The 115343-nt window shown below is 61.8% G+C and carries 101 protein-coding genes, 3 tRNA genes and 2 riboswitches (1 of these 106 running past the window's edge); of the genes, 65 read left to right on the top strand and 39 right to left on the bottom strand.

Features of this window, described 5'->3' with window-relative positions; all coding sequences use genetic code 11:
• Both P273_RS09250 and P273_RS10045 read right to left on the bottom strand, forming a co-directional pair.
• Positions 1-1677 (bottom strand): InlB B-repeat-containing protein (locus P273_RS09250; protein WP_253269573.1); only part of this gene is annotated, 1677 nt, incomplete at its 3' end.
• A gap of 232 nt (positions 1678-1909) precedes the next feature.
• Positions 1910-2056 (bottom strand): hypothetical protein, encoded by a 147-nt coding sequence (locus P273_RS10045; protein WP_172637245.1) that lies wholly within the window; start codon positions 2054-2056, stop codon positions 1910-1912.
• A gap of 253 nt (positions 2057-2309) precedes the next feature.
• Here P273_RS10045 and P273_RS0104605 point away from each other — a divergent pair, with 253 nt between their 5' ends.
• The 6 genes from P273_RS0104605 (at position 2310) to P273_RS0104630 (ending at position 8423) form a co-directional block, all read left to right on the top strand.
• Positions 2310-3689: an alpha/beta fold hydrolase gene (locus P273_RS0104605; RefSeq protein WP_024627310.1), complete on the top strand. Its 1380-nt coding sequence runs from the start codon at positions 2310-2312 to the stop codon at positions 3687-3689.
• A gap of 10 nt (positions 3690-3699) precedes the next feature.
• Positions 3700-4503, top strand: coding sequence for a pyrroline-5-carboxylate reductase (gene proC / locus P273_RS0104610; protein ID WP_024627311.1), 804 nt, complete (start codon positions 3700-3702; stop codon positions 4501-4503).
• Between the two features lie 42 nt (positions 4504-4545).
• Entirely contained in the window at positions 4546-5652 is a 1107-nt protein-coding gene (ychF, locus tag P273_RS0104615) for a redox-regulated ATPase YchF (protein WP_024627312.1), read from the top strand.
• Positions 5649-6449: an alpha/beta fold hydrolase gene (locus P273_RS0104620; RefSeq protein WP_024627313.1), complete on the top strand. Its 801-nt coding sequence runs from the start codon at positions 5649-5651 to the stop codon at positions 6447-6449. The genes ychF and P273_RS0104620 overlap by 4 nt, the downstream gene beginning before the upstream one ends.
• A 54-nt stretch (positions 6450-6503) precedes the next feature.
• The gene (locus P273_RS09805; protein WP_081709263.1) at positions 6504-7292 is read left to right on the top strand and encodes a L,D-transpeptidase; all 789 of its coding nucleotides are present in this window, start codon (positions 6504-6506) and stop codon (positions 7290-7292) included.
• Between the two features lie 123 nt (positions 7293-7415).
• Positions 7416-8423: a bile acid:sodium symporter family protein gene (locus P273_RS0104630; RefSeq protein WP_024627315.1), complete on the top strand. Its 1008-nt coding sequence runs from the start codon at positions 7416-7418 to the stop codon at positions 8421-8423.
• A 33-nt stretch (positions 8424-8456) separates the two neighbouring features.
• On the opposite strand, the gene P273_RS0104635 is transcribed toward P273_RS0104630, so the two are convergent.
• The 4 genes from P273_RS0104635 to P273_RS0104650 form a co-directional block, all read right to left on the bottom strand.
• Entirely contained in the window at positions 8457-8837 is a 381-nt protein-coding gene (locus P273_RS0104635) for a CrcB family protein (protein WP_024627316.1), read from the bottom strand.
• Positions 8834-9271 carry a CrcB family protein gene (locus P273_RS0104640; protein ID WP_051354131.1) on the bottom strand — a complete coding sequence of 146 codons (438 nt, stop codon included), beginning with the start codon at positions 9269-9271 and terminating at the stop codon, positions 8834-8836. Before P273_RS0104640 ends, P273_RS0104635 begins: the two co-directional genes overlap by 4 nt.
• An 88-nt stretch (positions 9272-9359) precedes the next feature.
• Positions 9360-9432, bottom strand: a riboswitch (Fluoride riboswitch).
• A 46-nt stretch (positions 9433-9478) separates the two neighbouring features.
• Positions 9479-10855 carry a nitrate/sulfonate/bicarbonate ABC transporter ATP-binding protein gene (locus P273_RS0104645; RefSeq protein WP_024627318.1) on the bottom strand — a complete coding sequence of 459 codons (1377 nt, stop codon included), beginning with the start codon at positions 10853-10855 and terminating at the stop codon, positions 9479-9481.
• Positions 10852-12591, bottom strand: a complete 1740-nt coding sequence (locus P273_RS0104650) for an ABC transporter permease subunit (RefSeq protein ID WP_029676158.1) — start codon at positions 12589-12591, stop codon at positions 10852-10854. Before P273_RS0104650 ends, P273_RS0104645 begins: the two co-directional genes overlap by 4 nt.
• A gap of 97 nt (positions 12592-12688) precedes the next feature.
• A riboswitch (M-box (ykoK) riboswitch) is annotated at positions 12689-12847 on the bottom strand.
• A 142-nt stretch (positions 12848-12989) separates the two neighbouring features.
• On the opposite strand from P273_RS0104650, the gene P273_RS0104655 reads away from it, so the two are divergent.
• From P273_RS0104655 to P273_RS0104715, 13 genes are all read left to right on the top strand, one after another.
• Positions 12990-13622 carry an NAD(P)H-dependent oxidoreductase gene (locus P273_RS0104655; RefSeq protein ID WP_024627320.1) on the top strand — a complete coding sequence of 211 codons (633 nt, stop codon included), beginning with the start codon at positions 12990-12992 and terminating at the stop codon, positions 13620-13622.
• A complete protein-coding gene (locus P273_RS0104660) occupies positions 13619-14782 on the top strand; it encodes a glycosyltransferase family 4 protein (RefSeq protein ID WP_024627321.1) in 1164 nt (387 codons plus the stop codon). The genes P273_RS0104655 and P273_RS0104660 overlap by 4 nt, the downstream gene beginning before the upstream one ends.
• A gap of 9 nt (positions 14783-14791) precedes the next feature.
• Positions 14792-17998: a UPF0182 family protein gene (locus tag P273_RS0104665; protein WP_024627322.1), complete on the top strand. Its 3207-nt coding sequence runs from the start codon at positions 14792-14794 to the stop codon at positions 17996-17998.
• Entirely contained in the window at positions 17995-18525 is a 531-nt protein-coding gene (locus tag P273_RS0104670) for a GNAT family N-acetyltransferase (protein ID WP_024627323.1), read from the top strand. The genes P273_RS0104665 and P273_RS0104670 overlap by 4 nt, the downstream gene beginning before the upstream one ends.
• Before the next feature lie 40 nt (positions 18526-18565).
• Complete coding sequence (pth, locus tag P273_RS0104675) at positions 18566-19165, top strand: aminoacyl-tRNA hydrolase (RefSeq protein WP_024627324.1); 600 nt, start codon at positions 18566-18568, stop codon at positions 19163-19165.
• The gene (gene mfd / locus P273_RS0104680; protein ID WP_024627325.1) at positions 19155-22757 is read left to right on the top strand and encodes a transcription-repair coupling factor; all 3603 of its coding nucleotides are present in this window, start codon (positions 19155-19157) and stop codon (positions 22755-22757) included. The genes pth and mfd overlap by 11 nt, the downstream gene beginning before the upstream one ends.
• Before the next feature lie 43 nt (positions 22758-22800).
• Entirely contained in the window at positions 22801-24096 is a 1296-nt protein-coding gene (gene eno, locus P273_RS0104685) for a phosphopyruvate hydratase (RefSeq protein WP_024627326.1), read from the top strand.
• Positions 24097-24191: 95 nt separating this feature from the next.
• Positions 24192-24752 (top strand): septum formation initiator family protein, encoded by a 561-nt coding sequence (locus P273_RS0104690; RefSeq protein ID WP_081709264.1) that lies wholly within the window; start codon positions 24192-24194, stop codon positions 24750-24752.
• 163 nt (positions 24753-24915) lie between these two features.
• The gene (locus P273_RS0104695; RefSeq protein WP_253269577.1) at positions 24916-25497 is read left to right on the top strand and encodes a DUF501 domain-containing protein; all 582 of its coding nucleotides are present in this window, start codon (positions 24916-24918) and stop codon (positions 25495-25497) included.
• Between the two features lie 11 nt (positions 25498-25508).
• The gene (locus P273_RS0104700; RefSeq protein ID WP_024627329.1) at positions 25509-26510 is read left to right on the top strand and encodes a Ppx/GppA phosphatase family protein; all 1002 of its coding nucleotides are present in this window, start codon (positions 25509-25511) and stop codon (positions 26508-26510) included.
• A gap of 24 nt (positions 26511-26534) precedes the next feature.
• Positions 26535-26620: transfer RNA gene (locus tag P273_RS0104705), tRNA-Leu, on the top strand.
• Between the two features lie 90 nt (positions 26621-26710).
• Entirely contained in the window at positions 26711-27118 is a 408-nt protein-coding gene (locus P273_RS0104710) for an FKBP-type peptidyl-prolyl cis-trans isomerase (RefSeq protein ID WP_024627330.1), read from the top strand.
• Between the two features lie 105 nt (positions 27119-27223).
• Positions 27224-27703, top strand: coding sequence for a transcription elongation factor GreA (locus P273_RS0104715; RefSeq protein WP_024627331.1), 480 nt, complete (start codon positions 27224-27226; stop codon positions 27701-27703).
• A gap of 165 nt (positions 27704-27868) precedes the next feature.
• Here the strand turns inward: P273_RS0104715 and P273_RS0104720 are convergent, their stop codons facing one another.
• The gene (locus P273_RS0104720; protein ID WP_024627332.1) at positions 27869-28789 is read right to left on the bottom strand and encodes a hemolysin III family protein; all 921 of its coding nucleotides are present in this window, start codon (positions 28787-28789) and stop codon (positions 27869-27871) included.
• Between the two features lie 167 nt (positions 28790-28956).
• Here P273_RS0104720 and P273_RS0104725 point away from each other — a divergent pair, with 167 nt between their 5' ends.
• Entirely contained in the window at positions 28957-30444 is a 1488-nt protein-coding gene (locus P273_RS0104725; RefSeq protein WP_024627333.1) for a sensor histidine kinase, read from the top strand.
• Positions 30445-30525: 81 nt separating this feature from the next.
• Here P273_RS0104725 and P273_RS0104730 read toward each other — a convergent pair whose 3' ends face one another.
• The 4 genes from P273_RS0104730 to P273_RS0104745 form a co-directional block, all read right to left on the bottom strand.
• A complete protein-coding gene (locus P273_RS0104730; RefSeq protein WP_015021978.1) occupies positions 30526-30804 on the bottom strand; it encodes a WhiB family transcriptional regulator in 279 nt (92 codons plus the stop codon).
• A 78-nt stretch (positions 30805-30882) separates the two neighbouring features.
• Positions 30883-32835 carry an FtsK/SpoIIIE domain-containing protein gene (locus P273_RS0104735; protein WP_024627334.1) on the bottom strand — a complete coding sequence of 651 codons (1953 nt, stop codon included), beginning with the start codon at positions 32833-32835 and terminating at the stop codon, positions 30883-30885.
• Between the two features lie 94 nt (positions 32836-32929).
• Positions 32930-34165 (bottom strand): LCP family protein, encoded by a 1236-nt coding sequence (locus tag P273_RS0104740; protein WP_253269574.1) that lies wholly within the window; start codon positions 34163-34165, stop codon positions 32930-32932.
• A gap of 73 nt (positions 34166-34238) precedes the next feature.
• Complete coding sequence (locus P273_RS0104745) at positions 34239-35693, bottom strand: LCP family protein (RefSeq protein ID WP_024627336.1); 1455 nt, start codon at positions 35691-35693, stop codon at positions 34239-34241.
• Positions 35694-35997: 304 nt separating this feature from the next.
• On the opposite strand from P273_RS0104745, the gene P273_RS0104750 reads away from it, so the two are divergent.
• From P273_RS0104750 to P273_RS0104765, 4 genes are read left to right on the top strand one after another with little or no spacing between them, the layout of a single operon-like run.
• Entirely contained in the window at positions 35998-36255 is a 258-nt protein-coding gene (locus P273_RS0104750) for a WhiB family transcriptional regulator (protein ID WP_029676165.1), read from the top strand.
• 58 nt (positions 36256-36313) lie between these two features.
• Positions 36314-38878 carry a glycosyltransferase family 2 protein gene (locus P273_RS0104755; RefSeq protein WP_051354132.1) on the top strand — a complete coding sequence of 855 codons (2565 nt, stop codon included), beginning with the start codon at positions 36314-36316 and terminating at the stop codon, positions 38876-38878.
• Complete coding sequence (locus P273_RS09530) at positions 38766-39455, top strand: hypothetical protein (protein WP_216476355.1); 690 nt, start codon at positions 38766-38768, stop codon at positions 39453-39455. The genes P273_RS0104755 and P273_RS09530 overlap by 113 nt, the downstream gene beginning before the upstream one ends.
• Complete coding sequence (locus P273_RS0104765) at positions 39452-40975, top strand: DUF5719 family protein (RefSeq protein ID WP_024627338.1); 1524 nt, start codon at positions 39452-39454, stop codon at positions 40973-40975. The genes P273_RS09530 and P273_RS0104765 overlap by 4 nt, the downstream gene beginning before the upstream one ends.
• A gap of 10 nt (positions 40976-40985) precedes the next feature.
• Here the strand turns inward: P273_RS0104765 and P273_RS0104770 are convergent, their stop codons facing one another.
• Positions 40986-41420 (bottom strand): metallopeptidase family protein, encoded by a 435-nt coding sequence (locus P273_RS0104770; protein ID WP_024627339.1) that lies wholly within the window; start codon positions 41418-41420, stop codon positions 40986-40988.
• 92 nt (positions 41421-41512) lie between these two features.
• On the opposite strand from P273_RS0104770, the gene P273_RS0104775 reads away from it, so the two are divergent.
• A complete protein-coding gene (locus P273_RS0104775) occupies positions 41513-42325 on the top strand; it encodes an HAD-IIB family hydrolase (RefSeq protein WP_051354135.1) in 813 nt (270 codons plus the stop codon).
• Between the two features lie 106 nt (positions 42326-42431).
• Positions 42432-43187 carry a ComF family protein gene (locus P273_RS0104780; RefSeq protein WP_024627341.1) on the top strand — a complete coding sequence of 252 codons (756 nt, stop codon included), beginning with the start codon at positions 42432-42434 and terminating at the stop codon, positions 43185-43187.
• Here the strand turns inward: P273_RS0104780 and P273_RS0104785 are convergent.
• From P273_RS0104785 to P273_RS0104800, 4 genes are all read right to left on the bottom strand, one after another.
• The gene (locus P273_RS0104785) at positions 43184-44536 is read right to left on the bottom strand and encodes a Y-family DNA polymerase (RefSeq protein WP_024627342.1); all 1353 of its coding nucleotides are present in this window, start codon (positions 44534-44536) and stop codon (positions 43184-43186) included. The two genes, P273_RS0104780 and P273_RS0104785, sit on opposite strands and share 4 nt — an antisense overlap.
• Positions 44533-45150, bottom strand: coding sequence for a LexA family transcriptional regulator (locus P273_RS09260; RefSeq protein ID WP_024627343.1), 618 nt, complete (start codon positions 45148-45150; stop codon positions 44533-44535). The genes P273_RS0104785 and P273_RS09260 overlap by 4 nt, the downstream gene beginning before the upstream one ends.
• Positions 45151-45220: 70 nt before the next feature.
• Positions 45221-46351, bottom strand: a complete 1131-nt coding sequence (locus P273_RS0104795; protein WP_029676170.1) for a cell wall metabolism sensor histidine kinase WalK — start codon at positions 46349-46351, stop codon at positions 45221-45223.
• Between the two features lie 18 nt (positions 46352-46369).
• Positions 46370-47107: a response regulator transcription factor gene (locus P273_RS0104800; RefSeq protein WP_024627345.1), complete on the bottom strand. Its 738-nt coding sequence runs from the start codon at positions 47105-47107 to the stop codon at positions 46370-46372.
• A 224-nt stretch (positions 47108-47331) separates the two neighbouring features.
• On the opposite strand from P273_RS0104800, the gene P273_RS0104805 reads away from it, so the two are divergent.
• Together P273_RS0104805 and P273_RS0104810 are read left to right on the top strand one after the other, a co-directional pair.
• On the top strand, positions 47332-47952 hold the full coding sequence (locus P273_RS0104805; protein WP_024627346.1) for a CarD family transcriptional regulator: 621 nt from the start codon (positions 47332-47334) through the stop codon (positions 47950-47952).
• Between the two features lie 14 nt (positions 47953-47966).
• Positions 47967-48446, top strand: a complete 480-nt coding sequence (locus P273_RS0104810) for a 2-C-methyl-D-erythritol 2,4-cyclodiphosphate synthase (RefSeq protein ID WP_024627347.1) — start codon at positions 47967-47969, stop codon at positions 48444-48446.
• Positions 48447-48452: 6 nt separating this feature from the next.
• Here the strand turns inward: P273_RS0104810 and P273_RS0104815 are convergent, their stop codons facing one another.
• Entirely contained in the window at positions 48453-49280 is an 828-nt protein-coding gene (locus P273_RS0104815) for a metal ABC transporter permease (RefSeq protein WP_024627348.1), read from the bottom strand.
• The gene (locus P273_RS0104820) at positions 49277-50152 is read right to left on the bottom strand and encodes an ABC transporter ATP-binding protein (protein WP_024627349.1); all 876 of its coding nucleotides are present in this window, start codon (positions 50150-50152) and stop codon (positions 49277-49279) included. The genes P273_RS0104815 and P273_RS0104820 overlap by 4 nt, the downstream gene beginning before the upstream one ends.
• A 212-nt stretch (positions 50153-50364) precedes the next feature.
• On the opposite strand from P273_RS0104820, the gene P273_RS0104825 reads away from it, so the two are divergent.
• The 6 genes from P273_RS0104825 (at position 50365) to pyk (ending at position 58468) form a co-directional block, all read left to right on the top strand.
• Complete coding sequence (locus P273_RS0104825; RefSeq protein ID WP_024627350.1) at positions 50365-51285, top strand: bifunctional methylenetetrahydrofolate dehydrogenase/methenyltetrahydrofolate cyclohydrolase; 921 nt, start codon at positions 50365-50367, stop codon at positions 51283-51285.
• 102 nt (positions 51286-51387) lie between these two features.
• On the top strand, positions 51388-52893 hold the full coding sequence (gene rpsA / locus P273_RS0104830) for a 30S ribosomal protein S1 (RefSeq protein ID WP_024627351.1): 1506 nt from the start codon (positions 51388-51390) through the stop codon (positions 52891-52893).
• A gap of 80 nt (positions 52894-52973) precedes the next feature.
• Positions 52974-53621 carry a dephospho-CoA kinase gene (coaE, locus tag P273_RS0104835; protein WP_253269575.1) on the top strand — a complete coding sequence of 216 codons (648 nt, stop codon included), beginning with the start codon at positions 52974-52976 and terminating at the stop codon, positions 53619-53621.
• Between the two features lie 39 nt (positions 53622-53660).
• Positions 53661-55772 (top strand): excinuclease ABC subunit UvrB, encoded by a 2112-nt coding sequence (gene uvrB / locus P273_RS0104840; protein WP_024627353.1) that lies wholly within the window; start codon positions 53661-53663, stop codon positions 55770-55772.
• A 140-nt stretch (positions 55773-55912) separates the two neighbouring features.
• Positions 55913-56911, top strand: a complete 999-nt coding sequence (locus tag P273_RS0104845; RefSeq protein WP_024627354.1) for a TerC family protein — start codon at positions 55913-55915, stop codon at positions 56909-56911.
• Between the two features lie 114 nt (positions 56912-57025).
• Entirely contained in the window at positions 57026-58468 is a 1443-nt protein-coding gene (gene pyk / locus P273_RS0104850) for a pyruvate kinase (RefSeq protein ID WP_024627355.1), read from the top strand.
• Between the two features lie 149 nt (positions 58469-58617).
• Here pyk and P273_RS0104855 read toward each other — a convergent pair whose 3' ends face one another.
• Positions 58618-59211, bottom strand: coding sequence for an NUDIX hydrolase (locus tag P273_RS0104855; RefSeq protein WP_024627356.1), 594 nt, complete (start codon positions 59209-59211; stop codon positions 58618-58620).
• 121 nt (positions 59212-59332) lie between these two features.
• Here P273_RS0104855 and P273_RS0104860 point away from each other — a divergent pair.
• The 9 genes from P273_RS0104860 (at position 59333) to P273_RS09810 (ending at position 68377) form a co-directional block, all read left to right on the top strand.
• A tRNA-Leu gene (locus tag P273_RS0104860) sits at positions 59333-59406 on the top strand.
• Between the two features lie 76 nt (positions 59407-59482).
• On the top strand, positions 59483-60103 hold the full coding sequence (locus tag P273_RS0104865) for an ANTAR domain-containing response regulator (RefSeq protein WP_227028570.1): 621 nt from the start codon (positions 59483-59485) through the stop codon (positions 60101-60103).
• A 7-nt stretch (positions 60104-60110) separates the two neighbouring features.
• On the top strand, positions 60111-63005 hold the full coding sequence (gene polA / locus P273_RS0104870) for a DNA polymerase I (RefSeq protein WP_024627357.1): 2895 nt from the start codon (positions 60111-60113) through the stop codon (positions 63003-63005).
• A 48-nt stretch (positions 63006-63053) separates the two neighbouring features.
• Positions 63054-63971 carry a Nif3-like dinuclear metal center hexameric protein gene (locus tag P273_RS0104875; RefSeq protein ID WP_051354134.1) on the top strand — a complete coding sequence of 306 codons (918 nt, stop codon included), beginning with the start codon at positions 63054-63056 and terminating at the stop codon, positions 63969-63971.
• 35 nt (positions 63972-64006) lie between these two features.
• Entirely contained in the window at positions 64007-64690 is a 684-nt protein-coding gene (locus P273_RS0104880) for an NUDIX hydrolase (protein ID WP_024627359.1), read from the top strand.
• Positions 64691-64817: 127 nt separating this feature from the next.
• Positions 64818-65531: a TetR/AcrR family transcriptional regulator gene (locus tag P273_RS0104885; protein ID WP_024627360.1), complete on the top strand. Its 714-nt coding sequence runs from the start codon at positions 64818-64820 to the stop codon at positions 65529-65531.
• Positions 65532-65648: 117 nt separating this feature from the next.
• Positions 65649-66380 (top strand): ABC transporter ATP-binding protein, encoded by a 732-nt coding sequence (locus tag P273_RS0104890; protein ID WP_024627361.1) that lies wholly within the window; start codon positions 65649-65651, stop codon positions 66378-66380.
• A gap of 1 nt (position 66381) precedes the next feature.
• Positions 66382-67077 carry an ABC transporter permease gene (locus tag P273_RS0104895; protein WP_024627362.1) on the top strand — a complete coding sequence of 232 codons (696 nt, stop codon included), beginning with the start codon at positions 66382-66384 and terminating at the stop codon, positions 67075-67077.
• 13 nt (positions 67078-67090) lie between these two features.
• The gene (locus P273_RS09810; RefSeq protein ID WP_024627363.1) at positions 67091-68377 is read left to right on the top strand and encodes an MFS transporter; all 1287 of its coding nucleotides are present in this window, start codon (positions 67091-67093) and stop codon (positions 68375-68377) included.
• Here P273_RS09810 and P273_RS0104905 read toward each other — a convergent pair.
• Positions 68369-68442 (bottom strand) — tRNA-Pro (locus tag P273_RS0104905). The genes P273_RS09810 and P273_RS0104905 overlap by 9 nt on opposite strands.
• A gap of 115 nt (positions 68443-68557) precedes the next feature.
• Between P273_RS0104905 and aroA the strand changes: the two genes are divergently transcribed.
• Together aroA and hisN are read left to right on the top strand one after the other, a co-directional pair.
• Positions 68558-69916: a 3-phosphoshikimate 1-carboxyvinyltransferase gene (gene aroA, locus P273_RS0104910; protein ID WP_024627364.1), complete on the top strand. Its 1359-nt coding sequence runs from the start codon at positions 68558-68560 to the stop codon at positions 69914-69916.
• A gap of 32 nt (positions 69917-69948) precedes the next feature.
• Complete coding sequence (gene hisN, locus P273_RS0104915) at positions 69949-70749, top strand: histidinol-phosphatase (protein ID WP_024627365.1); 801 nt, start codon at positions 69949-69951, stop codon at positions 70747-70749.
• A 142-nt stretch (positions 70750-70891) separates the two neighbouring features.
• Here hisN and P273_RS0104920 read toward each other — a convergent pair whose 3' ends face one another.
• The 3 genes from P273_RS0104920 to P273_RS0104935 all read right to left on the bottom strand — a co-directional run bounded on the left by P273_RS0104920 (position 70892) and on the right by P273_RS0104935 (position 76598).
• Positions 70892-72118, bottom strand: a complete 1227-nt coding sequence (locus P273_RS0104920) for an acetate/propionate family kinase (RefSeq protein ID WP_024627366.1) — start codon at positions 72116-72118, stop codon at positions 70892-70894.
• 190 nt (positions 72119-72308) lie between these two features.
• Complete coding sequence (gene pta / locus P273_RS0104925) at positions 72309-73997, bottom strand: phosphate acetyltransferase (RefSeq protein ID WP_024627367.1); 1689 nt, start codon at positions 73995-73997, stop codon at positions 72309-72311.
• A 126-nt stretch (positions 73998-74123) separates the two neighbouring features.
• Entirely contained in the window at positions 74124-76598 is a 2475-nt protein-coding gene (locus P273_RS0104935; RefSeq protein ID WP_024627368.1) for a phosphoketolase, read from the bottom strand.
• Between the two features lie 337 nt (positions 76599-76935).
• Between P273_RS0104935 and guaA the strand changes: the two genes are divergently transcribed.
• Positions 76936-78498, top strand: coding sequence for a glutamine-hydrolyzing GMP synthase (gene guaA / locus P273_RS0104940; protein WP_024627369.1), 1563 nt, complete (start codon positions 76936-76938; stop codon positions 78496-78498).
• Positions 78499-78619: 121 nt separating this feature from the next.
• On the opposite strand, the gene P273_RS0104945 is transcribed toward guaA, so the two are convergent.
• The 3 genes from P273_RS0104945 to P273_RS0104955 are packed head-to-tail and all read right to left on the bottom strand — an operon-like array spanning position 78620 to position 80443.
• Positions 78620-78976, bottom strand: a complete 357-nt coding sequence (locus P273_RS0104945) for a hypothetical protein (protein ID WP_024627370.1) — start codon at positions 78974-78976, stop codon at positions 78620-78622.
• On the bottom strand, positions 78973-79398 hold the full coding sequence (locus P273_RS0104950; RefSeq protein WP_024627371.1) for a TetR/AcrR family transcriptional regulator: 426 nt from the start codon (positions 79396-79398) through the stop codon (positions 78973-78975). The genes P273_RS0104945 and P273_RS0104950 overlap by 4 nt, the downstream gene beginning before the upstream one ends.
• 52 nt (positions 79399-79450) lie before the next feature.
• Complete coding sequence (locus P273_RS0104955) at positions 79451-80443, bottom strand: N(4)-(beta-N-acetylglucosaminyl)-L-asparaginase (RefSeq protein WP_024627372.1); 993 nt, start codon at positions 80441-80443, stop codon at positions 79451-79453.
• Between the two features lie 553 nt (positions 80444-80996).
• Between P273_RS0104955 and P273_RS0104960 the strand changes: the two genes are divergently transcribed.
• Together P273_RS0104960 and P273_RS0104965 are read left to right on the top strand one after the other, a co-directional pair.
• The gene (locus P273_RS0104960) at positions 80997-82196 is read left to right on the top strand and encodes an MFS transporter (protein WP_024627373.1); all 1200 of its coding nucleotides are present in this window, start codon (positions 80997-80999) and stop codon (positions 82194-82196) included.
• 47 nt (positions 82197-82243) lie between these two features.
• Positions 82244-83272, top strand: coding sequence for an alpha-L-fucosidase (locus tag P273_RS0104965; protein WP_024627374.1), 1029 nt, complete (start codon positions 82244-82246; stop codon positions 83270-83272).
• Positions 83273-83502: 230 nt separating this feature from the next.
• Here P273_RS0104965 and P273_RS09975 read toward each other — a convergent pair whose 3' ends face one another.
• The 7 genes from P273_RS09975 to deoC form a co-directional block, all read right to left on the bottom strand.
• Positions 83503-83829, bottom strand: coding sequence for a hypothetical protein (locus P273_RS09975; RefSeq protein WP_155804700.1), 327 nt, complete (start codon positions 83827-83829; stop codon positions 83503-83505).
• Entirely contained in the window at positions 83816-84847 is a 1032-nt protein-coding gene (locus tag P273_RS0104975; RefSeq protein WP_024627375.1) for a hypothetical protein, read from the bottom strand. Before P273_RS0104975 ends, P273_RS09975 begins: the two co-directional genes overlap by 14 nt.
• Positions 84848-85198: 351 nt before the next feature.
• A complete protein-coding gene (locus P273_RS0104980; protein ID WP_024627376.1) occupies positions 85199-86023 on the bottom strand; it encodes an oxidoreductase in 825 nt (274 codons plus the stop codon).
• Between the two features lie 152 nt (positions 86024-86175).
• Entirely contained in the window at positions 86176-87102 is a 927-nt protein-coding gene (rbsK, locus tag P273_RS0104985) for a ribokinase (RefSeq protein ID WP_024627377.1), read from the bottom strand.
• An 8-nt stretch (positions 87103-87110) separates the two neighbouring features.
• Entirely contained in the window at positions 87111-88127 is a 1017-nt protein-coding gene (locus P273_RS0104990) for an aldose 1-epimerase family protein (protein ID WP_024627378.1), read from the bottom strand.
• A gap of 14 nt (positions 88128-88141) precedes the next feature.
• On the bottom strand, positions 88142-89413 hold the full coding sequence (gene fucP / locus P273_RS0104995; RefSeq protein ID WP_253269576.1) for an L-fucose:H+ symporter permease: 1272 nt from the start codon (positions 89411-89413) through the stop codon (positions 88142-88144).
• A 192-nt stretch (positions 89414-89605) separates the two neighbouring features.
• Complete coding sequence (deoC, locus tag P273_RS0105000) at positions 89606-90256, bottom strand: deoxyribose-phosphate aldolase (protein WP_024627380.1); 651 nt, start codon at positions 90254-90256, stop codon at positions 89606-89608.
• Between the two features lie 156 nt (positions 90257-90412).
• On the opposite strand from deoC, the gene P273_RS0105005 reads away from it, so the two are divergent.
• The 3 genes from P273_RS0105005 (at position 90413) to P273_RS0105015 (ending at position 93917) form a co-directional block, all read left to right on the top strand.
• Complete coding sequence (locus P273_RS0105005) at positions 90413-91357, top strand: sugar-binding transcriptional regulator (protein ID WP_029676177.1); 945 nt, start codon at positions 90413-90415, stop codon at positions 91355-91357.
• Between the two features lie 340 nt (positions 91358-91697).
• A complete protein-coding gene (locus P273_RS0105010) occupies positions 91698-92867 on the top strand; it encodes an aminotransferase class I/II-fold pyridoxal phosphate-dependent enzyme (protein ID WP_024627382.1) in 1170 nt (389 codons plus the stop codon).
• A 57-nt stretch (positions 92868-92924) separates the two neighbouring features.
• Entirely contained in the window at positions 92925-93917 is a 993-nt protein-coding gene (locus P273_RS0105015) for a D-2-hydroxyacid dehydrogenase (RefSeq protein ID WP_024627383.1), read from the top strand.
• 39 nt (positions 93918-93956) lie between these two features.
• On the opposite strand, the gene P273_RS0105020 is transcribed toward P273_RS0105015, so the two are convergent.
• Positions 93957-94547: a xanthine phosphoribosyltransferase gene (locus tag P273_RS0105020; protein ID WP_024627384.1), complete on the bottom strand. Its 591-nt coding sequence runs from the start codon at positions 94545-94547 to the stop codon at positions 93957-93959.
• A 247-nt stretch (positions 94548-94794) separates the two neighbouring features.
• Here P273_RS0105020 and P273_RS0105025 point away from each other — a divergent pair, with 247 nt between their 5' ends.
• Complete coding sequence (locus P273_RS0105025) at positions 94795-95088, top strand: hypothetical protein (RefSeq protein WP_024627385.1); 294 nt, start codon at positions 94795-94797, stop codon at positions 95086-95088.
• A 190-nt stretch (positions 95089-95278) separates the two neighbouring features.
• Complete coding sequence (locus P273_RS0105030; RefSeq protein WP_024627386.1) at positions 95279-97804, top strand: UvrD-helicase domain-containing protein; 2526 nt, start codon at positions 95279-95281, stop codon at positions 97802-97804.
• Positions 97805-97831: 27 nt separating this feature from the next.
• Here P273_RS0105030 and P273_RS0105035 read toward each other — a convergent pair whose 3' ends face one another.
• Both P273_RS0105035 and P273_RS0105040 read right to left on the bottom strand, forming a co-directional pair.
• A complete protein-coding gene (locus P273_RS0105035) occupies positions 97832-98494 on the bottom strand; it encodes a response regulator transcription factor (protein WP_024627387.1) in 663 nt (220 codons plus the stop codon).
• Complete coding sequence (locus tag P273_RS0105040) at positions 98491-99753, bottom strand: sensor histidine kinase (RefSeq protein ID WP_024627388.1); 1263 nt, start codon at positions 99751-99753, stop codon at positions 98491-98493. Before P273_RS0105040 ends, P273_RS0105035 begins: the two co-directional genes overlap by 4 nt.
• 178 nt (positions 99754-99931) lie before the next feature.
• Between P273_RS0105040 and P273_RS0105045 the strand changes: the two genes are divergently transcribed.
• Genes P273_RS0105045 through P273_RS0105055 form a run of 3 tightly spaced genes read left to right on the top strand, consistent with a single transcriptional unit; the run spans position 99932 to position 103447 of the window.
• A complete protein-coding gene (locus P273_RS0105045) occupies positions 99932-100888 on the top strand; it encodes an ABC transporter ATP-binding protein (protein ID WP_024627389.1) in 957 nt (318 codons plus the stop codon).
• 41 nt (positions 100889-100929) lie between these two features.
• Positions 100930-102123: an ABC transporter permease gene (locus tag P273_RS0105050; RefSeq protein WP_024627390.1), complete on the top strand. Its 1194-nt coding sequence runs from the start codon at positions 100930-100932 to the stop codon at positions 102121-102123.
• Positions 102110-103447 carry an ABC transporter permease gene (locus tag P273_RS0105055; protein WP_081709269.1) on the top strand — a complete coding sequence of 446 codons (1338 nt, stop codon included), beginning with the start codon at positions 102110-102112 and terminating at the stop codon, positions 103445-103447. Before P273_RS0105050 ends, P273_RS0105055 begins: the two co-directional genes overlap by 14 nt.
• A gap of 15 nt (positions 103448-103462) precedes the next feature.
• Here the strand turns inward: P273_RS0105055 and P273_RS0105060 are convergent, their stop codons facing one another.
• Positions 103463-104749 (bottom strand): MFS transporter, encoded by a 1287-nt coding sequence (locus tag P273_RS0105060; protein ID WP_024627392.1) that lies wholly within the window; start codon positions 104747-104749, stop codon positions 103463-103465.
• Positions 104746-105408, bottom strand: coding sequence for a TetR/AcrR family transcriptional regulator (locus P273_RS0105065; protein WP_024627393.1), 663 nt, complete (start codon positions 105406-105408; stop codon positions 104746-104748). The genes P273_RS0105060 and P273_RS0105065 overlap by 4 nt, the downstream gene beginning before the upstream one ends.
• 318 nt (positions 105409-105726) lie before the next feature.
• Between P273_RS0105065 and rpsD the strand changes: the two genes are divergently transcribed.
• The 7 genes from rpsD to mltG all read left to right on the top strand — a co-directional run bounded on the left by rpsD (position 105727) and on the right by mltG (position 112427).
• Positions 105727-106353, top strand: a complete 627-nt coding sequence (rpsD, locus tag P273_RS0105070) for a 30S ribosomal protein S4 (protein WP_015021916.1) — start codon at positions 105727-105729, stop codon at positions 106351-106353.
• Between the two features lie 92 nt (positions 106354-106445).
• Entirely contained in the window at positions 106446-107114 is a 669-nt protein-coding gene (locus P273_RS0105075; protein ID WP_024627394.1) for a histidine phosphatase family protein, read from the top strand.
• A gap of 92 nt (positions 107115-107206) precedes the next feature.
• Positions 107207-107653, top strand: coding sequence for a DUF948 domain-containing protein (locus P273_RS0105080; protein ID WP_024627395.1), 447 nt, complete (start codon positions 107207-107209; stop codon positions 107651-107653).
• Positions 107653-107892, top strand: coding sequence for a hypothetical protein (locus P273_RS0105085; RefSeq protein WP_024627396.1), 240 nt, complete (start codon positions 107653-107655; stop codon positions 107890-107892). Before P273_RS0105080 ends, P273_RS0105085 begins: the two co-directional genes overlap by 1 nt.
• 166 nt (positions 107893-108058) lie before the next feature.
• Positions 108059-110740, top strand: a complete 2682-nt coding sequence (alaS, locus tag P273_RS0105090) for an alanine--tRNA ligase (RefSeq protein ID WP_024627397.1) — start codon at positions 108059-108061, stop codon at positions 110738-110740.
• A 7-nt stretch (positions 110741-110747) separates the two neighbouring features.
• Positions 110748-111230 carry a Holliday junction resolvase RuvX gene (ruvX, locus tag P273_RS0105095; RefSeq protein ID WP_024627398.1) on the top strand — a complete coding sequence of 161 codons (483 nt, stop codon included), beginning with the start codon at positions 110748-110750 and terminating at the stop codon, positions 111228-111230.
• Positions 111231-112427: an endolytic transglycosylase MltG gene (mltG, locus tag P273_RS0105100; RefSeq protein WP_024627399.1), complete on the top strand. Its 1197-nt coding sequence runs from the start codon at positions 111231-111233 to the stop codon at positions 112425-112427.
• 53 nt (positions 112428-112480) lie between these two features.
• On the opposite strand, the gene P273_RS0105105 is transcribed toward mltG, so the two are convergent.
• A complete protein-coding gene (locus P273_RS0105105) occupies positions 112481-112957 on the bottom strand; it encodes a hypothetical protein (RefSeq protein WP_024627400.1) in 477 nt (158 codons plus the stop codon).
• A gap of 62 nt (positions 112958-113019) precedes the next feature.
• Here P273_RS0105105 and aroC point away from each other — a divergent pair, with 62 nt between their 5' ends.
• Together aroC and P273_RS0105115 are read left to right on the top strand one after the other, a co-directional pair.
• Positions 113020-114213: a chorismate synthase gene (gene aroC / locus P273_RS0105110; RefSeq protein ID WP_024627401.1), complete on the top strand. Its 1194-nt coding sequence runs from the start codon at positions 113020-113022 to the stop codon at positions 114211-114213.
• Between the two features lie 13 nt (positions 114214-114226).
• Positions 114227-115343, top strand: partial view of a bifunctional shikimate kinase/3-dehydroquinate synthase gene (locus P273_RS0105115; protein ID WP_024627402.1) — the 5' portion only. Its footprint extends 515 nt past the window's final position; only the first 1117 of its 1632 coding nucleotides appear in the window; its start codon is at positions 114227-114229; its stop codon lies off the right edge, out of view.

The following is a 115343-nucleotide window of genomic DNA, read 5'->3' on the forward strand; positions in this document are numbered from 1 at the left end:
CCCGTCGCTGCCCACCGCCAAGGAAAAATAACTTCCTTGTGATCCGCTGATCTGGCTGAATCTGATGCCCCGGCTGGCATTGTCTGGCGGGGTGATGGTGGCGGGTTCCCTGCCCAGCTGGCTGCCCTTATCAGGGCTGATGCTCCACTTGGTGTTCCGGCTTGCCGGCGTCCAGTGGGCGGCCAGGGTCAGGTCCTTGTTGACGGGCCTGCTGAAATCGTAGGCGACATCTCCGGTGAACCATCCGTCGAACAGGTAGCCTTCCCGCGCAGGGTCGGATGAGGGGCGCTTCGCCCTCCCGTACAGGGCGGGGACAGTCTGGTCCGCTGGTATGGGGTTTCCGCCGCCCGTGTCGAAGCGGACCGTGAACGCGGATCCTGGTTCCGCAGCCCGTGCCAGCGGCTGGTCGACCGTGTACGCAAGGCTCCTGGCGAAAGGCTGCCCGTCCTGCCTGCCGGTGATCGTGATGGCGGCCTGTCCCGGCTGGCGGGCGGGCATGCCCGCCAGCCAGGCGCTGCCGGTCTTGCTGAGGTTGAGCGGCTGGCCGTCCAGGCTTGCTGATTCCAGGGTTGGCGCTGTGGCGGTGTTGACTCTTGCTGGCCTGCCGGGCTGACCCTGCTTATCCAGGCTCCACGCGAGCATGTCGCCCTTCGTGCTGACGGCGGTGACCCTGCTGCCGGTTTTGGTGGCCTGCATGTACTGCTGGCTCCCGTCATCCGCCCGGGCGGGCTTGCTGCCGGGCTGCCAGGCCCATATACTACCGTCCTTGCCGGTGATGATGGCCAGGCTGTCGTTGGCGGTGATCCTGCTGGCTTTCATGCCTTCCGGCAGGCTGACGGCTGCAGAATCGGCTGTGCTGTCGGCCAGGTACCAGGCTTGTCCGTCCGCGTCCAGGAGGAGGGACCCCTGGTTGAGGGTTTGGGCCTGGATGATGCGCGTGTGCGGATTCTGTGTAAGACGTTCGGATTTTGCGTTTCCGGTGTTGCTTGCGTCCCAGGTCCAGGCTTGCCCGTCGGAGTCCAGGGCGAGGATCCGGCTGCCGGAGGAGACGGCTGTGACGGCCTGCGCCTTCCTGGGCAGGCTGGTTGTGGCCTGCTCCGCGGGTTTCGGGTCTTGGCTGGCCTGGTAGTGGTGGATCTGTCCCTGCCGGTCCACGGCCAGGAGCCTGTCGTTATTGATGCTGATGCTGGAGAACTGGGTGTTCTGGCTGGTCTTGAGGATGGTGGGCGTCGCTTGTCCGTTGGACCAGGTGTAGATCTGCTGGTCGGATCCGAGTGCTGCCTGCCGGTGGCTGCCGGCTGCGGCCTGCAGGTAGTGGAACCCGTCGGGAGCCTGCGCGGGTGAGGTGACCTGTTCTGGTTTGCCGTTTTGTGTCCATGTGTAGATGCGGCCGTCGCCGGTCAAACCGACGGTCTGCTCTCCTGCGGCTTGGACGCTGGTAAATTGAGGTTCTTGAGTTTTGGGCGGGCTGATGGTCAGCTGTGCGCCGGTGGCGGGCCCGTGGTCCGGGCTCAGCCGCCAGTCCGCGGCTTTGGTCCACTCTGCTTTCAGGGTCGTGTCCTGGAGGATGGGGGTCTGCAAGTCGAAGGGCTGGCCTTCATGAGTCCATCCATCGAACCGGAAGCCTTCACGTTGTGGGTTCTGTTGCGGGGGAGCGGCGAGGGTGCCGGTTTTCACGGTTGACTGTGTTGGCTTGCTGCCGTCGGCGGGGTCGAAGCGCACTGTATGCGTGGCTTGATCGTCTGTCTGTTCGGCTGATTGAGCCGGAGTGGAGTCTGCGCTGCCGGGTGTGCCCGTCGTCGATGACGGGGCGTCTGGCGTGGGGTTTAGTGGTGTGGTGGTTTGTATTGGTGAGGGTGTGGGTAGTGGAGTTTCTGGCGCGTTGCTGTGGAGAGTGCCAGGGGTTCCGTCAGCTACGCGAGGGGTCTGACCGACCCCCCCCCCCGGTGAGTATGGGAGCGTCCGCCTGGGCGGATGCGACGCCCAGGCCTGCCAGCATTCCCAGCAGGATGGTCGTCATCGCCATGATGCGACGCAGACGGGAAACCAGATGCATGAAACCGAAACCCCTTCACCAAACACCAAGCGGTATCAACACCGCTTGCCTACTCAAAGTTCTTCTTTGTCGGAAAGCCGCCCACTGCTCAGCGCCAGTTCTGCATTACATTGCAGGAGCCATGCGCAAGCCAGCCGTCTTCTCGACATCCCCCGCTTTTCACCCTACCACCCAGCCTACAGACAACACACAAGCCAGGTCCAACCGCCCGGAGACAATGAACCCAACTGATCTCAAAGAAAGGAGCCAGCGTATGACCAACCAGGGATATTATCTGCCGGGACTCTACGTTCGGGAGGGGTCCATCCCCGTTCCCTTGGACTGGGCGGGCAGTGAACCTGGCGTCTGGCGAGCCGAAGATCATTCGGACCAGGCGGTCATCCGCTGCTTCTACCGCGTGGTCTGCGCCCCCGAGCACATCCACGACGACCTGCCGTTGCTGGTCTACCTGCAGGGCGGACCCGGCTCGGGCGCCCCACGGCCTCTGAACGCCACCGCCGACGGGTGGATGGCCGAGGCCCTGCGCCACTTCCGCATTGTCCTGCCCGACCAGCGGGGTACGGGCCGGTCCAACGCCATCGACGGCTCCACCATGGCCTCCCTGGGCGAGCCCCGGGCCCAGGCCGACTATCTGAAGCATTTTCTGGCGGACTCCATCATCCGGGACTTCGAGCACCTGCGTCGCACGGTCTTCGCCGGCCGTCCCTGGGTGACCCTGGGGCAGAGCTTCGGCGGCTTCCTGACCATGGCCTACCTGTCGAACTTCCCCCAGGGGCTGGCTGCGGCCTTCACTACCGGGGGCGTGCCCCACATCCCCGCTGATGCCCATGAGCTCTACTCGCATACCTTCACCAAAATGGCCCAGCGGTCCAAGGCCTTCTACCAGCGCTATCCGGGGGACCAAGACCGTGTGGCGGCCATTGCCGACCGGCTGGCCCAGGGCGATGTGGTCCTGCCCGGCGGCGACCCCCTGAGCGTGGAGCGGCTGCAGACCCTGGGCGCCGACTTGGGCAAGAGCGGCGGGTTCGAGCGCCTCCACTGGCTGCTGGACACGGCCTTCCTGGACGGGGACGGCAGCCTGCCCGCTTCCGGCGCCAGCAGCTCCCGGGCCATCCTCTCGCAGGCCTTTCTGGAGGGGGTGCGGGCGGCCACTGCCGTTACGCCGCTCTACTGGCCCCTGCAGGAGTTCATCTACGCCGATGGGGACTGTGAACCCCTGCGCTGGGCTGCGCAGCGGGTGCGCGATGCCCGTCCTGAATTCGACACTGCTGCCCGTCCGCTCATGTTCACCGGGGAGGCGATCTTCCCCTGGATGTTCGAGCAGGAGGCGGCCCTGCGTCCCTTCGGCCCTGCGGTCAGCCTGCTCATGGAGGAGGGCTCCTGGGGCCACCTGTACGATCCCGAGCGCCTGGCCGGCAATCAGGTTCCACTGCAGGCCGCGGTCTATGCCGACGACCTCTACGTGCCCTCCGAGCTTCAGCTGGACACCCTCTCGCGCGTGGGCCACGCCCATGCCTGGGTGACCAACGAGTTCGAGCACGACGGGCTGCACGGGGACAGGGTCTTCGCCCACCTTTACCGGCTGGCCCTGGAGCGCGGCGATCTGGAGGGGCTCTTCCCGGCGCGCGGCTAGACTTGAGGGCATGAACACGGACTCATTGACTCTCGGATTCATCGGATACGGCAACATGGCCCAGGCCATGGCCCAGGGGCTGGTCGACGCAGGCGTGCTGCCCGGCGGCCGCATTGTGGCCTGCGCAGCCCACTACGACCGGCTGGTGGAGCGGACGGCCCAGCTGGGGGTGCGGCCCATGCATTCCGGCACCGAGGTGGCTGCGGCCGCCGATCTGGTGATTCTGGCCGTCAAGCCTGGGCAGGTGGCCCAGGTCTGCGAGCCCATCCGCCACGAGCTGGCTGACCCGGACCGCATGGTCCTTTCGGTGGTGGGCGGCATGACCCTTGAGGACTATGCCGACATCCTTGAGGAGGGCACCCACCTGATCTGCGCCATCCCCAACACCCCCATTTCAGTAGGGCAGGGGATTCTGGTCACCCAGGAGGACGATACCCTGACCGACCAGCAGCGGGAGCTCTTCACCCAGGTCTTCGACCCGGTGGCCATGATCGAGCGGCTGCCCCGGGAGCTGGTCTCGGTGGGCACGACCATCGCCGGATGCGCGCCCGCCTACACGGCCATGTACATGGAGGCCCTGGCCGACGCCGGGGTGGAGCACGGGCTGCCCAGGCAGGCGGCCTACCGGCTGGCGGCGCGCATGGTTCAGGGGACCGGAGCCCTCTACCTGGCCACCGGCACCAACCCCGGGGCCATGAAGGACGCGGTCTGCTCGCCGGGCGGAACCACCATCAAGGGGGTCGCCTCCCTGGAGAAGCACGGCTTCCGTGGAGCGGTCATCGAGGCCATCGATGCGGTGGAGCGCGGCGACTAGGGGGAGCCACGCCGGGGCAGCCCGGGCAATAGACTGGTACATATGTCGTTAACCATAGGAATCGTCGGGCTGCCCAACGTCGGCAAGTCCACACTCTTCAACGCCCTCACCCGCAACAACGTTCTGGCGGAGAACTACCCCTTCGCCACCATCGAGCCCAACACCGGCATCGTGCCCCTGCCCGACGACCGGCTGCCCGTCCTGGCCAAGCTGGTCCACACGGACAAGATCGTGCCCGCCACGGTCACCTTCGTGGACATCGCCGGCATCGTCAAGGGGGCCTCGGAGGGGGAGGGGCTGGGCAACCAGTTCCTGGCCAACATCCGCGAGGCTGACGCCATCTGCGAGGTGGTCCGTGCCTTCAATGACGACGACATCGTCCACGTCAACGGCAAGGTGGATCCGGCCGACGACATCGACACCATCAACACCGAGCTGATCCTGGCCGACATGCAGACCATCGACAAGGCCCTGCCCAAGCTGGAGAAGGACCAGCGTGGCGGCAAGATCAAGCCCGCCTACCTGGACACCGTCCGCAAGGCCAAGGAGATTCTGGGCCAGGGGCGGACCATCGACCAGGCGGCCCAGGCCGGGGACATCGACAAGGACGAGCTCTACGACCTGCACCTGATGACCGCCAAGCCCTTCATCTACGTCTTCAACGTGGACGACGACGAGCTGCAGAACGAGGACTTGAAGAAGCAGCTGGCCGACTCCGTGGCTCCCGCGCCCGCCATCTTCCTCAACGCCCAGTTCGAGTCCGAGCTGACCGAGCTGGATGAGGCCGACGCTCGCGAGATGCTGACCGACGCCGGGCTCAAGGAGTCCGGCCTGGACCAGCTGGCCCGGGTGGGCTTCGACATTCTTGGCCTGCAGACCTTCCTGACCGCCGGTGTCAAGGAGGTGCGCGCCTGGCAGATTCACCAGGGCTGGACCGCCCCCCAGGCTGCCGGGGTCATCCACACCGACTTCGAGAAGGGCTTCATCAAAGCCGAGGTGGTCTCCTACGACGACTTTGTGGCCGCCGACGGGTCCTACGCCAAGGTGCGCGAGGAGGGCAAGATGCGCCTTGAGGGCAAGGACTACGTCATGCAGGACGGCGACATCGTGGAGTTCAAGACCGGCATTCCCTCCGGCTCCAAGAAGTGAGCGCCAAGCCTGGGTTCGCCATTCGCCGGGGTCATGGGCTGCCGCTGATTTTCGTGCATGGGTCCGGCGTGGACCACCACATCTTCGACGACCTGGACCCCGTCTTCGAGCGGGTCGGCGGCTTCGAGCGGATCTACCTGGACCAGCCCGGCTTCGGCCGCACGCCGCCCGACCCGTCCATCCTCGACCTGGACGGTCTGGCCCGGTGGCTGGATGACCAGGTGGACATTTTCAGCGGCGGCGGCCCCTTCGCCCTGGTGGGCAACTCCCTGGGTGGGCTGCTCAGCCGCCATGCCGCCGCCGGTCGACTGGACCGCTGCCGGGGGATGGCTCTGCTTTCCTCGGTGGTCGACCCTGTGACCGCCCACAGGCGCCTGCCCCCGCGTCAGGTGCTGGTCCGGGACGATCAAGGCCTGGCCGATGCGGACGAGTTCACCAGGCATGCCTACCGGCAGATGGCCGTGGTGGAGTCCCGGGAGCATCTTGAGTCCTACCAGCGCACCATCATGCCCGGCATTCGTTCGGCCGATGCCGACACGGTGGTTCGAGTGGAGGGGCATTACCGGCTGGATCTGGACTTTGACCAGGTCTGGTCCGGGTTCATAGCCCCTGTGCTCTTGGTCTGCGGACGCCAGGACGACCGTGTGGGCTACCTGGACCAGTTCGACCTGGCCTGCCGCTTCCCCCGGGCCTCCTACTCGCTGCTGGACCGGGCCGGCCATAATGTGCAGATCGAACAGACCGCCCTGGTCTGCGACCTGCTGGAGGATTGGGCCAGGCAGGTGCTGAAAGGCTGAGTCTCTCCCGGTTTCGTCTGTCACTACAATGAACTGTGCATACAGGTTCGTTCAATGGCGACGAAGGGGAAGGACATGGCTGTCTGGGGATTGGATAGCGAACGCCTTAAGCGGCGTGCGCTTGCCATGCTCCGTTGGCTGCTGGACCCTGTCCGTCGCACGCCTGTGGTAGTGACAAGCGCCCTGCTGACACTGCTGCTGACAGTCCTGATCGTCAACCTGATCCAGCCGGTGGATGCGGCCCGTGCGGAACGAACCACAGCTGCGGGCGCTTCTAGCACATCCACCGTTTCGGTGAGACGATTTCCCAAGGCGCATCATCCCAGTAAATCCGCCTCCTCCTCATCGGTCACAAAGAATCAGACAAAGCAGCAGAAGCCAGACCCTGCTGCCACTTCCGCCCATCCTGTCGATTGGCTCAAGCCTTCCCAGCAGGTCGATTACCCGGATCCTGCGGCCCACCCTGGCCTCTCCCTGGAGGTCAGCCTTCAGGACCAGCGGGTCTATGTGCGCGACGGGTCTGAACTGCTCTACACCATGTATGCATCCACAGGCATGGATGACTCCACGCCCAGGGGCAGCTTCCGAATCCAGAACGAGCGCGGCGACCACTTCTACAATCCTGGCGAGGGGATGGGCGCCCGCTACTACACCAGTTTTCTGAACCATGGGGTCTTTCTCTTCCACTCGGTCCCCACTGATTCCAGGGGCGGCTACATCAAGGAGGAGGCCGATATGCTGGGCATCCGCCCTGGCTCCCACGGCTGCATCCGACTGACGGTGCCCGACGCTCGATGGATCATGCAGTCCGTGCCCACCGGCACGCCCGTCCTGGTCAAGTGAATTCCTCTCGTAAACCGGGATAGCCGCGTCCAAAATGTGGCCATCCACCTGCGTGCCCGCCTTGGGTTTCCTATCTTTGCCCCTACCACAGAGAGAACTATCGAGAGGAAGTGGTCAGGAATCATGCAAAAGGTGCAGCGGTTCAGTGACTGGTTGACCAAGTGGTTCATCCTGGTGGTCCTAGCGTGGGCCGCCATCAACTTCTTTGTCCCGCAGATTAGCATTTGGGCCCGCAGCTACACCAACTACTTCCTGAGCATTATTCTCTTCGGCATGGGGCTGACCCTGAGCCTGGACGACTTCAAGCGAATCCTCAAGATGCCGCTCATGGTCATCGTCGGCACCATAGCCCATTACCTGATCATGCCCCTGCTGGCCGTGCTGCTCTGCCGCATCTTCCGCCTGGACGGCATGATCGCCGTGGGAGTCATCCTGGTGGGTTGCTGCCCCTCGGGGACATCCTCCAACGTCATGTCCTACCTGTCACGAGGAGACGTGGCCCTGGATGTGTCCATAGGCCTGCTTTCCACCTTGTGCGCGCCCTTCATGATCCCCATGCTGATGAACCTGCTGGCCAGCCAGTATGTGGCCATCCCAACCAAGCAGCTCTTCCTGACCGCCCTTGAGGTGGTGCTGATCCCCATCGCCCTGGGCCTGGCCGTCCACGCCATATTCAAGGAGAAGGTGCAGAAGGTGACCGTGGCCCTGCCGGCAGTCTCGCAGATCGCCATACTGATCATCATCGGCGTGGTCGTCTCCGTCAACCATGCCAAGCTCTTCACCGCCGCCACCGCCCTGGTCCTGCCGGTGGTCATGCTTCACAACCTGTGCGGGTACGGGCTGGGCTTCCTCTTCAGCCGGCTCATGTACCGCCTCTACCCCAAGGGATTCCGCTACGCCCAGCAGAAGGCCATCACCTTCGAGGTGGGCATGCAGGATTCCGGACTGGGCGCGACCCTGGCCCTGCAGGCCTTCGCCGCCGACCCGATTGTGGCCATCCCCTCCACCTTCTTCAGCGTCTGGCACAACATCTCCGGCTCGGTGCTGTCCGCCTGGTGGCGTCGGCATGACGACCGGCTGGGGATTGCCGCCGACTCCGCCCAGGGTCGTCCTGAACCGGCTCGCGCCTGATTCTTGAAAGCCTTGATTGCTGGCTGGATCTTGCTACATGCCCGGTCCGGCCAGCAGGAACCCAAGGGCCGTCAGCAGAGGCGGCAGGAAGATCGAAGCTGCCAGATAGCCCAGAGCCGCCAGGTGCCGTCTCTGCCGGGCCAGGGCCAGCACCTCGTTGACCGCCGTCGAAAAGGTGGAGAAACCGCCTAGCAGGCCTGTGGCCAGCAGCAGCCGTCCCCAGTTAGGCAGTCCGTGGAAGGCGGCCAGGGTAGCCACCAGCCCTGCAGCCAATCCGGCCAGCAGGTTGATGATCATGGTCGACAGGGGCAGGTCCACCTGCCAGCGGGCCTTGACCAGGGTGTCCAGCAGGTAACGCAGTCCGGCCCCCAGGCCGCCGCATAGGCAGATCAGCAAGGTAAATGTAAGGGTCATCGTGCACCTGCATGGATGTCTGAGGCCAGACGCGCTCCCAGCCCTGCCATGACCCAAGAGACCATCAGGCCTCCGGCAAAGGAGATCAGCAGGTAGGCAAGAGTGGCTTGGATGTGACCGCCCGACAGGCCTTGGACCAGTTCCAGCGAGAGCGTGGACATGGTCGATAGCCCTCCGCATAGGCCCATACCCAGACCCTTGTTGGTCAGCTGCCTTCGGCGTGCATGTGCGCTTTTGGGCAGCTCGGCCAGGAAGGCGGTCAGCAGGGCGTAACCTGCGCAGGCGATCAGGTTGGCCAGGAGTGTTCCTGGATGCAGGGGGCCGCTCTGGCCCGGCAGCAGGCTCAGGGCGTACCGGCAGCCGGTGCCCAGTGTTCCGCCCAGTATCACCACCAGGGCCGTGGCCATATCAGGTCCGGTAGGGGGTTTGGTCATTGAAGGCTCTGTTCCCGACGGATCAGCGTCCGCAGGGTCGGGCTGAATGGCATGCGCCTGCACCCGGCCCACAGACGGGTCGTCGAATCATGGTGCAGGAACTATCAGCAGTTTGCGGTTCGGGGCTCAAGCCCCGGGCGGGTTCCATCGCCCGAGGTTCATTCTAGGAGCCCAAGGGGACCGCAGCCGTCGCAGCTGCGAGACTGTTCACTCGGTGTGGTTCTCCGGGTCCAGGGTCAACCGGTCGTCGTCGGCGTCGTAGTCGAAGAGCTCGCCGTAGCGGCCCCAGGTGATGGCGGTGTCGAACTGCTGGACGGCCTCCTTGTCCGAGTGGTGGGCCCGCAGCAGGTCCAGGATCAGGGAGCCATGCAGGCTCTTGTCGTCGCTGTTCTTCAGGGCCCGGTCGATGATGCGGATCAGCGGAACATGATCCATCAGCATCCGTGAGAACATCTCCTTGCTCTCCAGAATGTCCGCATCGTGCCAGGCACGGCCCTGGTCGGTCAACCTGACATGCCCGTTGTCCGCCTGGAAGATGCCCAGCATGAGCCCGGCATCGATCAGGGGGAAGAGGTCGTCCACCTCGAAGGAGAGCTTGGCGGCCAGGTCGGCCAGGTCCATGCCGTTGGGCTGGTTGACCATGACATCGGCCAGACCGGCCAGACCACCCGGGGTGGCGTCGGGCAGGTTACGCTCGGCGGTGTCCTCGTCCCGCACCGAGTCCCGCACGGCCTGACGGTTGCGCACCTTGGTCTGCAGACGGCGGCGGATGTCCTCGCTGTCACGCTGGCCGGTCAGGATGGAGTAGAGGTAGTCCACGCAGGACTGGAAGAGGTCGGACTGCTTGTCCCGGGGCCTGTCCAGGTTGATGGGCACGTTGGTGATGACCCTGCCCGGATGCGAATCCAGGACCAGGACCCGGTCGGCCATCTCCACGGCCTCCTCGATGTTGTGGGTGACGATCAGGACCGACTTGACGCTGCCTGCCTCCTCGGACCAGACCTTGAGGACCTCCTGGCGGAGATTCTCGGCTGTCAGCACGTCCAGGGCCGAGAAGGGCTCGTCCATGAAGAGGGCGTCCGGCTTGAGGACCAGGGCCCGGGCGATGCCCACGCGCTGGCGCATGCCGCCGGAGAGCTCCTTGGGGTAGGCGCTTTCGAAGCCGTCCAGGCCGATGGCATCGATGGCAGCCAGGGAGAGTTTCTCGCGTTCCTTCTTGGGCACGCCCCGGGCCTGCAGGCCCAGTTCCACGTTGTCCTTGACGGTCAGCCAGGGCATCAGGGCGAAGCTCTGGAAGACCAGAGCCACGCCGGGGTTGGGCCCGTCCAGCTGCTTGCCCCGGTATTCGACGCTGCCCTTGCTGGCCGGAACCAGGCCGGCCAGGATGCGCAGCAGGGTGGACTTGCCGGCGCCGGAGCGGCCCAGGATGGCCACCACCTCGCCCTCGTGCAGGGTGAAGTCGATGTTGTCCAGGACGGTCAGCTCCGCGCCCTTGTCGGACTGGTAGGTTTTGGTCACGTGCTCGGCCGTGATGATCCCGTTGGAATTGATCTTGGTCATTGTCGAACCTCTCAGACTTCTCATGTCAGGGAATAGCGCCGTTGTGCCAGTGATTGCAGGGGAGACCAGAAGAACCGGTCGGCCAGGACCACGAAGATGCTCATGACGGCCACCCCCAGGATGATGCGTGGGGTGTCGCCGGTGGCGGTCACCTGGGCTATGTAGGCACCTAGGCCCTTGGCCGTCAGTTCGGTCTTGCCGTAGGAGACCACCTCGGAGACGATGGAGGCGTTCCAGGCCCCGCCCGCCGCGGTGATGCCGCCGGTACACCAGGAACCGAACAGGGCCGGCAGGATCAGGGTCTTCCATCGCTGCCAGCGGTTCTGCCCCAGGCTGCGCGACATCTCTAATAGGTCGTCGGGGATGGCCGAGGCTCCGGCGATGACGTTGAAGAGGATGTACCACTGGGTGCCCAGGGCCATGAGCAGGATGCTGCCCCAGTTGATGTCGATCCGCCAGATGATGAAGACCATGGTGACGAAGGGGAAGATGAAGTTGGCCGGGAAGGAGGCCAGGATCTGCACCAGGGGCTGCAGGTAGCGGGAGATGCGCGGATTCATGCCGATCAGGGCGCCGATGGGCACCCAGACGATGGTGCAGACCACCATGAGGATCAGCACCCGCAGGAAGGTCAGCAGGCCCAGCTGGAAGACGTGCCCGACCTCGCCCAGACCCAGCGGGCGGATGACCAGACGGTCCAGCTGCCAGAGACCCCACAGGCCGATCAGGGCCAGGCAGACCCACCAGATCAGGTCGCTGGCCCGCCGGCGTCCGCCTCCACGGCTCCAACGTGCCCCGGTACGGCCCAGGGGACGGGTGATCCGGTCCAGCAGGTCGGCCAGGGGATGGCCCACCAGGCCCAGCAGGTCCTTGACCCCGGACAGGCGGATGATCGTCAGCACCAGGCTGCGCCGGGGCTCGGTGGACTGGCTGCTGGTGTAGCGGAACTTCTCGGCCCAGGCGGTCAGCGGCTTCCAGAGCAGGAAGTCAATCAACAGGACCACCACGATCATGGTCAGGATGGCCAGGCCCACCTTGCCCAGATCCTGCTCGGCGGTGGCCTCCTCCACGAAGGAGCCGATGCCGGGCAGGGCCAGGGTTCTGTTGTTGACCGAGATCATCTCGGATGCGGTCAGGAAGAACCAGCCGCCGCCCATGCTCATCATGCAGTTCCAGAGCAGGGGAATCATGGAATTGGGCACGTCCAGCTTCCAGAAGCGCTGCCAGCGGGTCAGGCGCATCAGCCGCACCGCCTCGTCCAGGTCAGCGGGCTCGCTGGTCAGGGAGTTATAGAAGGAGAAGGCCATGTTCCAGGCCTGGCTGGTGAAGATGGCGAAGATGGAGGCCGCCTCCACACCCATGATGGATCCGGGGAAGAGGACCAGCCAGATGGAGATGGTGGCCGACAGGAAGCCCAGGACGGGCACCGACTGCAGGATGTCCAGCAGGGGGATGAGCACGGCGCCCAGGCGTCGGGAGCGCGCGGCGGCCAGTCCGTAGAGGAAGGCGAAGACCAGGGAGATGATCAGGGCCGCGAACATCCGGAAGAGGGAGCGCAACGCATAGTAGGGCAGGTTGGCCGGGTCGGTGGAGACGTGCGAGGGAACGCCGGCGGGGCCGATGGGGGCGCCCAGGGCCGGCAGCAGATAGGCCAGGGCCCCCAGTAGGACCAGGGCTCCTATGGCTACGGCCAGGCCCGTCCATATGCGGGTGGAGCGCGATGCCTGGCTGCGGTCGTCGTTCAGTGGAGAACGGAGCATTCCTGGCAGTGCGACAGTATTCACGATGGCCTCCATCCAAGGTGCGGAACATCCCTGTCGGCAGCCTCGAAGACGGCGTGGCGATCGGCCATGAGCCGACCATTGTCATCGTTCAAGCTTCGGCTTCGCATGGTATTTGGCCCTGCATTAGTCCCTGCCTTGATCCGACGGGGACTGTTGACCTGCGCGGGGTGTCTCCACCACTTTGCGGCAGCATGCCTTGTCCATGCGGTAGCTTCACCTACCGACCACCCAATAACATAGATGGGCCCAAGAGCAGTGTCAAGCATTTGCGAAACCAGCGTTGCCAGCCTTGCCGTCCTTGCCAGGACTGACAATGACAAGGGTCTGCACGCAGTCATTGCAGGCGCGAAATGGAATGTAAGGAGTGAATCCCTATGAAGATCGTGGCAGTCACGGCCAACCCCGAACCCAAGAGTCTGACTGATGCGGCGGGCAACGCCCTGCTGGACGGTGCGGCCGAGGGCGGGGCTCGCACCGAGTTGATCGACCTTTGTGCCGAGGGGTTCAATCCCGTCTTCGGCATGGAGGACAGGACCCACTACCTGGGCCAGGGACCCATGCCCGAGGATGTCCAGGCCATGCAGGAGCGGATCAAGGATGCGGACGTGCTGGCCCTGGTCTTCCCCATTTATTGGTACAGCATGCCGGCCATCATGAAGGGCTTCATCGACCGCGTTATCTGCAGGGGCTTCGCTTACCACGCTGATGGCACCCCGGGTGCCCTGGCAGGACGCCGGGTGGAGCTCGTCATGCTGACCGGTGGAGACAAGGAATGGTACCGGTCCAGCGGCATCGGTGAGGCCTTGGACAACCAGCTGGGCAGGCAGACCTTCCTCAAGTACTGCCAGGTCGCCCAGGTGGAGACCATCTATGTGGACAATCTGGATTCGGGCAACGATGAGCAGGAGGCGCGCGAGGCAGCCGACCGGCACCTGGTGGCCCTGGCCCTCAAGGGTCGTCGGCTGGCCGCAGGCACCGAGCCCGGAGCAGGCCAGGACGCTCAGTGACGCTCAGCATCGGGTTCGTCTTCGATGACACCCTGGATGTGTTCGACGGGGTCCAGCAGCACATTCTGACCCTGGGACGGGAGCTGGGCAGGCGGGGCCACAGGGTCCAGTACCTGGTCGGGCAGACCGCCCATCCGCCAGTTGACGGGGTTCACTCCCTGTCCCGCAACGTCATGGTCTCCTTCAACGGCAACAGGATGCGCATACCACTGCCGGCGCCCAAGGCGCCCATCCGTCGGGTTCTGGAGGCCGGGCACTTCGACCTGCTGCACGTTCAGGCTCCCTACAGCCCCTTCCTGGCAGGCCGGGTCATCCGCGCCGCGAACCATTCAACGGCCCTGGTGGCCACCTACCACATCGCCCCCACGGGAAACCTGCAGCTGCTGGGCGGTCGGCTGCTGGGGATGATCAACCGCAGGACCCATAGGCGCATCGACAGGGTCATCGCGGTCTCGCCTGTGGCGGCCAGCTATGCCCGGCAGACTGCCGGTGTGCCCAGCAGGGTGGTGGCCAACCCTGTGGATGTGGATGCTCTGCGCCGGGCCCGCCAGGCCGCTGGCGACCAGGAGGTGGCGCGCCTGCACGGCCAGGGGCCGCATCTGGTCTTTCTGGGACGGTTCGTGGCCCGCAAGGGGGCGGGGATCCTGCTTTCAGCCCTCCAGGCGGGGGAGCGGGCCGGCATCCTGCCTGAAGACCTGCATGTGACCATGGCCGGCAAGGGCCCACTGCTGGAGGACTGCCGTCGAAAGGCTGCCGACCTGTGCACCCCGGTGGCCTTCCCCGGCTTTGTGGATGAGAAGGACAAGCCCGCCCTGTTGGCATCATCCGATCTGACCGTCTTTCCCTCCACCGGGGGCGAGTCCTTCGGCATCGTCCTGCTGGAGGCCATCGCCTCGGGCACGGCTCCGGTGCTGGCTGGGGACAATCCCGGCTACCGGTCCACCCTGATGGGCGATGAGCGGGCTCTGGTGCCCGTCGACTCGCCCAACACCCCCGAACTGCTGGCCCGGCGAATCGTCCAGGCTCTGGGGGACCCCTCCTGGAGGCGGAATGTGCGCCATGACCAGCTGGCGCTCTTGGGCCGCTACGACGTGACCACCGTGGCTGATCAGGTGGAGGAGGTCTATCGGCAAGCCATTCAAGACCGCCGTCTCATGTAGGGTAGGTACATGTCATTCTTTGATTTCTTCGGTTCCATGTTCGACCCTGAGGGCGGTCCAGGCGGACCAGGCCGGCGTCGCAATGACGACGACCCAGTCATCCTGCATGTGCAGACCGATGGGGAGGGTCCCGGCCAAGGGGGTGGCAGCACGCCCCGTTTCCGCTTCGCCGGACCAGGTGACCCCCGGCTGACCTCCCGTAAGAAGGACAATAACGGACCTTCCCGGGGCATGCGGATTCTGGCCGTGGTTGTCGCCGTCGTCCTGGTCGTCCTCCTGCTTTTGTTTGGGCTCAGCCGCTTCATCACCGATGTCATGTGGTTCTCCCAGCTGGGGGCGGCACGGATTGTCTGGACCCAGCTGGGCATCAAGGTGGGCCTGTGGCTGGCCTACGCCCTGCTGCTGGCTGCGGTGACCCTGCTCTCGGCCTTCCTGGCCATCCGCAGCCGTCCCGATTCGCCCGACGGGTCCACCATCAGGGTCAGGGGCGATCTGATCGAGGTCGGCAAGGGGGTCTCTTCACGCAAGGCGCTCAAGGTGGCTGCGGTGGTCTCCCTGGTCGTCGGTATTTTCTTCGGCTTCCAGTTCAACGCCGACTGGAAGCAGGTGCTCCTGCTCTTCAACGCCCAGTCCTTTGGGGTGTGCGATCCCCAGTTCGGCTTGGATAACGGTTTCTATGTCTTCATCCTGCCCGGGCTGCGGCTGCTGGTCTCCTCCCTGCTGATGATGCTGCTGGCGGCCACGGTCTTCAGCCTGGTCACCAACTTCCTCATGGGCGGCATTCGCTTGACCATGCCCGTACAGGGCCGCGGCATTCTGGAGATGACCCGTGCCGCCCGCAGGCAGGTAGCCGTCTGGCTGATCCTGTTCATGCTGGTCTGGGCCGGCGATACGGCCTTGGGCGTCTTCGGCAGGCTGACCGAGGAGGGCGATCGGATCACCGGCGCCTCCTACACCTCGGTCAAGGCGGCCATTCCCGTCACGCTGATTATGGCCGTGGTCATGGCCCTGCTGGGCATCATTCTGGCTGTCTGGATTCTGCGCTCGCCCACCCTGGAACCCGGCCGTGTCCATGCAGGATCGCTGGGTTCGGCCGTCAAGCAGTGGCGGGTTCCCGTCCTGGCTGTGGCCGTCACCATTGTGCTGTCCCTGCTGCTGACCGTCTTCTGGCCGGCACTGGTCCAGCGCTTCCGGGTCAACCCCAACGCCCAGGAGATGGAGTCCGCCTACATCCAGCGCAACATCACCGCCACCGCTCAAGCCTATGGGCTGGACAGGCTGAAGACCGAGGCCTATGACGCCACCACCGAGGTCCAGTCGGGTGCCCTTTCCCGTGATGCGGAGACCACCGCACAGATTCGACTGCTGGATCCCCAGGTGGTTTCGCCCACCTTCCGGCAGCTGCAGCAGTCCAAGCAGTACTACACCTTCGAGGACACCCTGGCCGTCGACAAGTACGACATCGACGGAGTCAGCCAGGACACGGTCATCGGCGCTCGCGAGCTGGACCTGGAGGGCAACGACAACCGCAACTGGGTCAACGACCACACGGTCTTCACCCACGGCTATGGCATTGTGGCCGCCTACGGCAACAAGGTCACCCCTGACGGGCAGCCCGAATTCTTCGAGCAGGACATCCCCACCAAGGGCAAGCTGACCGACAGCCAGCACTACGAGCCGCGAATCTACTTCTCGCCCAACGCGCCCGAGTACTCCATCGTCGGTGCGCCCCAGGGCTCCTCAGGCTGGGAATTCGACTATCCCACCGGCTCCAAGGGAGCCACCAACACCTTCAAGGGCAACGGCGGCCCCTCGGTGGGCAACTTCCTGGCCCGGGTCCTCTACGCCATCCGGTTTGGATCCGACCAGATCCTCTTCTCGGACCGCGTCACGCCTGACTCGCAGATCCTCTACAACCGCTCGCCCAAGGAGCGCGTGGCCCAGATCGCCCCCTATCTGACCCTGGACGGACGCGTCTATCCGGCTGTGGTTGATGGACGGGTCAAGTGGATCGTCGACGGCTACACCACCTCCGACGCCTACCCCTATTCCCAGAAGGTGGATCTGGGTCCCATCACCCAGGACACGACCACCCTGAGCTCGGAGGCCGTCAAGGGCCTGGGTTCCCAGAAGGCCAACTACATCCGCAATTCCGTCAAGGCCACGGTCGATGCCTATGACGGCTCGGTGGACCTGTATGCCTGGGATGCCAAGGATCCGGTGCTCAAGGCCTGGCAGAAGGTCTTCCCCGGCCAGTTCAAGCCGCTCTCGTCCATCTCGGGCGACCTGATGAGCCACATGCGCTACCCGGAGAGCCTGTTCAAGGTGCAGCGCCAGCTCCTGTCCCAGTACCACGTCAACTCGGCCAGCCAGTTCTTCTCCGGCGAGGACTTCTGGCAGACCCCCGTGGATCCGACCGGAACCAGCAAGGAGCAGAAGGCCGGGGTCAAGCAGCCTCCCTACTATCTGACCCTGCAGACGCCGGGGACCGACAAGCCCGCCTTCTCGCTGACATCTACCTTCATCCCTGCAGGCACCTCCACCAGGGAGATCCTGACCGGGTTCCTGTCCGTGGATTCCGATGCCGGGTCGACCAAGGGGGTGATAGGCCCGGACTACGGGACCATCCGGCTGATGGAGCTGCCCAAGAATTCCAATGTGCCTGGCCCAGGGCAGGCCCAGAACAACTTCAACTCGGATGCTGCCGTCTCCACCGAACTGAACCTGCTCCAGTCCGGGTCCACCAAGGTCAAACGTGGCAACCTGCTGACCCTGCCCATAGGCGGCGGACTGATCTACATCCAGCCGGTCTATGTCCAGTCCAGCGGCGCCACCAGCTTCCCCCTGCTCAAGCGGGTTTTGGTGGCCTTCGGAGACAAGGTGTCGTCGTCGGCCACACTGGATGCGGCCCTTGACAAGACCTTCCAGGGCAACTCCGGTGCATCGGCCGGCGATGCCGACAACACCGGACGCACCAAATCTGATGCTGATCAGAGCGACCAATCCGGTAAGGCCCCGGACAAGACCGCGGGCTCCGGCGGGGCGTCGGCCACGGCAGGACAGGCCCTGAAACAGGCCTTGGACAAGGCCAACCAGGCCATGAGCGACGGCGATGCCGCCCTGAAGAAGGGCGACTTCAGCGCCTACGGCGAGGCGCAGAACCGTCTGCGCGAAGCCCTCAAGGAGGCCTCCGACCAGGAGGGTGGCAACAAGTGAGCGCCGCCCCGCGCATCCGGCTCTGCCGCCGCGGGGACCTGGAGGCGGTCACCGCCATCTACAACCAGGCCGTCCTGGATGGCGGTTCCACGGCGGATACGGCCCCGGTCAGCCTGGATCAGCGCCTGCAATGGTGGCTGGACCACGATCCGGACCAGGGCCATCCGGTCCTGGTCCTGGAGCAGGAGGGCAAGGTGCTGGCCTTCGGCTCCTTGTCGGCCTACTACGATCGGCCCGGCTACCAGGAGACCTGCGAGCTGAGCTATTACGTGGATCGCGGCTGCCGTGGACGCGGCCTGGGCGCCCTGATGGTCCATTCCCTCCTAGAGCGCGCCCAACAGGTGGGCATGCGTCTGGCCGTGGGCATCATCTTCGATGACAATACGGCCTCCAAGGCCCTGCTGCACCGCTTCGGATTCAGCCGCTTCGGCCTCCTGCCTCAGGCCGCCTGGGACCGGTTCGTCCTGCATGACGTCTCCTACTGGAGCCTGTCCCTTGAGCGAAACGGGGTCGGGGAGCCTGTGTAGAATCTCACCGTCCCGTTTGAGAGCAGGAGGTATCACCTACATGGCATCCGATTTCTGGCTGATAGCCGGACTGGGCAACCCGGGTGACGAGTACAAGGGCACCAGGCACAACATGGGCTTCATGTGCGCCGATCTGCTGGCCGAACGCTGGTCGGTCAACCTGCGCGACCACAAGGGTCTGGCCAAGCTGGGCCGTGGCACCCTGGATCTTGACGGACGCCGCACACCCTTCTTCCTGGCCAAACCGCTGACCTTCATGAACGACTCCGGCGATGCCCTGGCCTCCATCTGTTCTTACTACCACATACCGGTTGGCCGGGTCGTGGTCATCCATGACGACATGGATCTGGAATTCGGCCGGATCAAGGTCAAGGCCGGCGGATCCTCGGGCGGGCACAACGGCATCCGTTCCATCGACCGCTCCCTGGGCAGCAACGCCTACGCCCGGGTCCGCATGGGCGTGGGGCATGCCCGGAGAGGTCCTGACGCCCACCGCCGCACTGTGGACTGGGTTCTGGGCACCTTTGTCGGCGATCAGCGCAAGCGTCTGCCTGAGTTCCTGGCCGACGGCGCGGATGCCGCAGAAACCGTGATCATCAAGGGCCTCAACCAGGCTCAGGAGCAGTTCAATGGTCGATGAGCAAACCCAGAAGACAGAGCCCCAGGAATCGCTGAACGGGTCCCTGCGTCCTCTTCTGGACGATCTGCAGGCGGATGCTGCCTTCACCAGGTTGGTCCAAGGAGACTCCGAGCCTGCTGCCGACACCGACACCTCCCTCATGGTGCAGGCTCCCCAGGGCATCAGACCAGCCCTGGCCGCAGCAGCAGCCGGACGTGCCCCGGTCGTTCTGGTGGTCCCCTCCGAGCGTGACGCCCAGGAGATGACCGGCGCCATCCGCTCCTGGTACGAGGGTGATCCTGGCGACGTGGCCCTGCTGCGTTCCTGGGAGACCCTGCCTCATGAACGGCTCTCGCCCCGGGCAGACACCGTGGCCTCCCGGATGGCCGTCTTCAGGCGGCTGGCCCATCCGGTCCAGGACGACCCTGACTTCGGACCCATCCGCATCCTGGTCATGCCCGTGCGCTCCCTCTTGCAGCCAGTGGTCAAGGGTCTGCAGGATGTGGAGCCCCTGGTCTTTCTGCGCGGCCAGGAGCTGCCATTGGACCAGGCCGTCGAGGCTCTGGTTCGCAACGCCTACACCCGGGTGGACCTGGTCATGGAGCGCGGGCAGTTCGCCGTCCGAGGCGGCATCCTGGATGTCTTCGTCCCTACCATGGCCCATCCGGTGCGCATCGAGTTCTTTGGCGACGAGGTGGACACCATCCGCAGCTTCCACGCCTCCGACCAGCGCACCTACGGCCCCGACCTGGACCGGATCTGGGCGCCGCCCTGCCGTGAGCTGCAGCTGACCGACCAGGTCCGTGCCCGTGCCCGCTCCCTGATCGGGAGCATCCCCAACGCCGACGACATGCTGGAGTCAATCGCCCAGGCCATTCCGGTGGAGGGCATGGAGTCCCTCCTGCCTGCCCTGGTCGACGACCTGGTGCCGGTGGGGTCCATGCTGCCCGAGGGCGCTCTGATTCTGCTGTCGGAGCCGCAGCTGCTGGCCCGTTCCGCCCAGGATCTGGTCAAGACCGCCAACGAGTTCCTGGCCGCCAGCTGGCATGTGGCCGCCTCCGGGCAGGGCTCGGGCGCACCCATCAGCTTCGACAGGGCCAGCTTCCTGGACTACGACGAGGTCATCTCATCCCTGGAGTACCGCAAGGGGGAGGTCTGGAAGCTGACCGACCTGTCGGTGGATCCGGATCGGGAGGGGGCCGAGCGTCTGGATGCCCTGGCCCCGGACCAGTACCGCGGCGACGAGGATCGGGCCGCTTCGGGCATCGCCTCCCTGCTGGAGCGCGGCGACCGGGTTGTGGTGACCGCTCCGGCCCAGGGAACCCTGAGCCGTCTGCGTCGGGCCGTACAGACCACGGGGGTCGTCGGGGTGGAGTACCACCGCTCCCTGGCTGTGGACGGCTTCGTAGACCAGTCCGCCCATCTGGCCCTGCTGACCGAGCGGGACCTGACCGGCCGCACCAGCGTGGCCGCCGGAAGCAAGACCTCCAACCGCCGGCGTAAGGCTATCGACCTGGACGAGCTCAAGCCCGGCGACTACGTTGTCCACGACCAGCACGGCGTCGGCCGCTTCCTGGGCATGCGCCAGCGCAGCGTGGGCGTGGGTCCCAGCAAGGGCAGCCGGGAGTATCTGGTTTTGGAGTATGCCCCATCCAAGCGCAACGCCCCGCCAGACAAGCTCTTCGTGCCGGCCGATCAGCTGGACCAGGTCAGCCGCTATATCGGCGCCGAGATCCCCAGACTCAACAAGTTGGGTGGGTCCGACTGGTCAGCCACCAAGGCCAAGGCCCGCAAGCATGTCCACAAGATCGCCCAGGGACTGGTCAAGCTCTACTCGGCCCGGCAGCGGACCAAAGGCTTCGCCTTCAGCCCGGACACCCCCTGGCAGAAGGAACTGGAGGATGCCTTCCCCTACCAGGAGACCCCCGACCAGCTGACCGCCATCGATGATGTCAAGGCGGATATGGAGAAGCCGGTGCCCATGGACCGCCTGATCTGCGGGGATGTGGGCTTCGGCAAGACCGAAATAGCCATCCGTGCCGCCTTCAAGGCCGTTCAGGACGGCAAGCAGGTGGTGGTCTTGGTGCCCACGACCCTGCTGGTTCAGCAGCACTACCAGACCTTCACCGAGCGCTTCGAGGGCTTCCCGGTGGATGTGGCCGCCATGAGCCGATTCCAGACCGCCAAGGAGAACCAGGCCACCATGGAGGGTCTGGCCAGCGGGGCCGTGGACGTGGTCATCGGTACCCACAAACTGCTCAACCCGCGCATCCGCTTCAAGGATCTGGGGCTGATGATCGTGGACGAGGAGCAGCGCTTCGGCGTGGAGGCCAAGGAGACCCTCAAGGCCATGCGGACCAACGTGGACGTCCTGTCCCTGTCGGCCACGCCCATTCCGCGCACCCTGGAGATGGCGGTGACCGGCATCCGGGAGATGTCCACCCTGGCCACGCCCCCCGAGGACCGCCTGCCGGTGCTGACCTATGTGGGCGCCTATGAGGATGCCCAGGTGACTGCGGCCATCCGCCGCGAGCTCCTGCGCGGGGGCCAGATCTTCTACATTCACAACCGGGTGGAGGACATCGGCAAGATCTCGGCCAAGGTGCAGACCCTGGTTCCCGAGGCCAAGGTCGGTGTGGCCCACGGCAAGATGGGGGAGAAGCAGCTGGACGGGGTCATCCGCGACTTCTGGCACCGGGACATCGATGTGCTGGTCTGCACGACCATCGTCGAGACCGGCCTGGATATCCCCAACGCCAACACACTGATCGTGGACCGGGCCGACCGCTTCGGACTCTCCCAGCTCCACCAGCTGCGTGGCCGGGTGGGACGCGGTCGGGAGCGCGCCTACGCCTACTTCCTCTACGACCCCAGCAAGCCCATGACCCAGACCGCCCACGACCGGCTGGCCACCATCGCCCAGAACACGGCCCTGGGGTCCGGCTACGACGTGGCCATGAAGGACCTGGAGCTGCGCGGCACCGGCAACCTGCTGGGTGACGAGCAGTCCGGTCATATCGAGGGCGTCGGCTTCGATCTCTACGTGCGCATGGTCTCCGAGGCGGTGGAGGAGTACAAGGAGCCTGGACGGACCGAGCCGGTCACCGTCAGCATCGACCTGCCCCTGGAAGCCTCCATTCCAGTGGACTACATCGATTCGGACAAGCTGCGTCTGGAGGCCTACCGCAAGTTGGCCTCGGCCCGCAACGAGCAGGATCTGCGCGACCTGCACGAGGAGCTGACCGACCGCTACGGTCGTCCACCGGCCCAGTTCGATACCCTCTTCGCGGTGGCCAGATTGCGGGCCAAGGCTCGCTCCCTGGGCATAGCGGAGATCGCCTCCCAGGGCTCCAGGGTGCGGATCAGGCCTGTGACCATGCCCGACTCCCTCCAGGCCAGGATCGCACGAATATACAAGGGCAGTCAGTACCGCCCGGTGACGCAGACCCTGCTGATTCCGGCGCCCTTCGCCGGCTCCCTGGGCTCTGGTCCCATGGATTCGGCGGCCATGACCGCCTGGGTGGATACCCTGCTGGACGACCTGGCCTGGGGGCTGCCCAAGTCCTCCGACGATGGCACGCCAACGGGTCCCGCGCCCGTCCAACAAAACTAGTATCCTGTAAGAGACATCACAACAACTTATTGAAGGAGCAGTTGTGGCAGCAATTGAAAGCGTGTTCGCGCGCGAAATTCTTGATTCCCGTGGCAACCCGACCGTCGAGGTCGTTCTGCAGACCGAGGACGGCGCCGAGGGGCGTGGTCTGGTTCCCTCCGGTGCCTCCACCGGCGAGGCCGAGGCCTGGGAACGTAGGGATGGCGACAAGAAGCGCTATCAGGGCAAGGGTGTGCTGGACGCCGTCAAGGCGGTCAATGAGACCATCGCTCCCAACGTCATCGGTATGGACGCCACCGATCAGCGCGCTCTGGACGAGACCATGATTGATCTGGACGGCACCCCCAACAAGGGCAAGCTGGGCGCCAACGCCATTCTGGGCGTCTCCCTGGCCGCGCTCTATGCGGCTGCCGAGTCCGCCGAACTGCCTCTCTACCGTTACCTGGGTGGCACCAACGGCCACATTCTGCCCGTGCCCAACATGAACATCATGAACGGCGGCGCCCACGCTGACTTCGCCACCGACATCCAGGAGTACATGATCTCCCCCTACGGCTTCGACTCCTACCGGGAGGCCCTGCGCGCCGGCGTCGAGGTCTACCACACCCTCAAGGGCATCCTGAAGAAGGACGGCCACGAGACCGGCCTGGGCGACGAGGGCGGCTTTGCCCCCAAGATGAAGTCCAACGAGGACTCCCTGAAGTACATCGTCGACGCCATTGAAGCTGCCGGCTACGAGCCCGGCAAGCAGATCGGCCTCTGCCTGGACGTGGCCTCCTCGGAGTTCTACAACAAGGACACCGACAAGTACCACTTCGACGGCGAGGACCGCGACGCCGACTACATGCTGGATTACTACCAGGGTCTGGTCGAGCGCTACCCGCTGGTCTCCATCGAGGATCCCTTCGCCGAGGAGGACTGGGGCGCCTGGCAGAAGATCACCGCCGCCATGGGCGACCGCCTGCAGTTCGTGGGCGACGACCTGCTGGTGACCAACCCCAAGAGGCTGCAGAAGGGCATCGACCTGAAGGCCGCCAACTCCCTGCTGGTCAAGCTCAACCAGATTGGCACCGTGACCGAGACCCTGGACGCCATCGAGCTGGCCACCGCCAACGGGTTCACCTCCATGGTTTCCCACCGTTCCGGCGAGACCTCCGACACCACCATCGCCGACCTGGCCGTGGCCAAGAACACTCGCCAGATCAAGACCGGTGCTCCTGCCCGTGGCGAGCGCATCGCCAAGTACAACAGGCTGCTGGAGATCGAGGAGGAGCTGGGCTCCACCGCTGAGTACGCCGGCTACAGCGCCTTCAAGGCCTGCAAGAAGTACACCAAGTAAGGCCTTGCCAGTCGGGTCTTGGCCTCTGCAGGTTTTGACCCGACTGTGAAGTCTTTCACCCGTGGCGGTCCGCGTCGGCTGCCGCGGGTATTTTTATGGGTATGGCCAAGAACAAACGTGACGGCGGCGACCGGCGGACAAGCAGGAGGTCGTCGGGACCCATCACTTTTTTCGTAGCGGTCATCATCGTGGCCCTGGGGCTGATCCAGCTGGTCTCCACCTTCCACGCCTATGCCATCAACCTTTCCGAGCTCAACGGCCTGCGCAACCAGCAGGCCCAACTGGTCGAGCACAAGCGTGACCTGGAGAACCAGATCCGACGCTGGGACGACAAGGCCTATGTGACCGCCCAGGCCCGGGATCGGCTGGGATTCGTCTTCCCCGATGAGGAGGCCATCCGGGTTCTGCATCCTGAGGCGGTCACGGGCAACAAGGACAAGGACCAGGCCGACAGCAAGGGGGTTCGGGCTCCCAGGAAGAATTCCCTGCCCTGGTATCAGGAGATGGCCTACTCCTTCGCCAAGGCCGACCAGGATCCGGCTGCCAATGGGAGCAAGGGAGCATCCGGTCCGACCGGCTCTGCCAGTCCGTCCGGTTCAAGTAGTCCAGGTGGCTCTGATAGCCCCTCCCCATCCGAGGGCGGGGGAGCGCAGTGACCTCCGACAATGAACTTAGCAGCAAAGAACAATCAGGAAAGATGAGGACAGCGTGATCAAGGCCCAGGGAAGTCCCCAGGCAGCAGTGGAATCTCAAGCCGCAGACAAGACCCGGGTCGAGTCTACAGTCTCCAGCCTGGTTACTGACCGGGACCTGGTGGCGATAAGAGATCGTGTCCAGGAGCTTCTGGCAACTCCGGCCACGCCGGATCAGATAGCCGTCGTGAACAGGCAGCTGGGTCGCTATCCTCGGGGCATGGTGGCTGTGGGTGCCCGTTGTGTCTGCGGCAATCCGCTGGCTGTGGTCACGCGGCCTCAGCTGGAGGATGGTACGCCCTTTCCGACCACCTGCTATCTGACCAGTCCCGAGGCCGTCAAGGCCGTCTCCCGGTTGGAGGCCGACGGCATCATGGCCGACTGGAATACCGAGCTTGGTGCCGATCCGGACCTGGCCGGCGCCTATCGCAGGGCCCACGAGCTCTATCTGGCCTTCCGCTCCGTCCTGGCCCAGCGGCTGGGCGACGACGAGAGTCACATCGCCGGAATCTCGGCCGGTGGTATGCCCAAACGGGTCAAATGTCTGCATGCTCTGACCGCCCAGTCTCTGGTGATGGGTCCTGGGGTCAATCCTCTGGGCGACCGGGTCCTGGATCTGATTCGCCAGGTGTTCGACCCACAGGTCTGCAGGTGCGCCCAGCCTTGGACTGAGGCATCAGGGCAAGCGAACCAGCAGGAAAACCAATGAAGGGGGCTTCCATGGATCAGGTAACGGTGGCGGGCGTGGACTGCGGCACCAACTCCATACGTCTGCTGATAGCCCAAGTGGACCGGCAGGGGTTGCATCCGGTGGCTCCCAGGTTGATGCGGGTCATTCGGTTGGGGGAGGGCGTGGACCGCAACCACCGCTTTTCCGACCAAGCTCTGGGACGCGCCTTTGAAGCCTGTCGGCTCTTCGCCCAGCAGCTGCAGGAGCATCCGGTGGATGGCCTGCGCTTTGTGGCCACTTCGGCCACCAGGGATGCCGACAACCGCGAAAGCTTTGAAGATGGTGTGCGCTCCATCCTGGGGGTCACGCCCGAGGTCATCAGCGGCTCCCAGGAGGCCTCGCTGAGTTTTCTGGGCGCGGTCAGCGTGCTGGAGCAGCGGGGCAGCGACGATATGCCTCCTGCACCCTACCTGGTGGTCGACCTGGGTGGCGGCTCCACCGAGCTGGTCCTGGGCGGGGACGGAAAGAGCCTGCCTGTGGACCAGGTCAGGGCCTCCTACTCCATGAACATCGGCTCTGTGCGGATGACTGAGCGCCATTTGCTGGATGATCCGCCCACCCAGGAACAGATTGCCCAGGCGCTCGAGGATGTTGACGGCTGGATCGACCGGGCCTTCGACCGGGTCCCTGTATCCGGTGTAGGCAGTCTGATCGGAGTCTCCGGCACGGTCACCACCATGAGCGCCCTGGCCCTGGGATGCCAGGTCTATGATCGCCATGCCGTCGATGGCCAGTCCATTGCGGTCGATGCGGCCCGCCGGGTTGACGACCGGGTGCTGCACATGAGTCGGCAGGAGCGTCGGGAGCTCAAGGCCATCCATCCCGGGCGTGTGGATGTGATCGGCGGTGGCGCCTTGATTTGGAGCCGTCTGCTGGAGCGACTGGGCCAGGCCAGCCCGATTGCACTGGCCTCGGGAACCTATGTGGCCAGCGAGCACGGCCTCCTGGATGGCCTGGTCCTGGACTACGGCAGGACCCTCCTGCACGAATGATATACTAAGGCGTTATGGGTTAAGGCCCCGGTGGCGAAATGGTATACGCATCGGACTTAAAATCCGCCGCCTTCACCGGCTTGTGGGTTCGATTCCCACCCGGGGCACCACGGCCTCATCGGCTTGGACGGCAGTGTCGCAACTTGTCACCCGGCCGACGAACCGATACTCTGGTACGCAAGAAAACCAAAGGAGTTGTCATGAGTGACCAATCCATGCCCGAGGTGAACGCCGAATTCGGCGCCACGCCGACCATAACCTTCCATGGTCCGGCGCCCAGCGGGCTGCGCGCCGTGGAGCTGGTCGAGGGGGACGGGCCAGTCGTCCGCAAGGGCGATACCGTCACAGTCAACTATCACGGTGTCGTCTGGGGTTCGGATCAGGTCTTCGACTCCAGCTTCCAGCGCCATCAGCCGGCCAGCTTCGGCATTGGCGTGGGGCAGGTCATTCGCGGCTGGGACCAGACGGTGCCCGGCCACAACGTGGGGTCCAGGTTGGTGGTCTCCATTCCGCCGGAGTATGGATATGGTCGTCAGGGGATGCCCCAGGCGGGCATCGGCGGCGACGATACCCTGGTCTTCGTGATCGACATCATTTCGACACGGTAGACAAGGGTCTCCAGGCGCCGGTGAGGGCCGGCGCCTTTTTCATACCCTTGACTTTGCAGTTCAGGTCGGGCCAAGAGACAAGTGCATCAAACAAGGAGGAATCACATGGCTGAGGAAAAGACGATTCTGCTGACACAGGCCGCTTACGACAAGCTGAAGGAGGAGCTTGACCACCGTCAGGGCGAGTACCGCGACGAGATTACCGAACGCATCGCGGCGGCTCGGGCCGAGGGTGATCTGAGCGAGAACGGCGGCTATCAGGCTGCCCGCGAGGAGCAGGGCAAGAACGAGGGGCGGATCAACGAGCTGATCGTCAAGCTTCGCAACGCCAAGATCCTCAAGGCCCCCAAGGCGGGCACCGTGGGCAACGGCTCCCTGGTGACCCTGACCATGGCCGGCAACGAAATGGTCTATGTGCTGGGCTCCAGGGATCTGACCGTGGCCACCGACTACGACGTCATCAGCCCCGAGTCGCCCATCGGTGCGGCTCTCATGGGTGCCAAGAAGGGCCAGACCGTGACCTACAAGGCCCCCAATGGCAAGGACATCTCGGTCACCGTTAAGGATGCCCAGCCCCTCAAGTAGCGGGACGACCCCTCACCGTCCCAGTCCGGCCTGAATGAAGCCGCTTCCCGACATGATTGACGGGAAGCGGCTTTGTCTATGAGCGATAGCTCTGTGAATGACTGCCTGATTTTTAACGGCATGCCGACTGGCTTTATCAAAAAGGCAGTGAGACCGGTGAGCTGCTCAGCGCAGGTTGCAGACCACCAGGTAAATGGCCACGATATGGCAGGCGTAGCCGATGACCGTCCCGCAGTGGAATATTTCATGGAAGCCGAATACCCGTGGCCAGGGATCCGGTCGGCGCAGGCCGTAGACCACCGCTCCCAGGATGTAGGCCAGGCCGCCGGCCACGATCAGCCAAACTACCGGTGGTCCGGCCATGGGGGAATCCCAGAAGAGCTTCAGGAAGCCCACACCCGAGACGCCGAAGACTACGTAGACCAGGGTGTAGAGCCAGCGGGGAGCCTCGATCCAGAAGACGTGGACGATCATGGCCACCAGGCTGGCCCCCCACATGCCCAGGATGATGATCCGCCGCCAGAAGGGGTCCAGTGCAAAAGAAATCGGCGTGTAGGTGCCGGCGATAAGCAGGAAGATGTTGACGTGGTCCAGGCGGCGCAGCACGTCCGTGGTCCCCGGGGTCCAGTCGCCCAGATGGTAGAGGGCCGAGTTGCCGAAGAGGGCCAGTGAGGCCACCATGAAGACCGCGCAGGCCAGCTTGAGCCCAGTGCCGTGGGCCAGGCAGATCAGCACAATGCCGGCGGCCAGGGCCAGGGGGGCTGCCACGGCGTGTATCCAGCCGCGCAAGAGGGGCTTGGGACGGCCGTGGACATCCAGGCGGACCTTGCGCTCAATCTCCATGTCGGGGATGCCCTCGATCCGCGAGGCCTTGATCTCGGCCTTGGTGATGATCCGGGCCGCCTTGGCCTTGGCCTTGGCACGCACCGCGTCAGCCTTGGCCTGCAGATGGGCCTCGTGGGCCACCTCGGCATCCCGGCGCAGATAGGTCAGCTCCTGACGGCGTTGCTGGCGGCGGCGTTCGAGATCGGGATCGACCTCCTGATCCTCGGACGGTCTGCCGTCCTCGCTGGTCCTGGTTGCCATGACCCTCCCTTGGCCCCTTGACTGGTCCGGACCTGTCGGGTTCGGTCGCCTGGGTAAAACATCCGTGAACCACCCTACCCTAGAACTGTGTATGGGACGCGCTGCCATCATCGCCCTTGGCATGACCTGCCTGTCTGCTCACGCAGGTCCTTTGTATGATGGAGGGCATGGCTGATTTTTCCGAGATTCTGGCATCCTGCGACGACTGCAATGAGGAGGACCGTGAGTGGCTCCACCACCTGGTGGCCGACTGGCAGGTCATCGCCGATCTGAGCTTTGCGGACCTGCTGCTCTTGCTACGCACCGGCGAGGGGGAGTTCACCGTGGCTGAGCAGTGCCGGCCCTCCACGGTCATGTCCCTGCGCACCGAAGACGTGGTGGGGGAGCACTTCCCAGCTGATCGCCGTGAAGAGCTGGAGGCGGCCATGCAGTCCAAGGGGGTGCTGCGATCCAACAAGCTGCGCACCATAGGCCGCGCCACGGTCTGCGACGTCTATGCCCCTATCCGTCACCAGGGCAGGACCCTGGGTCTGGTGGTTCGCGAAACCAACATGGCCACCCGCGAGTCCAACGGTCGGTACGAGAGCGAGAGCATCAACGCGGGCAAGGAGCTCTTCGAGATGATCACCCGCGGCGAGTTCCCCTATGCGGATTCGGTGCTCAACCAGCGGCACAACGCCAGGGTGGCCGACGGTTTCTTTGTGCTTACGTCAAGCGGCGTGGTGCGTTACGCCTCGCCCAACGCCATCAGCTGCTTCCGCAGGCTGGGCTCGGTCGAGACCATGATCGGCCAGTACCTGAGCGAGATCGGCACTTCCCTGCTCAAGGAGAACGATCCGGTGCCCGACTCCCTGCCGCTGGTCCTGTCCGGCAAGGCGGCCGTGGATTCTGAGCTGGACGCCAACGGGTCGGCCGTATCCATGCGCTCCCTACCTCTGTATGGCAAGCAGGGCAGGATTGGCGCCATCGTGCTCTGTCGGGATGTGACCGAACTGCGCCGCCGGGAGAAGGAGCTGCAGACCAAGGATGCCACCATCTCCGAGATCCACCACCGGGTCAAGAACAACCTCCAGGCCGTGTCGGCCCTGCTGCGGCTACAGGCCCGGCGCACCAAGTCCGACGAGGTCCGCAAGGAGCTGGAGGAGGCCCAGCGACGCGTCCAGACCATCGCTGTGGTTCATGAGGGCCTCAGCCAGACCGCCGACGAGATTGTGGACTTCGACAAGGTGATCGCCAACCTGCTGAAGATGAGCGTGGACCTGGCCACCACCAGCGACCAACACATCACCATCTCCTACGTGGGCAAGTTCGGGATGATGCCCGCCCAGGATGCCACACCCCTGTCCCTGGTGCTGACCGAACTGGTCAACAACGCGGTCGAGCACGGCTTCGAGGGCCGCGACGAGGGACATATCACCATATCGGTGGGCCGGGGCGGCAACAATCTCAATGTGGTGGTCGAGGATGACGGCAACGGCTACAGCACCGAGTCGGATCAGGGCCAGGCTCGTTCCACCGGATCCGGGCTGGGCACGCAGATCATCAATACCTTCGTCACCAACGACTTCGGCGGTACGGTCAAGTGGGAGCCCCGCCGGGATGGCGGCACCCGGGTGGTCATCAACATCAAGCTGCGCGTGGCCCAGGACGTGTGATACCAGGCACCTTTGAGAAAAAGAGAGGGGCGACGGCATCAAGCCGTCGCCCCTCTCCTGTTTTGCGCAATCGGAAAGGTGTCAGGACTGCATCTGCATGGCCTGAGACCTGCGCGCACGCATGGCCCTGCGCTTCAGAGCCCTGCGTTCGTCCTCGCTCAGTCCGCCCCAGACACCGTAATCCTGGTTGGTGTCCAGTGCGCACTTCAGACAGGCGTCAATGACCTTGCAGGTCCTGCAGACAGCCTTGGCCTCCTCGATCTGCTGATAGGCTGCACCGGTGTTGCCGACGGGGAAGAACAGCTCAGGGTCCTTGTCACGGCAAGCAGCCTTGGCGCGCCAATCAAACGCATTACTCATCTACCTAAGCCTCCAAGAAGTTTTTATCGATGCTTTTATCACTACCCTATGCAAGATAAGCACGATGAGTGACTTTTTTCAAGGGTTCATTTGTTTTACGGCTAAAGAGAACACCTGTAGCGGAATGGCGAGACCCGCTTCCAGAACCAGACACCGTCCGGGAATGGCGCTGGCCCGGGTGGGGAGGGTGGCCAGCTGATCGGCGGGGATGCCAGCTGCCAGATCGGCCCCCCGTTCGCCGCAGGGGAACACCAGACGACGGCTGAAACGCTCTGGTCTGTGCAGGGCGCTGGCCGTCTCCACGGCCAGGATCACGGTGGTTCCCTCCTGTCCCAGAGCCTCCTGCAGAAGAGGGGCCAGAGGATCCCGACAAAGCGGATCCAGCAGATCCTGGGCATCGTCAAGAATCCAGACCAATGCGTGGCTGCCATTCAGACGGCCTTGAGGCGGTGACGGCACCGGGCCGGGAAAGTCCCGGCTGCTGTAGCCGTGACCTGTTCGACGCGTGATGCGCAGGTCGAAGCTGGGCTCAGGTCGGGCTCCTGGCTTCATCAGGGTGAGCAGGGAACGAGCCAGCAGCGCCAGCAGGGTGCTCTTGCCCCGTCCTCGAGGTCCGATCAGGGCCGTATGACCGTCGAGCGGCAGGCGATAGAGATGGAGCAGAACCCCGTCGTCCATGTGTCCCAGAGGTATCTGAGGCCGTCCCGATTGCCAGAGGACCTGCCCGCAGGCTGGATCATGTTCTGGCAGGGGAGGGGAGAAAAGCGGTGCCGGCGGTCGGCTGCCGCAAAAGCGGCTGGCCTTGACGATCTGGCCCACCAGGGCCTGCGGATCAGCTGCTGGGCAGGTGCGGAAGGCCTGGGGACCCCGGCCCTGCTCCAGGAAGCCCAGACCTGGACAGGCAGGGTCGATCGCCGTAGCACAGGAGGATCCCAGCAGCTCTCTGGACTGCAGGGGATCCCGTACTCGCAGACAGATGCCCAGGTTCATGTTGGCACGCATCTGGGCGCTGACCTGCCCCATGGTCTGCTGGGTGCAGGCCACCAGGTTCATACCCAGGGATCTGCCCTGAGAGGCCAGAGAGGTCAGCCTGTCCAGGTAGTCAGGCAGGAGTTGGCGCAGGGCTTGGAACTCGTCAATGACCACCACCAGGCGTGCCGGTGGATCGGTCATACGGGCGGTGTCCTCAACCCCTGCTCTGGCGACCAGGCGCTGGCGGCGCTCCAACTCCCGCTGAAGGCCATTCAGCGCGCGTACGGCCCGATCCAGGTCCAGATTGGTCACGCAGCCCACGGTGTGCGGCAGTCGGGCCAGTAGGCCGAAGCCGGCACCACCCTTGAAGTCCAGCAGGACCAGATTGAGCCGGTCTGGCGGCTGGCTGGCGGCCAGGGCCAGACACCAGGTCTGCAGAAAGACTGATTTGCCCGAACCTGTGGTGCCTGCCACCAGAGCGTGGGGTCCGTCGCGGGGCAGATCGATGATCAGCGGACCATAATCAGGCCGGATACCGATGACCGCCGGTGCCGACCTTCCTGATGCGGCAAGCCATGCGTGGACGATGCCCTGCCAGGGCAGACCTTGTGATCCCGAACGCCCAGATCCCAAGAACCGGGACTCGAGCTGAGGGCCTGGGTTAGAGGCCAGTTGAGCCAGGTCCTGCAAGGTCTCGTTCTCTGTAGTCGTCGAGAGGGATGCACGGTCCGATACTGTGCCGTACTTCAATTGTGCGCCTGGCAGCGGGGAGGACGATGACTGGTGATGCATTCGCAGCAAGCTCAGAAGTACCATGGCCAGGGTGCCCGTCAAGCTGGGCAGCAAGAGGAGGAGCAACATCCAGCGGCCCTGGCCTACTACGTACCAGATCATGCCTGCCTGGGCCAGGGCCGGAGCCGTCTGTGCAACCAGGGTCAGAATGACCTGGGCGCTTCCCTTTTTAGTCTTCTTCTCTTTGGAGCCGGCAGAGCGCCAATCGCCACCTGCAGCCCCGCTCGTGTCTGTCGATATGGTTGCTGATGAATTGGCCTTGGTCATGCCCTCAGCATGGGCTGCCCGGGGCAGGAGCGCTAGAGCAGGCCTGGCATGTGGTCGAATGTGGACGGTATTGGTGGCGTGTGTAAAGCAGTCGCTACATGCCGCCGACCGTTCCAGCGGCATGACTGCCCTGGGCCAGTTGGTTGAACAGGTCGGTGTTGCGGGCTTGGTCCAGCAGAACGGTGGAACCGATGCCCCCGCCCGGATAGTAGTCGGGATCTGTCCAGTAGACGCTTCCGGTGACCCCATTGCTGCTGCTGGCACTGCGGAAGGCCAGGACCATGTGCACAAGGTCTATGGGGTTGGCCCGCTCATCCACCACCAGGGCATCCAGACCTGCGGAAAGAACCTTGCCGGCCCTCGACGGGTTGAGCATGACCGAGGGCTGCAGGGCCTTGGCGCTGATGGCCGAGATGGCCTGACGCTGGCGTTCGGCACGCCCAAAGTCTCCCTTGGGATCCGAGTAGCGCATGCGGGTGAAGGCCAGGGCCATGCCGCCGTCGGCCTGATGGCATCCGCGAGACCAGACCATGCCGGAGTTGGGGTCGTTGACGTCTGCGTCATAGCAAAGCCTGACACCCCCCAGGGCGTCGACCACCTTGCTGAGGCCTCCGAAACGGATCAGGGCCACATGATCGACCTTATGACCGGTGATGTCCTCGACCTGGCCGGTCAGGGCCCGGTAGCCCGATGTGTAGGCCACGGCGTTGATCTTCATGTAATCCCCGTCCTGCTTGACCAGGGAGTCGCGGGGGACCGAAATCAGGGAGGCGGCTCCGTGGCGGGGCTTGGTCAGCACCAGGATGGTGTCGGTGCGGAAGCCGGTGATACTGGCATCCTGTCCGGCCCCCGGAGAACCGTCGCGCTGGTCCGATCCCAGCAGGAGCCAGGTGGTGGCCTCTGAGCCAGGGGTATCGGTCAGCATTTTGTCGCGGGTGAGCTTGCCGTTGACCCAGAACCATCCTCCACCTGCCAGTACAACCAGTGCCAGCAGCAGGACCAGCAGCAGAATGATTACGAACTTGCGCACTGGGTGTTTACGGACGAGGGCAGTGCCGTTCCGCATGTTCCGGTTGTTGTTGCGCCAGTCGTTTTTAACAGGTGCCGCCGCAGCCGCCGGCCTGGGTGTGGTTTTCGAGGAGCCACTGGTGCGTCTGGCTTTCTGATGCCCAGTCCCGGAGGAGGGGGAGAAGCTGGGAGGCGTCTGGCTACGGCTGTGTCTGGCCTCGGTGCCTGGAGATCCGGGGTCGGCCGCCGGACGGTGGTGCCCGGAGGGCATGAAGCTAGGAGGCTCCTGTCCTTGTCCGCCTTGGTCTGATCCAGTCCGCATACCCTTAACCTCCGTAGCTTTGCCGACTAGGTAAGCAATAGCATGTCAGAACGACTCGGGGGAGCTTAATCGTCTATTTCCGTGCCGGAACCGCACAGACCGTAGCAAACAGGTAGCGGTCCGCCATGCCGATGTACTGTCCGGTGTTCGCATCCCTGATGGTCCCGTCGTCCGGATCGACAGTTCCGCCCGTGTTGGGATCGATCAGGGTCTTGTCGGGCATGGTGATCAGTCCGGTACGGGGATCGGGCTTGGGAAGAGCGGCGGCGGATGCAGAGGAGGATTGGGCGCCGCCCCCTGTGTCAGAGCCGTTGCCTGCTGTCTGAGCGGCACCCTGTGAGTTTTGGGCGCTCTGGGCATCCTGACCATTGCCGGCCTGGTTGCCTGACGAGGAAGCTGACTCCGCGTCCTCATTGGCCTGGGTCAAGGGCTTGCCCTCTCGCAGCAGATGCCAGATGGTTTCGGCCTCGTCCGTCCATACCACCCGGTTATTGTCCTGGGACCATTCCTCGACAGGTATGGTCCGGGCGTAGATATGTGTGGTGTCTATGTGCTTGAGCGAGTTGCCCAGGCCCAGCAGGGTCTGGAAGTTGCCCAACCCCTCGCTCAGCTGCAGGGTGGACATGGAAGTGGTGGCCAGACGGTAGGCCTTGGGCAGGTCGGAATAGATGTCGACGGTCTTGGCCTCGTTGACCAGGCTCTTGATCAGATACTGCTGGCGGGTGGTGCGCATGATGTCCGACCCATCGGCGGCGGTTCCGTGGCGCATGCGAGCGTACTCGGTGGCCTGGGTGCCGTCCAGATGCTGCAGGCCACGCTTCAGGTTGATGCCGGTATAGCCATCCCAGGTGTCCTTGGGGATGCACACGTCAACCCCGCCCAGGGCGTCGATGATGGACTTGAGGCCGTTGAAGTCAGCCACCACGAACTGCTGAATGTCCAAGCCGGTCAGGGAACGGACCGCTGCCAGGGAGCAGCTGGCGGCCGAATTGGCATCGCCGCCCTGGCTGTAGCCCTCGGCGAAGATGGAGTTGAACATGACCTGGCGGCGGGCCGGGATGGTCTCCCCCTTGCTGGTAGTGCAGGCCGGGGCGTTCACGATGGAGTCCCTGGGAATGGAGACCACATTCACATAGGAGCGGTCGGCGGCAATCTGGACCACCATGGCCGTGTCCGACTGGTGGTTCTCCTCCAGGCCGTCGCCGCTGCCGCCCACCTCGGAGTTGCCCTTGCCGTCCCGGGTGTCCTGTCCCAGCACCAGGACGTTCAAAGTCTTCCCCTTGTAAATGTCTTCCGGGGCCTTGTGGGCTTGAGTCAGGCTGACGGGCTCGAGCACGTGCATGTGACCGTTGATGTCGGTCCAGAAGGCCGCCACCGTCGAGGCCAGGAAGCAAAGAACGAAGGTAAGGGCCAGGCAGATGCCCGTGCGCAGACGGTGGCTGCTGCGAAACCCGTCGCTGTGCTGGGGCTTGCCGTTCCTGCCCGCCTTGATGTTGGGCAGACCCATCTTTCTGGTTGGGGACGTCAATGGTATGCCTTCCTCATCGGCTGTCGCTGTAGGGCTCATTCCGGCGGGAAGAACCGGGATGGCGGTGACGCGTGCTTGAACCAGTCATAGTATAGTCTGACCCCCATCCGCAGCTCCTCTTCGGGCGATATGGCTCCCTGCAGGTGTTGCTCAGTTGCGCTCGCAGATATTTAGGGGTTGACAGAAGACCCCTGCAGCAGCTGTAATAAAAGTGTGTAAACACACTAGGGACTGGGGGGTCGCTATGAGTGGATTTGTTGACACTCGCTATAGCAGTACAACTAAAAACAGACTGACGCCGCTGATGCAGTGGTTCGAAGTCAACGTCGGACCATCCTGGCGAAGCGAGGCGCTCTGTGCGCAGACCGACCCGGAGGCATTCTTCCCGGGCAAGGGGGGCTCCACCCAGGAGGCCAAACGGGTCTGCGCCGACTGCACCGTCCGCAAGCAGTGCCTGGACTGGGCGGTCGAACATGATGAGCGCTTCGGCATCTGGGGTGGCATGAGTGAACGGGAGCGCCGCCGTTACAAGAAGAGGATGCGCGCGCAGCGTCAGGTCTGAATCGCCGCAGGTGCCCAAGCGAGGCATCCGGTGACCTGGTTTGCGTAGACTGGAACGCATGAGTTTCGTCGCGCCTCAAGCCCAGGATGTCCGGCAGGTCCTCTCTTCAGTCATGAACGAATGTTCGCCCGCCGCCAGCCCTCATGTGGAGGATGCCGTGGCGGCGGTGATCACGGTCGAGCATGATCTGACCTATTTGCCGGACACCCTGCGTGCCCTCTTGCGACAGAGCCTCTTGCCACGGGTCCTGGTTATCGCTGACTGTTCGGGGTCCACCACAGAGCCGCTCTATGCGCAGTTTCCGGTGGATGGGCCCGCGCGGGTGGAAGTGCAGGTGGTCCGCGCGCGAGGCGCCTCCTCCTTCGGCGATGCCTTGGACAAGGCGCTTGGCTACGCCCGTCTGCCTGGTCGGATCCGCGCTCTTTGGCTTCTGCACGACGACTGCCGTCCACTGGATAATCATTGCCTGGACGAGCTGGTGGACACCTGGCACAGCAATCCCACTGCCTCCCTGCTGGGTGCCAAGCAGTATGACTGGCAGGGCCAGGGACTCCATGACGTGGGTCGGTATGCCTACCATCACCGAACGGTGAGTCTGGTGGTGGACAGCGAACCCGACCAGCAGCAATATGACGCGCGTCAGGATGTCTTCGCGGTGAGCCTGGCTGGCGCCCTGGTGCCCATGCAGACCATGAAGGACCTGGGCGGACCAGGCGCCTGGGCTGGCACCTTTGGCCAGGCCGACGATCTCTGCCGTCGTATCTGCCTGTCAGGGGGGCGGGTGGTAATCGTACCCAACGCTCGGGTGGCCCATGCCGGCGCCCGTATGAGCGGGTTGCGTGATCGGAACGGGCGGGCGGTGCAGCCCGACCACCCCTTGGATGCCTCCATGGGCCCCATACTGGCCCGGGAACGCTACCTGCTGACTGATTTTGCCCTGCCCTGGTGGCCGCTGGTCTGGCTCTGGCGAGTTCTGGCGGCATTGTGGTTCATGGCGGTTGATCTTATCGGCAAACGGCCCTACAGGGCTCTCTGCCGGCTGTGCGCGCCCTGGCGGATTCTGGCCAACCCTGCAGCCTTGTTCACGATGCGTCGCCGTCTGACCTCCGCCTGCCATGGTGATCCCCGCCGGTTGGACATTCTTCAGGCCAACGGTCAGCAGATCCGGCAGTGGCGGCAGCGCAGGCAGGCCTTCCACGACCAGCAGGAACATCCCATGCTCAGCCACCTGGCCCTGGCTCATCTGCGCCAGCAGTTCCTGCGTCGCCTGGCTTGGGCTTCAGGGATGACCATAGCAGTCTTGGCGGCCCTGGTGGCCACCCACTGGCCACTCTGTCGTGCCATCTTCTCGGGAGGGGCCATCCACGCGCCCTCCCTACCCTCGTCCGGAGCCGACTGGTCCCAGCTGCTGACGGCGGCCACCACCTCCTGGTCCTGGGCCGGAGGTGTGGGGCAGCCCGCAGTTCCTGCCCCCTTCCTCCTGGTCCTCCTGCCCTTCGCTCTGCTGACCGGCGGTCACGTAGCCCAGGCCATGGCCCTGATGCTCCTGGCGGAGACGGGACTGGCTGCTCTGTCTTTCTGGGCCCTGGCCGGCGTGGTCACCAGGTCCAATCCCATCCGAGTCCTGCTGGGGTTGCTCTGGGCTTGTCTGGCATTCGCCCTGGGTATCGTGGATGGCCTGCAGCTGCCCATGCTGACGGTCATGGCCTTCATGCCTGCCGCCTTTGCCTTTGTTTTCAAGGCCGTGGGGCTGTATCAGACCGAGGCTCCCGTGCGCCCCAAGGCTTCGGTGCAGCAGGCGGCTTTGGCCTCTATCTGCTTTCTGCCGGTCCTGGTTGCCGAACCTCAGCTCATGCTGGCCATGATCCCGCTCTTCATCATGGCGATCTGCTTGGTGCCCTCCCATCGGGTCATGCTGCTCCTGATGCCCCTGCCCTCGGCGCTGGCCCTGGCGCCTACCCTGGTCAATTCCTTGCACCATGCCAATCAAGGACTTTTCAGACAGCTGTTCGCAGATCTTATGATCCCCTCGACGGGCTTGACCGGTCAACCCAGAACCGGGAGCCTGGGGCAACTGCTGGCCCGCCTGTTGGGCCTGGATCTTTCGGCCCTGTGGCCCGTCAGGTGGCGACCTGAGCTCTGGCGTCCGGCCACGCTGGCCTGCTGTCTGCTGGTGGTGGCCCTGCTGGCCTTCATCACTTTGGTTCTGCCTCGGGCACTCAAGACTGCCAGGATTCTTTGGAGTACGGTTCTGCTGGGCCTGATCCTGGCGCTGATCTCCCAGGCGGTCTGCACCGGCTTGGACGAGACCGGTCCAGTGGCCGGTTCGGTCCTGCCTGGGATGATGCTTGCCTTCATGGGGCTGCTAGCCTGTCTGGGCCTTCTGGCGGGCAGGGCCGTCCATCCCTTCTCGCCCCTTGCTCCTGGGCACGATCAGGTTCCAGAGGGCGATGCTGATCGTCCGCCCCTGCCTCCTGCGCAGTCCTCTTCAACCTCTGCAGCTGCGGTTGATGGGCGGGGGACGGATTGTCAGGCTCTTGCTGGGCCTGGTTCTGACCCTGGTCACGGCAGGCGTGGCGGCGGCTGGTCTGGCGGCGCCAGTCGGAGGACCCCTGTCTGCTGATGATCGGCAGCTCCCGGCAGTGGCGGTGGACTACCTGAACAAGGATCCATCCCATCGGGTGCTGGTGCTGACCTCGCCCTCCCATGGCCGCGTGGCCTACGCGGGTCTGCACACCGCACGAGGAGATCTGATCGATGCCTCGCCTGCCCTGCGTGCCCAGAGGGTGAACGGCGGGCAGATGGCCGGTCAGGATGTCCTCTCGCGTTCGGCGGCGGCTCTGATGGCCAACGCCGACTCCAAGGCTGTAGCGGCTGTATCCGGTATGGGCTTCGGGGGAATTTATGTGCCCGCCGACCGTTCCGGAGCAGCCGGCATGGGATCCACGCCCAACGATGACCTGGTATCCAACATCACCGCCAGCGATGGCGCCCAGCAGGTGGCGACCAATGCCCAGGGAACCTATTTCCGTTTGAGCTCGCAATCCGGCAGGGATGTGGGAGTCAACATGGCCGGGGCCCATCGAGCGGCGGCCAGCACCTGGAGGAGGATCTGGCTCTGGACCCTGGGCCTGGTCTTGCTGGGATACTGTTTGGTGGCCCTGCCGCGTCCGGGCTACTTTGGAGGGGAGCAACTATGAGTGTACGAAGCAAGGGATCCCTGGTGGCTGCTCTGGTCACGGCGCCTCTGGTGGCGGTTTTGATCGCTGCTCTCTTGGTATGGACGCCCCCGGCTTCTTTGGCTGATGGGCCCCAGGGCTCGTCAGTCGTTTCCACCCGGGTCAGCCAACGTGAGGTAGCGTCCTACTGCCCGGCTCGAATGACGGTAGCGGATGAGGATAAGGTCGGCGATGACCAGTTCAAAGCCTCGGAAGGCGATCTGAGCGCCCGTGTCACAGCCGCCGCCTTTGGATCCATCGGCAGTGCCAGCCTGACCCCGCTTGGAGACGGGCGACGCACCACGATGACTGATCCCGACCTCTTGGATGGGCAGAAGACCATGGCCGCCTCGATCGATCCAGGTGCCTCGGCTACGGCTTTCGATTCCCGGATGCTCAAGTCCCAGCCGGGCACGGGGGCTGCTGTCGGTATGGTCTCCTGGGCCACCAAGGGCGATCTGCGAGGGGTCCAGGCGCTGGCCTGCCCTCGGGCCGTCATGGATGCCGACTTCCTGTTGCCTGCAACTGGTCGAGGGTCCACACAGCGGCTGGTGGCCTACAACCCGTCATCCAAGGCCACGGTGATCAGTCTGGAGATCCAGGGTTCGCATTCCTCCGGCAACCTGTCCCTGGAGACCGGGAACACCATGACTGTGGCGCCTGGCGGCCATGCCTCATACGACCTGTCTGCGGCGGCTCCCGGACAGCAGGCCATCTACGTTCGGGCTCGCAGCTCCCAGGCACCAGTGGCCATGTCGGTCTCGGTCAATGTCATGGCTGGACTGGATCCGCGCGGGTCGGATCAGGTAACGGCCCTGGCGGCGCCCGGCCGTGATCTGGTTATTCCCGGCCTGCGCGGGGCAGACCAGGCCACCCTGCTTCTGCAGGGTTCCAAGGCCACTGCGGTGGAGCTGTCCTGGATGGATGAAGAAGGTCGGGAATCCTTGCGGCGGGTGGATTTGCAGGGTTCCAGGGCCACTGCGGTGGACTTGGGAGGCGTGCCTGACGGCAAGCTGGCTCTGCAGGTGCATGCCGACCAGCCTGTCCGAGCAGTCCTGCAGGTGACCAGTCGGGGCAGCCAGGATCAGTCGCAGTCCGACCTGGCTCTGATTCCTGCGGGTACTGCTGCCGCCTCCTCGGCCCTGACCATATCCCAGCCCGCCCAGGCCGCGCTGACCCTGGTCAACCCATCGACGGATCCGATCAAGGCCGAACTGGTTGGATTCGACGAGAAGGGTAAGAAATTGGATGAGCGCTCGCTGACCGTTGATCCGGGTAGGGCCCATGAGCTTTCAGCCCACGATCTGGGCGACCAGGTGGCCGCCGTACGGCTGAACGAGGATTCCGAGCATGATTCATCCCGATTGATCTGGAATGCCCGTCTGAGCGTGGACGCGGTCAACCAGGCTGGTCTGGCTGGTCTGGCCGTCATGGCTCCTGACGGGCTCATGCCTGCCACCACGCTGATCCGCTCCGGCCCCGACTCCACTGTCCTGCCCTGAACGTCGGCTGTCAGCGTCCCCACATTGGGTCGATTTCCTCCGGGTCCCGCCCGTAAAGGTCTGCCAACTGCAGGACCAGTTCGTCGCGGATAATCAACTCCAGCTCGGTGCGGTCCCGGGTTTTGCTCTGGATGGGCAGCCGGTAGAGGACGATTCTGGCGGGGATGCCGCGGCCTGCCGGGAAACTGCGTGAGAAGAGGTCCGCCCTGTCCTCCCAGGGGGTGGGGTCGGAGGGTGGCACGTCCTCGACGGCGAATTGGACGGGCTTGACCAGCTGGGGCCAGCCGGCTCCCAGACGCCGGATCTGGGCCGCGGTCAGGTCGTCGAAGATCCCGCATCTAGTGCGATAGCGGGGCAGGCGGGTGCCGAAGGTAGGCCGACGAATCCCCCGGCCATGACTGTCCCGGTAGACGCTGCGGGACCAAGGCGGCTGATCGTTGATCATGACACTCACCATAGCCCCTCAACTCAGTGACAGTTTCGATTCAGGGTGTCTTGTAGCATAGAGCGATGATCGACAAGCGGATGGGAGCAATCATGGCGGAGGACGGTGCGATGAACGTGGCCTGGTGGGGCAGCCAAGACATAGGGTCCATCTGCGCACGGGCACGGGTGCTGGCCTTCGATCTGGACAATACTCTGGCGCTGTCCAAGACCCGTATGGACCAGACCATGGCCGTTCATTTCGCCGCCCTGACCCGGCTTCGGCCCGTGGCCATCGTCTCTGGCGGACGGTTCAGCCAGTTTCGCGACCAGGTGCTGGATGCCCTGCCCGATGACACCCGTTTCGACCAGCTGCATCTGATGCCCACCAGCGGCACCCGCTACTACCGCTGGCAGGATGGAAGCTGGAAGTGCGTCTACGCCCACGACCTGAGCGCCCAGGACCGGCAGGCCGCCGAGGCCAGCCTGGAACGCAGGGCCAAGCAGCTGGGCGACTGGGAGGGGCAGGTCTGGGGGCCGCGCATCGAGGATCGCGGCAGCCAGATAACCTTCTCCGCCCTGGGTCAGCAGGCCCCTGTCCAAGCCAAGGAGGCCTGGGATCCGGACAACAGCCGCAAGGATGCCCTGGCCCGGGCCGTGGCCGCCGATCTGCCCAACCTGCAGGTGCGTTCAGGCGGCTCCACCAGCGTGGACATCTCGGCCAAGGGTATTGACAAGGCCTACGCCGTGACCTCCCTGGCCAGGATACTGGGTGTGGATGTCGGCGATATCGCCTTCGTGGGCGACCGGATGGATCCTGACGGCAACGACTATCCGGCGGCCCTGGCGGGGGCCATGGCTCTGCGTGTGCGCGATCCTGCCGATGCCTTGGCCCTGATTCAGGCCATGGAGGCTGATCTGGCCTGAATCTGCTAAACCTGTGCGCTGACAACCCTGTGAACAGATAGCATGTTCATGCACATGGCCCTGATCTGTTTGTCTATCCTCTTTGTTCGAGGGTTGGCTGGGCGATATGGACAATCCTTCATCGGCATCCAGCCGACTCAGACGGGCCGCTTATGCTGTCGCCTCGGCCATGGCGGGCTCGGCCCTGGACCTGCTGGCTCCGCGAGCCTGCGCCGGCTGTGACTGCCCGGACCTTCTGCTCTGCCCCGGTTGCAGATCCCTGCTCTTCCGGCCCCTGTCAGTGCCCGCGCCCGCCTATGCCCTGGGTCTGGCGCTGGCCTGCGCTCCATATCGCGGACCTGTCAGGCGGATCATTCTGTCCTGGAAGGACCATGACAACAGGCCCTTGGACAGGCCACTGGGCCAGGTCATGGCCGATCTGGCTCCAGCCCTGTTCAGGCTGATCGATCCTCTGCTTCGGCCCAAGTCTGCCAGGGCCATTCTGGTGGTTCCTGCTCCCTCCTCCCGCGCCTCCCTGCGAAGGCGGGGGAGGGTTCATCTGGAGCCGATCCTCCTGTCTCTGGTCCAGGCCCTGCAGCGGCAGGGTCTGGCTGCCCAGGTGGAACCGGCCCTGATCATGAACTCCGTGAGAACCAAGTCTGTCCAAGCGGGCGGCCGTCGGAACCGTTCGCGTCGGCTGGCAGGCCGGATTGCGGTTGCGGATCCCTCACGACTGGCCGGTCATCCTGTCCTGGTGGTGGACGACATCATCACCACCGGATCCACCATCCGTCAGTGTGCTCGAGCCCTGGAGACTGCAGGTGCCCTGCCGCTGGCTGCCCTGGCTCTGGCGGCCGTTCCTCCAGGCCATGAGGATCTCTAGCGGGCCTGGGCCACGGCCATCTCGTCCCAGCGGGTGGTGGCCCGGGGGGAGAGCATGCCCCGGTTCATGGCCCAGTCGGCCCCCGTATCCTCGTCGCCCCGGCCCTGGCCGCGGATGCCTCCGTAGCCCACGCCCACGCGGAAAGGGCCGAAACGACGGGTGGCATCCTCCAGGACGTCCCCCAGACCATGGGTGTCCCGGGCTGCGTCCAGGCCTTCCAAGGTGTGGAAGTGGTCGGCGTCGGTCAGGTCCAGCAGAACCACTCCGGCCCGGATCCAGCGGGCGTGCGGATCCACTCGGCCCTTGAGCGCCCGGCTGGCTGCGCCGGCGATGACCAGCGGGTCGTCGCTGGGATCCTCCAGGACGACGGTCCGGCCAGCTGAGCAGAACTGCTGGGGCGCATAGGGGCTGGTGGAGCAGAAGACCCGCACTCTGCCACATAAGCCGTGCTGTCGACGCAGGCGGCGGCAGGCCTTCTGGGCGTAGATGCTCAAGGCCTGGGCCAGGGTGGCGTAGCCCTCAATGGGGTGAGAGAACATGCGCGAGCACAGAATCTGATCGGTGCGCACGCCCCTGGCGGCATCCGCCTCGGGTTCGATGCAGGGTCGTCCCCTCAATTCCAGTACGGTGCGCTGCAGCATGACGGAGAACCGATGCCGGATCAGGGAGGGATCGGCATCGCGCAGATCCAGGGCGGTGGTGATGCCCATGCCCATGAGTCTGCCGGTCAGCCGTCGGCCCACTCCCCAGACCTGGTCGACGGGCACGGATGCCAGAGCCTGGTCGCCATACTGGGACTCCACCTGGCTCCAGAGGGTGATTCCCTCGGTCGAGGGATGGTCCTTGGCCCAGTGGTTGGCCACCTTGGCCAGGGTTTTGGTAGGCGCCACGCCCACGCTGACGGGGATGCCGGTGCACCGCAGGACCGCGGCGCGCAGCTCCCGGCAGATCTGGACGGTGCGCTTGTCGTTCCAGATGCTGTCCATGAAGCACTCGTCGATGGAGTAGATCTCCTGGTTGGGCAGGAAATGGGCCATGATGGCCATCATGCGCCTTGAGAGACTGGCGTAGAGCTCATAATTGGAGCTGCGGGCCACCACCCCGTCCTGCAGGGCCCTGTCGCGAATGGTGAACCAGGGTGTGCCATTGGTGATGCCCAAGGCCTTGGCCGGGCGGTTGCGGGCCACTACGCAGCCGTCGTTGTTGGACAGCACAACCACCGGGCGGTCGGCCAGGGAGGGGTCGAAGACGGCCTCACATGAAGCGAAGAAAGAGTTGGCATCAGCCAGGACTACCTGGCCTGTCAGAGCGGTTCCGGATGCCGGCTGGGCCGGTCTCTGCGCGCTCATGCCGACCCCCAGCCCGTGGAAGGATAGGCGGGCTTCCGGCCCTGGCTTCCCGTGTGCCTGCGACCGTGCGGGGTATGTCCGGGATAGGTGACCTGGGGCAGGGGAGAGCCACTCCGAAGTTCGCCCTTGGTGTCCACCCGCTGCCAGTGATAGTTGCCGATGACCACCCCCCAGATGACCAGTTCCTCGCCCTCCTGGGGTAGGAAGTCGGGGTAGGCGGGGTTCTCGGCCCGCAACATGGTCCGTCCCTTGTACCTGGCCAGCCGCTTGACCAGCAGCTCGTCGTCCAGGATGGCGATGACGATATCCCCCTCGCGCGGCTCCAGGGACCGGTCGACCACCAACAGGTCCCCATCGAAGATGCCGGCTCCGGTCATGGAATCGCCGGCCACATGGATGATGAAGGTGGCATCGGGGTGGACGATGACGTTCTGATCGAAGCTGAAGTCGCCGCTGAAGTAGTCCTGGGCCACGGAGGGGAAGCCGGCGTGGACGGCCTCCAAGGCCTGGGGGACAGGGCTGGGGTGCCCTCGGAAGGGACTCAGGGCATCGACCCGGCACTCCGGCAGGGAAGCAGGGGCCGCCTCCGGCGACCCATGGATGGTAGCGACCATGGCACACCTCGAACTCGATGGCATTCGAACAAATGTTCGATTTCATTATGAGCCGAGGTGCGCCTCCCCGTCAATGCGGCGCGTCGGACCCGTCAGAGTGGTCTCCGTCCCCCTCGTCCTCGTCGGGGTCGCGGTGATATCTGGGCAGGGTGATCTCGAAGTCGGCTCCGCGCGGGTCGTCCACCACCTGCACCTGGCCTCCATGCAACTGGGCCGCCCAGCGGGCGATGGACAGCCCCAGCCCGGTGCCGCCCGACTCCGTACCCGGGCCGGCCTTGCCCTTGACGAAGCGCCGGAAGATGTCGGTGCGGGCCTCGGGGGGTATCTGCGAACCGAAGTTGACCACGTTGGTGACAATGGTCTCCTGCTGCCGATCCTCGTGGGCCTGGATCAGCACTGTGGTGCCGTCGGCCGAGTGCTTTAGGGCGTTGCTGATGACGTTGGTGAAGAGCTGGCGCAGCCGGTCCTGGTCGCCCTCCATTCTCAGGCCCTTCTCCAGATCCACCTGGATGTCGTGGGCGTGCCCGGCGTCGGCTATGGCCAGGGGCTGCAGGGTCTCGTCGATGAAGTCCCCGAAGTCGAAGTCCTCGATCTGCAGGCTGGCAGCCCCGGCCTCCATCCTCGACAGATCCAGCAGGAAGGCGATCAGGTCGGACAGGCGATGGGTCTGCTCCAGGATCCCCTCCAAGTTGGCTGGCGTGGGCTCGGTCACCCCGTCCGCCATGTTCTCCACCATGGCCTGCAGGGCTGAGACGGGGGTGCGCAGCTCGTGGCTGACATTGGCCACCATGTCCCGGCGCATCTGGTCGGCGTGCTGGAGCTCCTCGGCCATCTCGTTGAAGGACTGGGCCAGGAGCCCCACCTCGTCGTGGCTGGTCGTGGTGGCGTGGACCCGGACCGTATAATCCCCGTCGGCCATGGCCTCGGCTGCATCCCTCATCTGCCGCAGGGGAGCGGTGAGCCCTCGGGAAAAGAAGTAGGTGATCCCCAGGGCCACCACCAGGGTCAGCGGCATGGCGATCCAGCCGCTCCAGCCCATCTTCAGCAGGAACCAAGCCATGACGAAGGCGATGGCTGTGGAGATGATGATCAGGACGCTCAGCTCCACCTTCAATGAGGCGAAGGATCCAATGGGCCGTTCGCGATCCACACGCGCACTCAGACCGGGCCCCTTGCGCCGGCTTTTGCCGTCCTTGCTCATGGCGTGCATCCGCGGCTGCTACCGCTGATCCTGTTCCTGATCCTCGGGCGGCTCGAAGGCGTAGCCCACGCCATGCACGGTGCGGATCATCTGCGAGCCCAGCTTGTGCCGCAGGGCCTTGACGTGGGAGTCCACCGTCCTGGTGCCCGAGGCATCCACCCAGTCCCAGACCTCCTCCAGCAGCTTCTCGCGGGTGAGTACGGACTTGGGCCGACGGGCCAGCGTGGCCAGCAGGTCGAATTCGGTGGGGGTCAGGTGGATCTGCTTCCCGCGCAGGGTCACGATGCGCTGGGCCGGGTCGATGACCAGGGATCCGAAGTCCAGCACCTTCTCGTTCTCGGAGTTCTTGGCGATGACCTTGGCCCGCTCCACCCGGCGCAGGAGGGCCTTGCAGCGGGCGATCAGCTCGCGCATGGAGAAGGGTTTGGTCATGTAGTCGTCGGCTCCGGCGCCCAGACCGGTCACCTTGTCGGCCTCGTCGTCCCGGGCGGTCAGAATCAGCACCGGCACCGGTCGCTCGGCCACGATCCGCTTGGTGGCCTCCAGTCCGTCCATGACGGGCAGCATGATGTCCATGATGACCAGGTCGGGCTTGATCTGGGAGGCGGCCTGCACGGCGCTGGCACCGTCCGAGGCCACCCGGGCCGTCCACCCTTCGGCGGTGATGCGCTGGGCTATGGCAGTGGCCAGGGTGGGTTCGTCCTCAACCACCAGGATGGTGCTGGGTGTAGTGTAGCGGCTTGTGTTTCTGATCATGCCTACCTCTGTTTTCGATCACTGATCCGCAAAACGATGCTCGTCATGCGGGGTGGAGCCTTGTCGGCATTCGTTCCACCACCGTCGTTTCTTCCAGAATAGTCTTCAGAGCCTCCAGGGGAAGTGTGCTCGCGGAGAATCGCGTCGTCCCCAGGCGCCCGTCAGCAAGTCCATGCGCAATGGCATTATTATATGGTATTTTCTCGACTCGTTCTGGAGGGCATATGGGTTACAAGGTCGGTGACATGGTCGTCTATCCGCGTCATGGGGCCGCCAGGGTGGACGCCATCACCGAACGGACCGTCAAGGGCGTCACCCGCAAGTACCTGCAGCTGTCCGTGCTCTCCTCGGACGGACTGGTCATCAACGTCCCCGTGGAGAACGCGGCCAAGGTGGGCGTCAGAGACATCGTCGACGCCAAGGCGGTGGCCAAGGTCTTCGAGATCTTGCGCACCCCGGTGGTCGAGGAGAAGGAGATGAACTGGTCCCGCCGCTACAAGCTGAACGTGGAGAAGATCGCCACCGGCGAGGTCAACAAGATCGCCGAAGTGGTGCGCGACCTCTCCCAGCGCGACGTGGACGAGCACGGGCTGTCGGCGGGCGAGAAGCGGATGCTGATCAAGGCCCGCAAGATCCTGACCTCCGAGATCGCCCTGTCCGAGAAGCTGGACGAGGACGAGGCCCAGCGCCTGCTGGACGTCAACCTGGGCTATGCGGAACCCATGCCCGGTGACGACAAGCACCACACCAAGTCCCCCAAGGAGCCGGCCTCCAAGACCCTGGCACGGGTGGCCCAGGAGGCCGCCAAGACCAAGGGCAAGGGGAAGACCAAGGCCAAGCGCTGAGGCCGGATTCGGTCATGGGCCATCCAAACATCGGACTGGGCTTTGACGCCCATCGCTTCGACCCGACCGGTGAGCGTCCCCTCTGGTTGGCCTGCCTGTCCTGGAATGACGGAACCCCCGGCCTGCTGGGCGATTCTGACGGCGATGCAGCCGCCCATGCCCTGATCGATGCCATCCTGTCAGCCGCCGACCTGGGCGATATCGGTACCTTGTTCGGCCTGGGATCACAGGCTCTTGGAGCGGGCATGCACGGCGCGGCCATGCTGGAGAAAACCATGGACTGTCTGCATGGGCACGGTCGCAGGCTGCTCAACGCCTCCCTGGTCATCGTCGGCCAGCGCCCCAGAATTTCATCCCGTCGTCACCTGGCCCAGCAGGCCATGAGTCAGGTTGTCGGGGCACCGGTTAAATTGACTGCCACCACCACTGATGGCATGGGCTTTACCGGCCACGATGAGGGTGTCGCCGTCATGGCCACCGCCCTGGTGGACTGACCGGCTTCAGGCGCGCAGGGCCGCCCATCCCTTGGCCAGAGCCCAGAAGAGGGTGGACAGGGTCACGATGACGAAGCTGGGAGGAGCCGGCACCATGGCCGAGATCACCAGGCCTCCCCAGATTGAAGCCAGGCAGATCAATCCTGATAGAAGCATGGCCCGTAGGGGAGAGGCCACCAGGATGTTGGCCGTGGCTGCCGGGGTGACGACCAGGGCGAAGATGAGCAGGGTCCCCACTGCCGGTACGGCGATGGTGATGACGCCGGCCATGATGGCCATGAAGGTCAGGTTCATCAGCCCGATGGGCACGCCGCGGGCCTGGGCCACCTGTTCATCCAGGGAGCTGAAGAGCAGGGGCCGGTAGATCAGGGCCAGCAGGATCAGCAGGATTGCATCAAAGACTATGAAGCCGACGACCTGGCCTCGGGTGATGGTCAGGATGGATCCGAAGAGGATGGCCTGCATCTGCTGGGAGGCCGAGCTGGACATCCTGGCGAAGAAGAGTCCCAGACCGGTGGCGAAGGCCAGGACCGTGCCCGTGGCGATCTCCCTCTGGGAGGCCCGCTTGCCCAGGGCTCCGATGACCAGCGCCCCGCCCAGGGCGAACAGGCCCATGCCGGCAGAGACCGGCAGCCCCAGCAGGACGGCCCCTGTGGCACCGGGCAGACCGATGTGGGCCAGGGCGTGGGCGGCGAAGGTGGAGTGTCTGGCAATGGTGAAGTAGCCCATGGCTCCGGCAGCCACGGCGATGCACAGGCCGGCCACCATGGCGTTGCGCATGAAGGGGGCGGCGAGGATCTCGGTCCAATGGGGGTCGAAGACTGGTGTGCTCATGAGTTCCTTTCCCGGTCCGTCCCGTGCAGGCGGGCCACCTGGCTGGGTTGGTAGCGATTATGGACGGGTCCGATCGGCTCGTCCATGTCGGGGGCCACGAACATGTCCCCCTGAGGAGTGGTGACCACCTCCACCTTGGTGCCGTAGAGGTGGGTGAGCAGGTCCGAATCCAGCACGTCGTCCATGCGGGCGTAATGAGGGTGTCCGTCCAGCAGGTAGACCGCTCCGGTCAGCACAGGCAGCAGCATGTTCAGGTCGTGGGCCACCACCTGGATGGACATGCCCAGACGGCTGTTGAGTTGTGCCAGCAGGTGGACGGTGGCGCGCTGCCCGGCCAGATCCAGATTGGCCAGGGGCTCGTCCAGCATGAGCAGATCAGGATCGCAGACCAGGGCCTGGGCGATGGCCACCCGCTGTCGCAGGCCGCCGGAGAGCTGGGACAGGCGCAGGTGGGCCCTGTCCTCCACACCGACGAAGCGCATGGCCGCTCTGGCGCGCTCGCGGTCCTGCCGGGTGACGGGGTGAATGCCGAACCGGGTGCCGGTCAGCCCCAGCAGGACGGATTGTTCGGCCGTAAGGTTGGAGTCGATATCCGAGGTGTAGCTCTGTGGTACGTATCCAATGCGGTCGTTGGCCTGGCCGGCCGGCTGCCCCAGGACCCGCAGGCTGCCGGCATCCAGGGGGAGCAGGCCCAGCTCGGCCTGCATCATGCTGGTTTTGCCCGTGCCGTTGGTGCCCACGATGGCGGTCACGGTTCCCGAGGGAATGGTGAAGGTCCCCTCTGACCAGATCAGCCGCCCGGAACGGCGGATGGCGGCATGGTCGAAAACGATGCAGGCCTGCGTGGATGTTCTATTCGTGTCCGTATCCATGACTTCCTTTCCTGCACGGGCTTAAAACGGTGAACCTGCTCTTATTGAGCATGATTCTCATTATCGCTGGGGAGAGGACAGCGCGCAACTTCAGCAGTCGAGTCCTCCCAGACCGGCCATTGGACGCTGGTTCCGTTCGGGGAGGAATCTGAGCTAATCTGGCCCAGACGAATTCGACAAGGGTTTGTGCCCACTTGGATGATGGAGACGTGTTGACTGCAGTAAAACTGGACGGGAAGGCGGCGGCTGCGGAACTCAAGGAGGACCTGCGCGCTCGGGTGGCTAGGCTGACGGCCATGGGGCGCACGCCCGGCCTGGGGACCATCCTGGTGGGGAAGGATCCGGGTTCGGTTAAATATGTAGAGGGCAAGCACCGGGACTGCAGCCAGGTGGGCATCAGGTCGATCAGGGTTGATCTGCCCGCCGATGCCGGCGAGGAGCGGATTCTTGCTGCCGTGGATCAGCTCAACCAGGATCCTGACTGCACTGGCTACATCGTCCAGCTGCCCCTGCCTGATGGTGTGGATCCCACTGAGATCATCGATCGCATCGATCCGGCCAAGGACGCCGACGGCATGCATCCCTACAACCTGGGCCAGCTGGTCCTGCATACCGACGGGCAGGTGCGGACCCCCCTGCCCTGCACACCGCGCGGGATTCTGTACTTGCTGGGCCATTACGGGATTGACCTGACCGGCAAGGATGTCTGTGTGCTGGGCCGGGGATTGACCGTGGGCCGCACCATCGGGCTGCTCCTGACCAACCGCGGGGTGGATGCCACCGTGACCCTCTGCCATACCCGCACTAGGGACGTTGACGCCCATCTGCGCAGGGCTGACGTGATCATTTCGGCCGTGGGCCGAGCTGGACTGGTTGGCCCGGACCAGGTCCGCCAGGGTGCCGTTCTGGTGGATGTTGGCGTCTCCCGGATCTGGGATCAGCAGGAGGGGCGCTGGCGGATCAAGGGCGACATCGACCCGGCCGCCAGGCAGTCTGCAGTCGCTTATACGCCCAACCCCGGTGGCGTGGGTCCCATGACCCGGGCCATGCTTCTGGTCAATGTGGTCGAATCCGCCGAGCGGGCCGCCGGAATCCCCGTCTGCGACACGCCCGAGGTCTCCCGGCGACAATGACCGCGGTGTCTCCTATCATGGAGAATGTTCGCGCCTGCCGGCGGGAACGCATAACTCAATACGGAAAAATATCCACCAACTATACAAGAAACAATTTAATTAATGGCAGAGAACAAGAAGGAAGTCCCCCAGGTCGCGGTCAATGACATCGGGTCCGAGGAAGACTTCATCAAGGCAGTCGATTCCACCATCAAGAACTTCGACGATGGGGATCTGGTCGAGGGGACGGTCGTTAAGATCGACCATGACGAGGTTCTGCTGGACATCGGCTACAAGACCGAGGGCGTGATTCCCTCCCGCGAGCTTTCCATCAAGAAGGATGTCGATCCCGACGATGTGGTCCAGGTCGGTGACACCATCGAGGCTCTGGTCGTCACCAAGGAGGACAAGGAAGGCCGCCTGATCCTGTCCAAGAAGCGTGCCCAGTATGAGCGCGCCTGGGGCGACATCGAGAAGATCAAGGATGCTGACGGCGTCGTTGAGGGCACCGTCATCGAGGCCGTCAAGGGCGGACTCATCGTCGACATCGGCCTGCGTGGCTTCCTGCCCGCATCCCTGGTCGAGATGCGCCGCGTGCGCGACCTGTCTCCCTACATCGGGCAGAAGATCAAGGCCAAGATTCTGGAGCTGGACAAGAACCGCAACAACGTGGTCCTCTCCCGCCGCCAGTACCTGGAGGAGACCCAGTCCGAGGTGCGCGAGACCTTCATGGCCCAGCTCAAGAAGGGCCAGATCCGCGAGGGTACGGTCAGCTCCATCGTCAACTTCGGCGCCTTCGTCGACCTGGGTGGTGTGGACGGCCTGATCCACGTTTCCGAGCTTTCCTGGAAGCACATCGATCACCCCAGCGAGGTCGTCAAGGTGGGCGACAAGGTCACCGTCGAGGTGCTGGATGTCGATATGGACCGCGAGCGCATCTCGCTGTCCCTCAAGGCTACCCAGGAAGATCCTTGGCAGCGCTTCGCACGGACCCACGTGCCCGGACAGATCGTCAAGGGCAAGGTCACCAAGATCGTGCAGTTCGGTGTCTTCGTTTCCGTCGAGGACGGCATCGAGGGCCTGGTCCACATCTCCGAGCTGGCCAACCGCCACGTGGAGAACCCCGAGACCGTGGTCAAGCAGGGCGAGGAGATCTTCGTCAAGGTCATCGACGTCGACCTGGATCGCCGCCGCATTTCCCTGTCCCTCAAGCAGGCCGACGACTCCGTCGATCCGACCTCCGAGGACTTCGATCCGGCCATCTACGGCATGCCCGCCGAGTACGACGAGGATGGCAACTACAAGTACCCCGAGGGCTTCGACCCCGAGAGCAACGAGTGGATCGCCGGCTACGAGAAGCAGCGGGAGGAGTGGGAGTCCCAGTATGCGGCCGCCCACGACCTCTGGGAGCAGCACAAGGCCTTCGTGGCCAAGGAGCTGGAGAACGCCGAGGCTTCGGCCGCCGAGGACAGCCGGTCCTCCCAGGCGCCCGCCTCCGGTTCGCGCTCTCGTCGTCAGAACTCCGAGGAGACCACCAACTACAGCTCGGAGTCCAGCTCCGAGGGCACCTTGGCCTCCGACGACCAGCTGGCCGCTCTGCGCGAGCAGCTGCTCAAGGAAAAGAAGTGAGCATTAAGCGGTGAATGGAGGGGTCCGGCCTCGGTCGGGCCCCTCCATTTGTATCTGCTGCCATAAGATCCATAGGGTGTATGCGGGAGGTCGGGATGATACGTGTGGGATTGACCGGCGGAATAGCGGCCGGCAAGAGCACGGTGGCGGCTCGGCTGGCTCAGGACGGGGCCAAGGTCATCGATTACGACCAGCTCTCCCACGAGGTCATCGCTCCGGGCGGGCCCGGCGTGGGGCCGGTTTTGGAGCGTTTCGGCTCAGACTGCGGGGACGGCCGTGGGGGAGTGGACAGGTCAGCCCTGGCGGCACGGGTCTTCGGCGGGCCGACGGCCGATCGTGATCGTAGGGACCTGGATGACATCATCCATCCGCTGGTCTATGACCTGGCCGCCAAGGCCGAGCAGCCCTGGTTGGAGGGTTCCGAGGTGGTGGTTCATGAGGTGCCCCTGCTGACCGAGGTAGGCTCAGCCATTCCTTTTCATTTCGACAGGGTTCTGTTGGTGGAGACCCCGAGCCAGGTGAGGATTGCGCGTATGGTGAATCAGCGGCATATGACCAAAAGCCAGGCTGTTGAACGCATCGGTTCCCAGACCAGCAGCAGTTCGCGACGCGCCCAGGCCGATCTGTTGGTGGACGGGTCCCAGCCTGTCGAACAAATGTTCGAGTCTGTTGATAGAATATACAAAGAGCTAAAGACCTTGGCCCAGGGATCCTCGCACAGCAACTGAGGAGCCTTAGGCGAATGACGCATCCTGGAAGGGAGTTTCATGGGGTTCAACATTGAGCGGACCGACAAGCCCTTCGTGGTCAAGTCTCCCTATAAGCCCTCCGGCGACCAGCCAGAGGCCATCGAGGAACTGGCCACCCGGATCGAGAATGGCGAGAACGATGTGGTGCTCATGGGCGCCACCGGCACCGGCAAGACCGCGACCACGGCCTGGTTGATCGAGCGCCTGCAGCGGCCCACCCTGATTCTGGAACCCAACAAGACCCTGGCCGCCCAGCTCTGCGCCGAGTTCCGCGAGCTCATGCCCGACAATGCGGTCTCCTACTTCGTCTCCTACTACGACTACTACCAGCCTGAGGCCTACATTCCTCAAACAGATACCTACATCGAGAAGGACTCCAACATCAACGACGACGTGGAGCGGCTCCGGCACGCTGCCACGGCTAACTTGTTGACCAGGCGCGACTGCGTGGTGGTGGCCACCGTCTCCTGCATCTACGGCTTGGGTACGCCCGAGGAGTACGCCGGGCGCATGCTCTTCCTGCACGAGGGGGACCGGATCAATCGGGACGACCTGTTGCGCAAGTTCGTGGACATGCAGTACAAGCGCAACGACATCGCCTTCACCCGAGGCACCTTCCGCGTGCGTGGCGACACGGTCGAGATCATCCCCGTCTATGAGGAGTTGGCCGTCCGCATCGAATTCTTCGGCGATGAGATTGACCGCATCTCCACCCTGCACCCGCTGACCGGGGACGAGATAGCCCACGAGACCTCCGTGCACATCTTCCCTGCCTCCCACTATGTGGCCGGTCCCGAACGGATGGAGCGCGCCCTGAAGACCATCAAGGAGGAGCTGGACTGGCGTGTGGGCCAGCTGCGCAAGCAGGGCAAGGAGCTGGAGGCCCAGAGGCTGACCATGCGTACTACCTACGACCTGGAGATGCTCACCCAGATCGGCACCTGCTCGGGAGTGGAGAACTACTCCCGTCACTTCGACGGCCGTGAACCCGGTTCCCCGCCCCACACCCTGCTGGACTTCTTCCCCGACGACTTCCTGCTGGTCATCGACGAATCCCACGTGACCGTCCCCCAGATCGGAGCCATGTATGAGGGGGATGCCAGCCGCAAGCGGACCCTGGTCGAACATGGTTTCCGCCTGCCCTCGGCCATGGACAACCGTCCGCTCAAGTGGCCGGAGTTCCTGGACAAGGTGGGCCAGACCGTCTACCTTTCAGCAACACCGGGCGACTATGAGATGGGCCTGTCCGACGGGGTGGTGGAGCAGGTCATCCGGCCCACTGGCCTGCTGGATCCCGAGGTGGAGGTAAGGCCTGTCAAGGGCCAGGTGGACGACCTCCTGGATGAGATCAAGACACGGGTGGATCGCCACGAGCGGGTTCTGGTGACCACGCTGACCAAGAAGATGGCCGAGGACCTGACCGACTACCTGCTGGAGCGCGACATCAAGGTGGAGTACCTGCACTCGGATGTGGACACCCTGCGGCGCGTGGAGCTCCTGCGGGAGCTGCGTGAGGGCAAGATCGATGTCATCGTGGGTATCAACCTCCTGCGCGAGGGACTGGATCTGCCCGAGGTCTCCCTGGTGGCCATTCTGGATGCGGACAAGGAGGGCTTCCTGCGCTCCTACCGGTCCCTGATTCAGACCATCGGCCGCGCGGCCAGGAACGTGTCCGGCAAGGTCATCATGTATGCCGACGAGGTCACCGACTCCATGGACAAGGCCATCAGCGAGACCAACCGTCGCCGGGCCAAGCAGATCGCCTACAACAAGGAGCACGGCGTGGACCCCAAGCCGCTGATCAAGAAGATCAGCGACGTCAACGACATGCTGGCCAAGGAGGATGTGGACACCCAGACCCTGCTGGCGGGCGGCTACCGCAACGCCAACAAGGCCGGCAACTCCCACCTGGGCGTGCCTCTTTATGACAAGGAGGAGGCTGACAAGCGGCATCAGGAGATCCTCCAGGCCGGTCTGCCGGCTCAGGACCTTGCCGACCTGATCCGTCAGCTGAGCGACCAGATGCACACGGCTGCGCAACAGCTGCAGTTCGAGCTTGCAGCCCGTCTGCGCGACGAAATCAAGGATCTGAAGAAAGAGCTGCGGCAGATGACCGAGGCCAAAAAGTAAGTAGGCCCAAAGTGATTTGGTCTGTGATGCGGAGGCAAGGGCATCTCAGGCCCGACCTGCAGACCGCTGCCTGTGAGGACGTTCTGACGGGCAGACGGGGGCGATGAGCACGTCATATCTTGCCGCTAAAGTCAGGTGATATGTCCGAGACACCTCTGCCGTTCATGGTTGTGAGCCTGGTTGTGCTGGCCGTCTTCTTCGTGGTCGATCTTCTGGTGATCGGGCGTCGGCCGCACGTCCCCTCGACCGGCGAATGCGTGAGGCACATCGGCTTCTTCGTGGTCATGGCCCTGATTTTTGGTGTTTTGATCTGGAAGGTGGCCGGTTCCAAGCCGGCCATCGAGTTCTACTCGGGCTGGTTGACCGAGTACTCGCTCAGCATCGACAACCTCTTCGTCTTCGTCATCATCATGGGCAATTTCGCCGTGCCCCTGCGGCTTCAGCGCTATGTGCTCAGCGTCGGCATCACTATCGCCTTGCTGCTGCGCGGCGTCTTCATCCTGGCCGGGACGGCGCTGATCACCCGCTTCACTTGGGTCTTCTTCATTTTCGGCTTCTTCCTGCTCTACACCGCCTGGAACATGGTCTCCAGCCGAGGCAAGCAGGAGGAGTACCACGAGAACGGGCTGATCAGGGTTCTGCGCCGGGTCATTCCCATCACCAGCCATTACGACGGTGAGCACCTGCGGACCACCTTCGAGGGCAAGCGCTACTTCACGCCCATGCTGGTGGTCTTCCTGGCCATCGGCACCACTGATGTCATGTTCGCCTTTGACTCCATTCCGGCCATCTTCGGACTGACCAAGGATCCCTTCATCGTCTTCACCTCCAATGTCTTCGCCCTGCTGGGCCTTCAGCAGCTCTACTTCCTACTGGGATCCCTGCTGGACAAGCTGGAGTATCTGCCCCTGGGGCTGGCTGTGGTCCTTGCCTTCATCGGGGTCAAGCTGATCATGGAGGCTCTGCACGGCAACACGCTGCCCTTCATCAATGGCGGGCAGCCCCTGGAAGCCGTGCCGGACATACCGACCTGGGCGTCTCTGCTGGTCATTGTCCTTGCCGTAGGCATAGCCGCTCTGGCTTCAGTACTCAAGAGCCGTCGTCAGTCCCTTGAAACAGCCTCTCAGCGAGAAAAGTGATAAGCGACCCCTTGAACCACAAGGGATGTTAGCGCTAACGGGAAATAGTGGTTCCCATCAGGCTGAGTCTGTACAATAGAACGGTAAACAGGAAAAAGAACAGGCAGGTAGCATATGCGCAAAGCCAAGATCGTCGACACCATCGGGCCGGCTTCGGAGTCTCTGGAGAACATCACCAAGCTGGTCAAGGCCGGTATGGATGTAGCCAGACTCAACCGGTCACACGGCACCCCCGAAGATCACCTCAAGGTTTACAACAACGTCCGTCAGGCCAGCAAGGAAACTGGACGAAATGTGGCGGCCCTGGTCGATCTGCAGGGTCCCAAGATTCGTTGTGGCTGGTTCAAGAAGAACGAGCGGGGCGAAGACAAGGTCAACCTCAAGGAGGGTCAGGAGTTCATCATCACCACCGACGATGTCGAGGGTGACGAGCACATGACCTCCACCACCTTCAAGGGTCTGCCCGGGGACTGCCACCCCGGCGATCCCATCCTGATCGACGACGGCAAGGTCCGCCTGGAGGTCACCAAGGTCGAGGGCAACCAGGTCTACACCAAGGTGGTCGTGGCCGGTCCTGTCTCCTCCCACAAGGGCATCAACCTGCCTGGTGTGGCCGTGAGTCTGCCGGCGCTGACCCCCAAGGACGAGGAGGACCTGCGTTGGGGCATCCGCACCGGCGCTGACATTATCGCCATGTCCTTCGTCCGTTTCGCCACCGACATCGACCGTGCCCACGAGATCATGGACGAGGAGGGTCGCCGCATCCCCATCGTCGCCAAGATCGAGAAGCCCCAGGCTGTTGAGAACCTGGAGGAGATCGTCAAGGCCTTTGACGGCATCATGGTGGCCCGCGGTGATATGGCTGTGGAGATGCCCTTCGAGCAGGTCCCCCTGGTGACCAAGCGCTGCATCGAGCTGGCCCGTCAGTACGCCAAGCCGGTCATCGTCGCCACTGAGGTCCTGGGCTCCATGGTCCATTCGCCCATCCCCAGCCGCGCCGAGGCCTCCGACTGCGCTAACGCCATTCTTGACGGTGCCGATGCCACCATGACCTCCAATGAGACCGCCGTCGGCGAATACCCCGACACCACGGTCTCCACCATGGCCCGGATCTCCGACTACGCCACTACCCACGGCTTCGACCGCATCCCGGCCATGCACAACCTGGACATGTCCAACTCGGGTGCCGTCTCTTCCGCCGCTGTGGATCTGGCCGACAAGATCAATGCCAAGGCCATCGTGGCCTTCACTCAGACGGGCAACACCGTGCACCGGATCTCTCGCGAGCGTCCGGCTGCCCCCATCTATGCACTGACCACCAATGAGCATACCTATCATTGGCTGGCCTTGAGCTGGGGTACTGAGGCGTTCCTCTGCGGGCAGGACTACCATGACTTCACTCGCGCAGACCTGATGAACTTCGTGGACTCCACCCTGAAGAAGCAGGGCAAGGTCTCCGACGGCGACTGCCTGGTGGTGCTCAGCTGCGCCCAGGGCGAGCATGAGCCAGGTAACACCGACTGCATCTACGTCCACACCGTGGGCTCCAACGAGTGATGCTCTGATCTGCCACCTGACTGTCGATTGAGTCAGTCAGGTGGATCCTCAGATTTCCAAGATGCTGATGAAGCAGTGAACCGGTGGTCTTTCCCCTTTATCAATGCAGGGGAAGAGGCCACCGGTTCTTTGTGTGAGGGGTTTCTGCGTCAGTGCAGGTCAGACAGTCCGATTTTGGCCCGCAGGATGGCGATGGTGGTTTTGGCGTCCAGTATGGTTCCTGCAATCACCATGTCATAGGCCTCATCCACGGTGAAGAGTCGCACATTCTGGTGGGGGGTCTCTGGTGCCAGGCTGGCCGGCTGGACCGGGGTCAGGCCTTCAGCATAGAAGAGCGTGGTGTGCTGGGTGGAGAAGCTGGGGGTGTTGATGAACCTCGCGAATTGGTTAAAGGAGGCAGCCTTGTATCCGGCCTCCTCGCGCAACCGCCTGGTGGCCACATCGATGGGGGCTTCCTTGTCATTGAGCGGATGCCCGGCCGGCAGCTCAAGGGTCCAACGGTGGGTGGGCAGACGGTACTGCTCGACCAGGGGTATCCGTCCGTCGTCGGTAATGGCCAGGACGGCGATGGTGTCTCCATGCTTCTCGCTGACGATGCTGCGATCGAAGGTCTGATTGTCGCTGGATTCAAAGGTGACCCTGTCGACGCTGAAGTAGTGGCTGTCCATAATCTGCTTGCGGGCCTTCTCCTGGACGGGGGAGGTGCGCCAAGGATCGAACCGTCGATAGATCTGAGTGGTCATCATGCTCTCCTTCGACTGCTGATGTGCCTGAATACATAACTGTCTTCATTCTAAGGCAGAATCAACACGAATAACCTTGCGTCGTCGCCAAAGTATGGTAGATTCTCTGTGGTGATGAAAAGCCCCCGTATCCCAATTGGTAGAGGAAACGGCCTCAAAATCCGTGCAGTGTGAGTTCGAGTCTCACCGGGGGCACGATAAAGCGAACCCCATCCGTCTCTCATCGGTTTTCGCTGAAGCGCGGATGGACTTTCAGGAAACGAGGTTGAAAGTGGCTTCAGAGAGTAAGAACCGCAGCGATTCCCCCGAAGGGCGGACCGTGGTTGTGGCGGAGGACGAGGCTTTGATCAGGCTCGATACCGTCGAAGCTCTCGAGGATGCCGGCTATGACGTGGTCGGTCAGGCGGCCAGCGGCCAGGAGGCCATTGATCTGACCCGCGAGCTGAGGCCCGATGTAGTCGTGATGGACGTGAAGATGCCCGGCACGGACGGCATTACCGCTGCCACTGAGATCGGCAAGGAGAACCTCGCCCCGGTGGTTATGCTGACGGCTTTCTCCCAGCAAAGCCTGGTCGAGAAGGCGGCTGATGCTGGAGCAATGGCCTACGTGGTCAAGCCCTTCGCTCCGGAAAAGCTGCTGCCGGCCCTCGAGGTGGCTATCTCACGCTTTGACCAGATCAACGCCCTGAAGGACGAGGTCACAGACATGAAGGCCCGTTTCGAAGCTCGCAAGCGGGTGGATCGGGCCAAGGGTCTGCTCATGGAGAGCATGGGCATGACCGAGTCCGAGGCCTTCCGTTGGATCCAGAAGACCTCCATGGACCGCAGGCTGACCATGCAGGAGGTGGCCGACGTGGTCATCAACAACGTGGCCAACCAGAACGACCGTTAGCCCTCCTATGGAAGACCAGACGAAGAAGCAGGACAAGGACGGCCGCACCCTGCTGGTCGTCGATGGACATTCGCTGGCCTTCCGGGCCTTCTATGCCCTTCCCGTCGAGAGTTTCACCACTTCGACAGGGCAGCCAACCAACGCGGTATGGGGCTTTGCCACCATGCTGGCGGATGTTATGGCCAAGGAGAAGCCCACCCACATGGGTGTGGCCTTTGATGTCAAGGGGGGCACCTTCCGCAATGTCATGCTGCCCCAGTACAAGGGCACCCGTGAGGCCGCCCCCAAGGAACTGCTGAGCCAGCTGCCGCTGATCCAGGATCTGCTCAAGGGACTGGGCATCACCTATATCGAAAAGCCTGGCTACGAAGGCGATGACATCATCGGCACGCTGGCCACCATGGGGGAGCAGGCCGGATTCAAGACCCTGGTCCTGTCGGGTGACAGGGATGCTTTCCAGCTGGTGGACGACGACATCACCGTGCTCTACCCCGGCCACCATTTCAAGAACCTCAAGCACATGACCCCCCAGGCGATTATGGATCGCTACAAGGTGACCCCGGAGCAGTATCCGGATCTGGCTGCCATGCGCGGCGAGGGGGCCGACAACATCCCTGGCGTGCCGGGTGTGGGCGACGGTTATGCCGCCAAGTGGATCAACAAGTACGGATCCTTGGATTCCATTCTGGAGCATGCCGACGAGATCGGCGGCAAGAAGGGCCAGGCCCTGGCGGAGAACGCCGACCAGGTGCGGCTCAACCGGAAGGTCAACGCCCTGGTGCGCGATCTGGACCTGGGTGTGAAGGTGGAGGATCTGCGTTTCGGCACCATCCACACGGATCAGGTTCTGCCCATCTTCGAGCAATTGCAGTTCGGCCCCCAGACCCGCAAAAAGATTCTGCGGGGCTTCAATACGGTAGCCGATTACGATTACTCTCCAGCCTCGGCACTGGTCGATGTCAGCAACAAGCAGGAGGAGTTCGTCCAACCCGAGCGCGATAAGGTGGAGTCTGCCGACCAGCTGCGGGACTGGTGCGAGAAACATCTGCCCGACAAGGCCCTTTGCCGGCGTTCGGGGGACCATGTCAAGGCCATGGCCGAGTCCTTGGACAAAATCAAGGACATCGGCGACTCCGACCAGAATGCCATGCGCTGCAGCGAGGCCATGAAGGAGCACTGGGTTCTCCACGCCATCGGCTGGGCCAAGCACGGCGACTATGGTCTGGAGGAGCTGGCCATTCTCTCCATGGACGGGCACGGCCTGGTCCTGATGGCAGAAGACATAGACGAAGATATGCGTGGGGCCATCCAGGAGATGATCGACCAGCGGATCGGCACCTGTGTGGTCCATGGCTACAAGGAGCATCTGCATCTCTTGGAGAGCCAGGGGTTGCATATGCCTCTGCCCCTGTTCGACACCAAGCTGGCAGGCTACCTGGCTGAACCTGATTTTCACGCAGACAACCTGGAACAGGCCGTCGCCCATTTCCTGGCCATTCCCGTGGAGGAAGAACCTGAGGCCACCCAGGGGGCCCTGGCCCTGGACGGGCGAGAGGACGAGGACGAACGTCGGCGAGGGACCCGGATTCTTCGCCAGGCGCAGTACGTCATGATGGTTTCCGAGCGTCTGCAGGAGTTGATGGACGAGCGTCACCAGTACGGCCTGCTGCGCACCATAGAGCTGCCCACCTCCGCAGTCCTGGCGCAGATGGAGACCGAGGGCGCCAAGGTGGACGATGCCCGCCTGAAGGAGATGCACGACCGGTTCGCCGCCGAGGCCCGCCAGGCCCAGGAAATCGCCTGGGATAGGGCCGGCAGCCGTGTCAACCTGCAGAGCCCCAAGCAGCTGAGCAAGGTGCTCTTCGACGACATGGGCCTGGTGCCCACCCACAGGACCAAGACAGGCTCCTATTCGACCAACGTCTCGGTCCTGCAGGACCTCTACATCAAGTCGGTCAACAACGAGCGCGCCAACGACTTCCTGGGCGCCCTGCTCAAGCACAGGGAGACCAACAAGCTCAAGCAGATCGTGCAGACCCTGCGCGAGGCTGTCAATCCACGGGATGGACGGCTGCACACCACCTACGAGCAGACTGTGGCGGCCACCGGACGGCTGAGCTCGGTGGATCCCAACCTGCAGAACATCCCCAACCGGGATGCCCGGGGTCGTGAGATCCGTTCGGCCTTCGTGCCAGGCAACGGATACGAGGCCTTGCTCTCTTCGGACTACTCCCAGGTGGAGCTGCGGATCATGGCCCACCTTTCCGGGGATCAGGCCCTGATTGACGCCTTCAAGTCTGGCGCGGACTTCCACCGGTACGTGGCCAGCCTGGTCTATGACATCCCCATGGAGGAGGTCACCGGAGACCAGCGCTCCCACGTGAAGGCCATGAGCTACGGGCTGGCCTATGGACTGAGCACCTATGGCCTGGCCCAGCAGCTTAAGATCAGCCCGGCTGCGGCTGACGTGCTGCGTGCCAAGTACTTCGCCACCTTCGGCAAGGTTCATGAGTACCTGGAGTCCCTAGTGGCCGATGCCCGGGAGAAGGGTTACACCGAGACCATGTTCGGGCGGCGGCGCTACTTCCCTGGGCTGCGCTCCAAGCGCCGTCCCACCCGCGAGGCCTCCGAGAGGGCCGCCCTGAATGCGCCCATCCAGGGGTCGGCTGCCGACATCATGAAGATCGCCATGATCAAGGCCAGCCGTGCCTTGTCCGATCAGGGGCTGAAGAGCCGCATCTCCCTGCAGATCCACGATGAATTGCTGGTGGAGATCGCTCCCGGCGAGACCGAAAAGGCCACCAAGCTGGTCAAGGATTCCATGGAACATGCCGTTGAATTGGCCGTACCTCTGGATGTGTCCACCGGCATCGGCCAGGACTGGGAGCTGGCTGCTCACTGACCTGACATGGGGTGGCCCGAGCCTAGTAGGATCCGAGGAGGGATCATCATGCCTGATGAACAGGATGAGGTTCAGAGGCCTTCGGTGCCCCTGGGCCAAGTGGTGGATCTGCTGGAGGGGCTTTACCCTCTGGACTACGCGGAGGACTGGGACCATCCAGGTTTGGTGGCGGGGGATCCGTCCTGGCCAGTCAGACGAATCTGGTGTGCTGTGGACCCTCGGCCCGATGTGGTTCAGGAGGCTCTGGACCACAAGGCCGACCTGCTGATCACCCACCATCCGCTCTTCTTCAGATCGGTCCACCAGGTTTCCGGCCTGGACTTCCGCGGGGATATGATAACCAGACTGATTGAGGGCCACTGCGGGCTCTGGGTGGGGCATACTAACGCTGATGCCGCTTACCGTGGTGTGGCCCAAGCCGCTGCCGATGCTCTTGATCTGCAGGAGGCACAACCGCTGGCCCCTCAGCCGGTCTCAAACCGCGATCTGCACGCCGATCAGGGAATCCAGGTGGGCCTGGGTCGTTGGGGACGGCTTCCCAAGCCCACGCCATTTGAGGATTTAGTCCGTACTGTGGCGGGCCTCTTGCCCAGGACGGCTCTGGGTGTTCAGGCGGTCGGTCCGTCCGAGGCCATGGTCTCCACAGTCGCCCTGCTGCCCGGATCGGGGGACTCCGAGTTCGACCTGGTCCGGTCTACGGGGGCCGATGTCTACATCACCAGCGATTTACGCCATCACCCTGCCACGGATGCCCACCAACAGGCCCTCTATGAGGCCCGGATGGCCGGTCGGCCCAGTCAGCCCAGACCCATGCTGATCAACACCCCGCATTCGGCCATCGAGAGCCTCTGGTTCCGCTATGCCAAGGGAGACATTGCTAGGGCCTTGGAGACTGCTACCGGTGTTCGCCCGCAGGTGGAGGTCTCATCCATCGTCACCGATCCCTGGACCATGGTGGTGCGTTGACAGCTGAGGGTTGATGGTTGAGGAGGAGCGATTTCATGAGCGATGAAGCACAGGATCTGCAGGCACGATTGGCCGCCAGACTGGACGGCCGCGATGGACAGGGGCCCAAGGGCATCGATATGACCCGCGCTCCTGAGCTGATGGATGACAGAGAGGTCTTTCGCGGCCCGATATTCGTTATCGACCAGCAGCAGGTGGCCATGTTCAGGCGTGACGGTTCAAAGGAAACCATCGACCGGCAGCTCATCCGTCACGACCCCTGCGTGGTCATGCTGGTACACGACTGCGCTGCCGATGCCTATCTGCTGACCCGCGAGTACCGGGTGGGTGCCCAGGCCTATGTCTTTGGCCTGCCGGCCGGCTTCATCGACCCGGGGGAGAGCCCCGTCAAGGCCGTCCTGCGCGAGCTGCGTGAGGAAACCGGTCTGGTGCCCGGGCCAGAGGGTGCGCCGGGCTCAGAAAGCCACCTGGATCCGGAGGATGGTTGGATCGATGCCGCTCCCGATGTCTACTCCTCCCTGGGCATGAGCGACGAGCTCGGCCACATCGTGGTCCTGCATCTGCGTCGCTGGCACCAGGGCTCCACTGACTTCGACCCAGGCGAGCACATCCAGTCGGCCTGGGTCTCCTGGCAGGAGCTCTGCGCAGCTGGAGTCGCCGATGCCAAGGCGGTGGTGGCCATTCAGCATGAGGCTATCCGTCGCCTGCAGAAGGATTAAGGTTCAGGCATCAAGGACTGTGATTGGGCGAGTAGAACATACCAGTGGTATGATAGGTTCTTGTCAGAAAAGATGGTCATGTCAGAATGATCAGGCATTGTTGCGCTGACAGGGAAAGGAGCACTGCATGGGTACGCCGAAGGATCCCGAAGGACATCGCAATCAGATCCTTGATGTAGCTCAGCGGCTCTTCCTGGAAAAGGGATACGACGGAACCAGCATCCAGGACATCGTCGACGGCCTGGGTGGAATGACCAAGGGAGCGGTCTACTACCATTTCCCCTCCAAGACGGCTATTTTCCGCGCGGTTACCGAGCGCATGGCCTCGTCCTCATCCCAGGGAGACTGGCTGGGCGACTGGCCTGGCGAGACCGGGTTGGAGAAGCTGCGCAACGAGCTGATTGCCTCCCTGTCGGCATACTCGCGTCTCGATGTCACCTTCTCCGCCAGAACTCTGCTGAAGAGTCCCCGCATGGTAGGGGAGATGTACCTGAAATCCATGGACAGGATTGTGGACGTGATCACCCCTTATGTCCGTGAAGGTGTGGAAGACGGCTCCATCGCCCCATGCAATCCCGAGGATCTGGCCCAGGTGCTCTACATCCTGCTCAACATGTGGATAGGGATTCGATTCTCGACCATGACCCGGGACCAGGTGGTCTCCAAGTTCACCCTGTTGGCGGATATGCTCAGGGGGATAGGGGCGCCTGTCGTCGATGATCGGGTTATTCGCGCGGCCGTGCATTTGCACGCACATCTGAAGAGCAATCCTTTGACTGCCACCAGCGGGGAGTCCACGCAAGAGGAATCTGAGAAGAATCAGGATCAAGGGGTCTCTTAGAGCCGATAGATCTCTTAAGGCCAAAGGGCTCTGGCTACAAGCAAGATTCGGGCACTCAACGAGTAATGGTTTTTGTTTCCACCAAACATACCATCGGTATTTTTTGAAGGGAGTTTTATGCAGGTGCTGAAGGCGGACGGTATTGTCCAAGTATTTGAAGGCAGGGAGGTGCTGTCAGGACTGGATTTGACCCTGGGGCGGGGCGAGATTCTGGGCTTGCTGGGTGCCAACGGGGCTGGCAAGTCCACGCTGTTGAAGATTCTGACCGGAATGCAGAGGCCTGTCGGCGGTCGGGTCCGCTTTCTGGGGAGGCCTCTCAGCGAAGACTACCCGGGCAATCTGGCCAGGATGGGAGTGTCCATCAACGAGCCGGTCTTTTATGAGTCCCTCAGCGCTAGGGAGAATCTTGAGATTGATCTGACCTACCTGGCATTAGCAAACCGGGAGCATAAAGATGCCGAGCCTACCAGGAACAGCCAACTTTTGGAGAAGGTCGGTTTGGCCGCCGATTCAGTCACGCCTGTCGGCAGGTATTCCATGGGTATGAGGCAGAGGCTGGCCCTGGCCAGATGCATGGGCCATCATCCTGACCTTTACCTACTGGACGAGCCGCTCAACGGACTGGACCCTGTGGCCATCGAACGGCTGCGAGACAGCCTGCGCAGCTTGGCAGCCCAGGGGAGTGCAATCCTCTTTTCAAGCCACATTCTCTCCGAGGTGTTGCGCACGGCCGACCGCGTGATGGTCGTGGCGGACGGCAGAGTCAGCCTGCGGGCCAGCGTGCCGGAACTGCTCAATCAGGGCCAGAAGTCCGCCGAGAGAACTCTGATCAAGGCTATGGAGGGCTGATATGAGGACGCTGTTGAAATTGGAACTGAAAAAGACCAGGCTATGGCCCTGCATCTTCGGGGGGCTGGCTGTAGTGGCCGCAGCCTTGGCCATCGGAGGCATGTTCCTGGCCATTGGCCACACAAGCGGCCGGTCTGACCCTCGGTTGTCAAGTCTGGCCTTCGTGCTGCAGATGGCCATGGTCATCCTTCTGGCGGGCTTCTCTTTGGTAGCCGCTGCCCTCTGCAACCTGGTCTTCATCGAACCCTACACGGGGAGGAACCTGGCGCTCACCCTTTCATGCCCCATATCGCGAGGCCGAATCCTGCTGGCCAAGCTGGTCTTCGTCGGCCTCTTCACGGCGCTTTCCTACTTGGCGGGGACGGCCATCACCCTGACTGTCATCTTGCTGATCGACCGTCTTGTGGGTTCGCTTGAAACAGGCTCACCGAGCAAACTGGTCGGACAGGTTCTTTTCATGCTGGTTACCAGCCTTGTCGGACTGGTGGGGCTTGTCGGCATCGCCCTCTCTATAGGCTTTTGGAAGCGCTCGCTGTCCATCATGTTCGCAGTCCTGTTTCTGCTGGACGCTGTAGTGGGCAACCTGCTCTCCCTCTCCCCGCTACTGTCTGCGCTGGTGCTTCTGGTCATCTTTCTGGCTTCTCTACCGGCCTGGTGGCTGCTTCACCGAACCCTCATGAAGATCGAACTGCCCTGATCGGCGGTTGACCATGCAGGAGCTTCTGAAGAACAAGCCTTTCGTAACCATGGTTCTGGCCAGTCTCTTGAATACGGTCGGAGGTGAGCTCTTCAACATCGTCTTCATCGTCTATGCCCAGACCATGCCCTTTGCCGGACTGGCCGTCTCCATAGCCTCAATGGCCTGGGTGGCTCCAGCCCTGACGGCCATTCTGACCGGATACCTGGCCGACAGGACCGTGCACAAGACGCGGATGCAAGTGGTGATCAAGCTGGTTCAGGTGTGTATCTATCTGGTTATTGCCATAATGATCGGCAGGTCCAAGAGCCTGCCCGTCTTCCTGCTGCTGGTGGCCATGGACATGGCATCTTCCATGCTGGAGGGGTATGCAGGCAGTCTGTGGATGCCGATCCTCAAACATCTGGTCCTGCCTGGCCAGCTTCACCAGGCGACTTCAATGACCTCTGCTACCTCCAGCGTTGCGGCCGTCATCAGTGCAGGTGGAGGCGCAGTGTTGATTGCCCTCCTGGGCAACAGATTTGCTGTATTTGCGCTGATCAACGCCCTCACCTTCCTTCTGGCGGGGATTCTCGTGGCTGTTGGCTATAGAAAATTCGCCAGGACGGAGGTCTCAGTCAATGGCTCACCTGTGGGCAAGCATGTGGGACTAGCATCCAGCCTCCATGTGACCTTGGGGGAGTTCCGCCACTCCGCCTTTCTGTTTCTGATGGTGGCTTTCGGATGCATGATCAACCTTCTGGGGACGGCCCTGCAACCCCTGCTCAATCTGGGGCTTATCTCCATGCCCGAGGTCCGGTGGGGAAGCTACGGCACGACTATTGCCGCCGTCAACGGCATCTCCTCCCTGGGACTCATCCTCGGTGCACTCATTGCTGCGGATCCTCTCAGGCGGTTACCTATGGCCCACCTGCTGACCGGCGTCATGGCCGCAGCTGCCGTAGTAGGGGTCAATCTGGTCTGGCTGCGCATCCCTGCCCTACTGTTCTTTCCTCTTCTGGCCATGAACTATCTTCTGGGCAAGATCAATCCTAGGTTCATGACCATGCTCATCAGCACGATGGCCGAGGACCACTTGGCAGCAACTATGGGAGTGGTACAGACTGTCATGATGATCGGAGCACCTCTGGGGCAGATGGTCTTTCTGACGCTGGGTAATCTGGTCGGCATCCCCATCACCATGTCTATTTATGCGAGCTTGACGGGCCTTCTGGCCCTGGCGATTTTCTCTGCGGGATTGCTGGGCATGAATGCCAAGGATCCGACTCCCGAAATGGGACGGAAGCAAAAGTCGGGCTAGCCGGATTTGAACCGGCGACATCCTGCACCCAAAGCAGGCGCGCTACCAAGCTGCGCTATAGCCCGGCGCCCATCGCTGTCACTGCATGGGCACAATGAATCAATATAGCACAGGGTCGAGTCCCGGCTGGTCCTGCGAGGATGAGCAGGGAGCGGGGACAGCTCTGCGCCTGCGGTTACCATGGTGACCATGACAGTGGAAGAGACATGGGCGGCGCCGCAGGCCGATAGTCCTTTGGATGCAACGGTGACCATACCGGGGAGCAAGTCCCTCTCGAACAGGTATCTGATCCTGGCGGCCCTGGGAAGTCGTCCGGTCAGACTGACTGGTCTGCTCAGATCGCGTGATACGGACCTGATGATCGGGGCCCTGGAGGCCCTCGGCGTGGACTGTCGGGTTGAGCCGGACGACCCTACAAATGTAACGGTCATTCCACCGTCAGGCGGACGTTTCCGTGGCGGTGCTCGGGTAGACTGCGGACTGGCTGGAACCGTCATGCGCTTCGTGCCGGGCCTGGCCATGCTGGCTGATGGCCCCACGCACTTCGATGGAGACCAGCAGGCCTATCGACGCCCTATGAGGCCTCTCCTGGACGGCCTGACCCAGCTTGGAGCAAGGATCGAATACCTGGGTCAGGAGGGCTTCCTGCCCTTTGTGCTCACACCCCCGAATCGCCTGGTGGGCAGGGAGGTGACTATAGACTCCTCGGCATCCTCCCAGTTCATTTCCGGCCTCCTGCTGCTGGCTGCCAGGGCTGATGGCACTATGACCATCGTCCACTCTGGTCAGCATCTGCCCAGTCTTCCGCACATCGCCATGACTGTTGAGGATCTGCATCAGGCTGGAGTCCGGGTCCAGGCCAATCCCGACCGCTGCAGGTGGAGCGTTGAAGGCAGGGGATCTGCTGGGACGCAGCTGCCCGATCGGGTCCAGGTGGAGCCCGACCTGTCGAATGCAGCCCCCTTCCTGGGAGCGGCCCTGATAGGAGGCGGGCAAGTCAGTGTGCCCAACTGGCCAGAACGGACCACACAGCCAGGTGGCTTGCTGCCCGAGTATCTGAAAACCATGGGCGCGAAGGTAGACATGGTTCCTGATGGGCAGGGTAGCGCCATCTGTCGGGTGACCGGGGGGGAAGCCATTCATGGACTCGGCGACTTCGACCTGTCCCCAGCAGGGGAGATCGTTCCCTCTATTGCGGCCATCCTGGTCTTTGCCGATGGGCCCAGCCGTCTGCACGGCATTGGCCACCTGCGCGGTCATGAGACCAACCGGCTGAAGGCGCTGGCCACCGAAATCAGCAGAATAGGCGGCCAGGCCCGTGAGCTGGACGATGGCCTGGCCATCGAGCCCGTGCCTGTGCACAGTATGCAAGGGGCTGTCATGGAGACCTATGCCGACCACCGTATGGCCACCTTTGCCGCCATGATCGGGCTCAAGGTACCTGGTATTCGGGTGCGCAATATCGGCACCACGGCCAAGACCATGCCCGACTTTCCGGGTATGTGGAAGCGAATGCTGGCAGGCGAGGGCCAAGGTTGAACCACAGCGATTCGAGCGAAAGGAGCCGTGTTATGAGCATCGAGGCTGAAAGGCAGACCTGGCAGGAGGATCTGGACCTGGCCATCGCCATGGCTGACCAGGCGGATCAGGTCACCGTGGGCTACTTCAAGTCGCCGGATCTTAAGGTGGAACGCAAGGCGGACAATACTCCGGTCACCCAGGCCGACAAAGAGGCGGAGGCAGTGATTCGTCGCGTTTTAGCCCAAGCAAGGCCGAACGATACCATCTATGCCGAGGAGCTGGGAAAACAGGAATCCAACGGCAGGAGGTGGATCATTGATCCGATTGACGGGACCAAGAACTATGTGCGCGGAGTACCCGTCTGGGCGACTCTGATCGGCTTGGAGGTAAACCATCAGATGGTGGTCGGCGCGGTATCGGCCCCCATGTTGGGCACCTGCTGGTACGCTGCGCAGGGTCAGGGAGCCTACATGGCGCGCCAGGGCGAAGCTCCCCAGGCCATCCACGTATCAAGAGTGGACCGGATGGAAGACGCCTCCATGTCCTTGTCATCGCTGACTGGATGGAAGGCCATAGGCCGCCGGGAGAGGCTTCTCGACTTGACCGATCGGATCTGGCGGCTGCGCGGATTCGGCGACTTCTGGCAGTACATGCTCCTGGCCCAGGGTGCCATCGACCTGGCGGCCGAGCCGGAACTTGACCTCTATGACATGGGTGCCTTGGTTCCCATCGTGACCGAAGCCGGTGGCAGCTTTACTGACCTGGCGGGCAACCCGGGTCCATGGGGTGGCAATGGCCTTGCCAGCAACGGTCTTCTACACAAGGAAGCCCTGGCAGCCTTGGGCGACTGACACATATGACTTATAGAAGAAGGTTGGTGACCACAGCAATGCATGTGATCACCAGCCTTCTTGGTTCTTAGAACCGAACCCTGATCTCAATCATCCCTCATTCGACCATCAGTCGGGTTGAGGGGGCAGGTCCGGTCAGCGGTCAGGCCTGGAACTTGTTGCCGTAGGCATCGCCCTGGCTGGCGACGACCTCGGCCTGACGGGCGATGGAGAGCTCCTCGTTGGTGGGAATAACGCAGACGGCGACCGTGCTGTCTGGGGTGGAGATGATCCGGGCCTCCTTGGAACGCTGGTCGTTCTTCTCCTGGTCCAGTTTCACGCCGAAGGGCTTCAGCTGCTCGATGACCTGGCGACGTACGATCTCATCGTTTTCGCCCACGCCAGCCGTGAAGGTGATGGCGTCCAGGCCGCCCATCTGGGCCGTGTAGTTGCCGATGTAGCCGACGATGCGGTGGACATAGATATCCAGGGCCAGCTTGGCATCCTCATCGCCCTCGGCGATCAGCTTGTGTACCTCGCGCATATCGCCGTGGCCGGTCAGGCCGGTCATGCCGGAGCGCTTGTTGAAGAGGGTGTCCAGCTCATCCACGCTCATGTGGGCGTTGCGGATCAGGTGGAAGACAACGGCAGGGTCGATATCGCCGGTGCGGCCGCCCATGACCAGGCCCTCCAGGGGGGTCAGTCCCATGGAGGTCTCGACGGGATGTCCGGAGACCTGAGCCGAAGCGGAAGCCCCGTTGCCGATGTGCAGGACGATCTGCCGCAGGCCCTCTGCAGGCTTGCCCAGGAGGCCTGGAACCAGCTGGCCCACATACTGGTGGCTGGTGCCGTGGGCACCGTAGCGACGGATGTGGTACTGCTTGGCGATGTCCTTGTTGAGGGCGTAGGTGGAGGCCTTCTTGGGCAGTTCGAAGAAGAAGGAGGAATCGAAGACGAAGACCTGCGGGGTCTGCGGCATCAACCGGCTCATGACCTCGGCGCCCTCAGCCTCGGGCCCGTTGTGCAGGGGGGCCAGCACGGCCAGATCCTTGACCTGGCTTAGGGTCTTCTTGGTCAGGAGGGCAGGCTTGGGGAAGATGGCTCCACCCTGGACGACACGGTGACCAACGGCGATGATGCCGGCCTTGTCCAGATCAGGGCCGTACTCCTTGAAGAAGCCCAGGACGCGCTTGAGTCCGGTCTCATGGTCGTGGATGGGCTCCTCAAGCTCATGCTTCTCGCCGTTGACCTCGTGCTTGTAGTGGCCGTCGGTGGGCTCGCCGATCTTCTCGACCAGACCGGAGGCCAGGCTCTGGCTGGTCTCCAGATCGACCAGCTGGTACTTGATCGAGCTTGAACCCGAATTGATGACTAGGACGGTTTTCGCCATTGGGGCATCCTCCTGATGTGCTTGTATAGAGCCTGCGCTCTTCAATCAGTCTTCAAGATTACTCGTCGGCCCTTACAAGCCGCGGTATATAGCCAGGCCGACATGGTTTTGGGGCTGCTACCGGAACCTTCTTGGAGATAGGATCCAGCAGCAGCCCCAGAGGTTCATATAGACCTTATGGGGACGGCGATCAGTCCTGGGCCTCGACGGCGGTCAGAGCCACGGTGTTGATGATGTCGGCTACCAGAGCGCCGCGCGAGAGGTCGTTGACCGGCTTGTTCAGCCCCTGCAGGACCGGTCCGATGGCCAGGGCTCCAGAGGTGCGTTGTACGGCCTTGTAACCGATGTTCCCGGCGCTCAGGCTGGGGAAGACGAAGACATTGACCGTTCCGGCAACCGGATCACCCTTGGCCTTGGTGGCTGCCACGGTGGGCGACCAGGCCGCGTCGAACTGGATGGGGCCCACGATGGGCAGGTCCGGCGCCTTCTCCTTGGCCAGGCGGGTGGCCTCTTCAACCAGGTCGACATCCGGACCCTTGCCCGAGCCCAGGGTGGAGTAGGAGAGCATGCCCACGCGCGGTTCTACGCCGAAGGAGCAAGCGGTTTGTGCCGACTGGATGGCGATGTCGGCCAGTTGCTCGGACGACGGGTTGAGGTTGATGGCGCAGTCGGCAAAGACCGCCACATGGTCGGGGAAGCACATGAGGAAGGCTCCGGAGACCAGCGAAGCGCCCGGCTTGGTCTTGATCACCTGCAGGGCTGGACGGACCGTGTTGGCTGTGGAGTTGATGGAGCCGGACACCAGGCCGTCGGCCTTGCCCAGCACCACCAGCATGGTGCCGAAGTAGGAGGGATCGGCCAGTTGCTTGCGTGCCTGCTCCGAAGTCATGCCCTTCTTGGCACGCAGCTGGCAGAGGCGATCAACCATGGGTGCCAGCACCTGCTCGTCATCCATGGGCTGGAAGGAGGCCTTGTCCAGGTTGTTGAGGCCAAGCTCCTTGCCGCGGGCCAGAATTGAATCCTTGTCGCCCACGATGATCAGGTCGACGATGTTCCGCGCCAGCAGGTAGTCGGCCGCCTTGATGATGCGGTCCTCGCTGCCCTCGGGCAGGACAATGGTTTTCTTGTTGGCCTTGGCCTTGGCCAGCAGGTCGTTCTGGAATGCTACAGGAGTGGTGGCCTTGGGGCTGGCGGCGTCGGCGGCCTTCAGCACCTGGTCGACATCCACCTCCTGCCGGAATGTCTGGCTGGTGGCCTGGCGGGCCTGATCGGCGGACGGATCCGTGTCGAAGTCCATCTTGGAGACGGTCCAGGTCGGCAGGTCGTATTGATGGAAGGCCTCGGTAAGCGGCGCCTTCTGTTCGGGCTGGCATCCGGTGATGAAGACACCGGCGAGTACGGCTCCCTGCGCCTCGATGGTTCGCCGGCAGGCGGCCACAGTCTTCATGACCTGACCGGGTTCCCTGCCGATGGTGCAGACGGCCAGCATGACCGGGGACCTCAGGTCGGCGGCGATCTGCGCGTTCAGGGCAAACAGGCCGGGGTCGAAGAGCTTTGAGGCATCGCTGCCCACGATCAGGACGCGTTCAGGATGGGTGGACTCCACCAGTCCGTCATAGGCATTGAGGACATCGGCCCGGGTCTGCATGGGATCCTCAGTGGCGTGCCCTGGGCACTTGCCACGACAGATCTCTGGATCCGTGTCAGGGAATGAGCTGGCTGCAACTAGTTCCGGGGTCAATGGGTGCTTCCTGCAGGCGATTGGCCTGAATACGGCCGTTTTGGCTTTGGCGCTCAGGGCCTTGGTCAGGCCGTAGGCCACGACATTGCGGCCGTTGGCGGCTTCTGGGCTGATGATGGTGATGCTTGCAAGACTCACTGTGTCTTCTCCTGTCCGGACGTGGTTGCCTTGATGACTGCTTTGTTCACAACCTTGTCCAGTATACAGAAACCGCCCGCCATGCGGGCTGCGCATGACGGGCGGTTCCAGAGTCGGATCAGCGTATCACTCGTTGTCTCCGGCGGTCGCGGCGGTGGCGGAGATGGTCTCCTGGCCGGCGCGGTTGGCATCGGGCCAGACCCAATCGGTGTAATCGGGATGGTCGTAGCCCTTGTCCACGGCGAACTGGAAGGCCTCGTCACGGAACTTGGTCCACTTGTCGATCTGGTCGGCGTACTTGCCGGCGTCCGCCAGCTTCAGGGCGGAGGCGGCCAGGCACCAGCGGTCCATGTTGTTGACGCGCACCATGTCGAACGGCGTGGTGGTGGAGCCCTGCTCCTCGTAGCCATGCACGGAGAAGTTGTCGTGGTTGGGACGTCCGTGGATCAGGCGGTAGATGGAGCCGGGGTAGGCGTGGAAGGCGAACAGGACCGGCTTGTCCTTGCTGAAGAGCTCGGTGAACTCCTCGTCGGACAGGGCCTGATCGTTCTCCTCGGTGTCCTGGATCTTCAGCAGGTCGACCACGTTGACGAACTGGACCTTGAGGCCCAGCTTCTGCAGCATGTCGTCGGCGGCCAGGGCCTCCTGGGTGGGGATGTCGCCCGCGGTGGCGATGACGACATCAGCGTCCTCGGCATCCTTGGCGTTGGAGGCCCAATCCCAGCGGGCGGCCCCCTTCTCCAGCTCGGCGGCGGCCTCGTCCACGCTCTGGTAGGTGGCGGCGGGCTGCTTGCCGGCGAAGATGGCGTTGATGCAGTTGGTCGACTTGTAGCAACGCTCGCCCACGTTCAGCAGCATGTTGGCGTCGGCGGGGAAGTAGATGTTGACCACGTGATCGTTGTTGAAGTTCTTGTTCAGCAGGATGTCGACGAAGCCGGGATCCTGGTGGGAGAACCCGTTGTGGTCCTGACGCCAGACGTGCGAGGTGACCAGGAGGTTCAGTCCGGCGATGGGCTTGCGCCACGGGATCTCGCGGACGGTGGCCTCCAGCCACTTGGCGTGCTGGTTGATCATGGAGTCGATGACGTGCACGAAGGACTCGTAGGAGCTCCAGATGCCGTGGCGTCCGGTCAGCAGGTAGCCCTCCAGGAAGCCTTCCATCTGGTGCTCGGAGAGCTGCTCGATGACCTGGCCGGTATGGGCCATATGCTCGTCGGTCAGCTCCGACAGGTAGTCGGCATCCCACTGCTTGTTGGTCACTTCGTAGGCGGCAGCCAGACGGTTGGAGGCCGTCTCGTCAGGCCCGAAGATGCGGAAATCGGTGGGGTTCTTGGCCAGCACGTCGCGGGTGTAGTAGCCCAGGACGCGGGTGGCCTCGGTGGCGCCCCAGCCATGGCCGTGCTTCTTGACGTCGATCTCGTAGTCGTGGATGTCAGGCAGCTCCAGCGGCTTGAGCAGACGCCCGCCGTTGGCGTTGGGGTTCTCGCCGATGCGCAGGTCGCCCTTGGGCATGAAGCTGGTGACCTCAGGACGCAGGGCGCCCTTCTCGTCGAAAAGCTCCTGGGGCTTGTAGGAGGCCAGCCAGTTCTTGAGGACCTGGAAGTGGGCCTCGGTGTCGCGGGCGGAGGTCAGCGGCACCTGGTGGGCGCGCCAAGAGCCCTCGGTCTTCTTGCCGTCGATGAACTTGGGGCAGGTCCAGCCCTTGGGGGTGCGGAAGATGATCATGGGGTAGAAGGGACGGGTCATGTCGTCGGTTTCGGCCCGGGCCTTGATGTCGCAGATCTTGTCGAAGACGGTCTCCAGCATGTCGGCGAAGCGACGGTGGATGGACAGATGATCCTCGTCGTCGAATCCGGCAACGAACTCGAAGGGCTCATAACCCATGCCATGGAAGTACTCGTGCAGCTCTTCATCGGAGATGCGCGAGAGAATGGTCGGGTTGGCGATCTTGTAGCCGTTCAGGTGCAGGATGGGCAGGACGATGCCGTCGGTGCGGGGGTTGACCAGCTTGTTGGACTGCCAGCCGGTGGCCAGAGGGCCGGTCTCGGCCTCGCCGTCGCCCACGATGCAGGGCACGAAGAGGCTGGGGTTGTTCATGATGGCGCCATAAGCGTGGGAGAGGGCATAGCCCAGCTCGCCGCCCTCGTGGATGGATCCGGGGGTCTCAGGCGCGAAGTGGGAGGGGATGCCGCCCGGGTAAGAGAACTGGCGGAAGAACTTCTGCAGGCCAGCCTCATCGTTGGTGATCTTGGGGTAGTACTCGCTGTAGGTGCCATCCAGGTAGGACTGCGAGGTGCCGGCGGGGCCGCCGTGGCCGGGGCCCATGATGATTACGGTGTTCTGCTGATGGTCGGCGATCAGACGGTTGATATGGCCCAGCAGGAAGTTCAGGCCGGGGGTGGTGCCCCAGTGGCCGACCAGACGATGCTTGACATCCTCCCGAGTGAAGGGCTCCTTCATCAGGGGGTTGCTGCGAAGATAAATCTGTCCGATGGAAAGATAGTTGGCCGCCCGCCAATACTTGTCGACGGCCTCGAGGGTCTCCTCGGCGATTGGGGTCTCCAGCTTCGCCCAAGGGGTGCCGATAACAGGATTCGTCATGTGTACTCCTGCACTTTAGTGCGATTGTTTATTTACCTCGGTTACGGGCTTGTACAGTGTCATTCCAGGCATCTGCCGGGTCCGTACCCAATGCCTACATGGTACGTGAACGAGCAGACTTTTCTGAACGTTTTCTTGCAGTGTGTGTTCGCTCTTGTGAGAAAATGCGAGGGAATTGTCTGCTTGCAGACGTGAACCTCCATCGGGGCTGCCGATCTGGGCTCAATGACGGTAGCATTGTCGAAAACTGCAACCATACTGGACTTGTTCGAGGGCCTCGAATCGTCGCTCCCGGGCATCCATGACAGATACAGCATACTTATATATAAGGAGTCTTATGGCACAGGGTCCCGTCCTGGTGGTCGATTTCGGTGCGCAGTACGCCCAGCTGATCGCTCGTCGAGTCAGGGAGGCGGGGGTCTACTCCGAGCTGGTGCCTCATTCGATGAGCCTGGACCAGATGCTGGCCAAGGATCCCAAGGCGGTCATCCTTTCCGGCGGACCGGCATCCGTCTACGTGGACGGGGCACCTACCATAGACAAGAGGATTTTCGAGGCGGGGGTGCCCGTGCTGGGCATCTGCTACGGCTTCCAGGTCATGGCCCATGAGCTGGGCGGCGAGGTGGACAAGGCGGCCCTGGGGGAGTACGGCAAAACCGAAGCCTTCATCGACAGCGCCAAGGGAATACTGCAGGATTCGCCCGCCCGGCAGGATGTGTGGATGAGCCATGGCGTCGCCGTTAACCGTGCGCCTGAAGGCTTTGAGGTTCTGGCGCATACCGAGGGTGCTCCGGTGGCGGCCATGCAGGATCTTTCACGGGGGCTATACGGGGTCCAGTGGCATCCCGAGGTGACCAACACCCCTCTGGGGCAGGATCTGATTGACCGCTTCCTGCACCAGTGCGCCGGACTGCCGTCGGACTGGAACGCTTCGGGCATCATCGAACATCAGGTGGAGAAGATCCGTCGCACGGTGGGTGATGACCAGGTCATCTGCGGCCTGTCGGGCGGCGTCGATTCAGCTGTAGCGGCTGCCCTGGTCCACAGGGCCGTCGGCGACCAGTTGACCTGCGTCTTTGTGGATCACGGTCTGCTGCGTAAGGGTGAGGCCGAGCAGGTCAAGCATGATTTCGTGGCTGCCACTGGTATCAAGCTGATTGCCGTGGATGCCTCGCAGGACTTCCTGACCGCCCTCAAGGGCGTTTCTGAGCCTGAGCGTAAGCGCAAAATCATCGGGGAGAAGTTCATCCGCACCTTTGAAAAGGCCCAGCGGCAGGTGATTGAGGAGGCCGGCAAGACCGGTAAGGAAGTCAAGTTCCTGGTGCAGGGCACGCTCTACCCTGACGTGGTCGAGTCTGGTGGTGGAGACGGAGCGGCCAATATCAAGTCCCACCACAATGTGGGTGGTCTGCCCAAGGACGTCAAGTTCAAGCTGATCGAGCCTCTGCGTACCCTCTTCAAGGATGAAGTCCGGGCCATCGGCACCGAACTGGGCCTGCCTGACCAGATCGTCTGGCGTCAGCCCTTCCCGGGCCCTGGTCTGGGCATCCGCATCATCGGCGAGATTACCCAGGAACGTTTGGAGACTCTGCGTGAGGCTGATGCCATCGCCCGCGAGGAGCTGTTCAAGGCTGGGCTGGATCGGCAGATCTGGCAGTGCCCGGTGGTGCTGCTGGCCAATGTGCATTCGGTAGGTGTGCAGGGCGACGAGCGCACCTATGGCTCGCCGATCGTGCTGCGTCCTGTTTCCTCTGAGGATGCCATGACCGCCGACTGGACGCGTCTGCCCTATGATGTGCTGTCTACTATTTCCACGCGGATTACCAACGAGTGCCCGGGCATCAACCGCGTGGTCCTGGACTGCACCTCCAAGCCTCCGGCAACCATCGAGTGGGAGTAAGGCATCTGGGCTGATAAGCCGTATGGCAACGCATCATATGGCTTATCAACCCATTCAGCTGGTTTCTAATCACTTGAGCACCGATAGCTAATAGAAGAGTTCAGGTGCTGCAATTCGTCGTTTACTTTTCGATGATGGCCGCGTTGATCCGGTCAACCAGCTCACGGGGATGTTCCACCCCGAGCACCAGTCGGTCATAGCGCTCACCCTTGAGTTGGATGACAATGGGACTTTCCGGTCTGGTGACATTCCAGAATGTCTTTTCCCCGTGCTCAATGTATGTGCCGGCCCATTTACCGGGAACATGAAGGCCGGGCGCACGCAGGCCTTTGGCATCATCAAGAAAGCCCGGATCCTCGCTCGCACCCAGAACATGCTCAAGCGGCACGGCCAGTTTCCCCTTGAACGACCACATCTTATCCAAGCCCTGCGGTTCAACTTCCAGCGTCCGCCCGACAATTGCCACCTTGTTGTTCATGACTTGCTTCTTTCGTCATCAGACTGCAACCGAATATGTGCACGCTGTAGCAGCGTCTCGCCAAGGAGCGTGGCGATATCAAGGGCCACAGCATTAGTATCGTCAGATCCCGAGCTGGACAGCTTTACCAGGTAATCCCTGACCAGCCCACGAACCTCAAGATCATGATCTGACAGCTCCATGAGTGCCACCAATACCAGATTGAGCACTCCTGAATCGCCCGACTCAGAATCCGTTGCATCACGTAGCGCAGCCACGAACATGCCACGCTTGCTGCCGAAGGCACCATAGAGACTGCCCCGAAGCAGACCCGTGGCCTTGACGAGGGCATCAATCGACGTTCCCTCATAGCCATGCTCCAGGAAAGCCTCGCGGGCACGGGCAAGTACCTCATCATCATCGAAACTTCTCTTGCGACCCATGCCCGTCAAGATAGCATTAATTGACTAATCAGTCAAAAATAATAAATGGTTATTAGATGGGCGCCTTCAATGAGCGTTCGTATTCCTGCAGCCATTCCTTAGTTACTGGTTCGATTCGTGTTCCGCCCTTACCGTCCGGATTGGCCATAAGTATGCGTATCGGTTCGCCCTTCTGGGCTGTGCAGAAGGTGAATTCCACGTTGGTGGCGACCCCCCATTCACCTCTCTTGTTGAGAGCGATCATGGAGATCTCGCCGACCTTGCCGTAGCGGTTCCTCAGGAGGTCGTCAAATTTGTAGACTGCGGAATCGCAGGCTTCCTGTGGGGTCAATCCGCTTCCCATCAGGGCAACGATCCGATAGGAGAGGCACCCTTTCATGATGTCTTCTCCCAGCCCGGTGGCGGCCGCCCCTCCGATGGCGCTGTCCACATAAAAGCCCGAGCCGGGTAGGGGAGAATCGCCTACTCTGCCAGGTTCCTTCATGAAGAGCCCCGAGGTTGATGTGCCGGTAGCCATCGAACCGTGCGCATCCAAGGAGATGGTCCCGACCGTATCGTGCCCTCGATAGGGACCGGCAGACTCCGGTGTTGTGGTCTTGGCGGCTTCCTGCTCCCAACGCTTTCTGGCCCTGTCCGTCAGCATATTGCGCATTTCGAACCCGCTGACCTGGGCGTAACGGGTCGCCCCTTGCCCGACCAGAAAGCTGCTGGTATGGCGTCGACTCAGCTGCCTGGCCACTGATATGGGATGGAGTACATGCTGGATGCCGGCCACAGCGCCCATTGCCATGCTGTTCCCGTCCATGAAGGCGGCGTCCATCTCCATCTCACCTTCCCGATTGGGTAAAGCACCATAACCGACGGAGGTGTAATCGGGGTTGGCTTCAACCTCTCGGATCAGCGCCTCGACAGCATCGCCCGCCTGGCCACCCTCCTCAAGACCGGAACTTGACTTGACCATCCCTTCATAGGCCATCCGCCATGTAGCAATAGAGGCCCAGGTGGACTGATCGTGGCTGACTATCTGTGGGGATGAATCACTCATTTCCATGGTTCTTTCTGTCGGTGCGGTCGTTGACTGCTCTTGTGAGGAGCACAAAACTGTTTTTAAGCAGAAGAGCAGGCGAGACCTCAGCCGGTCGATGAATGATCGAGCTGATGGACCATGCTCCTGAGGGGACAGCCGTAAGTAGCGGGCTTACCTCGCCCGCATGCAGACAGCAACGATGTCCTCTGCCTTATCTCTTCTGTCAATGATAATTAATAAAGATACTTTTGTTTCGGAATGTCTTGTCAGCGCTCCAATCTTCTGATAAGTATGAGATTTTGCATACATGCCTTAAGGCTGATTTAAAAGGCCGAGTTCCAACAATTAGTTTGGTGATCACTGGATGGCAGATCCAGCCGATTCGGCCTGACGCAACACCTTCGGCATGTACAGTTTCCAATTTGATATATACTATTAACAAACTATTATCTATTGAAATAGTTCGGGACCAAGATGGTCCATTGAATCTAGTTGTTTGCAGTACATGAGTGAATCAATCACTCGCCATCGTAAATGCGAATGCGATGACAGTTCCGAGGAAGGGACTTTCATGGAGTCAAAAGAGAAACAGGTGAACACCAGTTCACCGATTTTGATGTTGGGCATCTTGTCCATATCGTTCCTAATGTCGGTTTCCAATGCCGTCTCAGGGACGATCCCACTGATGAAGCAGTACTTTTCCAACATCTCGGAGGCCAACGTCGAGCTGTTGGTCGTCATCCCCACGGGAGGCGTCCTGCTGGGAACTGTGGTCAGCGGCCTGATATCCAACAAGCTGGGCAAGAAGTACACGGTCCTTTTGGGGCTCATCGTCTCCTTGGTCTTCGGAGTCATACCTGCCTTCTTCTACAACTACCCGGCCATTTTCCTGTCGAGGGCCATGTTCGGCGTGGGCATGGGCATCTTCACCCCGCTGAGCGTCTCCTACATCACTGATGTCTTCCCTGAGAAAATCAGAAACAGGCTCCTGGGTTGGAGGAACTCCGTCGGTGCCATCGGCGATTCGATCATGCTCTTCATTGCAGGATTCCTGATCAACATCTCCTGGCATGCCACTTACCTGGTCTTCCTCTTCCTGATCGTGCCAATCGTCCTCGTCTCCCTTTTCGTCCCCAAGCGGCTTGACCGAGTCATCGTGGAGGATGGCAAGGAGGTTGAGGAGGACACCTCCATCAAGCCGTCCACCAACGGTGGTGTCATCCAGCTGGCCATCCTCTTCCTCTTCGTCTGCCTCTTCTATTCGGCTATCTCCCTGAAGCTGGCCAGTCATATGGTTGATTCGCACATAGGCTCTGCAGCTGATGCCACCAGGATCTTCGGCTTCCTGGTACTCTGCTCGATCGTCTCAGGCATCGCTTTCGAACAGCTCGCCAAGTGGTGCGGACGATACACTGTCTTCATCTTCGAAGTGCTGACGGCAGTGGTCATGATCGCCATGCCCTTCACCAACTCCATTCCGATCTTGCTGGTTCTGGTCCTGGTGGCGGGGTTCTGCAACGGCATCATCAATCCGGCTCTGACTGCCCGCATGGTGGCCTATTCGCCCAAGGGCTCCATGAACCTGACCACTTCGATCATCCTTATCGGCATCAACGTCGGCTCCCTGGTTGCTCCCTACTTCTTCCAGGCCCTGGGCGGGGTGCTTGGCAATAAAGACCCAGGTTTCATGATCATGTGTGCAGGAATCTGCTATGTGATTCTGGCCCTTTACGATGCCTTCGTCGTCAAGAAGGACAAGCTGACCATCTGAGAGTGGTCATTGCAATTCGTGTCAATCAAGAGAAACAGAGGTAAATAATGAGCGATACCGTGGAATGGTTCAAGCAGGCCAAGTACGGAATGATGATTCACTGGGGTCTCTATTCACTCCTGGGAGGGGAGTACCAGGGGAAATCGTCAAGCAACTATGCGGAATGGATCCAATCCAAGCTCCAGATCCCCAACAAGGAGTATGAGCGCCTGACCCAGGCCTTCAACCCCATTTATTTCGACGCGGATGCCATAGTTGACCTGGCCAAGCGCTGCGGCATGCAGTACCTGGTCGTCACCACAAAGCACCATGACGGTTTCGCCATGTACCGGTCGCTGGTGGATCCTTACAATGTCTATGACGCGACGCCCTTCCACAGGGATGTGATCGGCGAGCTGTCATTGGCCTGCCGCAAGGCTGGCCTGCGATTTGGTCTCTACTATTCGCAGGACCTGGACTGGCATGAACCGGATGGCGGCGGATACCTCTCGAACGATATCGAGACGGCGGGCACCACCTGGGACAACAGCTGGGACTTCACAGGGGAGAAGAACTACGACCGGGCATTCGAGCACAAGATCATGCCGCAGATCGAAGAGATCATGAGCAACTATGGGGAGATCTCGGTTGCCTGGTTTGATGTTCCCATGACCCTCAGCGACGAGCAGAGCCAGACCATTTACGATACGGTCAAGCGTCTGCAGCCCGACTGCCTGATCAATTCCAGGCTGGGCAACGGCCGCTACGACTATGTCTCTTTGGGAGACAACGAGATTCCAGAAGACTCGGACGCCAGCGACAAGGCCGCTTCGGATGGAAATGTCGATTACAACTCGATTGAAGGATTCAAGCCCTCAAAGCTTGGTCTCTACGAGACCGCTGGGACCATCAACGATTCCTGGGGATTCTCCTATCATGACCAGAACTGGAAGAGCCCGCAGACCATTCACGATTACAAGGCCCATCTGAACAAGTACGGCATCAACTACCTGCTCAACGTCGGTCTGGATGGTCTGGGACGCGTCCCTATGGCGGCCGAACAGGCGCTCCTGGGAGCGCGAGCTCTGGAGGCTTGAGGATTTAGAATTCTATGAATTAGCCCAAGGGCCTTGCCGAAAGGATGCCGTTCCGATCCGACAAGGTCCCTTGGCTAGCTACTTGTTTGGCCCCACAGTCTTGGTGACTTCACAAAATGGGACTTCTGTGTTTGGGGGTTTATGCAGGTTATAAGTTCAGTCATACTTATAGCGGTACTTTAACAACCGTGAAAGCCGATGTTTGACGAATACCGTGTTTGCGTGAACCTTTATTTTGGAAGGAATTTGATCGCTTTCGCTGCAACTGAAATGATTGTCTTGCTATTTTTTGCGACGAAACTGCCAGCTACCAACAAGCCTCCGCCGATGGCGGTGATGTTTTTCTTCGCATGATCTGCGCTGTCTTTTCTTTTTGCTAAACAGCGAGCGCAGTAAATACCATCCGGGTTATCGAGGAAAGTGTGGCAACCACGGGATCTGCATACGGCCATCAGTTTTGAGCCGCATTTCGGACAGTAATCGTAGTCTTTTTTATAATGGACGTTCTCTTTGTATGAATCGCATTCCTGGTTGGTGCAACCTCTAACGCTTTTCATGGCTCTCATCCGTTTCAGCAGATAACTTAAGGTACAAGTGTTTTTCGGGCAATGCTAGGGATTTGCTTAGATTGGAAACGTCAAGTTGAAGTGCGGCTCGAGATCGCCAAATTCCCTGTTCCGTTCCTGTATCGGAACGATCGAATTCAGCTAGAAGGCCTGCATGGCTTCCCACAGTCGTCTTGATAAAGTGCGAATATATTTCCAAGGCTTTCGCCATGGCCTTGGGCTCTCCTTGCTCGCAAAAAATGGCTGCTCTGGCGATTGACGCCTCGTGTATGGCGGGGAAGCAACAGTTGATGCTCTCCATTCTTTCATCGATGAGTTTTGTACGTTTGCCTTTTTCGTGCTCGTAGTCGCCATTAGCGAGATATTTTACGTCAGACTCCATTTTCAGCTCGAGCTGAGCCTCTGCGTCTGATAGAGCGCGCAAGGCCTGAGATATGAGGAGCTTCCTCAGAGTGTCATCGTCAACTTCTCGGGCTTGTAGATAAAGGCGCATACCGCTTTGCAGGATGCCGAGCCTGTCGTTCTGTTGCCCCTCGAGAACTTCCTGCACGCGCACATCTATGACTTCAATCTGCTGAGCGATGTCTTCAAGTTGACCCTGAATTGCCCTGAGTTGTATTGCGTTCGCCGCTTGAACGGGATCGATTCCCCCGCTGAAATCCTCGCGCTTGATGGGTAATTTCTTTCCATATCGCCCGTTAGGATCCAAAAGTTGGGCAAAGGTATTGCCTGCTCTATCGGTAGTTAGCTTGATGTCACCATTAGCGATGGCATCAAGCGTATTTTTTGGAGTATCGACTACCAGACGAAAATCATTGTTCATTGCTTTGTGAGCCAAGGCGAATTCGGAAGATTCACGTTCCAGTACATGAACTAACTCTTCAATGGCGGCATTCCCCTTGGTGACGCCATTCTTTATACCCTGCAGGAAAAATGCCAAGGGCGAGTCCAGGTCGGTATTGGCGTCTGGTTCCTGATCAGCTCTGATCTCGGATTCTTCAGGCTTCAAAGAAACCCCCTGTCAAAAAACGGCTTGTAGCACGCTGAAAACCGACGATAATTAATTAGATTATAACTTCCCGTTGTTTAACGCCATATAAAACACTTGTTTTGTTTATGGGTAATCAAAGGCTAAAAACAAATATCACCTAATGGCTGCAGCAAGGTACTTTCTATATTCTGATCCTCGGTTGCTCGCACGGCTATTTCCTCCAGCGCCAGCCTTGGGCAAAGAGACCGAGGTGTATCAGACTATTGGTATTTCGCAACGTCTAGGCCTGAACTGCGCTTCACCAAACTTAAACCAGATAGTTCGCAACCAGTTTTGATGAAATATAGCTTGAATACAGCGCTCTAGGGTTTAGAGGTCCTTGGCATGCACCATTAGGTAGTCCCAGGCCCGGGTGGGGAGCAGGGCATGGAGGGCAACCAGAGGTTTGGCGCCGAAGCCCAGAAGGTAGCGTGGACGGGGGTGGCGTACCGTCGAGGCGCGAACGATGGCTTTGGCGATGACCGATGGTTGGGTCAAATGCCTGCTGGAGTAAAGCTTGCGCAAACCGGCAGCAGCGCGGAACCCTGACTTTTGATAGGCGCTCTTGCGGGTTACCTTCTGAAGATGGTCGGCGGCTATCGCGCCCCAGTTGGTAGCAATGGCTCCGGGCTCGATCAGGACCACATCGATGCCGAAGGGTCGGGTTTCCATACGCAGAGCGTCGCTGAAGGCTTCAAGGGCATACTTGGTGGCATGGTACCAGGCACCCATATAGGTGACCATTCGGCCTGCCATGGATGAGGTGTTCACGATCCGGCCGTTTCTGGCTCGGCGCATGGCAGGCAGCACCAGCTGGGTCAATCGGGCGAGGCCGAAGAGGTTGACTTCGAATTGTCGAAGGACCTCATCAATGGAGACCTGCTCGACCGGGCCATAGGAGCCGTAGCCGGCGTTGTTGACCAGCAGATCGACCCGCTTTTCCTTTTCCAGAATTCGTGTGACGGCCCTCTCAATGGATGCAGAATCGGTCAGGTCCATCTGCACGGCTGTCACGCCCTTGTCGGCCAGTGGCTTCAGTCGTTTGACTCGTCGTCCTGCAGCATATACCTTGTATCCATGATCGGCGAGCATTCGAGCTGTTTCAAACCCTATGCCGCTTGTTGCTCCGGTGACCAGCGCCACTCGATTGGGCATGTTCATCACCCCTTCTGGCTGGTGTCTGTGAATCGTGGCTCCTGCCTCTCTTTGAGGCACAGTATATGACAGCATTTTGCTGCAAGGACATAAAAAGCCAGACGAGGGCGGTCTACCCGTCCACATCTGGCAATGCGACCATGGCGAAAACCTTATACCTGCACCCTTTCCTGCAGGAGGTCGTTCAGCTCGGCGGCTGTTGGGTAAGCCTTCTGGGTACCGCGGCGTGTGACGCTGATTGCAGCGTATCTGTTGGCGTGGCCCAGAGCTGTTGGTACATCCTCGCCCTGCGTGTAGTAGTGGGCGAACGAGCCGATGAAGGCATCGCCGGCGCCAGTGGTATCCACAGCTTCAACCATGACCGCAGGCACCAGCAGCTCCTGGTCGGCGCTGACCCAGAGGGCGCCCTTGCCGCCCATGGTGACAATCAGGTTGCCCACCCCACGCTTAACCAAGTTCCGTGCTGCAGCTTTGATCTCGTCCAATGTCCCTGTGGGCATTCCGGTGAGTGTTGCTAGCTCGGTCTCATTCGGTGCGAAGAAGGCTACTTTGGAGACATAGTCGATGTTCAGATCGTCATTGGCTGGTGCAGGGTTCAGTAGGACAGGCACGCCGTACTCCTCTGCCAGTTCAATCGCATGATAGTTGGTCTCCAGGGCGATCTCCTGTTGGAGAACGACCAGTTTCGACCCCTTGATCAGGTCTTTTTTACTGTCCAAGGCGGCAGGGGTCAGCTGCTTGTTGGCTCCTTTGACGATCAAAATCCTATTGTCGCCGCTGGTGTCCACAAAGATAGGCGCCACGCCGCTGCTCCCATCAGCGATGCCGATCCCCTCGGCTCTGATGCCGTTGCTGCGATAGTTCTCCAGCTGCTGTCTGCCGAACTCGTCCTTGCCGACCATGGTGATGAAGTTGACCTGTGAACCCAAGCGGGCGGCGGCGATGGCTTGGTTGGCCCCTTTGCCGCCGAATCCCATCTCGAATTCGGGAGCTTCTACAGTCTCTCCTTCAACCGGCATGCGATCGACAAAGGTGGTCAGCTCGTACATATTGGAACCGATGACAGTGATGTCAGCCATATTGTTCTTTACCTTTCCAGGCCGGTGGTTACCAGGAATGAACGTGTTTCCTGGGGCTTCAGATGGATCAGGGTGCCCGCCTTCTCAGCGGCGGCACGGCCCTCAGGCGTGCTGGTGCCGGGCAAAGCGAAGGCCGCCACCTGCTGGTCGGCGTTGTACAGGATCCAACGGGTGACGATGGGGAATTGCTCGGTGCTGAATCTTGTCAGGAAGTTGTGCTCGGCATTCAGATGGAGCCGGAACTCGGCCATATCCGTAAAGTGGGTCAAGTTCTGGGAGAAGAAGACGATCTCAGGATCGTAGTGGCTTTCGTCGTTCAGGTCGTTGATCAGCTCGCCGCTTGCCTTGAGCTCTTCGTTGTAGGCCAGCCATTGCGGGGTGGGATGTACGTGGGCGGGAACGGTCTGGCGCAGACGGAAAGCCTCGTCAGGCACGTTCTGCTCCATATGCCCGTCATGCACGTAGGCGTAGTTCATATGGCACATGTACTGCAGAGGCATGGTCTGGTAGTTGGAGAGGTTGGTGACCTCCAGGCCGATGTCGAAGAGTCCGGAATCTGCATGCAATGTTACGGACGGCCGACTCAGGTAGTGGTCGCCGAACCCTTTGACATATTCGAATTGCCCATGTATTGACATGGTTTCTTCTTCGAATCCCAACCAGGCGCTGTCCATACGGCTGGTCGGAGCCTCACCGTGAAGCTGATAGTCGTCCTCCGGGGCTGGTGTTCCTCCGCCCAGGAGTCCCGATGTGAACTGGAAGCAGCCGTAGGTATCAGCTATGGCGGTGCCGGGCAGAGGCTGCGAGAACATGTCCTTCATCTTCAGGCTGATGGAGTCGAAGACCGCATCCCAGATGATCAGGCCCATGTAGGGCAGGACGGTGAGCTGGCCGCGCGAGTTCTCCATGCGGACCGCTTCAACTCCTGATGGATAAGTGAAGGTGACGGCTTTGAAATTATCGTCCTGATAGAGGGTGAATTCGGCAGGGCCGAACATGTCATGATTGAGGTGAAGCTGTTGCATAATTGGTTTTCCTTTCATTGGTTTTGCTGAGTGTCTTCAGCCTTGAAGGCACGCATCTTTGCCGTGGAATAGACGGCGACGATAGCGAAGCAGACCACATCAATGAGGAAGGACAGGGACATGTTCGAGATGTCTGCAAGGAACCCCTGCACAACAGGGATGAAAGCCCCGCCCACGATGGACATGACGATGATGGCCCCGGCAGTTTCCGTGTGGCGTTTGTCGGTCACCGTCTCCAAGGTCTGGGAGTAGATGGTGGCCCAGCAGGGTCCGAACAGGCCCGAAACGATGATGGCCGCATAGACGGCGCTCATGTTGCGCACCAGAAGAACGTAGACCAGGGCTGCTAGTCCGAAGGCTGAGAACCACTGCAGGACCCGGGCGGGCTGCATGGACTTCATCATGAAGTTGGCAATAACCTTGCCTACGAAGAAGGCAACATAGCTGTAGACCATGAAAGTTGATGCCGAACGTTCATTGATCGAGGAATTGAGCTCCATGGCCAATCTGATGGTGAAGGACCATACAGCCGTCTGCATCCCTATATACATGAATTCGGTGAAAATTCCCCAAAGGAAGCGGCGATTGTGCGCAAGATAGGCCAGTGTCTCGCCGATGCGCGCCTGAGGCTGCTGCTTGGTGGAATCCACCCTGGGCTTGCCTGAAGGGAACTGCGTCAATGCGAAAAGCACTAGGGCGACTAGCAGAACGAAGATGATGTATTTGTAAGGCAACAGCGTATGTTGAAGGGCGCGCTCGCCGAAGGTGATTCGGGCCTGTCCGTGAAGCCCTTCCATCTGCTTTTCCAGGCTCTGGCCTGCATCGAAGATCAGGTATTTGCCCAGCAGTATGCCCGCTATGGCGCCGAGCGGGTAAAAAGTCTCAGAGATGTTAAGCCGTAGGGTGGCATACTTCTTAGGTCCCATGAGGGAGCTGAAGGTGTTGGCTGAGGTCTCCAGGAAGCTCAAGCCGCAGGCCAAGGCGAACAGGGCGATTAGGAAGAAGCCGTAGGTGGCCATGCGCGAGGCTGGGAAGAAGATTGAGCATCCGATGGTATACAGCGAAAGGCCGATCATGATGGCGACCTTGTACGAGGTTTTCTTGATGATAAGCGAAGCCGGTATGGCAATCAGAAAGTAGCCTAGATAGAAGGCTGTCTGTACAAAGGCGCTGGCGACATTGGACAGGGTGAAGATAGTTTTGAACTGTGTTATGAGTATGTCATTGAGACTGGCGGCCGCTCCCCAGAGGGGGAATAGATAGGAGAGCAGGATGTACTGGAGCATCGGCGTCCTGTCCAAGTAACCATCATCTAATTCCTGCGCGCGCAGTCTGAATAGATGAAAGGATGCTTTTGGACGCTTCTGTAAGGTTGTTGATTGCATGAACCCCTCCTTGGGTTTGCATTCGGTGGCCGCCGCATTGCGTGTGCCGAGAACATAAGAGTTGGTCCGGGGGCCGGCCCCCGGACACCGAGGTTAGGCCTTGCCGATGATGGCCATGCTGGAGCTGGTGCCCAGCCGTTCCACACCTGCCTTGATCAGGGCCTCAGCCTCTTGCCTTGTGTGGATTCCGCCGGCGGCCTTGATGTGAATTCTGCCGCCGACTGCTTGTTTGATAACCTCGATGTCGTGCACACTGGCACCACGGCTGGCGAATCCAGTGGATGTTTTGACGAAATCGGCGCCTGCGTCGGCCACCAGCGTGCTGGCTCGCGCGATCTGCTTATCGTCAAGCAGGGCTGTCTCAATGATGACCTTGATGACTTTTCCTGCCTGATGCACGGTCTCGACGACTGCACGGATATCCTTGGCAACGAGCTCTTCTCGACCACCCGTCATTTCACCGATGTTGATTACCATATCCAGCTCATCGGCTCCGTTCGCAATGGCTTCCCGGCTTTCGGCGACCTTGCTGGCCGTGGTGTTGGCACCCAGGGGGAAGCCGATGACGCAGGCAGTCAGGACATCCGAACCTTTGACCCGCTCATGGACGTGGGAAACCCAGTAGGGATTGACCATGACCGAATAGAAATGATTGCTCAGTGCTTCCTCGATGACCTGGTCGATCTGAGCGAGCGTTGCCTCCGGCTTGAGCAGTGTGTGATCGATTAGACGATTGATCTGCATAGTTGTTACCTCCTTGTGGGGATTACTGTAACAGTGCATGCACAGAAGTAAAATGTTAATATGAACATATGTTCAAATACTGATGCTCGAACATCAACATGACGTGACGTTGTCATTGGCTGCTGTTTCCGCACGACTAGGAGAAGAGGAAGTTTCATGATCGACGATGAGCAGCATAGGAATCAGGCTGTCACAGTCTGCCACTGGTATTACGAGCAGGGCTTGGGACAAAACGCCATCGCCCGCAGACTGGGAGTTTCTCGTCCAACGGTTTCACGTCTTCTGGCCTTCGCCAGGCAGGAAGGGATTGTTCGTGTGATCATCACGGATCCGCAGGACGATCTGCAATCCCTGGCCAGAAAACTCAAAGTGACTTTCGGTCTGCGCGATGTTAGGCTGACATACGATTCGACCGGCGATGAAGACGTCATCAGAGACAAGCTAGGCTCAGTTACAGCAGATTACCTGGCAGAGATTGTCGGAGACCACGACCGTTTGGGAATCAGCTGGGGGAGGACCCTCAAGGCTGTAGCCGATCATCTTCGACCCAATGAGCACAAGGACGTATCGGTAGTCCAGCTGAAGGGGAGTGTCTCCGCATCTGATTTCAACAATTATGCCGCGGATATCGCTCTGAAGTTCGGCATGGCCTTCGGTACCACCACTACAGTGCTGCCCTTGCCGGTCATCTTCGACAATGCCTTGACTCGGGACATTGTGCTTAAGGACCGTTTCATAGACAGAATCGTTCGTCAGGGAGACCGGACCGATATCGCCTTGTTCACCTGCGGAACTGTTCGTGACGATGCCATGCTTTTCAAACTGGGATATCTCTCCCGCAGAGAGATCATCATGCTGCAGCATAAGGCTGTCGGCGATGTGCTTTCACGATTTATAGCTCCGGACGGCTCCATTGCGGATGATGGCATTAACGCGAGAACGGTGGGGATACAGCTTGATCGGTTGCGCAAGAAGCCATGTTCCATATTGGTGGCGGGAGGGACTTCCAAGATAGCATCCATGCGTGCGGCGCTTCTGGGCGGCTATGCCAATGTGCTGATTACGGATTCCCGGGCTGCCATGCGTCTGTTAGAGGAATAGGCGAACCTCTGCAATCGAGGGAATTGCGCTGCTTGCTGGCGCACAAGCGTTTGGTCAAATAATGGTCGCGCTCGTATGATTGTTGAAACACCGCTGTACGCTTACTATCAATGCTGATTGTAGATTCCGCAGGAGGTTTCAGCATGCAGGGCACACGATTTACCTATTGGTGGCACGGATTCGATCTGTGACGCCGCGTGCCTTGTAGGAACGGTTGCACGGATCGGAACCCACCGGCCCTGCAGTCGTCGACAGCATTTCCCGTGCATCGTCATCGCATAGTCGGTAGGGCAGCACCAGCGACAATGGTTGTAATAACCGCATGGGAAAGGACAAGCCAATGACATTGGCGGATCATATGAATGCCAGAGTCAAAGCTCTGGCGCCGAGCGACATTCTCGAGTTCAACAAGGAGATTGCCGGAATAGACGGCATCGTGAAGTTGACCCTGGGGGAGCCGGACTTCTTTACTCCTGAGCACGTCAAGCAGGCGGGCATCCAGGCCATCCAGGACAACCACAGTCATTACACCGAGAGTCGCGGCATGCCCAGTCTGCGCAAGGCAGCAGCCGACTATCTTCACGCCAAGTATGGGCTGAACTACGACCCTGACAGTCAGATTGTGATTACGGCCGGGGCTACCGGGGGCATCTTCTCGGGCCTTACCGCCATGATCAACCCTGGTGACACGGTCATTCTGCCTACGCCCATCTTCCCTCTCTACATCCCCATCGCCCAGCTGAGCGGCGCCAAGACCGTTTTCGTAGACACCTCCGATGATGGCTTCATTCTCAAGCCGGACAAGCTGGAGGCCGCCATTGAAAACAGTGATGGTCCGGTCAAGGCCCTGGTGCTCAACTACCCGACCAACCCCACCGGCGTGACCTATGCCCGGGAGGATCTGGAAGCTCTGGCCCAGGTGGCTCGCAAACATGGCTTCTTCGTGCTCAGCGATGAGATCTACGCCGAACTGACCTACCAGGGTACCCATGTATCCATGGGCACCATCCTGCCTGAGCAGACGGTCGTGCTTGGCGGGGTTTCCAAATCCCATGCCATGACTGGATGGCGGGTCGGCATCGCAGCTGGTCCCGCCGACGTTATTGGCCAGATCAGCAAGGTCAACGAGTTCACTGTTACCTCGGTGACCACCAACGCCCAGTATGCAGCCCAGGAAGCTCTGACCAAGGGCATGAATGACACGGACCCGATGCGCGAAGCCTACCGCAAGCGGCGGGACTATCTGGTCAAGACCCTGCCCGAGGTCGGTCTGGACGTCATTGATCCCAAGGGCGCCTTCTACATCTTCGCCCGACTGCCCGAGGGCATGCGCGACAGCTGGAGCTTCGTCTACGATCTAGCTCGCAAGGCCAAGGTGGCGGTAATCCCCGGAGCAAGCTTCGGACCTGGGGGAGAAGGCTACGTCCGCATTTCCTACGCAGCCTCCATGGAGGATCTGCATACCGCCGTGGAGCGGATTGGCGACTACATGCGTGAAAATCGCGGCTGATTTCCCCGACGATTCAAATTACAACCATCAATGAAGACAGTTACCAAGGACTAGAAAATGACCAGTATTCTCATGTATTCAGTACGCCCCGACGAGCAGGAGGCCATTCAGGCCTGGGCGCAAGCCAATGACATTCAGGTGGACACCACCGACCGCGATTTTGGGATGAAGACCGTGGACATGATCAAGGGATATGACGGCATCGTCATCCAGCAGCATGCGGCTCTGCCCGAGCCCGAGCTCTACCAGCGGCTCAAGGAGTATGGCCTCAAGCAGCTGACTCTGCGGATCACGGGCTATGACATCGTCAACCTGCAGGCCGCTCGGGAGAACGGGCTGGTCGTCACCAACGTGCCTGCTTACTCGCCCCGGTCGGTCTCCGAACTGGTCCTGGCCCAGGTCATGCGCCTGGTCCGGCATCTGGGGGAGGCCAGCGCTCGCGAGGCCAATGACGACTACACCTGGGATGGGCTTCAGGCCCACGAGATCCACAACCTGACCGTGGGGATCATCGGAGCCGGCAAGATCGGATCGGCTGTAGCTAGAATCTTCCGGGCTCTGGGTTCCACCGTCATCGCCAACGACCCGGTTCACCGCCCCGAGCTGGCAGACACCCTGGACTATGTGGATCTGCCCACCCTTTTGAAGCGGGCCGACATTGTCACCGTCCATACGCCGCTGGACGAGACCACCCACCATCTGATCAACGCGCAGGCCCTGGAAGCCATGAAGCCATCAGCCTTCCTGATTAACGCCGCCCGCGGCCCCATTGTGGACACTCCGGCCCTGATCGAGGCCCTGCAGACCAAGTCCATCGCCGGTGCCGCCATCGACACCATCGAGGGGGAGGCGGGCATCTTCGAAAAGGATCTGAGCGGAACCAAGGTCGACAACCAGGCCCTGGAGACCCTCAAGGCCATGCCCAACGTGGAGGTTTCGCCCCACATCGGCTTCTACACCGATGCCGCCGTGACTGCCATGGTCAACATCTCCCTGAATGATGTGAAGACCATCCTTGAGGGCGGCACCAGCGAGCATCAGGTGGACTGACCCTATTATCTCCGCGACCCGGACCGGGCTCCGACCGGCTCAGTCGGTATTCTGAGCAAAGGTGATGGTGCCCTGGTCCGGGTCCATGCTTTCCACGATGGCCAGGGACTTGAGGTTGTAACCTTCTTTGCGCAAGGTGCGGCCCCCCTCCTGGAACCCCTTCTCCACGGCGATGCCGATGCCCTCAATGACGACCTTGGCGTCATGGCAGATGTCGATCAGACCGTGCAGGGCGTTGCCCTTGGCCAGAAAGTCGTCAAGAATCAGTACATGCTCGCCCTCCTTGAGGAAGCGCTTGGCCACGATGACGGGGTACTCCCGCTGCTTGGTGAAGGAGTATATGCGGGCCGTGTACTGGTCGCCGTCAAGGTTGATGGACTGGGTCTTCTTGGCGAAGACCACCGGCACGTCACCGAAGTGGCGGGCGGCCAGGCAGGCGATGCCGATGCCGGATGCCTCGATGGTCAGAATCTTGTCGATCCGGTGACCGGCAAACAAGCGGGCCCATTCAGCACCCATGTGGTCAAAGAGCCGCACGTCGCACTGATGGTTGAGGAAGGCGTCCACCTTGAGTACATTGCCAGGCTTGACCGTGCCCTGGCGGCGGATTCGCTCCTCAAGTTCCTGCATGTCATCATCCTTGTCGTCATGAAAGCGGGGCCCCTATGGTCCCGACGGATAGACACCAAGATAACCCGGTTCTGGGACTGTAGCCAGACCGCCCTGATCCGCCAGGTTTCACCTCCAGCGGATTGGAGTGTCTTCTTGGCGTGTCAGCCCGTCAATCCGCGGATTCAAGGCCCTGACTGTTACAGTGAAAATTGACCGCAATGGTCACGCATCGTAGCGGTGCGTTCAAGGACCTAAGGAGGACCATATGGGGATTCTGGATGATGCAAAGGATGCCATGAAGTCTGCCGGCGAGAAGATTTCCGACGTCGCAGGCGATGTAAAAGACACCGTTATGGACAAGGCATCCGATGCCAAGGACGCCGTTGCCGACAAGATGGGTGACGCCAAGGACGCTGCCCAGGACAAGCTGGGTGACGCCAAGGACGCCGCCTCCGACAAGATGGACCAGGCCAAGGCCGATGCCAAGGTCGGCAAGGCCAAGGCTGAGCAGGGCGCTACCGAGGCTGTCAACAACGCCAAGGATCAAATGCGCAACTGACTGGGTCATCTCGACTTCCCCGATTTACCCCGTTCGCTTTCCTTATCAAAGCGGACGGGGTCTTTTATGTCTGCTGGCTAACCGGTGAGCCAGGGTCGATGACACCGCTTTGTGGTAGAAATAGTTGGTTGCCGGGTGTGCGCCATCCGGCCTGTGACGGTGACCGAGACCAGATGGCAAGAGGTGGCTTGTGAACGAGGAACCGGACTTGATCCAGCGCAGCGCCAAGGAGCTGCTCAAGGGGCTCAACGATCGGCAGGCCGAGGCAGTGCAATACCAGGGGCCGGCCCTGCTGATCGGCGCAGGCGCAGGTTCGGGCAAGACCAGGGTGCTGACCCGCAGGATTGCTTGGATTCTCAGCCAGTTCGGCGCCTGGCCGAGCCAGATCCTGGCCATCACTTTCACCAACAAGGCGGCTTCCGAGATGCGCGAACGTCTGCGCCGGCTGATCGGGCCCGTGGCCGACCGCATGTGGGTGTCCACCTTCCACTCGGCCTGCGTGCGCATTCTGAGGCGGGACGGCAAAGAAATCGGCCTGCGGTCGGGCTTCACCATCTATGACACAGCCGATTCCGAGCGCCTGATTAAGCTGATCGGCAAGGATCTCAACATCGATCTGAAGCGCTACACACCCAGAAACATTCTGAGCCACATCTCCGACTACAAGAACAACCTGCAGGATTGGCGCACACAGTTGCAGGAGTACGCCTCCGACTACCGGCCCGGGCAGCGCGGCCAGCAGATCACCGCCCGCTTCGGCAACGAGGAGGAGCTCTACTCCGTGATCTACGCCGAGTACGAGCACCGGCTGGCTCAGGCCAACGCCGTCGACTTCGACGATCTGATCGTGCGCACGGTCCAGCTGCTCCAGCAGTCCCCAATGGTGGCCCAGTACTACCACCATCGTTTCCGTTACGTGCTGGTAGACGAGTACCAGGACACCAACCATGCCCAGTACGTGCTCATGCGTGAGTTGGCCGGCGCCGATGCTGGCAAGCAGGACCAGGCCTGGATCACCGTGGTGGGGGATTCGGACCAGTCCATCTATGCCTTCCGAGGGGCGGACATCAGCAACATCAGGGACTTCGAGAAGGACTTTCCCGGAGCCCGGACCATCCTCCTTGAGCAGAACTACCGCTCCACCCAGACCATACTGGATGCAGCCAATGCCATCATCGTCAAGAACGAGGGCCGTAAGCCCAAGAAGCTTTGGACCGCCCTGGGCAAGGGGGAGCCCATCGTGGGCTATGCCGCCGACAACGCCCAGCAGGAGGCCGCTTGGATCGCCACAGAGATTGCCAGGCTACGCAGTGAGGAGGGCATTCCATACTCTGACATGGCCATCATGTACCGGGCCAACGCCCAGTCCCGCGCCTTGGAGGAGGGGCTCATCAACGCTGGCCTGCCCTATCAGCTGGTGGGTGGGACCCGTTTCTATGAGCGCAAGGAGATCAAGGACGCCCTGGCCTACCTGCATGCCATCGCCAACCCCCAGGACGATGTGAACATGCGGCGGATACTCAACGTGCCCAAGCGGGGCCTGGCGGCACGTGCCGAGGCGGCGGCGACCTCCTACGCGGATCTGCATCAGGTCTCCTTCTGGGAGGGGGTGCAGCATATTGAGGAGGTGCCCGGTGCCTCCACGCTGATGGTCAAGCGGATGAAGGCCTTCAGGGATCTGATTACCTCCCTGACCGACTTTGCCGCAGAACACGATACCAAGCCGTCTCAGATTGTTGAGAAGGTTCTGGAGGAGTCCGGCATGCTGGACGAGCTTCGCAAGTCGGTGGATCCGCAGGATGCCTCCCGGCTTGAGAACCTTGGTCAGTTGCAGTCTGTGGCCGCCGAATTCGAGCAGAAGACTCCCGACGCCACGCTGGCGGGCTTCCTGGAGACCACGGCACTGGTAGCCGACTCGGACCAGCTGCCGGGCCTGGGCGACGACTCTGGCAAGGTGACGCTGATGACCCTGCACACGGCCAAAGGCCTGGAGTATCCGGTGGTCTTCCTGACCGGCATGGAGCAGGGAACCTTCCCGCACTCTCGCTGCCTTGAGGATACCGATGAGATGCAGGAGGAGCGCCGATTGGCCTATGTGGGCGTGACCCGTGCCAAGCGTCGACTCTACCTGACCCGGGCGGCCGTCCGCTCCCAGTGGGGGCAGGTCAATGAGATGCTGCCCAGCCAATTCCTTGACGACATCCCTGACGATCTGATTGACTGGAAGCGTCGGCAGGCCGGCAATGAGCGTATGCGCGCAGGCTGGGACCTGGGTGACGACGAGGACGAATTCGGCGGCTTCGAGGATGAAAGCGACGGCCGTGCATTCGGTCATCGTTCATTCGGTGGGTTCGGCTCCGGCTTTGGTTCGGCACGCAATGGATACGGGCGCTCGCGGACCTCCTCACAGCGCTCGTTCGGATCATCAGGATATGGCTCTCGTAGCTCCTCCAGAAATGGAAGGGTCACGACCCGGCGGAGCACGACAAGCTCGTCGTCAACCTCACACGCTGGCAGGGCATCAGCCCAGCCCAAGTCGAACGGACTGTCCATTCAGGACTTCTCCCTGGGTGACAGGGTGGCCCATGACCAGTATGGCCTGGGCAAGGTGGTCGATATTCAGGACAAGGGGCATAACTCGGTCCTGACCGTAGACTTCGGTTCCGAGGGGACCAAGAGGCTGATGCTGCGTTTGGCGCCGATTGAAAAGCTCTGAACGATCGAGACTCCAAAAACTGTATGCTCACGACTCTTGTGCAGACAGCCATTCTACGGCGAGTTGGGTGCGGTTGGCCAGGTTGGTCTTGGCCAGAATGGCGGAGATGTGATTGCGGACGGTGCCCTCGCTGAGATAGAGACGCCTGGCGATGGCCTGATTATCGAGGCCATCGGCCACCAGAGCGACGATTTCACGCTCGCGGTCAGTCAGGCTTTGGAAGCGCCGGGGAACAGGCTCAGCTGTATCCTTTGTATCCTTTCGCGCCTGCTCCTCCTGTTCGCCAAGCGATAGGTTGGCAACGGCTTCAGCTCCAAGAACCGTCTGACCGGCCATGACGGCTTGGAGGGCCGGCACCACTGAGGCCACGTCCTGCTTGATCACATAACCCTTGGCACCCAAGGCCAGTGCGCGGGAAATATACTCCTTGTCTGCAAAGGTGGTCAGAAAGAGTACCCGGGCAGTCGAATCCATGGCGAGGATGTGCTCCGCCGCCTCCAACCCATCCATGCCAGGCATCTGCACGTCAAGCAGTAGCACGTCAGGCCTGCCGCCAGCTGTCTGAAAATTCTCGAGGACTGATTGTCCGTCATTGGCGGTCCAGAGCACATCTGCAGTACCGGTTGCCGTCAAAATCGTTGATAGGGACGAGCAGACGATCGGATCGTCATCAGCGATAGCGACTTTCATGCCATGACCTTCTTATCCTCTACATGCTCAGCTGTGCTGCGGTCGGACCAGGGTTCCTTAGGCAAGGATACGAAAACCTTCCATCCTTGTCGGTTGGGACCGCTGTTGGCCGTGCCGCCCAAGGCTCTGGCTCTGGCTTCCATATCGGCCAGCCCCATGCCGCGCTGGAGTTCTGGCTCCTTTGGGTGCGAGCTGTCAGGCTGTAATTGCTGAATGCCGCCGTCGTCCTGCACCACCATCTGCCAGAAGGCCGGGAGGTCGCGCAGAATGACCTGTGCCGACCTGGCTGAAGAATGGCGGACCGTATTGGTAAGGGCCTCGCGGACGATGGTGGCCAGGCAACGACACACTGGTGCGGGAGCCGTCTCGATGCCGTTGTTCAGATCGACCTTTAGCCGCCCCATAGAAGCCTCGGAGCTGGCATCCTCCATCTGGGATGCGAAGTCGGTGCCTGCGTCCTCCAAGTCATGCACCGAACGACGGATTGTGGTCATGGCCTCATCCAGGGTCTTGCCGACATCGTTCAGTATCTGTTCGGTACTCTGATCGCCCTTGCTCTGAGCAACCACCCGGCCAGCCTGGATCTGCATGATGGCTCGGGTGAGCAGGTGACCCACGTTGTCATGAATATCTCGGGCGATCCGGGTCCGCTCAGATAAGTGCGCCATTCGGGTCGCCTGGGCCCGCTCCTCGTCCAGGTCGTTGATGCGGCCGTGCAGTTGGCGAATCCGGTAGCGCTCGGTGTCTTCAATCTGCCAGACACGACCCTTAGCCACGGCCAAGTGCGCACATGCCAGTCCGCCGGCTTGTGCCAGTGCTGAGGTCAACAAAGCCAGCAGGGCATAGCGTTGGGTGAGGCCTGTAAATACTATGAGGTCGGCCATGGCCGGTACCAGCCAAAAGAATGCCGGCAGCAAGGCCAAGAGCAGTCTGGGCCGGGCCAGCCCGGAGTCCTTGGCTAGGGAATCTTTCATGCCGGCTGATCTGGTAGCCGGAACCATAGCTCCGAGTCCGACCCCCGCCTCGAAGGCCAAGGCTGGCAAGAAGAAAAGCCAGTCTGAAATGAACGTTGCCAAAAGCGACACCAGAGCACCGCCCCAGATGGAACCTGGCGCAGGCAGCAGCCATTCACACAGGGCGCCGGCGGCTACCGAGGCCAGAAGCCCGGCGATCAGGGTTCCTGAAACCCCTGAACCGTACCATGATCCGCACAAGGTCCCCAGACCAAGCAGGATCAGCCAGCCAGCTATCCTGCCCATGAATGCCTCCTTGCCCTGTTGCCTATTGCCTCAAATAATAATTCTCGGGCTACCCGTTCCTGAGCCTAGGCGCAGGCAGGACCACCCGTGACAAATGTCATAGGTTTGATTTGAGCATCCACAACATTGATGACGGCTGTCATGGTGTTGGGCCAGCCCTGGCTGGGATGATGGAGTTATGAACAGTTCACGTGAGCAAGAGCCGGCCTTGCAGGTCAGCGGATTGGTGAAGCGCTACGGTGACATGGTGGCCTTGGACCACTTCGACCTGGAAGTCAATCGCGGTGAGGTATTCGGACTGCTTGGTCCCAATGGTTCAGGCAAGTCAACCGCCATCAACTGCATACTGGCCCTGCTCAGCTTTGAATCGGGGACGGTTCGGATATTCGGGCAGGAGATGACCCCGACCTCATACGACCTCAAAAGTCATATCGGCGTGGTTCCACAGAATGTGGCCGTCTTCAATGAACTGAGCGTGCAGGAGAACATCGACTATTTTTGCTCCCTCTATGTGCCCAAGAAGGCCGACCGCAAGAATCTGGTCGAGCAGGCCATTGACTTCGTGGGGCTGGGCGGCTTCCGCAAGTTCCGACCCGGCAAACTGTCTGGCGGTCTGCTGCGCAGGCTCAACATCGCCTGTGGTATCGCACACCAGCCTGACCTCATTTTCTTTGACGAGCCCACCGTCGCCGTTGATCCCCAGAGCCGCAACGCCATCCTGGAAGGCATCGAACGGCTGAATTCCCAGGGAGCCACGGTGGTTTACACCAGCCATTACATGGAGGAAGTGGAGCAGATCTGTACACGGATCATGATCATGGACCACGGCCGTCAAATTGCCCTGGGCACTGCCGAGGAGCTCAAGGGCATGGTCCAGGCCGGCGAGCAGGTCACCGTCGAGACCCTGGATCTTCAGGACTCCACTCTGGCCCAGATTCGTGCCCTGCCTCTGGCCCAGTCCGTCGACTATGACGGCAAGGAACTGGTCATCCACTGCCGACAGGGCGAGCACAACCTGCAGGATGTGCTGACGGTCCTGGAATCCACCAAGACCAGCTACGGCCACCTGACCAGCCGTCCGCCATCCCTGAACGACGTGTTCCTGGAACTGACCGGCAAGGAGCTGCGCGACTGAGCGCGGTCCCCAGGCTCAATTGCCGTAAGGAGCACCTATCTATGTGGAACTCATTCCTGATCAACGTCAAGACCTCGATACGCAACACTTCCTCTCTCTTCTGGGTCCTGGCCTTTCCAGTCATTCTGGCCGCTCTGATGCTGGGAATCATGGGCAACCTGCAAGACAGTTACACCGCCGAGGCACAGCACTTCGCCATTGTTTCGGACGCTAACTGGAAAGCCAGCCCAGGTGCTGACGAGTTGGTTTCCTCACTATCGAAGAAACCCAAGGCTGGATCCGAGGACACTCAGCTGCTTATCCCGACGACAGTAGCTTCCCGGGACGAAGCAAATACGCGTCTAGATAGCCGAAAGGATATTGGCTACCTGTACGCGGGTCCTGACGGACTGGTCAACATGGTCCTGTCCGACCGCGAAGCCGCCAGCATCCAATCCGATGCAACCGCCTCCGAAGGCATCGCGATCTCCATTCTGTCCGCCTCGCTGGGCAGCTTCAACCAGGCCAACTCCGCAAGGGCAGCCATTGTCTCACCAAACAACCAAATTCTGCTACAATCCGGCGGGCAAATCTACACCAAGCAGATCCGCCTGACGCACATCCACCCTTCAATGACTGCACCCTACTTCTTCGCTGTGCTCGCTATGGCCTGCCTTATCGGTGCCAGCACCGCCGCCGAGATGATAGCCAAGACTCAGCCCAACCTTTCAGCCCTGGGAGCCCGACGGGCCAGCTCGCCCAGCCCCAAGTGGCGGCAGGCAGCGGGCGCCTTCCTGGCCTCCTGGCTCGTCTCCGCAGTCAGCCTCCTGGTCGCCTACATCTTCGTCCGCACAGTTTGCGGCGTGCAAACCGGTGGTCGTGACCCGATAGCCCTCATAGCCATCGCCGTGGGCACCTTTATGGCCACCGCTTTCGGCTCTATGATGGGCGCGATTCCCAAACTCCCCACCGAAACGAAGGTTGGCCTGGTCATAGGCATCGACTGTACCCTGAGTACCTTTATCGGCCTCTACGGCAGCCTGGCCATGGACCTGAACAATGCCATCCAGGAGCATGCTCCTATCCTTCACCTGCTCAACCCAGTCAAGCAGGTCTCCAACCTCTTCTACGACATTGTCTACTACGACAGCCTGGTACCCTTTGCCCGCACCTGCGGCATCCTGGCCATTATGGCCGCCCTCTTCCTGACAACCTGTGGTTTGCTCCTAAGGAAACAACGGTATGAATACTTGTAAAACAGCACTGCGCGTGATCTGGGCGCATAAGTTCTACCTCCTCCTGTATTTGGTGGGCATGAGCCTGATCATGATTGTCATCGGTTCCACGAACATGCAGGCCGCGGTACGTGCCAATACCTCAAGCTCGGTTGGTCGCTTTGAACCTGCGCAGGCGAAAATAGTCGTCATCAACCGGGACTGCGATAACCAGGCTGGCTGCGCGATGGGCCAGGGTCTAGAGCAGTATCTGGGCAAGTCGGCCCAGTTGGTGACAGTCAAAGATGAGCCTCAAGCCCTGCAGGATGCCAATGTGTCCGGTAAAAGCGATTTGACCGTTATCATCCCAGCTGGATATGGCCAACGGTTCCTTGATGCGCTTGAAGACACTGCTGCCCAAGCTCACAGCGGCGGTAAGACACCTGGTTTCCCGAAAGTTGAAACGGCTGCCTCCTATAATTCCAGCCGCGGCAGTCTGGCACAATTGCAGGTGGACAGTTATTTTGATGCTCTTCGTACTGCCTTGCTTACGGGTCTAGGCCAAAAAGGTTCGATGGAGCTGCATTCATCTGCAGCGGTCAAGGATGCGGCTGCCTATGTTGTGGCACACTATGCCGGCAACCAGCCACGTGTGGGCATCCATGCCAGCCCCAAGACTGATAACCATGGGGCCCTGATGAAAGGTTTCGCCACGACAGTCGGCCTGGCCGCTTTTCCCCTGATGACGGCATTGACGGTCTGCGTTGCCACGCTCTTCGGAGCTTTCAGTTCTCCCGACCGACATCGACGTCTGCTTGCCTCTCCAGTGCGGTCAAGCAGCCTGAATGGACAGGAGCTCACGGCAGCCCTCATTCTGGCAGGCTTCTCCTGGGCATACTACGTGGCACTCGTTGCCTTCAGCATGGCGGCATCGGGGGTGTCCTTGGCTTCCCTTGGCTGGGGGAGGGTGCTGCTGAGCTTTGTTGTCATGCTGGTATTCGCTGTATCGGCGGCATCCTTTGGATTCATGCTTGCTCAGTTCAATCCTTCTTCTTCGCTCATAAACTCCGTGGGTGTGACCTTCGGGCTTGTGGTTATGTTCACCTCCGGGTCAAGTTCAGGCGGCCCCCTGCCTCCGGTCATGCAGACGATCGGCAAACTGACGCCGGGCTGGTGGTACAACACTGCAGTCCAATCAATCATGGATTCGAGCGCAGCAGGTTTGGCCTCCTGGGGTCTTCCGCTGACCGTAGTTGCCCTCTTCGCTCTGGCCTATGCCTGTGTCGGCCTTATGGTCTCACGCCTGACACGCACTCGGGCCACCCTGGTCGCTCCTGTCAGCTCTGACCCCAGTATGATCGGATGATGCCGGATTCGTGGATCATCGCAAATGCGTCCGCCCTGCTGATTGTTCGTCCGGTTTCATGGCCATCCTGGCGATTAGACATGTCAGCAGTGTCACCATGACCACCCCGGTGATGATCAGGGTCATAGGGCAGTGGTCGATCAGCGGTCCGAAGGCGGCCTGTCCCAGCGGAATCGCGCACATGCATAGACTGTTGGTCAGTCCTATTACCTTGCCTATCAGTCTTGCGGGTGTGTGAATCTGTTCATAGGACAGGGAAGTGATGTTGACCGTCTGCACCATTCCCGCAGCCAGAGCCATGCATCCGGTTACCAGTGCGAAGAGGACATGTGTAGGCGAATGCATGAGCAGTCCTGCTGCAATGGGCAGGAGAACCAAGGCGCTGCCCGAGAGCAACATGGGTATCCGTCGCAGATAGAACCAGGCTGGACGGATGGATACGAGAATGGCTCCAAGCAGGCTCCCGCAGGCCAGTATTCCCTCGGCCAGTCCCTGCATGGCGTTACTTAGACCCAGCGTGCGAGTGACCATATAGGGCAGGGCCACGTTGACATAGGATGCAAAGATGAGGTTGGCCGCCAGGCTGAGTCCTATGACCACTTTGAGGTTGCCATGCCTGATCAGAAATTGTGTAGCCTCTTTCGTGTCAGCGACCAGATGGCTCACCAGTGCTCTTGGGCCTTGGAAGCGGCTTTGTGCTGGTTCGGGAATTCTGACGGCGATCCTGATCCAGGCAGCCGACAGGAGGCAGGCCAGGGCGGAAACCCCGACTACCTGCATGATTCCGAAGAATCCCATGACCATGCCAGCCAATACTGGTCCGATCATTCCCACCAGGGAGATAGCCTGGGCAACCAGGGCCGATGCGCGGGTCAGGTCTTTGCTGTCTACCAGGCAGTGAAGGGCCGCTTGCACCGTTGGGCTGTAACAGGCCCTGTAGGCATTCACCAGGATCATGCAGGTCACAGTCAAAAAAACCGGGTCGATCTTGCGGCTGATCAGGATATATAAGAAGGCAGTCAACGCTGAGAGAATGTCCAGCACTGCCATGGTGGACTGCTTGTGTAGCCGGTCGGCCAGAGCTCCGCCCAGAGGCGTCAGGAGTATGGATGGAAGGACGGCCATAGCGGAGGCCATGCCATAGAGGGATGCTGATCCTGAGATGTTCAGCAGATGAAGAGGAAGGGCGAAGACCAAACATGTCTGCCCGAGATTGGAGAGAATCTCAGTCGTCAGAAGAGCAATGAATGGCGGTGCCAGCAGTCCTTTGCTTGAGGTTTGGGCCTGATCGGGCGAGCTCATATCACGACTTTGCCTTGGGCATCGGTGCCGAAGGATGCGAGCAGGTCGGAGAATCCCTGGTCCTCCAGGGGGATGCCCAAGCCTTGCATAATTGAGAAAAAGCAGGCTGCTCTGGTGCGCAGCTCAGCCTGTGTTCCCCGGCGGAAGAAAGGCAGCAGCCACATATTGGCCAGCAACCGGAAAATCTCTGCGGTTTCTTCGATATGGTCCACATGCATTGAGCCGTCCTGATTGCCCTCTTTGATCAGGTCAATAAAGTCGTTCCGCTCATCCACTAAGGCGGTGAATTCCATGCCGATCATCTTGGGATTGGCCTTTGGGTTGAATTTGCGGAACATCAGATCCGCGGCCTTCAGTCTCTTGCGCGCTCGCTCAGGGGAGAAGAGCGACTGCAGCTGTTCCAATGCCGTGCCTTGCTTCGACCCGGCATTGGTCTTGCTGGTCTCCTCGCTCATGGTGTTCATCAACCTGTCGGCCACAGCATCGAAGAGGTCTTCCTTGGACCGAAAATGGTGGTAGACGGCCCCCTTGCTCAAGCCGCCGGTTGCATTGATGATGTCCTGCATGCTGGTTTTGTCGTAGCCCTGGCTGGTGAAGAGTTCGGTAGCGGTTTCGATGATTCTCTCCTGCGTCAGCTCAGGGTGTGCGTTGCGGGCCATGGTCGTCTTCCTTTCAGATCGCTGAGATGGGTCGTTGTTGATCGGTTGGGGGAGTCTGCATGCCTTGAATCAATATCATACCGACCGTTGGTATGAATATATCACAACATACATGAACTCCCAGGTCGGGCTCATGTGGTTTAATAAACACTTGGTTTGCGTATTTGTGCGCGGACTTATCTGGAGTCTCAGCCCATCAATGGGTCGGCGGCCGCAAGGTCGTTCGTGCTTGGCACGGTGAAGCATTGGAGAGGCCTGACTCGACGGTTTCGGCCGTCTTCGTTCAGATAACGACAGAAGCAAGTAAGGATTGCATCAATGACTAACATTCAGCGTGCGCGTCGCCAGGTCCGCCTGTCCCGCGCTCTGGGCATCGCCCTGACGCCCAAGGCCCAGCGCCTGTTCGAGAAGCGCCCCTATGGCCCCGGCGAGCACGGCCGTAGCCGCCGTCGCACCGAGTCCGATTACGCCGTCCGTCTGCGGGAGAAGCAGAGGCTGCGCGCCCAGTACGGCGTCTCCGAGAAGCAGCTGCGCGCCGCCTATGAGCGGGGCACCCACGAGTCCGGCCAGACCGGTGCCGCCATGCTTCGCGAGCTGGAGTGCCGCCTGGACAACCTGGTCCTGCGCGCCGGTATCGCCCGCACCACCGCCCAGGCCCGCCAGTACGTGGTTCACCGCCACATCCTGGTCGACGGCAACATCGTGGATCGTCCCTCCTACAGGGTCAAGCCCGGCCAGACCATCCAGGTCAAGCCCAAGAGCCAGACCATGGTACCCTTCCAGATTGCCGCCGAAGGCGTCCACCGGGATGTGCTGCCCGCAGTCCCCGGCTACCTGGACGTGGACCTGGCCTCTCTGAAGGCCAGCCTGGTCCGTAAGCCTGAGCCGGAGGAGATCCCGGTTCAGATCAATATTCAGTACGTGGTCGAGTTCTACGCTCGCTGACCACCAGGAACGTTGGGGCCCCGGTTCGTCCGGGGCCCTTTGCGTGTCAGGATCTGCCACTCCTTCCAAGGTATGGGTGGGATAATAGGGACATGTTGCTCCATCTGTACGCCGTCCGCCATGGGCAGACCTATTTCAATCGTTACAACCGTCTCCAGGGCTGGTCCAACTCACCTTTGACCTCATCGGGGCTGGAGGATGCCGACCGTGCGGGCCAGAAATTGAGCAAGGTGAGCTTTGCGGCAGCCTACTGCTCGGACACCACACGCGCCCAGGAGACAGCCCGCAGGATCCTGGCCCAGAACCAGTCGGAGAAGAAGCCCGAACCTGTCAGCGACAGTCACTTCCGCGAGCAGTTCTACGGCTACTTCGAGGGGCAGGACATGGCCATGGCCTGGTGGGCTGCAGGCGCGCCCCATGGAGCAGGCACCTACCAGCAGATCGTGGATCGTTTCGGTCTGGCCGCCACCAGGGACTTCCTCAAGCAGGCCGATCCCTTTGGCGATGCCGAGTCCGACAGCGAGTACTGGACTCGCATTGCCGGTGGATTCGCCCTGATTGCCGCCGACCAGCATGTAAAGAATGGCGACCGCGTCCTGCTGATCTCGCACGGCAACACCTTGCTCAGTCTGGTCAACCGCTTCGGCGACGGGCGTTACGACACCAGCAGTCGCCCAAGCAATGGAAGTGTCACCATATTCGACTTCGATACGGAGGCTTCCTTTGAGCGGGCCCTCCAGGTTCGGTCCTTCAATCAATGAACCGGCTTCAATAGGCCAGTCATGGCCTGGACTGATAGACGGCGCGTGCTAGCGTTGTCCCCAGTATCGTACCAATGGAAGAGAGGTAGCAGATGGACGTAGGACAGATTGCCGGCCTGATAGCGGCCATTGCCTTCGCTATCCTGGCGGGGTTTCTGATCTATCCCCTGATTCGTCTGGGGAAGCTCTTCGATCAGCTGGCGCAGACCATCAAGCAGGCGGGCGACCATGTGGTGCCCACCCTGGACGAGTCCACCAGCACGGTCACCCAGCTCAACCAGACTCTGACTGACGTCAATCGCATCTCCGCAGCGGCTTCGACCACGGCAGGCAACGTTGGCGCCCTGACCGACCTGTATGGATCAATGCTGGGCAAGCCGGTCATCAAAGTGGCGGCCTTCTTCTACGCCCTGCGCAAGACGATCTCGTCATTCCTTTCAGGAGGCCGCAACAGCGCCGAATCCAAGCCTTCCACCGCACAAAAGTCCACCGCACAAAAGGCCAATGAGGGCCAAGGGAACGAGGGGAGGACCCGCTGATGTTCAAACGGATCTTCTGGATGGGGCTGGGCGTCACGGCAGGCGTGGTCCTGGTGACCAAGGCCGAGGCCTATGTGAGGGCCAATACCCCCAAGCGTGCAAGGGAATTCGTGCTAGGCGAGGACCAGGACCAGGTGGCTTCACGGACCCTGTCCGGCTTGGTGCGCCAGTTCACCCAGACGATGCACCAGCGGCAGGACGAGCTGGACCGCCGCTATCTGGACCGTTTCCAGGGCTGAGCCTGGGGCGGACAGGCCAGGACAGATGGGCCTGGCCGGTGTAAAATCACCATATTCAGCTATGAGTCCGGAGTGCGGGCGACTTGTTCGCGCCCTGGGCAACCGAGTCATTTGGACAACCCGTAATCCCCTCGGCATTCAACGGGTCTGAAGGAGCAGAAGCAGCATGCGCACATCGGAAATCGCCAAGCGTTTCCTCGATTATTTCCAGGGCAAGGATCATCTGGTGGTTCCCTCCGCCTCCCTGATCTCGCCCAATCCCACCACGCTCTTCACCATCGCTGGCATGGTTCCCTTCATCCCCTACCTGCTGGGGGAGCAGACCCCGCCCAAGAGCCGGATGGCCAGCAACCAGAAGTGCGTGCGCACCCTGGACATCGACGAGGTCGGCAAGACCACCCGGCACGGCACCTTCTTCCAGATGCTGGGCAACTTCTCCTTCGGGGACTACTTCAAGGAGGAGGCCATCCACTACGCCTGGGACCTGCTGACCAAGCCCCAGGACCAGGGCGGCTACGGCTTCGATCCCGAAACGATCTGGGTGACCACCTACACCGACGATGAGGAGGCCCGCTCCCTGTGGAAGAACGAGGGCTTCGACCCCGAGCACATGGAAATCCTGGGCATGGAAGACAACTTCTGGACCACTGGCGGCCCCGGCCCCGGTGGTCCCTGCTCCGAAATCTATGTGGACCGCGGCCCCGCTTATGGCAAGGAGGGCGGTCCCTCGGCAGACGAGAACCGATACATCGAGATCTGGGATCTGGTCTTCGAAAACTACGAGGTGGACAACGTCCGATCCAAGACCGACCTGCACATCGTAGGCGAGCTGGAACACAAGAACATCGACACCGGCGCCGGACTGGAGCGCCTGGCCTACCTGCTCCAGGGCAAGCAGAACATTTATGAGACCGACGAGGTCTACCCCGTCATCCAGGCGGCCGAGGGTCTGTCTGGCCGGCACTACGGAGACAATGCTCAGGATGATGTGCGCTTCCGTGTGGTGGCGGACCATGTGCGTTCGGCCCTGATGATCATGAGCGACGGGGTCCGCCCCAGCAACGTCGGCCGCGGCTATGTGCTGCGCCGTCTGCTGCGCCGGACCATCCGCTCCATGAAGATGCTGGGCGTGGATCAGGAGGTTCTGCCCCAGCTCTTCCCGGTCTCCAAGGAGGCCATGGCCCCCAGCTACCCAGAGCTCAACGACACCTTCTCCGATGTTGCCGAATCCGCCTATGGCGAGGAGCTGGCCTTCCGCCGGACCCTGGACAAGGGGACCACCATTCTGGATACGGCCGTAAACAAGGCCAAGAGCGGGAAGGGTGAGCCCGAGGTCTCCGGCAAGGACGCCTTCACCCTGCATGACACTTATGGGTTCCCCATCGAGCTGACCCTGGAGATGGCTGCCGAACAGGGCGTCAAGGTCGATCAGGACGAGTTCCGAAAGCTGATGAACGAGCAGAAGTCCAGAGCCCGCGCCGATGCCATGAAGAAGCGGCACAACGTGGACTTGAGCGTCTACGACGATATGCGCAAGAGCCTGGACGAGCCTCAGGTTTTCCTGGGCTACACCGACTTCTCCAGCCGCTCGACCGTCCTGGGCATCATCCAGGAGGGCAAGGGAGCGGTTCCGGCCGTCAAGGCGCCTGCCCAAGTTGAGGTGATTCTGGACCGCTCGCCCTTCTACGCCGAAGCCGGTGGTCAGTTGGCCGACCAGGGTGAGATTCTGACCGACGATGGGGCCGTCCTAGAGGTGGACGACGTGCAGAAGCCCATCAAGGGTCTGACTGTTCACCGTTGCCGGCTGACCGAGGGGACGCTGATGCTGCAGGCCAAGGTCACGGCCACCATCGACCGGAACCGGCGTGGGGCCATCGCCCGTTCGCACACGGCCACGCACATGGTCCACAAGGCCCTGCGCGAGGAGCTGGGCCCCCAGGCCACCCAGCGCGGATCCGAGGATGCGCCCAACAGACTGCGCTTTGACTTCCAGTGGTCGCAAGCCCCCAGCCGTCAGGCCATGGATGCGGTGGAAGCCCGTGTCAACGACCGGCTGCGTGACAACTTGGCCGTCACCACCCAAGAGATGAAGTATGACGACGCCATCGCCCTGGGTGCCATGCATCTGTTCGGAGAGAAGTATGGCGACGTGGTCCGTGTGGTCTCCATAGGCGAGGACGGCTGGAGCCGGGAGCTCTGCGGGGGAACCCATGTGGATCACGTGGGCAAGATCGGTGCGGTCTCCATCATGTCCGAGGCCTCGGTGGGCACCGGCGTTCGCCGCGTTGATGCTGTAGTGGGCCAGGGGGCCTACGAGTACAACGCTCGTGAGCATGCCTTGGTCTCACAGCTCTCAGACAAGCTCAACGCCCGCCCTGACGAGCTGGAGTCCAGAATCTCGGCCCTGCTGGCCAAGCTCAAGGAGTCTGACCGCCGACTGGCGGCCACCTATGAGCAGCAGATGGCCCAGGCTGTGCCTGAACTGGCCAACCAGGCCCTGCATGCCCCGGAGGATGTCAAGATCGCATCCCGGAATATGGGCCGTTTCGGTTCTGTGGATGCCCTCCGCAAGACGGTGACCGACCTGCGGGCCCGTATGGGCGAGGAATACCCGGTTGTGGTCGCTCTGGCCGGTGTCAGCGAGGATGAGAAGCCTGTCATCTTCGTCGCCACCAACCAGGCGGCCCGTGATCGCGGTCTCAGGGCCGGCGACCTGGTCAGGACAGCCTCCAAGGTCCTGGGAGGCGGCGGTGGAGGCAAGCCTGACTTCGCCCAGGGTGGCGGTCAGGATGCCTCGGCCATTGACCGGGCCTTGAAGGCCCTGAGTGATCAGGTCCGAGAGGGCTGAGCTTCCGGTGCGATCACATACAGCCGTATGGCTGGGGGTGGATCTTGGGGAAGCCAGGGTGGGTCTGGCCCTGTCGGACCCGGAGCTGACCCTGGCCTTTCCCGCTGGCAACATCAGGGTTCAGGGCGACTACTTTCAGGCTCTGGACCAGGTGGAAGACCTGATTATGGATAAATGTGTGTCCAAGGTCGTAGTCGGATACCCTCTGCTGCTGAGCGGCCAGGCTGGTCGCAGCGCCAAAAAGGCGGCCCGTTGGGTGCGTGCCCTGACCGGTCGCCTGCAGGAGGCTGCACAAGATTCCGGCGTTGCCCCTGAGCAGTTGCCCAGTGTAGTATTGCGAGACGAACGACTGACGACCGTCAGCGCCCATCGTCAGCTATACGATGCCCGCGTGGACGGGCGAAGACATCGTCCTGTGGTCGATCAGCAGTCCGCTGTTGTGCTGCTGCAGTCGGCCCTGGACAACCAACGTGCCGACAAGGAGTGGTAATTGGCCGACGACATGCAGGAATTCTTCCAGGATAAGGTCCAGTGGGTGGCCGATGGGCAAGCCCCGGTCTCCGCCATGCCGCCACGTCCTCCTCGTTCGCGTCGTGAGATGCGTCGTCGGCGTGAACGTCGCAAGCGCCGTCAGCGGATTATGGTTCTCCTCATCGCTTTGGCCGTGGTGGTTGCTGCCTCCTGCGTGGTGATACTGGTGGGCGGGCTACGCCATGGAACTCCCAGGATCGTAGCCACCAAGGAGGTCGCCCCTGATTATCCAGGCCCTGGTGGAGCGCCGGTGGAGTTCACGGTCGAGAGCGGCCAGGGGGCTGATCAGGTCGGTGCCAACTTGGTGAAGGCTGGAGTGGTCAAGTCCACGGAGGCCTTTTTGCACGCCATCACCAGCGCCCAATCCGAGTCCAGGCTGGTGCCCGGCACCTTCGATCTGCGTCTACGGATGAAAGCCTCCGATGTCGTGACCATTCTGACTGACCGGAACAAGGCCGGCGGCTTCCTGCAGGTGCGGGCCGGCGAGCGGGTACGTGATGTGATTGCCAGGGCCGCTCAGCTCTCTGGGGTGCCGCAGAGCGAATTCGATGCCTTAGTTCAAGCCAAGGGGGAGGGGATTCTGCCCCAGGAGGCCCAGGGAGACTTTGAAGGCTGGCTGCAGCCCGGGGAGTACGATGTGCGCAAGGCCGGGTCGGCCAAGGCCATCCTGACCAACCTGGTCTCCAAGCGTATTGAGCATCTGGATCAGCTGGGCGTACCCGGAGGTCAGGAACGGCAGACCATCCTGAATACAGCCTCGATTACCGAAGCCGAGGTCAACAAATCGGAATACTACGGCAAGGTGGCAAGGGTCATCGACAACCGCTTGGCCAAGGGAATGCCCTTGGGCATGGACAGCACGGTGGCCTACTCCAACAACGTCTCGGCCTTGAAGCTGACCGATGCCATGCTGCAGAACGCCGACGACCCCTACAACACCAGGGTCCACCAGGGCCTGCCTCCAGGCCCCATCGGCAGCCCGGGAGACGAGGCCATCCAGGCGGCCATGCACCCGGAGTCGGGCAACTGGCTCTATTTCGTGACCGTCAACATGGACACGGGGGAGACCAGGTTCAGCGACAACCAGGATCAGTTCAACCGAGATGTCAAGGAATACAAGGCCTGGGAATCCAAGCACAACGAGCAGAACAATTAGCACATTTTCCTTGGATTTGAGGATCCCAACCCCCGGTCAGGTGCCTGCCGGCTCTAGATGGCATCAATGACCAGGGCCACTGCCGCTGCTGCAAGGATGACCGGGACATAGGCCAGCGAGAGGGGGTTGTTTGGTCTGGCGGGTCCGTTGCGATGACGGGCCAACCAGGCCAGGCCCAGGGCAACCAACCCCAGCAGTCCCATCATCACCCACCAGACCAGGATCGTTGTCCATCCCAGAACCGACAGGCTCAAGGCCACCAGACCCGTGGCCGTCACGTCGCCCAACCCCAGGGCACCGGGTCGGATCAGGGCTAGCATGAGCTGAAGGCCTGCAGAGGCCAGAGTCAGCAGCAGGCACTGCACCAGCAGCATCGGTTGCGCCTGGATCAGTGAAAAGACCAGCAGGGTCACGGTCTGCAGCACCAGCCCCAAGAGCACTAGAAGACGTGGGACTCGCCGGGAGCGGATGTCGATCAGGGCCAGGAGGAGGGCGGTCAGCAGTCCCGGCGCTGGGATGAGGTAGACCATCTTCTAAGATAATCATACGTAGCCCTAACCTGGCAAACGAGGAACAAACGAGGAGCTTGAATATGTTGCGCTGGCAGACGGCAGGGGAATCCCACGGAGAGGCCCTGGTGGCCATGATGGAAGGTCTGCCCGCAGGGGTCGCCGTGTCCACCAAGGATATTGAATCGGCCTTGGCCCGTCGTCGGCTGGGCTATGGTCGTGGGGCCAGGATGGGCTTTGAACAGGACAAGGTTCGGCTGCTGACCGGGGTCAGGCATGGACGAACGCTCGGTTCTCCGGTGGCTATCGAGATCGGCAACACGGAGTGGCCCAAGTGGCAGCAGGTCATGAGCGTGGACGAACTGCCTGCCGACCAGGAGCCCCCGGCGACCGGTCGCAACGCCCCACTGACCCGGCCCAGGCCCGGCCATGCCGATCTGACCGGTATGCGCAAGTACGGGTTTACGGATGCACGTCCAGTCCTCGAACGCTCTTCGGCCAGGGAGACCGCATCCCGGGTGGCCCTGGGATCGGTGGCGGCTGACTTCCTGCAACAGGCTTTAGGAATACGGACCGTCTCCCATGTCATATCCATAGCCGGGGTCGGCCTGGAGGGTCATGAAGTCACGCCCGGCCCCGAAGACGGACCTGCACTGGACGCTTCGCCGGTCAGGACCCTGGACAAGGATGCCGAGAAGCGGATGATGGCCAGAATTGACCAGATCAAGAAGGATGGAGACACAGCCGGCGGGGTCTTCGAGGTTATCGCCTATGGTGTGCCGGCAGGTCTGGGCACCTATGTGGAGGACGACCGACGTCTGGATGCTGCCCTGGCCAGTGCCTTCATGGGTATTCAGGCCATCAAGGGCGTGGAAATCGGTGATGGTTTCCGTGAGGCTGATCGCCCCGGTTCACAGGCCCATGACGAGATGGAGCCTGGTCAGGACGGCACCATCCGCAGACTCAGCAACCATGCAGGCGGCCTGGAGGGTGGCACATCCAACGGCCAGCCCATCAAGGTGAGGGTCGCCATGAAGCCCATCTCCTCGGTGCCGCGGGCCCTGCGCACGGTGGATGTGGCCACCGGCCAGCCTGCCCAGGCCATCCATCAGCGTTCCGACGTGACCGCCGTACCTGCCGCCGCAGTGATCGGCGAAGCCATGATGAACCTGACCCTGGCACGGTTCGCCTTGGAGAAGTTCGGCGGTGACTCGCTTGAGGAGGTTCGGCGCAACGCCCAGGCCTACCTCCAGTCCTGGCCCGAGCATCTACGGTGAGGGGCGGACTTGCATGATTGAAAGCAGCAGCATGCCCAAGGCTGTCGTCATTGGCATGCCCGGTGCGGGCAAGACCCGTCTGGGCAGGGAGACGGCCGCCCTGATCAAGACGCCCTTCCGGGATACGGACCAGTGCATTGAGGAGGAAGCAGGCCAATCGGTCAGCGAGATCTTCGACACTCAGGGTGAGCAGGCCTTCCGCGGTATGGAGACCAGGGTGGTCCTGGATCTCTTGAAGGACTTTCCCGGTGGCATCCTGTCCCTGGGAGGAGGCGCTCCCATGAGCACCGAGGTCTTCCAGGCGTTGCAGGACTATCGGCGGGCAGGCGGCGCTGTGGTCTACCTGCAGGTCGACCCCGAGGAGGGGGTCAGCCGAGCAGCTCGGTCGGATCATCGTCCCTTACTCCGCGGCGGCGCATCGGAGCGCTGGATGGCTCTCTACCGTGAGCGTCGCAGCGTCTACCAGGAGCTGGCCACCATCACCCTTAAATCCAGGAACACCACCCCCCGAGCCCTGGCCAGACGGCTGGCGGATGCCTTGACTGAGCGGGTGGTCCACGTCAGCGGTCCCGACCCCTACGATGTGAGGATCGGTGCAGGCGTGACCGGGCGGCTGCATGAGCTGCTTGGCGACCAGACCATGCGTGTGGCCCTGATTCATACCCAGCCGGTTCAGCGCCATTCCGACCATGCCCGGGCCCTGCTTCGACAAGCCGGTTACCAGGTAGTGGATCTGGCCATTCCCGACGCTGAGGCCGGCAAGACCATCAAGGTTAGCCAGGGTATCTGGGAGCGCCTGGCCACCGAGGGCTTCACTCGTTCCGACGCAGTTGTGGGACTGGGCGGGGGAGCGGCCACAGACCAGGCTGGATTCATCGCCGCCACCTGGATGAGGGGCATCCGTTATGTGAACTGCCCCACCTCCCTGCTGGCCATGGTCGACGCCTCCACTGGAGGCAAAACCGGCATCAACCTGGAGCAGGGCAAGAATCTGGTCGGCAGCTTCTATACCCCTGTCGGCGTCCTGGCTGATCTGCGGACCCTGCGGACCCTGCCCAATGAAATCTTTGTGGAGGGCCTGGGCGAGGTGGCCAAGTCCGGCTTCATCATGGACGGCGGCATCCTGCGCG

Origin of the sequence: Bifidobacterium sp. A11, from assembly GCF_000499185.1 — a bacterium.
GTDB classification, from domain to species: domain Bacteria; phylum Actinomycetota; class Actinomycetes; order Actinomycetales; family Bifidobacteriaceae; genus Bombiscardovia; species Bombiscardovia mizhiensis.

Bases quoted from the DNA above. Each gene is read 5' to 3' on its own strand.
- P273_RS10045 (WP_172637245.1), bottom strand. From the start codon at position 2,056: ATGCATCTGGTTTCCCGTCTGCGTCGCATCATGGCGATGACGACCATC.
- P273_RS0104605 (WP_024627310.1), top strand. From the start codon at position 2,310: ATGACCAACCAGGGATATTATCTGCCGGGACTCTACGTTCGGGAGGGG.
- proC (WP_024627311.1), top strand. From the start codon at position 3,700: ATGAACACGGACTCATTGACTCTCGGATTCATCGGATACGGCAACATG.
- ychF (WP_024627312.1), top strand. From the start codon at position 4,546: ATGTCGTTAACCATAGGAATCGTCGGGCTGCCCAACGTCGGCAAGTCC.
- P273_RS09805 (WP_081709263.1), top strand. From the start codon at position 6,504: ATGGCGACGAAGGGGAAGGACATGGCTGTCTGGGGATTGGATAGCGAA.
- P273_RS0104630 (WP_024627315.1), top strand. From the start codon at position 7,416: ATGCAAAAGGTGCAGCGGTTCAGTGACTGGTTGACCAAGTGGTTCATC.
- P273_RS0104635 (WP_024627316.1), bottom strand. From the start codon at position 8,837: ATGACCCTTACATTTACCTTGCTGATCTGCCTATGCGGCGGCCTGGGG.
- P273_RS0104640 (WP_051354131.1), bottom strand. From the start codon at position 9,271: ATGACCAAACCCCCTACCGGACCTGATATGGCCACGGCCCTGGTGGTG.
- P273_RS0104645 (WP_024627318.1), bottom strand. From the start codon at position 10,855: ATGAGAAGTCTGAGAGGTTCGACAATGACCAAGATCAATTCCAACGGG.
- P273_RS0104650 (WP_029676158.1), bottom strand. From the start codon at position 12,591: ATGCTCCGTTCTCCACTGAACGACGACCGCAGCCAGGCATCGCGCTCC.
- P273_RS0104655 (WP_024627320.1), top strand. From the start codon at position 12,990: ATGAAGATCGTGGCAGTCACGGCCAACCCCGAACCCAAGAGTCTGACT.
- P273_RS0104665 (WP_024627322.1), top strand. From the start codon at position 14,792: ATGTCATTCTTTGATTTCTTCGGTTCCATGTTCGACCCTGAGGGCGGT.
- pth (WP_024627324.1), top strand. From the start codon at position 18,566: ATGGCATCCGATTTCTGGCTGATAGCCGGACTGGGCAACCCGGGTGAC.
- mfd (WP_024627325.1), top strand. From the start codon at position 19,155: ATGGTCGATGAGCAAACCCAGAAGACAGAGCCCCAGGAATCGCTGAAC.
- P273_RS0104690 (WP_081709264.1), top strand. From the start codon at position 24,192: ATGGGTATGGCCAAGAACAAACGTGACGGCGGCGACCGGCGGACAAGC.
- P273_RS0104700 (WP_024627329.1), top strand. From the start codon at position 25,509: ATGGATCAGGTAACGGTGGCGGGCGTGGACTGCGGCACCAACTCCATA.
- P273_RS0104710 (WP_024627330.1), top strand. From the start codon at position 26,711: ATGAGTGACCAATCCATGCCCGAGGTGAACGCCGAATTCGGCGCCACG.
- P273_RS0104715 (WP_024627331.1), top strand. From the start codon at position 27,224: ATGGCTGAGGAAAAGACGATTCTGCTGACACAGGCCGCTTACGACAAG.
- P273_RS0104720 (WP_024627332.1), bottom strand. From the start codon at position 28,789: ATGGCAACCAGGACCAGCGAGGACGGCAGACCGTCCGAGGATCAGGAG.
- P273_RS0104725 (WP_024627333.1), top strand. From the start codon at position 28,957: ATGGCTGATTTTTCCGAGATTCTGGCATCCTGCGACGACTGCAATGAG.
- P273_RS0104730 (WP_015021978.1), bottom strand. From the start codon at position 30,804: ATGAGTAATGCGTTTGATTGGCGCGCCAAGGCTGCTTGCCGTGACAAG.
- P273_RS0104735 (WP_024627334.1), bottom strand. From the start codon at position 32,835: ATGACCAAGGCCAATTCATCAGCAACCATATCGACAGACACGAGCGGG.
- P273_RS0104740 (WP_253269574.1), bottom strand. From the start codon at position 34,165: ATGCGGACTGGATCAGACCAAGGCGGACAAGGACAGGAGCCTCCTAGC.
- P273_RS0104750 (WP_029676165.1), top strand. From the start codon at position 35,998: ATGCAGTGGTTCGAAGTCAACGTCGGACCATCCTGGCGAAGCGAGGCG.
- P273_RS0104755 (WP_051354132.1), top strand. From the start codon at position 36,314: ATGAGTTTCGTCGCGCCTCAAGCCCAGGATGTCCGGCAGGTCCTCTCT.
- P273_RS09530 (WP_216476355.1), top strand. From the start codon at position 38,766: ATGGGCGGGGGACGGATTGTCAGGCTCTTGCTGGGCCTGGTTCTGACC.
- P273_RS0104765 (WP_024627338.1), top strand. From the start codon at position 39,452: ATGAGTGTACGAAGCAAGGGATCCCTGGTGGCTGCTCTGGTCACGGCG.
- P273_RS0104770 (WP_024627339.1), bottom strand. From the start codon at position 41,420: ATGATCAACGATCAGCCGCCTTGGTCCCGCAGCGTCTACCGGGACAGT.
- P273_RS0104775 (WP_051354135.1), top strand. From the start codon at position 41,513: ATGGCGGAGGACGGTGCGATGAACGTGGCCTGGTGGGGCAGCCAAGAC.
- P273_RS0104780 (WP_024627341.1), top strand. From the start codon at position 42,432: ATGGACAATCCTTCATCGGCATCCAGCCGACTCAGACGGGCCGCTTAT.
- P273_RS0104785 (WP_024627342.1), bottom strand. From the start codon at position 44,536: ATGAGCGCGCAGAGACCGGCCCAGCCGGCATCCGGAACCGCTCTGACA.
- P273_RS09260 (WP_024627343.1), bottom strand. From the start codon at position 45,150: ATGGTCGCTACCATCCATGGGTCGCCGGAGGCGGCCCCTGCTTCCCTG.
- P273_RS0104795 (WP_029676170.1), bottom strand. From the start codon at position 46,351: ATGAGCAAGGACGGCAAAAGCCGGCGCAAGGGGCCCGGTCTGAGTGCG.
- P273_RS0104800 (WP_024627345.1), bottom strand. From the start codon at position 47,107: ATGATCAGAAACACAAGCCGCTACACTACACCCAGCACCATCCTGGTG.
- P273_RS0104805 (WP_024627346.1), top strand. From the start codon at position 47,332: ATGGGTTACAAGGTCGGTGACATGGTCGTCTATCCGCGTCATGGGGCC.
- P273_RS0104810 (WP_024627347.1), top strand. From the start codon at position 47,967: ATGGGCCATCCAAACATCGGACTGGGCTTTGACGCCCATCGCTTCGAC.
- P273_RS0104815 (WP_024627348.1), bottom strand. From the start codon at position 49,280: ATGAGCACACCAGTCTTCGACCCCCATTGGACCGAGATCCTCGCCGCC.
- P273_RS0104820 (WP_024627349.1), bottom strand. From the start codon at position 50,152: ATGGATACGGACACGAATAGAACATCCACGCAGGCCTGCATCGTTTTC.
- rpsA (WP_024627351.1), top strand. From the start codon at position 51,388: ATGGCAGAGAACAAGAAGGAAGTCCCCCAGGTCGCGGTCAATGACATC.
- coaE (WP_253269575.1), top strand. From the start codon at position 52,974: ATGCGGGAGGTCGGGATGATACGTGTGGGATTGACCGGCGGAATAGCG.
- uvrB (WP_024627353.1), top strand. From the start codon at position 53,661: ATGGGGTTCAACATTGAGCGGACCGACAAGCCCTTCGTGGTCAAGTCT.
- P273_RS0104845 (WP_024627354.1), top strand. From the start codon at position 55,913: ATGTCCGAGACACCTCTGCCGTTCATGGTTGTGAGCCTGGTTGTGCTG.
- pyk (WP_024627355.1), top strand. From the start codon at position 57,026: ATGCGCAAAGCCAAGATCGTCGACACCATCGGGCCGGCTTCGGAGTCT.
- P273_RS0104855 (WP_024627356.1), bottom strand. From the start codon at position 59,211: ATGACCACTCAGATCTATCGACGGTTCGATCCTTGGCGCACCTCCCCC.
- polA (WP_024627357.1), top strand. From the start codon at position 60,111: ATGGAAGACCAGACGAAGAAGCAGGACAAGGACGGCCGCACCCTGCTG.
- P273_RS0104875 (WP_051354134.1), top strand. From the start codon at position 63,054: ATGCCTGATGAACAGGATGAGGTTCAGAGGCCTTCGGTGCCCCTGGGC.
- P273_RS0104880 (WP_024627359.1), top strand. From the start codon at position 64,007: ATGAGCGATGAAGCACAGGATCTGCAGGCACGATTGGCCGCCAGACTG.
- P273_RS0104885 (WP_024627360.1), top strand. From the start codon at position 64,818: ATGGGTACGCCGAAGGATCCCGAAGGACATCGCAATCAGATCCTTGAT.
- P273_RS0104890 (WP_024627361.1), top strand. From the start codon at position 65,649: ATGCAGGTGCTGAAGGCGGACGGTATTGTCCAAGTATTTGAAGGCAGG.
- P273_RS0104895 (WP_024627362.1), top strand. From the start codon at position 66,382: ATGAGGACGCTGTTGAAATTGGAACTGAAAAAGACCAGGCTATGGCCC.
- P273_RS09810 (WP_024627363.1), top strand. From the start codon at position 67,091: ATGCAGGAGCTTCTGAAGAACAAGCCTTTCGTAACCATGGTTCTGGCC.
- aroA (WP_024627364.1), top strand. From the start codon at position 68,558: ATGGTGACCATGACAGTGGAAGAGACATGGGCGGCGCCGCAGGCCGAT.
- hisN (WP_024627365.1), top strand. From the start codon at position 69,949: ATGAGCATCGAGGCTGAAAGGCAGACCTGGCAGGAGGATCTGGACCTG.
- P273_RS0104920 (WP_024627366.1), bottom strand. From the start codon at position 72,118: ATGGCGAAAACCGTCCTAGTCATCAATTCGGGTTCAAGCTCGATCAAG.
- P273_RS0104935 (WP_024627368.1), bottom strand. From the start codon at position 76,598: ATGACGAATCCTGTTATCGGCACCCCTTGGGCGAAGCTGGAGACCCCA.
- guaA (WP_024627369.1), top strand. From the start codon at position 76,936: ATGGCACAGGGTCCCGTCCTGGTGGTCGATTTCGGTGCGCAGTACGCC.
- P273_RS0104945 (WP_024627370.1), bottom strand. From the start codon at position 78,976: ATGAACAACAAGGTGGCAATTGTCGGGCGGACGCTGGAAGTTGAACCG.
- P273_RS0104950 (WP_024627371.1), bottom strand. From the start codon at position 79,398: ATGGGTCGCAAGAGAAGTTTCGATGATGATGAGGTACTTGCCCGTGCC.
- P273_RS0104955 (WP_024627372.1), bottom strand. From the start codon at position 80,443: ATGAGTGATTCATCCCCACAGATAGTCAGCCACGATCAGTCCACCTGG.
- P273_RS0104960 (WP_024627373.1), top strand. From the start codon at position 80,997: ATGGAGTCAAAAGAGAAACAGGTGAACACCAGTTCACCGATTTTGATG.
- P273_RS0104965 (WP_024627374.1), top strand. From the start codon at position 82,244: ATGAGCGATACCGTGGAATGGTTCAAGCAGGCCAAGTACGGAATGATG.
- P273_RS09975 (WP_155804700.1), bottom strand. From the start codon at position 83,829: ATGAAAAGCGTTAGAGGTTGCACCAACCAGGAATGCGATTCATACAAA.
- P273_RS0104980 (WP_024627376.1), bottom strand. From the start codon at position 86,023: ATGCCCAATCGAGTGGCGCTGGTCACCGGAGCAACAAGCGGCATAGGG.
- rbsK (WP_024627377.1), bottom strand. From the start codon at position 87,102: ATGGCTGACATCACTGTCATCGGTTCCAATATGTACGAGCTGACCACC.
- P273_RS0104990 (WP_024627378.1), bottom strand. From the start codon at position 88,127: ATGCAACAGCTTCACCTCAATCATGACATGTTCGGCCCTGCCGAATTC.
- fucP (WP_253269576.1), bottom strand. From the start codon at position 89,413: ATGCTCCAGTACATCCTGCTCTCCTATCTATTCCCCCTCTGGGGAGCG.
- deoC (WP_024627380.1), bottom strand. From the start codon at position 90,256: ATGCAGATCAATCGTCTAATCGATCACACACTGCTCAAGCCGGAGGCA.
- P273_RS0105005 (WP_029676177.1), top strand. From the start codon at position 90,413: ATGATCGACGATGAGCAGCATAGGAATCAGGCTGTCACAGTCTGCCAC.
- P273_RS0105010 (WP_024627382.1), top strand. From the start codon at position 91,698: ATGACATTGGCGGATCATATGAATGCCAGAGTCAAAGCTCTGGCGCCG.
- P273_RS0105015 (WP_024627383.1), top strand. From the start codon at position 92,925: ATGACCAGTATTCTCATGTATTCAGTACGCCCCGACGAGCAGGAGGCC.
- P273_RS0105020 (WP_024627384.1), bottom strand. From the start codon at position 94,547: ATGCAGGAACTTGAGGAGCGAATCCGCCGCCAGGGCACGGTCAAGCCT.
- P273_RS0105025 (WP_024627385.1), top strand. From the start codon at position 94,795: ATGGGGATTCTGGATGATGCAAAGGATGCCATGAAGTCTGCCGGCGAG.
- P273_RS0105035 (WP_024627387.1), bottom strand. From the start codon at position 98,494: ATGAAAGTCGCTATCGCTGATGACGATCCGATCGTCTGCTCGTCCCTA.
- P273_RS0105040 (WP_024627388.1), bottom strand. From the start codon at position 99,753: ATGGGCAGGATAGCTGGCTGGCTGATCCTGCTTGGTCTGGGGACCTTG.
- P273_RS0105045 (WP_024627389.1), top strand. From the start codon at position 99,932: ATGAACAGTTCACGTGAGCAAGAGCCGGCCTTGCAGGTCAGCGGATTG.
- P273_RS0105050 (WP_024627390.1), top strand. From the start codon at position 100,930: ATGTGGAACTCATTCCTGATCAACGTCAAGACCTCGATACGCAACACT.
- P273_RS0105055 (WP_081709269.1), top strand. From the start codon at position 102,110: ATGAATACTTGTAAAACAGCACTGCGCGTGATCTGGGCGCATAAGTTC.
- P273_RS0105060 (WP_024627392.1), bottom strand. From the start codon at position 104,749: ATGAGCTCGCCCGATCAGGCCCAAACCTCAAGCAAAGGACTGCTGGCA.
- P273_RS0105065 (WP_024627393.1), bottom strand. From the start codon at position 105,408: ATGGCCCGCAACGCACACCCTGAGCTGACGCAGGAGAGAATCATCGAA.
- rpsD (WP_015021916.1), top strand. From the start codon at position 105,727: ATGACTAACATTCAGCGTGCGCGTCGCCAGGTCCGCCTGTCCCGCGCT.
- P273_RS0105075 (WP_024627394.1), top strand. From the start codon at position 106,446: ATGTTGCTCCATCTGTACGCCGTCCGCCATGGGCAGACCTATTTCAAT.
- P273_RS0105080 (WP_024627395.1), top strand. From the start codon at position 107,207: ATGGACGTAGGACAGATTGCCGGCCTGATAGCGGCCATTGCCTTCGCT.
- P273_RS0105085 (WP_024627396.1), top strand. From the start codon at position 107,653: ATGTTCAAACGGATCTTCTGGATGGGGCTGGGCGTCACGGCAGGCGTG.
- alaS (WP_024627397.1), top strand. From the start codon at position 108,059: ATGCGCACATCGGAAATCGCCAAGCGTTTCCTCGATTATTTCCAGGGC.
- P273_RS0105105 (WP_024627400.1), bottom strand. From the start codon at position 112,957: ATGGTCTACCTCATCCCAGCGCCGGGACTGCTGACCGCCCTCCTCCTG.
- aroC (WP_024627401.1), top strand. From the start codon at position 113,020: ATGTTGCGCTGGCAGACGGCAGGGGAATCCCACGGAGAGGCCCTGGTG.